At 50.4% G+C, this 115,343-nt stretch carries 112 protein-coding genes, 5 tRNA genes and 2 pseudogenes (2 of these 119 cut by a window edge); 59 read left to right on the top strand and 60 right to left on the bottom strand.

Annotation, left to right across the window (positions count from 1 at the left end; genetic code table 11):
* The 9 genes and pseudogenes from AAG834_RS01140 to AAG834_RS01100 form a co-directional block, all read right to left on the bottom strand.
* A protein-coding gene (locus AAG834_RS01140) for an ABC transporter permease (protein WP_342030995.1) crosses the window boundary here: on the bottom strand, positions 1-931 show its 5' portion. Its footprint begins 116 nt before the window's first position; the window shows 931 of its 1,047 coding nt (coding positions 1-931); its start codon is at positions 929-931; its stop codon lies off the left edge, out of view.
* Positions 932-957: 26 nt separating this feature from the next.
* On the bottom strand, positions 958-2,010 hold the full coding sequence (locus AAG834_RS01135; protein ID WP_016687013.1) for an ABC transporter permease subunit: 1,053 nt from the start codon (positions 2,008-2,010) through the stop codon (positions 958-960).
* A gap of 91 nt (positions 2,011-2,101) precedes the next feature.
* Positions 2,102-2,752 (bottom strand): DNA repair protein, encoded by a 651-nt coding sequence (locus AAG834_RS01130; protein ID WP_342030994.1) that lies wholly within the window; start codon positions 2,750-2,752, stop codon positions 2,102-2,104.
* A gap of 146 nt (positions 2,753-2,898) precedes the next feature.
* Entirely contained in the window at positions 2,899-3,282 is a 384-nt protein-coding gene (locus AAG834_RS01125) for a hypothetical protein (RefSeq protein WP_002219725.1), read from the bottom strand.
* Positions 3,283-3,286: 4 nt separating this feature from the next.
* Positions 3,287-3,463: pseudogene (locus AAG834_RS01120) on the bottom strand (deaminase domain-containing protein); the annotation flags it as partial.
* Positions 3,433-3,627: a hypothetical protein gene (locus AAG834_RS01115; protein WP_003757858.1), complete on the bottom strand. Its 195-nt coding sequence runs from the start codon at positions 3,625-3,627 to the stop codon at positions 3,433-3,435. The gene AAG834_RS01115 and the pseudogene AAG834_RS01120, both read right to left, overlap by 31 nt.
* A gap of 152 nt (positions 3,628-3,779) precedes the next feature.
* A complete protein-coding gene (locus AAG834_RS01110; RefSeq protein ID WP_342030993.1) occupies positions 3,780-4,709 on the bottom strand; it encodes a CobW family GTP-binding protein in 930 nt (309 codons plus the stop codon).
* On the bottom strand, positions 4,697-5,173 hold the full coding sequence (locus tag AAG834_RS01105; RefSeq protein WP_342030992.1) for a Fur family transcriptional regulator: 477 nt from the start codon (positions 5,171-5,173) through the stop codon (positions 4,697-4,699). The genes AAG834_RS01110 and AAG834_RS01105 overlap by 13 nt, the downstream gene beginning before the upstream one ends.
* 133 nt (positions 5,174-5,306) lie before the next feature.
* Entirely contained in the window at positions 5,307-6,134 is an 828-nt protein-coding gene (locus tag AAG834_RS01100) for an SDR family oxidoreductase (RefSeq protein WP_342030991.1), read from the bottom strand.
* Between the two features lie 126 nt (positions 6,135-6,260).
* Here AAG834_RS01100 and AAG834_RS01095 point away from each other — a divergent pair, with 126 nt between their 5' ends.
* Complete coding sequence (locus AAG834_RS01095) at positions 6,261-6,719, top strand: c-type cytochrome (RefSeq protein ID WP_203026256.1); 459 nt, start codon at positions 6,261-6,263, stop codon at positions 6,717-6,719.
* 233 nt (positions 6,720-6,952) lie between these two features.
* Here the strand turns inward: AAG834_RS01095 and AAG834_RS01090 are convergent.
* Positions 6,953-7,045, bottom strand: a tRNA-Ser gene (locus AAG834_RS01090).
* Positions 7,046-7,210: 165 nt separating this feature from the next.
* On the opposite strand from AAG834_RS01090, the gene AAG834_RS01085 reads away from it, so the two are divergent.
* Positions 7,211-7,771 carry a pseudouridine synthase gene (locus AAG834_RS01085; RefSeq protein WP_342030990.1) on the top strand — a complete coding sequence of 187 codons (561 nt, stop codon included), beginning with the start codon at positions 7,211-7,213 and terminating at the stop codon, positions 7,769-7,771.
* A 108-nt stretch (positions 7,772-7,879) separates the two neighbouring features.
* On the opposite strand, the gene AAG834_RS01080 is transcribed toward AAG834_RS01085, so the two are convergent.
* From AAG834_RS01080 to AAG834_RS01065, 4 genes are all read right to left on the bottom strand, one after another.
* Positions 7,880-8,686, bottom strand: coding sequence for a DUF4198 domain-containing protein (locus tag AAG834_RS01080; RefSeq protein ID WP_009313193.1), 807 nt, complete (start codon positions 8,684-8,686; stop codon positions 7,880-7,882).
* 137 nt (positions 8,687-8,823) lie between these two features.
* On the bottom strand, positions 8,824-9,141 hold the full coding sequence (locus tag AAG834_RS01075) for a DUF2322 family protein (RefSeq protein ID WP_003763340.1): 318 nt from the start codon (positions 9,139-9,141) through the stop codon (positions 8,824-8,826).
* 253 nt (positions 9,142-9,394) lie between these two features.
* Positions 9,395-10,021: a uracil phosphoribosyltransferase gene (upp, locus tag AAG834_RS01070; protein ID WP_003744890.1), complete on the bottom strand. Its 627-nt coding sequence runs from the start codon at positions 10,019-10,021 to the stop codon at positions 9,395-9,397.
* Positions 10,022-10,217: 196 nt separating this feature from the next.
* Positions 10,218-11,225, bottom strand: coding sequence for a Gfo/Idh/MocA family oxidoreductase (locus AAG834_RS01065; protein WP_342030989.1), 1,008 nt, complete (start codon positions 11,223-11,225; stop codon positions 10,218-10,220).
* 118 nt (positions 11,226-11,343) lie between these two features.
* On the opposite strand from AAG834_RS01065, the gene rbfA reads away from it, so the two are divergent.
* Both rbfA and truB read left to right on the top strand, forming a co-directional pair.
* Positions 11,344-11,715: a 30S ribosome-binding factor RbfA gene (gene rbfA, locus AAG834_RS01060; RefSeq protein WP_003685554.1), complete on the top strand. Its 372-nt coding sequence runs from the start codon at positions 11,344-11,346 to the stop codon at positions 11,713-11,715.
* 109 nt (positions 11,716-11,824) lie between these two features.
* Positions 11,825-12,739 (top strand): tRNA pseudouridine(55) synthase TruB, encoded by a 915-nt coding sequence (gene truB / locus AAG834_RS01055; RefSeq protein ID WP_342030988.1) that lies wholly within the window; start codon positions 11,825-11,827, stop codon positions 12,737-12,739.
* Positions 12,740-13,089: 350 nt separating this feature from the next.
* Here truB and rpoD read toward each other — a convergent pair whose 3' ends face one another.
* The 6 genes from rpoD to AAG834_RS01025 form a co-directional block, all read right to left on the bottom strand.
* Positions 13,090-15,039, bottom strand: coding sequence for an RNA polymerase sigma factor RpoD (rpoD, locus tag AAG834_RS01050; RefSeq protein ID WP_070513851.1), 1,950 nt, complete (start codon positions 15,037-15,039; stop codon positions 13,090-13,092).
* Positions 15,040-15,259: 220 nt separating this feature from the next.
* The gene (dnaG, locus tag AAG834_RS01045; RefSeq protein WP_342030987.1) at positions 15,260-17,032 is read right to left on the bottom strand and encodes a DNA primase; all 1,773 of its coding nucleotides are present in this window, start codon (positions 17,030-17,032) and stop codon (positions 15,260-15,262) included.
* Positions 17,033-17,257: 225 nt separating this feature from the next.
* Complete coding sequence (locus AAG834_RS01040) at positions 17,258-18,724, bottom strand: surface lipoprotein assembly modifier (RefSeq protein ID WP_342030986.1); 1,467 nt, start codon at positions 18,722-18,724, stop codon at positions 17,258-17,260.
* Between the two features lie 85 nt (positions 18,725-18,809).
* Positions 18,810-19,697, bottom strand: coding sequence for a Slam-dependent surface lipoprotein (locus AAG834_RS01035; RefSeq protein ID WP_342030985.1), 888 nt, complete (start codon positions 19,695-19,697; stop codon positions 18,810-18,812).
* A 123-nt stretch (positions 19,698-19,820) separates the two neighbouring features.
* Complete coding sequence (locus tag AAG834_RS01030) at positions 19,821-20,714, bottom strand: Slam-dependent surface lipoprotein (protein ID WP_342030984.1); 894 nt, start codon at positions 20,712-20,714, stop codon at positions 19,821-19,823.
* 511 nt (positions 20,715-21,225) lie between these two features.
* A complete protein-coding gene (locus tag AAG834_RS01025) occupies positions 21,226-24,390 on the bottom strand; it encodes a TonB-dependent receptor domain-containing protein (protein ID WP_342030983.1) in 3,165 nt (1,054 codons plus the stop codon).
* Positions 24,391-24,889: 499 nt separating this feature from the next.
* On the opposite strand from AAG834_RS01025, the gene AAG834_RS01020 reads away from it, so the two are divergent.
* Entirely contained in the window at positions 24,890-26,326 is a 1,437-nt protein-coding gene (locus tag AAG834_RS01020) for an NAD-dependent succinate-semialdehyde dehydrogenase (protein ID WP_342030982.1), read from the top strand.
* 265 nt (positions 26,327-26,591) lie between these two features.
* Here AAG834_RS01020 and AAG834_RS01015 read toward each other — a convergent pair whose 3' ends face one another.
* The 10 genes from AAG834_RS01015 to AAG834_RS00970 form a co-directional block, all read right to left on the bottom strand.
* Positions 26,592-26,906 carry a hypothetical protein gene (locus tag AAG834_RS01015; RefSeq protein WP_342031014.1) on the bottom strand — a complete coding sequence of 105 codons (315 nt, stop codon included), beginning with the start codon at positions 26,904-26,906 and terminating at the stop codon, positions 26,592-26,594.
* Positions 26,890-27,192, bottom strand: a complete 303-nt coding sequence (locus AAG834_RS01010) for an integration host factor subunit alpha (RefSeq protein ID WP_003675494.1) — start codon at positions 27,190-27,192, stop codon at positions 26,890-26,892. The genes AAG834_RS01015 and AAG834_RS01010 overlap by 17 nt, the downstream gene beginning before the upstream one ends.
* Before the next feature lie 73 nt (positions 27,193-27,265).
* Entirely contained in the window at positions 27,266-29,629 is a 2,364-nt protein-coding gene (pheT, locus tag AAG834_RS01005; protein ID WP_342030981.1) for a phenylalanine--tRNA ligase subunit beta, read from the bottom strand.
* Positions 29,630-29,788: 159 nt separating this feature from the next.
* A complete protein-coding gene (locus AAG834_RS01000; protein WP_342030980.1) occupies positions 29,789-30,070 on the bottom strand; it encodes a hypothetical protein in 282 nt (93 codons plus the stop codon).
* A 52-nt stretch (positions 30,071-30,122) separates the two neighbouring features.
* Positions 30,123-31,115 (bottom strand): phenylalanine--tRNA ligase subunit alpha, encoded by a 993-nt coding sequence (gene pheS, locus AAG834_RS00995; protein WP_070636073.1) that lies wholly within the window; start codon positions 31,113-31,115, stop codon positions 30,123-30,125.
* Positions 31,116-31,362: 247 nt separating this feature from the next.
* On the bottom strand, positions 31,363-31,722 hold the full coding sequence (rplT, locus tag AAG834_RS00990) for a 50S ribosomal protein L20 (RefSeq protein WP_002214103.1): 360 nt from the start codon (positions 31,720-31,722) through the stop codon (positions 31,363-31,365).
* A 12-nt stretch (positions 31,723-31,734) separates the two neighbouring features.
* The gene (gene rpmI / locus AAG834_RS00985; RefSeq protein WP_002232040.1) at positions 31,735-31,932 is read right to left on the bottom strand and encodes a 50S ribosomal protein L35; all 198 of its coding nucleotides are present in this window, start codon (positions 31,930-31,932) and stop codon (positions 31,735-31,737) included.
* Between the two features lie 146 nt (positions 31,933-32,078).
* Entirely contained in the window at positions 32,079-32,600 is a 522-nt protein-coding gene (gene infC / locus AAG834_RS00980; RefSeq protein WP_074895063.1) for a translation initiation factor IF-3, read from the bottom strand.
* A 17-nt stretch (positions 32,601-32,617) separates the two neighbouring features.
* The gene (gene thrS / locus AAG834_RS00975) at positions 32,618-34,531 is read right to left on the bottom strand and encodes a threonine--tRNA ligase (protein WP_019270265.1); all 1,914 of its coding nucleotides are present in this window, start codon (positions 34,529-34,531) and stop codon (positions 32,618-32,620) included.
* Between the two features lie 54 nt (positions 34,532-34,585).
* A tRNA-Val gene (locus tag AAG834_RS00970) sits at positions 34,586-34,662 on the bottom strand.
* A gap of 255 nt (positions 34,663-34,917) precedes the next feature.
* On the opposite strand from AAG834_RS00970, the gene tgt reads away from it, so the two are divergent.
* From tgt to AAG834_RS00905, 13 genes are all read left to right on the top strand, one after another.
* Positions 34,918-36,033 carry a tRNA guanosine(34) transglycosylase Tgt gene (gene tgt, locus AAG834_RS00965; protein WP_342030979.1) on the top strand — a complete coding sequence of 372 codons (1,116 nt, stop codon included), beginning with the start codon at positions 34,918-34,920 and terminating at the stop codon, positions 36,031-36,033.
* 115 nt (positions 36,034-36,148) lie between these two features.
* Positions 36,149-37,048 carry a 50S ribosomal protein L3 N(5)-glutamine methyltransferase gene (gene prmB, locus AAG834_RS00960; protein WP_342030978.1) on the top strand — a complete coding sequence of 300 codons (900 nt, stop codon included), beginning with the start codon at positions 36,149-36,151 and terminating at the stop codon, positions 37,046-37,048.
* 505 nt (positions 37,049-37,553) lie between these two features.
* Positions 37,554-38,291 carry a toxin-antitoxin system YwqK family antitoxin gene (locus tag AAG834_RS00955; protein WP_342030977.1) on the top strand — a complete coding sequence of 246 codons (738 nt, stop codon included), beginning with the start codon at positions 37,554-37,556 and terminating at the stop codon, positions 38,289-38,291.
* A gap of 30 nt (positions 38,292-38,321) precedes the next feature.
* Positions 38,322-38,996, top strand: coding sequence for a cold-shock protein (locus tag AAG834_RS00950; protein WP_342030976.1), 675 nt, complete (start codon positions 38,322-38,324; stop codon positions 38,994-38,996).
* A 164-nt stretch (positions 38,997-39,160) separates the two neighbouring features.
* Positions 39,161-40,879 (top strand): arginine--tRNA ligase, encoded by a 1,719-nt coding sequence (argS, locus tag AAG834_RS00945; RefSeq protein WP_342030975.1) that lies wholly within the window; start codon positions 39,161-39,163, stop codon positions 40,877-40,879.
* Positions 40,880-40,994: 115 nt separating this feature from the next.
* A complete protein-coding gene (locus AAG834_RS00940) occupies positions 40,995-42,524 on the top strand; it encodes an ABC transporter permease/substrate-binding protein (protein ID WP_342030974.1) in 1,530 nt (509 codons plus the stop codon).
* A 127-nt stretch (positions 42,525-42,651) separates the two neighbouring features.
* Positions 42,652-42,900 carry a CsbD family protein gene (locus AAG834_RS00935; RefSeq protein WP_101810656.1) on the top strand — a complete coding sequence of 83 codons (249 nt, stop codon included), beginning with the start codon at positions 42,652-42,654 and terminating at the stop codon, positions 42,898-42,900.
* A 218-nt stretch (positions 42,901-43,118) separates the two neighbouring features.
* Entirely contained in the window at positions 43,119-43,868 is a 750-nt protein-coding gene (locus AAG834_RS00930; protein WP_342030973.1) for a class I SAM-dependent methyltransferase, read from the top strand.
* Positions 43,869-44,403: 535 nt separating this feature from the next.
* A complete protein-coding gene (locus AAG834_RS00925) occupies positions 44,404-49,389 on the top strand; it encodes an AAA domain-containing protein (RefSeq protein ID WP_342030972.1) in 4,986 nt (1,661 codons plus the stop codon).
* Positions 49,386-50,786, top strand: a complete 1,401-nt coding sequence (locus AAG834_RS00920) for a hypothetical protein (RefSeq protein ID WP_342030971.1) — start codon at positions 49,386-49,388, stop codon at positions 50,784-50,786. Before AAG834_RS00925 ends, AAG834_RS00920 begins: the two co-directional genes overlap by 4 nt.
* A gap of 462 nt (positions 50,787-51,248) precedes the next feature.
* Positions 51,249-52,190, top strand: coding sequence for a dicarboxylate transporter/tellurite-resistance protein TehA (gene tehA, locus AAG834_RS00915; RefSeq protein ID WP_342030970.1), 942 nt, complete (start codon positions 51,249-51,251; stop codon positions 52,188-52,190).
* 91 nt (positions 52,191-52,281) lie between these two features.
* Positions 52,282-52,728 carry a hypothetical protein gene (locus tag AAG834_RS00910; RefSeq protein WP_342030969.1) on the top strand — a complete coding sequence of 149 codons (447 nt, stop codon included), beginning with the start codon at positions 52,282-52,284 and terminating at the stop codon, positions 52,726-52,728.
* Positions 52,729-52,749: 21 nt separating this feature from the next.
* Positions 52,750-53,175 (top strand): hypothetical protein, encoded by a 426-nt coding sequence (locus tag AAG834_RS00905; protein WP_342030968.1) that lies wholly within the window; start codon positions 52,750-52,752, stop codon positions 53,173-53,175.
* A 75-nt stretch (positions 53,176-53,250) separates the two neighbouring features.
* Here AAG834_RS00905 and AAG834_RS00900 read toward each other — a convergent pair whose 3' ends face one another.
* A complete protein-coding gene (locus tag AAG834_RS00900) occupies positions 53,251-53,373 on the bottom strand; it encodes a hypothetical protein (RefSeq protein WP_342030967.1) in 123 nt (40 codons plus the stop codon).
* A gap of 18 nt (positions 53,374-53,391) precedes the next feature.
* Here AAG834_RS00900 and AAG834_RS00895 point away from each other — a divergent pair, with 18 nt between their 5' ends.
* Positions 53,392-53,829, top strand: a complete 438-nt coding sequence (locus tag AAG834_RS00895) for a hypothetical protein (protein ID WP_342030966.1) — start codon at positions 53,392-53,394, stop codon at positions 53,827-53,829.
* Positions 53,830-53,950: 121 nt separating this feature from the next.
* On the opposite strand, the gene AAG834_RS00890 is transcribed toward AAG834_RS00895, so the two are convergent.
* Positions 53,951-54,802 carry an MBL fold metallo-hydrolase gene (locus AAG834_RS00890; protein ID WP_342030965.1) on the bottom strand — a complete coding sequence of 284 codons (852 nt, stop codon included), beginning with the start codon at positions 54,800-54,802 and terminating at the stop codon, positions 53,951-53,953.
* A gap of 97 nt (positions 54,803-54,899) precedes the next feature.
* On the opposite strand from AAG834_RS00890, the gene AAG834_RS00885 reads away from it, so the two are divergent.
* The 7 genes and pseudogenes from AAG834_RS00885 to AAG834_RS00855 all read left to right on the top strand — a co-directional run bounded on the left by AAG834_RS00885 (position 54,900) and on the right by AAG834_RS00855 (position 60,431).
* The gene (locus tag AAG834_RS00885) at positions 54,900-55,886 is read left to right on the top strand and encodes a GlxA family transcriptional regulator (protein WP_342030964.1); all 987 of its coding nucleotides are present in this window, start codon (positions 54,900-54,902) and stop codon (positions 55,884-55,886) included.
* Between the two features lie 132 nt (positions 55,887-56,018).
* Positions 56,019-56,465 carry a tetratricopeptide repeat protein gene (locus AAG834_RS00880; RefSeq protein WP_342030963.1) on the top strand — a complete coding sequence of 149 codons (447 nt, stop codon included), beginning with the start codon at positions 56,019-56,021 and terminating at the stop codon, positions 56,463-56,465.
* Positions 56,466-56,495: 30 nt separating this feature from the next.
* Positions 56,496-57,476 (top strand): carboxylesterase family protein, encoded by a 981-nt coding sequence (locus tag AAG834_RS00875; RefSeq protein ID WP_342030962.1) that lies wholly within the window; start codon positions 56,496-56,498, stop codon positions 57,474-57,476.
* A gap of 57 nt (positions 57,477-57,533) precedes the next feature.
* Positions 57,534-57,644, top strand: a pseudogene (locus tag AAG834_RS00870) (IS5/IS1182 family transposase); the annotation flags it as partial.
* Between the two features lie 200 nt (positions 57,645-57,844).
* Positions 57,845-58,702 (top strand): ABC transporter ATP-binding protein, encoded by an 858-nt coding sequence (locus AAG834_RS00865; protein WP_342030961.1) that lies wholly within the window; start codon positions 57,845-57,847, stop codon positions 58,700-58,702.
* Between the two features lie 156 nt (positions 58,703-58,858).
* Positions 58,859-59,959 carry a conjugal transfer protein gene (locus AAG834_RS00860; protein ID WP_342030960.1) on the top strand — a complete coding sequence of 367 codons (1,101 nt, stop codon included), beginning with the start codon at positions 58,859-58,861 and terminating at the stop codon, positions 59,957-59,959.
* 7 nt (positions 59,960-59,966) lie between these two features.
* On the top strand, positions 59,967-60,431 hold the full coding sequence (locus AAG834_RS00855) for a low molecular weight protein-tyrosine-phosphatase (protein ID WP_342030959.1): 465 nt from the start codon (positions 59,967-59,969) through the stop codon (positions 60,429-60,431).
* Positions 60,432-60,506: 75 nt separating this feature from the next.
* On the opposite strand, the gene AAG834_RS00850 is transcribed toward AAG834_RS00855, so the two are convergent.
* Complete coding sequence (locus tag AAG834_RS00850) at positions 60,507-61,472, bottom strand: IS30 family transposase (RefSeq protein WP_342030958.1); 966 nt, start codon at positions 61,470-61,472, stop codon at positions 60,507-60,509.
* A 151-nt stretch (positions 61,473-61,623) separates the two neighbouring features.
* On the bottom strand, positions 61,624-62,052 hold the full coding sequence (locus AAG834_RS00845) for a hypothetical protein (protein ID WP_342030957.1): 429 nt from the start codon (positions 62,050-62,052) through the stop codon (positions 61,624-61,626).
* Between the two features lie 224 nt (positions 62,053-62,276).
* Between AAG834_RS00845 and waaF the strand changes: the two genes are divergently transcribed.
* Positions 62,277-63,302: a lipopolysaccharide heptosyltransferase II gene (gene waaF, locus AAG834_RS00840; RefSeq protein ID WP_342031013.1), complete on the top strand. Its 1,026-nt coding sequence runs from the start codon at positions 62,277-62,279 to the stop codon at positions 63,300-63,302.
* Positions 63,303-63,411: 109 nt separating this feature from the next.
* Here the strand turns inward: waaF and hscB are convergent, their stop codons facing one another.
* Positions 63,412-63,918, bottom strand: coding sequence for a Fe-S protein assembly co-chaperone HscB (gene hscB / locus AAG834_RS00835; RefSeq protein WP_342030956.1), 507 nt, complete (start codon positions 63,916-63,918; stop codon positions 63,412-63,414).
* Positions 63,919-64,000: 82 nt separating this feature from the next.
* Between hscB and AAG834_RS00830 the strand changes: the two genes are divergently transcribed.
* Entirely contained in the window at positions 64,001-64,222 is a 222-nt protein-coding gene (locus tag AAG834_RS00830) for an alternative ribosome-rescue factor A (protein ID WP_049229048.1), read from the top strand.
* On the opposite strand, the gene iscA is transcribed toward AAG834_RS00830, so the two are convergent.
* The 7 genes from iscA to iscR form a co-directional block, all read right to left on the bottom strand.
* The gene (gene iscA / locus AAG834_RS00825; RefSeq protein WP_039855777.1) at positions 64,182-64,502 is read right to left on the bottom strand and encodes an iron-sulfur cluster assembly protein IscA; all 321 of its coding nucleotides are present in this window, start codon (positions 64,500-64,502) and stop codon (positions 64,182-64,184) included. The genes AAG834_RS00830 and iscA overlap by 41 nt on opposite strands.
* Before the next feature lie 68 nt (positions 64,503-64,570).
* The gene (locus tag AAG834_RS00820) at positions 64,571-64,816 is read right to left on the bottom strand and encodes a recombinase RecA (protein WP_003742348.1); all 246 of its coding nucleotides are present in this window, start codon (positions 64,814-64,816) and stop codon (positions 64,571-64,573) included.
* 446 nt (positions 64,817-65,262) lie between these two features.
* A complete protein-coding gene (gene iscU, locus AAG834_RS00815; RefSeq protein ID WP_003674559.1) occupies positions 65,263-65,649 on the bottom strand; it encodes a Fe-S cluster assembly scaffold IscU in 387 nt (128 codons plus the stop codon).
* 69 nt (positions 65,650-65,718) lie between these two features.
* The gene (locus AAG834_RS00810; RefSeq protein WP_002234986.1) at positions 65,719-65,847 is read right to left on the bottom strand and encodes a hypothetical protein; all 129 of its coding nucleotides are present in this window, start codon (positions 65,845-65,847) and stop codon (positions 65,719-65,721) included.
* A 118-nt stretch (positions 65,848-65,965) separates the two neighbouring features.
* Positions 65,966-66,784 (bottom strand): hypothetical protein, encoded by an 819-nt coding sequence (locus AAG834_RS00805; RefSeq protein WP_342030955.1) that lies wholly within the window; start codon positions 66,782-66,784, stop codon positions 65,966-65,968.
* Between the two features lie 91 nt (positions 66,785-66,875).
* The gene (locus AAG834_RS00800) at positions 66,876-68,090 is read right to left on the bottom strand and encodes an IscS subfamily cysteine desulfurase (protein WP_003764834.1); all 1,215 of its coding nucleotides are present in this window, start codon (positions 68,088-68,090) and stop codon (positions 66,876-66,878) included.
* Positions 68,091-68,119: 29 nt separating this feature from the next.
* On the bottom strand, positions 68,120-68,566 hold the full coding sequence (gene iscR, locus AAG834_RS00795; RefSeq protein WP_003742341.1) for a Fe-S cluster assembly transcriptional regulator IscR: 447 nt from the start codon (positions 68,564-68,566) through the stop codon (positions 68,120-68,122).
* Between the two features lie 357 nt (positions 68,567-68,923).
* Between iscR and AAG834_RS00790 the strand changes: the two genes are divergently transcribed.
* Positions 68,924-70,096 carry an alpha-hydroxy acid oxidase gene (locus tag AAG834_RS00790; RefSeq protein WP_003779169.1) on the top strand — a complete coding sequence of 391 codons (1,173 nt, stop codon included), beginning with the start codon at positions 68,924-68,926 and terminating at the stop codon, positions 70,094-70,096.
* Positions 70,097-70,199: 103 nt separating this feature from the next.
* Here the strand turns inward: AAG834_RS00790 and AAG834_RS00785 are convergent, their stop codons facing one another.
* Positions 70,200-71,165: a tRNA dihydrouridine synthase gene (locus AAG834_RS00785; RefSeq protein WP_342030954.1), complete on the bottom strand. Its 966-nt coding sequence runs from the start codon at positions 71,163-71,165 to the stop codon at positions 70,200-70,202.
* 156 nt (positions 71,166-71,321) lie between these two features.
* Between AAG834_RS00785 and AAG834_RS00780 the strand changes: the two genes are divergently transcribed.
* The 3 genes from AAG834_RS00780 (at position 71,322) to AAG834_RS00770 (ending at position 77,834) form a co-directional block, all read left to right on the top strand.
* Positions 71,322-72,875, top strand: coding sequence for a glycosyltransferase family 2 protein (locus tag AAG834_RS00780; RefSeq protein ID WP_342030953.1), 1,554 nt, complete (start codon positions 71,322-71,324; stop codon positions 72,873-72,875).
* A gap of 163 nt (positions 72,876-73,038) precedes the next feature.
* On the top strand, positions 73,039-73,800 hold the full coding sequence (locus AAG834_RS00775; protein WP_342030952.1) for an endonuclease/exonuclease/phosphatase family protein: 762 nt from the start codon (positions 73,039-73,041) through the stop codon (positions 73,798-73,800).
* Between the two features lie 632 nt (positions 73,801-74,432).
* Entirely contained in the window at positions 74,433-77,834 is a 3,402-nt protein-coding gene (locus AAG834_RS00770; RefSeq protein WP_342030951.1) for a TonB-dependent receptor domain-containing protein, read from the top strand.
* A gap of 96 nt (positions 77,835-77,930) precedes the next feature.
* On the opposite strand, the gene dnrN is transcribed toward AAG834_RS00770, so the two are convergent.
* The 4 genes from dnrN to AAG834_RS00750 all read right to left on the bottom strand — a co-directional run bounded on the left by dnrN (position 77,931) and on the right by AAG834_RS00750 (position 79,050).
* Complete coding sequence (gene dnrN, locus AAG834_RS00765) at positions 77,931-78,404, bottom strand: iron-sulfur cluster repair protein DnrN (protein WP_070514114.1); 474 nt, start codon at positions 78,402-78,404, stop codon at positions 77,931-77,933.
* Between the two features lie 246 nt (positions 78,405-78,650).
* A tRNA-Ser gene (locus AAG834_RS00760) sits at positions 78,651-78,741 on the bottom strand.
* A 94-nt stretch (positions 78,742-78,835) separates the two neighbouring features.
* A tRNA-Leu gene (locus tag AAG834_RS00755) sits at positions 78,836-78,922 on the bottom strand.
* 41 nt (positions 78,923-78,963) lie between these two features.
* Positions 78,964-79,050, bottom strand: a tRNA-Leu gene (locus tag AAG834_RS00750).
* Positions 79,051-79,143: 93 nt separating this feature from the next.
* Between AAG834_RS00750 and rnr the strand changes: the two genes are divergently transcribed.
* Positions 79,144-81,633, top strand: a complete 2,490-nt coding sequence (gene rnr, locus AAG834_RS00745; protein ID WP_342030950.1) for a ribonuclease R — start codon at positions 79,144-79,146, stop codon at positions 81,631-81,633.
* 343 nt (positions 81,634-81,976) lie between these two features.
* On the opposite strand, the gene AAG834_RS00740 is transcribed toward rnr, so the two are convergent.
* Positions 81,977-82,801: an HlyC/CorC family transporter gene (locus tag AAG834_RS00740; protein WP_070513219.1), complete on the bottom strand. Its 825-nt coding sequence runs from the start codon at positions 82,799-82,801 to the stop codon at positions 81,977-81,979.
* A gap of 1 nt (position 82,802) precedes the next feature.
* Positions 82,803-83,318 (bottom strand): rRNA maturation RNase YbeY, encoded by a 516-nt coding sequence (gene ybeY, locus AAG834_RS00735; protein WP_003757572.1) that lies wholly within the window; start codon positions 83,316-83,318, stop codon positions 82,803-82,805.
* A 174-nt stretch (positions 83,319-83,492) separates the two neighbouring features.
* On the opposite strand from ybeY, the gene AAG834_RS00730 reads away from it, so the two are divergent.
* The 5 genes from AAG834_RS00730 to AAG834_RS00710 all read left to right on the top strand — a co-directional run bounded on the left by AAG834_RS00730 (position 83,493) and on the right by AAG834_RS00710 (position 87,165).
* Complete coding sequence (locus AAG834_RS00730) at positions 83,493-83,870, top strand: hypothetical protein (RefSeq protein ID WP_342030949.1); 378 nt, start codon at positions 83,493-83,495, stop codon at positions 83,868-83,870.
* 46 nt (positions 83,871-83,916) lie between these two features.
* Positions 83,917-84,855, top strand: coding sequence for a hydroxymethylbilane synthase (hemC, locus tag AAG834_RS00725; RefSeq protein WP_342030948.1), 939 nt, complete (start codon positions 83,917-83,919; stop codon positions 84,853-84,855).
* Between the two features lie 262 nt (positions 84,856-85,117).
* Entirely contained in the window at positions 85,118-85,666 is a 549-nt protein-coding gene (locus tag AAG834_RS00720) for a carboxymuconolactone decarboxylase family protein (RefSeq protein WP_070491415.1), read from the top strand.
* A gap of 154 nt (positions 85,667-85,820) precedes the next feature.
* On the top strand, positions 85,821-86,909 hold the full coding sequence (locus tag AAG834_RS00715) for an acyl-CoA dehydrogenase family protein (protein WP_342030947.1): 1,089 nt from the start codon (positions 85,821-85,823) through the stop codon (positions 86,907-86,909).
* Between the two features lie 85 nt (positions 86,910-86,994).
* Positions 86,995-87,165 (top strand): rubredoxin, encoded by a 171-nt coding sequence (locus AAG834_RS00710; protein WP_003757556.1) that lies wholly within the window; start codon positions 86,995-86,997, stop codon positions 87,163-87,165.
* A 242-nt stretch (positions 87,166-87,407) separates the two neighbouring features.
* Here AAG834_RS00710 and AAG834_RS00705 read toward each other — a convergent pair whose 3' ends face one another.
* The 3 genes from AAG834_RS00705 to AAG834_RS00695 form a co-directional block, all read right to left on the bottom strand.
* On the bottom strand, positions 87,408-88,652 hold the full coding sequence (locus AAG834_RS00705; RefSeq protein WP_342030946.1) for a beta-ketoacyl-ACP synthase: 1,245 nt from the start codon (positions 88,650-88,652) through the stop codon (positions 87,408-87,410).
* Positions 88,646-89,374 (bottom strand): 3-oxoacyl-ACP reductase FabG, encoded by a 729-nt coding sequence (gene fabG, locus AAG834_RS00700; RefSeq protein WP_003757552.1) that lies wholly within the window; start codon positions 89,372-89,374, stop codon positions 88,646-88,648. The genes AAG834_RS00705 and fabG overlap by 7 nt, the downstream gene beginning before the upstream one ends.
* A 217-nt stretch (positions 89,375-89,591) precedes the next feature.
* Positions 89,592-90,080 carry an ApeP family dehydratase gene (locus AAG834_RS00695; protein WP_446740439.1) on the bottom strand — a complete coding sequence of 163 codons (489 nt, stop codon included), beginning with the start codon at positions 90,078-90,080 and terminating at the stop codon, positions 89,592-89,594.
* 111 nt (positions 90,081-90,191) lie between these two features.
* Between AAG834_RS00695 and AAG834_RS00690 the strand changes: the two genes are divergently transcribed.
* From AAG834_RS00690 to AAG834_RS00640, 11 genes are all read left to right on the top strand, one after another.
* Positions 90,192-90,950 (top strand): beta-ketoacyl synthase chain length factor, encoded by a 759-nt coding sequence (locus tag AAG834_RS00690; protein WP_342030945.1) that lies wholly within the window; start codon positions 90,192-90,194, stop codon positions 90,948-90,950.
* Positions 90,947-91,705, top strand: a complete 759-nt coding sequence (locus AAG834_RS00685; RefSeq protein ID WP_342031011.1) for a lysophospholipid acyltransferase family protein — start codon at positions 90,947-90,949, stop codon at positions 91,703-91,705. Before AAG834_RS00690 ends, AAG834_RS00685 begins: the two co-directional genes overlap by 4 nt.
* Positions 91,702-91,962 carry a phosphopantetheine-binding protein gene (locus tag AAG834_RS00680; RefSeq protein WP_003757545.1) on the top strand — a complete coding sequence of 87 codons (261 nt, stop codon included), beginning with the start codon at positions 91,702-91,704 and terminating at the stop codon, positions 91,960-91,962. Before AAG834_RS00685 ends, AAG834_RS00680 begins: the two co-directional genes overlap by 4 nt.
* Before the next feature lie 13 nt (positions 91,963-91,975).
* Complete coding sequence (locus tag AAG834_RS00675) at positions 91,976-92,227, top strand: acyl carrier protein (protein ID WP_009174186.1); 252 nt, start codon at positions 91,976-91,978, stop codon at positions 92,225-92,227.
* Between the two features lie 112 nt (positions 92,228-92,339).
* Positions 92,340-92,780, top strand: coding sequence for a hypothetical protein (locus AAG834_RS00670; RefSeq protein ID WP_342030944.1), 441 nt, complete (start codon positions 92,340-92,342; stop codon positions 92,778-92,780).
* 114 nt (positions 92,781-92,894) lie between these two features.
* Positions 92,895-93,434 (top strand): COG4648 family protein, encoded by a 540-nt coding sequence (locus tag AAG834_RS00665; RefSeq protein WP_342030943.1) that lies wholly within the window; start codon positions 92,895-92,897, stop codon positions 93,432-93,434.
* Between the two features lie 134 nt (positions 93,435-93,568).
* The gene (locus AAG834_RS00660; RefSeq protein WP_342030942.1) at positions 93,569-93,901 is read left to right on the top strand and encodes a 50S ribosomal protein L7/L12; all 333 of its coding nucleotides are present in this window, start codon (positions 93,569-93,571) and stop codon (positions 93,899-93,901) included.
* Positions 93,902-94,075: 174 nt separating this feature from the next.
* Complete coding sequence (locus AAG834_RS00655; RefSeq protein WP_342030941.1) at positions 94,076-95,830, top strand: AMP-binding protein; 1,755 nt, start codon at positions 94,076-94,078, stop codon at positions 95,828-95,830.
* A gap of 153 nt (positions 95,831-95,983) precedes the next feature.
* Positions 95,984-97,072, top strand: a complete 1,089-nt coding sequence (locus AAG834_RS00650) for a class I SAM-dependent methyltransferase (RefSeq protein WP_070513268.1) — start codon at positions 95,984-95,986, stop codon at positions 97,070-97,072.
* A 14-nt stretch (positions 97,073-97,086) separates the two neighbouring features.
* Complete coding sequence (locus AAG834_RS00645) at positions 97,087-97,821, top strand: glycosyltransferase family 2 protein (RefSeq protein WP_070513271.1); 735 nt, start codon at positions 97,087-97,089, stop codon at positions 97,819-97,821.
* Complete coding sequence (locus AAG834_RS00640) at positions 97,818-98,756, top strand: LpxL/LpxP family acyltransferase (RefSeq protein WP_070513273.1); 939 nt, start codon at positions 97,818-97,820, stop codon at positions 98,754-98,756. Before AAG834_RS00645 ends, AAG834_RS00640 begins: the two co-directional genes overlap by 4 nt.
* A gap of 136 nt (positions 98,757-98,892) precedes the next feature.
* Here AAG834_RS00640 and dut read toward each other — a convergent pair whose 3' ends face one another.
* On the bottom strand, positions 98,893-99,345 hold the full coding sequence (dut, locus tag AAG834_RS00635; protein ID WP_342030940.1) for a dUTP diphosphatase: 453 nt from the start codon (positions 99,343-99,345) through the stop codon (positions 98,893-98,895).
* 123 nt (positions 99,346-99,468) lie between these two features.
* Between dut and pdxH the strand changes: the two genes are divergently transcribed.
* The 5 genes from pdxH (at position 99,469) to AAG834_RS00610 (ending at position 105,084) form a co-directional block, all read left to right on the top strand.
* Positions 99,469-100,101 carry a pyridoxamine 5'-phosphate oxidase gene (gene pdxH / locus AAG834_RS00630; protein WP_107842909.1) on the top strand — a complete coding sequence of 211 codons (633 nt, stop codon included), beginning with the start codon at positions 99,469-99,471 and terminating at the stop codon, positions 100,099-100,101.
* Between the two features lie 234 nt (positions 100,102-100,335).
* On the top strand, positions 100,336-101,385 hold the full coding sequence (locus AAG834_RS00625) for a pseudouridine synthase (RefSeq protein ID WP_342030939.1): 1,050 nt from the start codon (positions 100,336-100,338) through the stop codon (positions 101,383-101,385).
* Positions 101,386-101,792: 407 nt separating this feature from the next.
* A complete protein-coding gene (locus AAG834_RS00620; RefSeq protein WP_342030938.1) occupies positions 101,793-103,385 on the top strand; it encodes a vWA domain-containing protein in 1,593 nt (530 codons plus the stop codon).
* Between the two features lie 281 nt (positions 103,386-103,666).
* Positions 103,667-104,080: a hypothetical protein gene (locus AAG834_RS00615; protein ID WP_070498823.1), complete on the top strand. Its 414-nt coding sequence runs from the start codon at positions 103,667-103,669 to the stop codon at positions 104,078-104,080.
* Between the two features lie 77 nt (positions 104,081-104,157).
* Positions 104,158-105,084, top strand: coding sequence for an aldose 1-epimerase (locus tag AAG834_RS00610; RefSeq protein ID WP_342030937.1), 927 nt, complete (start codon positions 104,158-104,160; stop codon positions 105,082-105,084).
* A 200-nt stretch (positions 105,085-105,284) separates the two neighbouring features.
* On the opposite strand, the gene ygiD is transcribed toward AAG834_RS00610, so the two are convergent.
* The 3 genes from ygiD to AAG834_RS00595 all read right to left on the bottom strand — a co-directional run bounded on the left by ygiD (position 105,285) and on the right by AAG834_RS00595 (position 108,257).
* A complete protein-coding gene (ygiD, locus tag AAG834_RS00605) occupies positions 105,285-106,070 on the bottom strand; it encodes a 4,5-DOPA-extradiol-dioxygenase (RefSeq protein WP_070498825.1) in 786 nt (261 codons plus the stop codon).
* Positions 106,071-106,461: 391 nt separating this feature from the next.
* Entirely contained in the window at positions 106,462-107,034 is a 573-nt protein-coding gene (locus tag AAG834_RS00600; protein ID WP_070498826.1) for a DUF4276 family protein, read from the bottom strand.
* Positions 107,028-108,257 carry an AAA family ATPase gene (locus AAG834_RS00595; RefSeq protein WP_070498827.1) on the bottom strand — a complete coding sequence of 410 codons (1,230 nt, stop codon included), beginning with the start codon at positions 108,255-108,257 and terminating at the stop codon, positions 107,028-107,030. The genes AAG834_RS00600 and AAG834_RS00595 overlap by 7 nt, the downstream gene beginning before the upstream one ends.
* 244 nt (positions 108,258-108,501) lie before the next feature.
* Here AAG834_RS00595 and AAG834_RS00590 point away from each other — a divergent pair, with 244 nt between their 5' ends.
* A complete protein-coding gene (locus AAG834_RS00590) occupies positions 108,502-108,654 on the top strand; it encodes a LysR family transcriptional regulator (RefSeq protein WP_342030936.1) in 153 nt (50 codons plus the stop codon).
* A 64-nt stretch (positions 108,655-108,718) separates the two neighbouring features.
* Entirely contained in the window at positions 108,719-109,672 is a 954-nt protein-coding gene (locus AAG834_RS00585; RefSeq protein ID WP_070498829.1) for an L-lactate dehydrogenase, read from the top strand.
* A gap of 372 nt (positions 109,673-110,044) precedes the next feature.
* On the opposite strand, the gene rlmB is transcribed toward AAG834_RS00585, so the two are convergent.
* From rlmB to htpX, 4 genes are all read right to left on the bottom strand, one after another.
* Positions 110,045-110,794, bottom strand: a complete 750-nt coding sequence (gene rlmB, locus AAG834_RS00580; RefSeq protein WP_070513302.1) for a 23S rRNA (guanosine(2251)-2'-O)-methyltransferase RlmB — start codon at positions 110,792-110,794, stop codon at positions 110,045-110,047.
* Positions 110,795-110,922: 128 nt separating this feature from the next.
* Positions 110,923-111,231 carry an AzlD family protein gene (locus tag AAG834_RS00575; RefSeq protein WP_070498831.1) on the bottom strand — a complete coding sequence of 103 codons (309 nt, stop codon included), beginning with the start codon at positions 111,229-111,231 and terminating at the stop codon, positions 110,923-110,925.
* On the bottom strand, positions 111,228-111,938 hold the full coding sequence (locus AAG834_RS00570) for an AzlC family ABC transporter permease (protein WP_070513304.1): 711 nt from the start codon (positions 111,936-111,938) through the stop codon (positions 111,228-111,230). The genes AAG834_RS00575 and AAG834_RS00570 overlap by 4 nt, the downstream gene beginning before the upstream one ends.
* 419 nt (positions 111,939-112,357) lie before the next feature.
* A complete protein-coding gene (gene htpX, locus AAG834_RS00565; RefSeq protein ID WP_009312191.1) occupies positions 112,358-113,197 on the bottom strand; it encodes a protease HtpX in 840 nt (279 codons plus the stop codon).
* A gap of 459 nt (positions 113,198-113,656) precedes the next feature.
* On the opposite strand from htpX, the gene AAG834_RS00560 reads away from it, so the two are divergent.
* From AAG834_RS00560 to AAG834_RS00550, 3 genes are all read left to right on the top strand, one after another.
* A complete protein-coding gene (locus AAG834_RS00560) occupies positions 113,657-114,316 on the top strand; it encodes a DUF1287 domain-containing protein (RefSeq protein ID WP_342030935.1) in 660 nt (219 codons plus the stop codon).
* Positions 114,317-114,538: 222 nt separating this feature from the next.
* Positions 114,539-114,979 (top strand): DNA polymerase III subunit chi, encoded by a 441-nt coding sequence (locus AAG834_RS00555; RefSeq protein ID WP_342030934.1) that lies wholly within the window; start codon positions 114,539-114,541, stop codon positions 114,977-114,979.
* A gap of 130 nt (positions 114,980-115,109) precedes the next feature.
* Positions 115,110-115,343 carry the 5' portion of an FKBP-type peptidyl-prolyl cis-trans isomerase gene (locus AAG834_RS00550; protein ID WP_107813010.1) on the top strand. Its footprint extends 600 nt past the window's final position, so only the first 234 of its 834 coding nucleotides appear in the window; its start codon is at positions 115,110-115,112; the stop codon falls past the right edge of the window.

The raw sequence follows: 115,343 nt of genomic DNA, 5'->3' as shown, positions 1-115,343 counted from the left end.
AGTTGTCCTTGCCCTGCGCCAAGAGCTCGCCCAAACTCGCCTGCGACGCGGGCACGCCCAAACCGAGGAAATCCAAGCTGGTCAGCGCAAGCACCGCGCCGGAGATGCGGAAAGGCAGAAACGCCAATACGGGCGTGAGGCTGTTGGGCAGGATGTGCCGCCACATAATCGCGCGGTTGCCCACGCCCATCGAACGCGCCGCCAAAACGTAATCCGCCTGACGGTTTTTCAAAAACTCGGCGCGGACGTAGTCCGACAGCCCCATCCAGCCGAACAGCGACAGCAACACCAGCAAAATCAACAAACTGGGATTAAAAAACGAAGACAAGATAATCAGCAAATAAAGCTCCGGCATCCCGCCCCAGATTTCGATAAAACGCTGCATAAAAAGGTCGGTCTTGCCGCCGAAATAACCCTGCACCGCACCGGTGATCACGCCGATCACGGTCGTTACCAAAGTCAGCGCAAGGGCAAACAACAGGGAATCGCGGAATCCGTAAACCAAACGCGCCAAGACATCGCGACCGCGGTCGTCCGTGCCGAGCAAGTGCCTTTCGGACGGACTTGCAGGGTCGGGCTGCGTGTCGAAATCATTGAGCGTATCGGCATCGTAGGGATTGGGCAGATAAACGGCGTAATTGCCGATTGACGTGATGTTGCCGCGTATCAGCGGGTCTAGGTAATCGGCAGGCGTATCGAAATCGCCGCCAAACACGGTTTCGTTGTATTCGTTTACCAGCGGAAAATAATATTCGCCCTGATAACGTATCCACAAGGGCTTGTCGTTGCTCCACAAAGGTGCAAGCAGCGCGACGGCGAACAAAACGGCTAAAACCCGCAACGCGAACCAGCCGCGTTTGTGTTGCTTGAATGCCTGCCAAGTGGAGTTTGAGGTGTGTGTTTTCATGGTTTGGAAAGGTTTATCAGTCATGATTCGGAAACATTTTTTCAGACGACCTATTTCTGTCCGCCGAAATGAATGCGCGGATCGACCCACGAATAAGAAATATCCGACACTAATTTCGCCAGCAAACCCATCAGTGTGAACACATACAGCGTCCCCATCACCACCGGATAATCGCGCTTCATCACCGCCTCGTAGGAAAGCAGACCCAGCCCGTCGAGCGAGAACAAGGTTTCAATCAGTAGGCTGCCGGTGAAAAACGCGCCGATAAAGGCTGCGGGAAAGCCGGTAATCAGCGGAATCATCGCGTTGCGGAAAACGTGTTTCCACAAAATCTGCTTTTCCGGCAGGCCCTTGGCGCGGGCGGTATAGACATATTGGCGGCGGATTTCTTCAAGGAACACGTTTTTCGTCAACACCGTCGTTACCGCCAGACTGCCCGCCACCGAAGCCGTAATCGGCAACGCCATGTGCCACAGATAATCCTTGATTTTGCCCGCCCACGACAGCGTGTCGAAATCATCGCCGACCAAACCGCCCTGCGGAAACCACGCAAAAAAGCTGCCGCCGCCGAACAACACCAGCAGCACCAAACCCAACACAAACGGCGGTATTGTATAACCGACCAGCACCACCATCCCCGTTACCGCATCAAAACGGCTGCCGTCGCGCACCGCCTTGGCAATGCCCAACGGAATACAAATCAGATAAGTCAGGAAAAACGTCCACAAGCCCAAACTCATCGACACCGGCATTTTCTGTTTGACCAGCTCGAACACGGTTTCATGATGGAAAAAACTCTTGCCCAAATCAAAACGGGCAAACCGCCACACCATATCCGCAAACCGCGTCAGCGGCGGCTTGTCAAAACCGTACAGCGCATTCAACGCCGCCAAATCTTCCGGACTGATGCGGTTGCCGTTTTTCATGATATTGCCCGCCGTCGCATTCGCCGTCTCGCCGCTGACCGCACCATGCGTCAACTGCTGCACCATCTGCTCCACCGGTCCGCCCGGCACGAATTGGATAACGGCAAAAGTAATCGCCAAAATCCCCAACAGCGTGGGGATTAGGAGTAATAGGCGGTGGAGGATGTAACGGTACATGCTTGGGGTATTCCTCTATTTGGGTTTTAAGGTCGTCTGAAAAGTACGGATTGCTTTCAGACGACCTATACTTTTGATACTTGTAAAAAATTTAACTGATAAGCCAGCTAATAAACCTATCCAGCAAATCTTTCTGATTATTGCCAGCCGCTTCGACCATTTCCAATGTCAAACTATCCGACCACACAATAAAATATCCGTAACGTCCTTTTTTGATAAGTGCACTGGCTTTCTTACCTGTATCTGTCAAACGGTAGAACTTACCGTCTATTTCCTGCAAGCCCGCATGACACAGTTTCGCATTGCATTCTTCCGTTGTTACTTCCCATTTTTCTGCCAGCTTAGCGACAGTCAATGTATCGTATTTTTTAGCAATTTCTGTATCTTGACTTTTCTGCGCTACTTGCTCTTTTTCTACTACGTCGACTGAAATCTTAACTTCATCGCTAATACGGATAATACGCTGCGCTTCGCTATAAGCATCTTGATAGACTTCTCCATCTTCACTACGCTTCAGCAAGATACCCATTTCATTATTATTTACTTGGCTGAATTCATATAAATTCAGGCTTGTAATAATGCAAGCATCTTCGCTGACGTAACATTTTGCATGAAGATTCGGACAATAGCTTGTACGAACATAATTTAAATTTTTCAACCAAGCTGCCTCTGATGGCTGCAATTCACTTTTACCATACTGAAAAATTGTGAGCTTTTCAGACGGCATTGAGCCGTAAATCATGGAACGCGTGCGTGCTGGAGCACACACCTTACGCATGGATTTTAGGTTTCATGCAGGCTACAGCTTGCTGCTGCGGCGGTATAAAAGTATTTTTAGTGATTTACCGTTTTTGGTATTTTTGCCCGACGGGGTTAAAAATACAGTTGCTACTCTTGCTGCATGATATTGGCAAGATTTAATTTAAATGTTTGTTGAATCTTGTTTACATCCTTAGCAAAAATATGATAGTCACTCGAAGAATAGATAGATTTTATTCTATCCAAATTAGTTTGTTGATAACATTTTTTCATTTCCGCGATGAAAAAATTATCTTTTCCTCTTTCATTGAGACAGTTATTTTCTAACAGATAGATTGCCCATGCTGTAAAAATAAATGTACTATCTTCCGGATATTCAGATAAATAAATTTCGAATTCAATTATAGAATATTCAGCTGCTTCAATTAATGTTATATCTAAATCTCTGACAAATTTTTCCGTTATATTTTTAAATAATTTCTTGAATTCTATATAATTTTTTATTTTTTCCATGATTCTATTTTCCTGTAAAAATATTTAATTGAATATTTGGATAGCGATTTCTAAACTCTAAAATAACATTGCTGCAAGATTGACAGGCCTTTAATTCTGTAAATAGATCAATTCTACCTGATACATTACGATTATTTCCGAGTTGCTGTGCTATAGTTTCAAGTAATTTATATTCTCCATTACAATCCGCACATCGATTTTCATGCGGTCTTTGTCTTCTAAAAGCTCTTTTACCCTATCGTTTAATTTTAGATAAGGGCTAATCAAATAAAGCCGTTCCTGTGCATTTTTAATTAACTCCTCCAAGTAATACGTTGTACCGCTGGTATTTAAAAATTTTGCCATTTTCTTCTTTCCTGCAATGTTTATTTGATTTATTCGCGGGCAGAGCCCACGCTACGCAGTTGCTTTATATTATTCTGACAGTTGAAACAATAGACTTCACTATCGTTTAGGTCGTCTGAAAATTGCTGCGACAAACTTTCAGACGACCTTCCTTATTTCTCCAAAGCCTCTTGCAGTTTCTTCTCAATCAAATCCGCATCAAACGATTTGGCAATCAGCTCGAAGCGCGAGTCGCGCCGCCATGAGACTTGGTTAGCGCCCCACTGCCCGTCCACCCAGTTGAGCCACACCCATGTGCCGAGCACTTGGAACACACCTTTGGCGCGGACGAGACCGTCTGTGAATTTGGGCAGGTCGTTGAAGAAGTTGGTCAATTTTTCGCCGTCAAAATCGCGTCCGGCGGGGAATGTGAAACCTTGCGACTGGAAGCCCATGGTGTTGTCCGGCAGGGCTTTGAGGCGGTAGCGTGATTTTTCGATGACGGGAATGTCGAGCCATTGGATGTTGAGTTGTGCGTTTTGGACTTCAACCACTTTGGCTTTGGGCGGGAACAGTTTTGCCGCTTTGTCGTGAAATTCGGCAAGCTGTTCGGGGGTACATAAATCGGTTTTGCTGGCGACCAATACGTCGCAGATGCCGATTTGGTCTTTATACAATGCCTGCTGCGCGTAATCGGGGTTGATGAACTGGCGCGGATCGACGACGGTAAAGACGGCGCCGATTTCCAAAAGGCTGTCCAGCGGTTTGGCTTTCAATTCGTCGATGACGCTGGCGGCATGCGCCAGTCCGCTTGCTTCAATCATCAGGCGGTCGGGCTTGGCGTCGCGCAGCATTTTCTGCACGGTTACGCCCATTTGCGGACCGGCGGTGCAACACAAACAGCCGCCGGCGATTTCTGCCACGGGGATGCCGTTGTCGCTCAGTACGGCGCCGTCAATACCGATTTCGCCAAACTCGTTGACGATGATGACCCATTTCTCGTTCGGGTCTTTCTGTTCCATCAGGCTTTTGAGCGCGGTGGTTTTGCCTGTTCCCAGAAAACCTGAAATCAGGTGGACTTTGGTTTTTTTCACTTCTGACATTTTTTACAGATTCCAGTTAAAACAACGTGTTCTTCTTTCAGCGCAAAGCCGCTTTCGGCAACACCTGCGCGCAGTGCAGCCCATTCGTGGCTCAGGGTTTGCTCGTCCGCCGTACCGCATTCGGTGCAGACCAAAATAAATGCGCTATGGTGCGCTTCGGCTTCTTCGTGGTCGTGGCAATGGTCGTCGCACTCGTGCTGCGCATGGCTGCACAAAATATAGCCGTTGACCGCCGCCACTTTGTGCAAAACGCCCTGCTCCGCCCAAAAATCAAGGGCGCGGTAGGCCGTCGGCGGCGCAACCACGCCCTCGCTTTGCTGCTGCATCTGCGACAAGACGTTGTAGGCTTTAATCACGCCGCTTTGCTGCAAAACGATATCGAGCACCTGCTCGCGCAAAGCGGTTACCTGTACGCCGTCACGGCGTGCCTGTTCGAGGATTTTTTGTTTGATTGCGTTTTTCATAAAGGCTTTCAGACGACCTTAAAATTCTGAACGGAGAGGATTACATTATAACGTGTTTATGTAAGATGCAGATATTCGGAGGTCGTCTGAAACCGAGCGCCACCGTTCAGACGACCCATCCCATCCAATCTGCCTATTTAAACCACGACTTAATCCGTGCAAACAAAGACATGCTTTGTTTTTCGAAACTCTCCGCCTGCGCAGGCACGGGCAGCGTATTGCGGATGACTTTCATACCGGCAAACGTTTGGGCGACGGGCATGATTTCGATGGAATTGACGTTCATGTGCGCCGGACGCTGATAAAGCCACAAAGCCGTATCCGCAATGTCTTGCGGCCGGATGGATTCGACGTTCTCATAAACCTTTTCCGCCCGCTCGTCATCACCCTTAAAGCGGACGTTGGAAAACTCGGTACCGCCGCACAAACCCGGCTCGATGTTGGTAACGCGGATGTTTTTATCCGCCAATTCCGCACGCAGGTTCATGCTGAACTGGCGCACAAACGCCTTGGTCGCACCGTACACGTTGCTGCCTTCATAAGCATAGCTGCCGGCAATTGAACCCAGATTCATGATATAGCCTTGTTTGCGCTCCGCCATTTGCGGCAGGATTTGACGCGTCAGGAAAGTCAAACCGACGATGTTCGTTTGAATCATGGTTTCCCAATCGCTGAAATCCGCCTTGTCCGCCGTTTCCAAACCCAAAGCCAATCCGGCGTTGTTGATCAGGCAATCGATTTCGGCAAAATTTTCAGGCAGGCTGTCGAGCGCGTTGCGTATCGACTCGGTACGCGAAACGTCCATTTCCAAAGGATAAAACCGCTCGCCCAATTCGGCCGCCAATGCCTGCAGTTTCTCGCCGCGCCGTGCCGCACCGATAACGGAATAACCGGCCTGTACAAACGTGCGGCACATCGCCTCGCCGAAACCGGCTGACGCGCCGGTAACCAAAATCGCCATAACTATTTCCTTTCTTTTCTCGTTTTGTAAACCCATTTCAGGTATGATTACGACTTTTCAGACGACCTCTTTGGATGTCGTCTGAAAAATATGAATAACAAAATACTATCACAGGACACCAAAGCCATGAATACCAAACTCTTCTCAGCGGCGCTGCTCGCTGCCCTGACCCTTGCCGCCTGCGGTGGCGGCGCACCCGCGCAACCCAAAGGTCCGATCTCCGAAGACCGTACCACCGCGTTCAAATCCATGATGCCCGAGTTCTCCAGCATGGGCAAAATGGTAAAAGGCGAAGAGCCTTACGACGTGGAAAAATTCAAGCAGGCTGCGGCAACTTTTGCCGAAACCAGCAAAAAACCTTTCACCTTCTTCCAATCTGACGACAAAGGCAACGGCCGCGCCCTGCCTGCGGTTTGGTCTGATGCGGCCAAATTCAAAGCCGAAGAAGACAAATTCGCCGCAGCCGTTGAAAAACTGAACGCCACCGCGCAAACCGGCAAGCTGGAAGAAATCAAAGCCGCTTACGGCGAAACCGGCGCAAGCTGCAAATCCTGCCACGACACCTTCCGCGCTCCGGAAGAATAAGCTGCTGCACTGACATACAAAAAGGTCGTCTGAAATCCGGTTTCAGACGACCTTTTTTTGATTTTTTAATGATTGCTGTGCTTAATAATCGGTTTCAACGGCAATCCAACCTGCGCGCAAACGCTTTCATGTTCCGTAAACGTCAAGTTTGACGGTTTGCCTGTCAGTTATCCTTGTTTTCACAAAAACGCTAAAAAGAAGACCCGCCGAATAATCGACGGGTTTTCGTATGTTGGCGGAGTAAGAGGGATTCGAACCCTCGATGCAGGTTGACCCCACATGCTTCCTTAGCAGGGAAGTGCCTTCAGCCTCTCAGCCATTACTCCTAAGGAAGTGCGTAATATACTGGTTTGACTCGGACGTGTCAAGCCGAGCCTGAGGGTATTTTTTAACCGTATGAAATCATTTGTATAAAATATAAAGAAGCGTGAAATTGTAGCCCGTATGCGGCGGCTGGTACAATTCATGCTTGCTTTCAGGATGTGATGAAAATGAATGATTTAATCGTATTGAACAAGCCTTATGGCGTGATTTGCCAGTTTTCGGCGCATGAAAAGTATGGCTGTTTGAAAGATTATGTGGCGCTGCCGGACTTTTATCCGGCGGGACGTTTGGATACGGACAGCGAGGGTTTGCTGCTGCTGACAAACGACGGGCGTTTGCAGGCGCGGATTGCGGATCCTAAGTTTAAACTGGAGAAAACTTATTGGGCGCAGGTGGAAGGTTCGCCTGACGAAGCGAAGCTGGATATGCTGCGGCGCGGTGTGGATTTGGGGGATTTTGTCACGCGTCCAGCAAAGGTTCGCGTGTTGGAAGCGGGCGAAGCGGATGTTTTATGGCCGCGCGTGCCGCCTATCCGCGTGCGCAAGTCCGTGCCTGATTTTTGGGTGGAAATTCGGATTTCGGAAGGGAAAAACCGACAGGTCAGGCGGATGACGGCTAAGGCGGGTTTTCCGTGCCTGCGTTTGGTCAGGGTGGCAATAGGTCGTCTGAACGTGTTTGATTTGGGCTTGGGGCTTGGGCAATGGACGTTTGCGCCGCATAAGCCTTGATGGATGGCTTTTTATTAAATTAATTGGCTGAAATTGATTGGCTGATAACAAAAAAGGTCGTCTGAAACCCCTGCAATACGGTTTTCAGACGACCTTTGTTATTGGATATTAATGATGCGTATGACCGATTTGGAAGGTCAGGGTGGTGTAGTTCGCCTGTTTTTGGCACACGCTTTGATCGGGGAAATCGGCTTTGTGTTCTACGCTGGCTTTCCAAAAGCCTTGACGCAGGGGGATGATGCTGACTTCGCCTTTGTCGTCCGTGGTATCGGAGAAGGCTTGGGCTTCGGTTTTGTGGGTTTTGCTGCGGTCGCTGGTGTCGAAACCGTCAAATGTGGCGGTAACGGTGGCGTTGGGCAGCGGCTCGCCGTTGAAAAGGACGCGGACTTTAAAGCGTTCGCCGACGTGGACGTTGGCGGGGTTGTCCAACGGAACGATTTCTAGATGTTGTCCGACTTGCTTGGTGATGACGGCGGTGTCCGCGCTTTCGTGTCCGACATTGACGATGTTTTTACCGAACATTCGGGTTTGTTCGCAATAGCTGGCGTCAGGCATTTCTTTGATGCTCGCCTGTTTCCAGCCTGCGCTGTTTTTAGACCAGAAGGTTGGTTGGTATTCTGCGGTAACGAGGTAGCTGCCGTCTTTGACAGGGAGTTTGCTGCGGTATTGGTAGTTGTACGTCCCTTTTTGAATCAGATTTTCTTTGCCTTTTTCGGTAATCAGCTGCATGGGCTTGCTGAAAATGTGCAGGCGGTCTTTGGCGATGGGTTCAAGTTCGGGGAACTCGCCGTAGCCCAATTCGGCTTGCAGGTATTCACCGCCGTGCGTATGGGCGGTTTCGACCCAGACGCGGTGTGCTTGGGCGGTTGTGCTGAACAGGAGTGCAGATGCGATAAACAATGCGGTTTTTTTCATGGGTTCTCCAAATGTATCGGGTAGAAATTTGATTGGTTATAATATAACAATTTTATTTATAACAAAACAGTTTCATAAAAAAAGGTCGTCTGAAAACAGGATTTCTGTTTTCAGACGACCTTTCGCTTAGCTGATGTTTAAGCGTTAACCGGCTTTAGAAGCAATCTAAGGTTTTCGTTTTTCACTTGCAACAGCAGATCGATATTGGGATGTTTGCCCGGATTGGCTTGCGCATCGGCAACATGTTCGGCAAACCAATCCAAACCCTGCGCTGCTGCTGCGGCATCGAGTTTGCCGCCGAAATTCAATGCCAAAGCGTTGTACAGTTTGAGCGAGCCTTGCTTGCCGGGTGCGTTGGGGATGTGATGGACGGCTTTGCCTTGTGCGTCGAGGATGTCGAGTCCGCTCAAATGACCGATGTCGGGCATGGCGGCGAGGTTGTCTTGGAAGCTCATGGTTGTCCTTTCTAACATGGGATTTTCAACGAAAAATACCTTGTATAGTGGATTAACTTTAAACCAGTACGGCGTTGCCTCGCCTTAGCTCAAATAGAACGATTCTCTAAGGTGCTGAAGCACCAAGTGAATCGGTTCCGTACTATCTGTACTGTCTGCAGCTTCGTCGCCTTGTCCTGATTTAAATTTAATCCACTATAAAAAGGTCGTCTGAAACCCATACATTCAGTTTCAGACGACCTCAAATCACGAATCAGCGTGTACCGAAAATCTTATCGCCCGCATCGCCCAAGCCGGGGATAATGTAGCCGTTTTCGTTCAGATGGCTGTCGAGGGCGGCGGTGTAGATGGTGACGTCGGGATGCGCTTCATTGACGGCTTTGACGCCTTCGGGCGCGGCAACGAGTACCAACGCTTTGATATTTTTGCAGCCTTTCGCCTTCAGCAAATCAATGGTGGCAACCATAGAGCCGCCGGTAGCGAGCATGGGGTCGATAATCAGCGCGGGACGTTCGTCCATGCTGTCCACGAATTTTTCAAAATAGGAAACGGGTTTAAGCGTTTCTTCGTCGCGCTGCAATCCGACCACGCTGATTTTGGCAGTCGGAATCAGGTCGAGCACGCCGTCGAGCATACCCAAACCGGCACGCAAAATCGGGACGACGGTCAAGGTTTTGCCCTTGATGCGGTCGCCTTCGATTTGACCGCACCAGCCGTCGATAATGTATTTTTCAATTTCAAAATCACGGCTGGCTTCGTAAGCCATCAGGCGCGCCAGCTCGGTAGTGAGGGTGCGGAATTTGTAAGTGCTGCAATCGGCCTCGCGCATGAGCGTGAGTTTGTGGCGGACAAGGGGGTGATTGATAACGGTTACGTTCATTTGGCAGGCCTCGGATTGTTTTTGAATGGGTGTGATTATACTTTTTTTTATAATGAAACAAAATAAAGGATACGCAACGGCGGCTTATTTTCTGCGATCTTCAGGCTTACGTTTCCCCAATGGTTTTGCCCCACTCTTCTATCTGGCGGTTTAAACCGCTCCCTACACCTTCACCCGACACCCCAACTTCGCGCTTTCATATACTTTCTTCCAGCAGTCCCAGCACTTGCGCCACTTGGCGCGGTTGCACCGCTGCGGGAGATTTACCTTGCAGCGCGTCATAAAGGTTTTCATAAAACGCCGCATAATTGCCGCTGACGCTTTCGATTTTTTTGCGGACGACCACACCGTCGATTTCCGTATGCAGGATGCCCCTTTCGTCTTCTGATTCACGGTTCCACGCTCCGACGGGTTGCACGCCGCCGAGCAGCAGGGCTTCTTGGTTGTCGGCATTTTGTTTGACGTATGAACCGCGTTTGCCGTGCAAAGTCATGAACGGCAAAGGCTCGCGGGCATATTTGCTTGCGGTCAGGGCGACTTTTTTGCCGTCGGCGTAATAAAGCGCGATATAGAAATTATCGTCGCTGACTGCTCCGTCATGCTGATAGCGCACGTCGGCATAAAGCTCGTCGGGCATCCCGAAAACATCGACCGCCATATCCATGAGGTGCGAACCCAAATCGTACACCAGCCCTACGCCCGCCTCGCCCGTTTCCTTCCAGCGTTTTTTGTTCAAGGCAGCCGCATAACGCTCGAAACGGAACTCCGCATCCACAATTTCGCCCAAAAGGTCGTCTGAAAGCAGCTTTTTGGCGGTCAGCGGCGCGCTGTCCCAACGGCGGTTTTGGTAAACGGTCAGCAATACGCCCTGCCGCTCGGCAAGTTCCGCCAGTTGCAAGGCTTGCGCCGCCGTGGCGCACAATGGTTTTTCCACCACCACATTTTTACCTGCACACAAAGCCTGAGCGGCAAAATCGAAATGCGTCTGGTTCGGCGTGGTCACGACCACCAAATCCACATCGTCGGTAAGCAATTCCTCAAACGAACGCACGGTCTGCGCCTGCGGCAGGACTGCCTGAGCTTTGTTGCCGCTGCGTTCAAACACGCGCACGACTTCATACCGCGCATCCGCACGCCAAAACGGCAGATGGAACACCTGTGCCGACATGCCGAACCCCGCCAATCCGATTTTGATTTTCCGCATAGCCAAACTCCTTTTCAGACGACCTCAAATTGCCGTATATCCGTTATAATACCGTACTTATTTCACACAGGCCGTCTGAAAACAAAGTTGAAACGGCCGCCTCCGTTTAAGGAAAACCATGAGAAAACCGCAACGCGGCTATGCCCGCCAAGACCGTGTCAAAGAACAAATCATGCGCGAACTGGCCGAGCTGGTCCGCACCGGACTGAAAGACCCGCGCGCAGGCTTCATCACCATCAACGAAGTCGAAGTTACCCGCGATTACAGCCACGCCACCGTGTTCTACACCGTCCTCGACGACAGCACCCGCGACATCACCGAAGAAGCCTTGGAACACGCCAAAGGTCACTTGCGCAGCGAATTGGCGAAACGCATCAAACTCTTCAAAACGCCCGAACTGCACTTCAAATACGACGAATCGCTCGAACGCGGCATGAGCATTTCCAGCCTCATCGACCAAGTAGCGGCGGAAAAGCCGGTGGAAGATTAAAGGTAAAGGTCGTCTGAAAACGCCGCAGTCAAAGCGCGAACCTGTTTTCAGACGACCTTTTGCAATCATTTCCCGCCCACACAACTGCCGCTTACCCTTCCCCACCATCATGACCGCCAAACCTGCCAAACGCCCCGTCAACGGCGTCCTCCTGCTCGACAAGCCCGAAGGACTTTCCAGCAACACCGCCCTGCAAAAAGCCCGCCGCCTCTACAACGCTGAAAAAGCGGGACATACCGGCGTACTCGATCCTTTGGCAACCGGACTTTTGCCCGTCTGCTTCGGCGAAGCGACCAAGTTCGCCCAATATCTGCTGGATGCCGATAAAGCCTACACCGCCACGCTGAAACTCGGCGAAGCCAGCAGCACCGGCGATGCAGAAGGCGAAATCATCGCCACTGCCCGCGCCGATATTTCCTTAGCCGAATTTCAGACGGCCTGCCAAGCTCTGACAGGCAACATCCGCCAAGTGCCGCCGATGTTTTCCGCCCTCAAACACGAAGGCAAACCGCTGTACGAATACGCCCGCAAAGGCATCGTCATCGAACGCAAACCGCGCGACATCACCATTTACGCCATTGATATTACCGAGTTTGACGCACCCAAAGCCGTCATCGACGTACGTTGCAGCAAAGGCACCTACATCCGCACCCTCAGCGAAGACATCGCCAAACACATCGGCACGTTCGCCCACCTGACCGCCCTGCGCCGCACCGAAACCGCCGGTTTCTCCATCCGCGAAAGCCACACGCTCGAAGCCTTGGCAGAATTAAACGAAACCGACCGCGACGCCCTACTCCTGCCCTGCGACGTTTTAGTGCGGCACTTCCCCAAAATCGAACTGAACGACCGCGCCGTAGCCATGCTCAAATGCGGCCAGCGCCCGCAGTTTACCGAGAACATCCCCGTCAATCAGCCCATCCGCGTTTACGACAGAAGCGGAACATTTATCGGCTTGGTGGAATACCAAAAAGAAATCAGCCGCCTCAAAGCCCTGCGGCTGATGAATACGGCGAAAGACTGAATGGTTTGATGATTCAGTGAAAATATAGGAAAGGTCGTCTGAAAAAGCGGGAAAACGGTTTTTCAGACGACCTTTTTTACAACCATGTTTTGATTGCCAGCCGGTCTAGGAAAGATAACGCAATGTAGCGTGGGCTTTGCCCACGAAGATGATGAGTAAAAGAGCTGGAGATAATAAGTAAAAAATCTGCCGAAACTTCCCCTATTATCCGCGGGCAAAGCCCACGCTACGGGTTTTAAGTAAACATAGTGTGATGAACACAAAACAGGTCGTCTGAAAACGTACAACTTCTGTTTCAGACGACCTCTTACCCATAAAAAACCGCAGGGATAAACCTGCGGTTTGCTGTTTTACAGTTTGCTGTCTTCGCTGTCGAGGAAGCTTCTGAGGCGGTCGCTGCGGGTTGGATGACGCAGTTTGCGCAGGGCTTTGGCTTCGATTTGACGGATACGTTCGCGGGTTACGTCAAACTGTTTGCCCACCTCTTCGAGCGTATGGTCAGTATTCATGTCGATACCGAAGCGCATACGCAGGACTTTGGCTTCGCGCGGGGTCAGGCTTTCGAGGATTTCTTTGGTGACTTCGTGCAGGCTGGTGTACATCGCGGCGTCTGCAGGGGCAACGTTGTTGGCGTCCTCGATGAAGTCGCCCAAGTGCGAATCGTCGTCGTCGCCGATCGGGGTTTCCATCGAAATCGGCTCTTTGGCGATTTTCATGATTTTGCGGATTTTGTCTTCCGGCATTTCCATCAACTCGGCAAGTTTGGCGGAATCGGGCTCTTCGCCGGTTTCTTGCAGATACTGGCGGGAGATGCGGTTCATCTTGTTGATGGTTTCAATCATGTGCACCGGAATACGGATGGTGCGCGCCTGGTCGGCAATCGAGCGGGTAATCGCCTGACGGATCCACCATGTCGCGTAGGTGGAGAATTTGTAGCCGCGGCGGTATTCGAACTTGTCGACCGCCTTCATCAAGCCGATATTGCCTTCCTGAATTAAATCAAGGAACTGCAAACCGCGGTTAGTGTATTTTTTGGCGATGGAAATCACCAGACGCAAGTTTGCCTGAATCATTTCCTGCTTGGCGGCTGCGGTTTCTTTTTCGCTCGACACCATGTTTTTGTTGATGTCTTTCAGCTCTTCAATGGAAATGCGGGTTTCTTTTTCCATGTTCGCCAACTCGGTTTGTTTTTCGAGGATGGCGTGGCGGAAGCGGTCGAGCGCGTCGCTCCAGACTCTGCCTTTGGCAACTTCTTCTTCCACCCATTTCAGGTTGGTGATTTCGGGCAGGAAGTTTTGGATGAAGTAGTCGCGTTCCATATGGGCGCGGTCAAGGCAGATGTCGCGGATTTCGCGTTCGAGCTTGCGGATGTTTTCGACACGGCTGCGCAAATTACCGCTGAGACTTTCGATTTGGCGGGTGGCGAAGCGGACTTCCAAAAGTTTGTTGGCGATGGCGTCGCGGTGTGCCAGATAATCGGGGTGGCGGCTGTCGTGTTTTTCCAGCTTTTTGATCATCTTGCCGTATTCGCTTTCGATGAAGGCGAAATGATCCAGCACTTTTTGCTTCAATTCGGCAAGATGGGCGGCGGACATGGCTTCGGAGTCGCTGCCGGAATCGTCGTCATCTTCGTCTTCATCCGCTTCATCTTCATCGCTGCTGCCCGAATCGTCGTCGTTTGACGCGCTTTCCAAGTGTCCCAAGCCCAATTCATTGAGCAACACTTCGTTCGGATCGATGATGGCTTCGACCACTTCGTCCACGCGGATTTCATCCTTGCGGATTTGCTCGATCAGGGCGAGGATTTCGGCAATGGAACCCGGACAGGCGGAAATCGCCTGCACCATGTTTTTCAGGGCGTTTTCGATTTTTTTGGCGATGATGATTTCGTCTTCGCGGGTCAGCAGGTCAACCTGCCCCATTTCGCGCATATACATACGCACGGGGTCGGTAGTTCTGCCAAACTCGGAGTCCGCGCTGGACAAGGCAGCTTCGGCCTCGGCAACGGCATCGTCGTCGGTTACGGCGGCAGCGTTGTCGCTCAACAAAATGTCTTCCGCATCAGGCGCTTGCTCGGTCACTTGGATGCCCAAGCCGGAAATCATGCTGACGATGTTGTCGATTTGATCCGCATCGGACATATCGTCGGGCAAGGCGTCGTTGATTTCGGAATAAGTGATGTAGCCGCGTTCCTTACCCATAATGATGAGCTGGCGCAGGCGGGCGCGCTGCTCTTCGAGGGTCAGCGGACGGTTGTCGTCCTGTTCTTGATAGTCTTCGTGATTTTGGTCTTTAGACATGGATTACTTTCTTGATCTGATGGTGTGCCGACGGTTTGCATGATGCACCTGAAGGCGGAACAGAGTGATAACCGATTTAAAGTCAATCTTTTGGGTTATCACTCTGAGGTCGTCTGAAAGCTCTTTGGAACGGGTGTTCTGCGGGATCATATTCGCAGCTTGGGAAAATGCTTTTCTGACGGCCTGAAGGTTGCTGGATTCGGCTGGGATTGCCGTTCGTTCAATTTTGCTTTGCCGTCAAAAGCGACAGCAAGAGTTTTTTTTCATTTTCATTCAAACCCGATTGCAGGCTTTTCTGCTTGAGGGTTTCGATTTGCTTGTATTTTAACTCGTTAAGGAGTTTCTTCATGCCGATTTGGAAGTTCTCGCGGTCTTCTTCGCCTCCGCCTTCCATTTCTTCAGAATAGAGTGTCGATTGGAAGATTTGGTTCACGGTTTCTTCATAAGGAGAACCGCGCATATACTCTAAAACCTGCGCGGTAGCAGGCACGGCGGCATGGCTTTTAATGGTTTCGGCGAGATTGGCAAGACAGGCGAAATCGCCGTCCAACGCCAAATAATCGGGCAGGTCTATATATGCAGCCCAATCCGGATTTATCAAGAGGCTGCGGATTTGCCGTTGCACCAGCGTCAGCATGACCGGCTGTTTGACGGAAATCGGAGGCAGTTTGTAGCTTTTTTGTTTGACGTGCCGCTTCGGCGCTTCCTGCCCCAGCAGTTGGGCGAGATTGTCGGGATCAATGCCGACCAGTTCGCTAAGCCGTTGTTTCAACAAATAAGCCAATGCCGGCGCGGTGATTTGCGCCAAAAGCGGCGAACTGGTTTTCACCAATTCCGCCTTACCTTCCTGCGTATTGAGATTGAGGTCGTCTGAAAGATGTTCCCAGAAATACTCCGACAAAGGCTTGCTTTGATTCAACAGCGCATCTTCAAATTGCGCTTTTCCATAGGCGCGGATGTAGCTGTCGGGGTCGTGTTCTTCCGGTAAGAACAAAAAATGTAGCGATTTATCGTCTTTCAACTGCGGCAACGCGTTTTCCAGCGCGCGCCAAGCCGCTTTCCGCCCCGCACTGTCGCCGTCGAAACAAAAATAAATACTGTCCGCCTGCCGCATCAGGATTTTGACGTGTTCCGCCGTCGTCGCCGTGCCCAAAGCCGCCACGCCGTAGCCCACGCCGAACTGCGCCAGCGCGACCACGTCCATATAGCCTTCGACCACCAAAATCCGCCCTGCTTCCTTGACCGCAGCACGTCCTTCATACAATCCGTAAAGGTTTTTCCCCTTGTCAAACAAAGGCGTATCGGGCGAATTCAAATATTTTGGCTTCGAGTCGTCCAACACCCTGCCGCCGAAACCGATTACCTGCCCGCGCGGATTGCGGATGGGGAACATAATCCGATGACGGAAGCGGTCATAATGCCGACCCTCGTTGTCAATCACCATCCCCGTATCCACCAACGCGGTATTCGGGTACGGTTGGAACACTTGCGCCAAAGGCTGCCAACCGTCGGGCGCGTAGCCCAAACCATAATGCGCAATGACTTCCGCGCTCAAGCCGCGCTTGTCCAAATAAGCCTTCGCCGCCGGATTGAATTTCAACTGTTGCGCGTAAAAATCCGCCGCTGCTGCCGTCGTTTCCTCCAGCGTCTGCTGTTTTTTCTTACGTTCGGCGCGGACTTCAGGATTATCGTTCTGCCCGCGCACTTTAGGCACGACCATGCCCACACGGTCAGCAAGAAACTGCACCGCCTCCGGAAACGACAGCCCCTGATGTTCCATCACAAAACCAATCGCCGAACCATGCGCCCCGCAACTGAAACAATGATAAAACTGCTTGGTCGGACTGACCGAAAACGACGGCGTCTTTTCCTTGTGGAACGGACAACAAGCCATATAGTTCGCCCCGCCCTTCTTCAGCGGAACCTGCTCGTCGATAATATCGACAATATCGACTTTGGCCAGAAGCTCGTCAATGAAATCGGATGGAATCATAGTTCGGCGGATGCGTATGGACGGGACAAACGTTTTCAGACGACCTTTGATCTTAAAGGTCGTCTGAAAACAGAATCTCAAATCGGGTTGGGAATAAGGTTCGTATTATAACGTGTATTCAGGATAAAAATAGCACTCTTACAAAACCGACTCCTTAGCTGACAGCTTATGCAACAGAAACCCTCGAGGTCGTCTGAAAATTCGTTTTCAGACGACCTCGGGCGCTTAAAATCTGTATTCTGCTTTGATGGTAAATTCGTTGCGTTTGTAGCGGTTCAGCCAGGACGAGCTTTTGTTGTCGGTGTGTTTTACGGTGAGGACGGGTACGAAGCCGCGGAGGAAAGGACGGTCAAATTTGATGTCCAACTGATAGGTGCGTTCGAAATCATGGCGGCGGGTTTCCAGCCAGGCATGGTAGTCCTGATAGGCTGTTTTACGCCAGATTGCCTGAAAGGTGGCGTCGATGCCGGATTCAAAACGCTTGTTGACACCCGCGCGCAGGCCGTGCCGACGGTAGGAATCCACTTTTTCGCGGCTGTTTTTGCGCAGGTAGTCGTAGCCGCCGAATACCAGCCAGTCTTTCGGCAGGGCGTAGATGGCGGTGGTGAACAGAAGCGTCTGCGGGCCGTTGAAATGTTTTAATTCGCCGCGGTAGCGGTCGTATTTGTGGTCGAACTGCACACCCAGCGAGGCTTGGTCGGAAAAGGTACGGCTGTATGCCGTGCTGATGCCGGCGCTGCTGTCGCGCAGTTTGCCGCCCGACCATTCGTATTGCACCTGCGGGCCGATACTGAAGGAATGGTCTTTGCTCTGAAAACTGTAAGCGGGGCTGACGTTGATATTGTGTTCGCCGTATTCTTTGTTGCCGGGATAGAGCCGGCCCCATGCGTAGCCGCCCAGTTGCAGACCGTGGTGGCCGTTGAGCGAAATGCGTCTGCTCAAGTTGGCTTCATATACCCACATCCGGTTTTTCAACGCATCGGGCGCGTAGGCGTCAAGCTGTTCGTTGCGGCAGGACAGCATTCCGTCGCCGTCCAGAATCGGCTGCCCGTTCGAATCGAAACCGCAGCTTGTCTGATTGCGGACGACCGTCGCGCCCGACGACTGGTTTAAGTTGGTGTCGTAACCCGCGCCGAACGAAACCGAGCCGCTCCACGCATCGCGTTTCTTCAAAGCGTCGGCAAACACTTTGATTTTCTCATTGACGGCGGGCACTTCGGGAATATCGATGCCGTCGAACAATGCCGCTGATTCTTTGTTTTGTTTGTCTATAAACAGCAGCCGCGCCAAATCCAGGCGGCCGCGCAGAAATTCGGGATTTTTGCGATAAAGCTCGCGGTATTTCGCCAGCGCGGCCTTCAAATCGTCGCGGAACACCGCCTGATTGGCCTCGGCAAACAGCACTATATCGGGATCGTAATCATCCTGACGGCGGTAAATGTCCAACAGCCGTGCCGTTTCCTCCTCGTTTTGCGCGTTGACCGCCTTCATCAGCGACAACGCCAAATCTTCGCCGTCCTGCACTTCTCCCGCGCCGAACTCAATCGCCGTATTGTCCGCTTCATTCCTTTCCTGCTGCGCGCGGCGGAGTTCCGTTCCCTGTTTGAGCTGCATGAAGCGGTCTTCCCTGTCGTCGGCAAACGCGTGGGGCAGCAGGCTCAGAAAAACGGGCAGGATGAGCAGGCGTTTCATTTAGATTACTTTCCTTTTGGTGTGGTGGGATTGGGTTTTCAGACTGCCTCTGAAGCAGGCCGGCAGACATTCGGGTTTTCAATTATTATTTTTTCGTACCGCCGAAAGCAGTATTGAGATTCGGATTTCGGGCGAACTCGGCGACACCGGCCAGCGCGGCGGCATCGTTGCCGTAGAAATTGCCGCGGGTCATACCGCTTACATCGTTAGCCGTAGCCCTGCCGCCGAACGAAGCGTTCGCGGTGTTGATAACGGCATTGTCGACGGTAACGCTCAGGCCGGGGCGTTTAATTGTGCCGTTCAGCCTTTTTTTAGCGAAGTCCGCCTTTAAATCACCGGTCAGCAGGGCGGTATTGGCGTCGACATAGTGATTGATGCCTTTGACCGAGTAAACGGCGGTGCCGCCGGTCGGCATTTTTGCGGTTTTGCCCGTACCGTTGTAGAACACAGAATAATTGGTTCCGGCCGTTCCCGCCGCCGCACCTGGCTGCACGTCCGCCCAATCGCCGAAATACACGTCCGCGTTGCCGACCCTGGCAAAAGACATACGGCCCAGGTTGGAATAATCGTTGGGTACCCCGCCGGGGACATATCTGTAAATCGGGCTGTACATACGGTAAAGGCGGGTAACGGTTACGCCGTTATCATCCCGGTTGACGATACCGTCAAATAACCGGCGGGTAAGCGGTAATCTGCCGATTTCGTCGAAACGGGCGAACGAAGTCGAATTTTTATGGGTGTGGTACAGCCTTTTCCCTTTATAAGTCAGTAGATTGGAATAAGTAATATGAACGGAGGCCCTGTTTCCGTACCAGCCTGACGATTCGGTTCCGAGCCTGATATAGCGCGGCTGCCTGCCGTCCGTAACCGTTGCGCCCGCTTGAGTGCCGGATACAAAAAAATGGGGCTGTGCCTGCGCGGCGGTAGCGGCAAACACAGCCACCGCTATTATCAGAAGTTCGGTGTGTTTCATAATCAACCTCTTTAATGTAGCTGAATATTTTTTGAAAATTCGTTTAAAGGTCGTCTGAAACCGAATCGGGCGAAAGCGGGGCTTCCGCTCGACGGATAATTATCGTTTTCCAATCAGCCTGCTTTAGCGTCTGGTGCCGCCGAAGGCAGTATTGAGTTTAGGATTATTAAAATCGGCTACCCCTGCCAGCGCGGCGGCATTGTTGCCGTAGAAATGGCCTTGGGTTCTGCCGTTGATGCTACTGTTGGCTTTGGCGGCGCCGCTAAACGAAGCCTGGGCGGTATTGATAACGGCATTGTCGATTGCAACACTCAAACCTGTTTTGGTAATCGTACCGTTCAATTTCTTGGCACCGAAATCGGCGGTCAGCGTGCCGGTCATGATGGGCGAGTTCTGGTTGACGTAATTGTTGATACCTTTGACGGCATAGGTAGCCTTGCCGCTGGTCGGCATTCTGGTAGTTTTACCCGTGCCGTTGTAGAACACGGAAGTATTGGTACCGACAGTACCCGCACCTGCTCCCGCTTTCACATCCGCCCATTCGCCGAAATACACATCCAGATTGCCGACTTTGCCATAAGTCATACGGCCCAAATGAGAGTGGTCGGGCATTTTCCATATTTTGTTGTTGTAGAGCACGTTCCAAGCAGGACCACTCATATGGTACATACGGGCAACGATAACGCCATTTCTGTCCTTATTAACAATGCCGTTGGCCAAGTGGCGGATAAATGGCCTTGTTCCGATAGAATCTACTTTGGCGAACGGAGTGGGATTGTTATTAGCTACCTTTTTCTGTTTGGATAGGGCTGCTAGACTGGGGTCAACAACATTGATAGCAGCCTTGCCTCTGTAATTGCCTTCTCCTTCTATTCCCAATTTGATATGACGGGGAAGGCGGCTGTTTGTAACCGTTGCCCCCGCTTGAGTACCCGAAACGGAAGGTAAGATTTCAGCTTGGGCGGAAGATGCGGCAAACACAGCGGCCAAGGCCATCAGAAGTTTAGCGTGTGTCATGATTAAATCTCCTAAATATGGTGTTTACAAAAGCCTTCCGAAGATTTACAAAAGGCCGTTTCAATCGGACCGGATTCGGATAAGCGGTCTTTAATGCATTCAGAAGGTAATATGAACTATACGCCTGATTACAACTAATGCAAATAAAAATAATTTTAATTATCTTCTTTGTTAAATATATTTTATCTATTAACTTTTGCGTTAATCAAATATAACTAAAGAAATAATTGTTGTAGCGGTTACATAAATATCTAATGCCAGCACGGATAAATCTGCTTTGTTTCCCCCATTCCCGTCTGCGTGGAGATGGCGCGGATTTGTTGTCGAGGTGATGACAGGTTCGGATTGCCGTTGTGCGGAAATGGCGGGGTAGTGGGAAGGGCGGTTTTGTCAAAGGGAGTAATGGATGGGTTTGAAAAGGCGGAGAAGGCCGTCTGAAAAGGAAGAGACCGTCTGAAAATCTTCCGGCTGCTTTGGCGCGGCGGTATTTTTCAGACGGCCTGACGATAGGTCAAAATTTGCCCGTAATCCCTATCCTGATCGTCCTGCCCGGTGCGGGCATGAAGGAGCGGCTGAACGGGTCCATATAGTAGCGGTTGGTCAGGTTGGTGCCCACCAGCTCGGCGGTAATGTTTTTGTTGATGCGGTAGCGCAGATAGGCATCGACGACGGCCGTGGGGGTCCAACGCATATCTTCTATGCCGTCAGTATAGCCTTTGACTTCGTCCGTAGCGGTGGCGTAATGGTCGTTAACCGCCCGCTCGAAGCCGCGCCATGAGTCTACGCGGGTTTTATAGACGTCGCTGTGCCAGTGGAAGCGGGTGCCGACATCCAGTTTGTTTTTCAGGAAACGTGCGCCCAATTCGGCATCGACCGACCAGCGCGGCTGCATCATAGATGACAGGTAACCTTTAATTTCCACTCCGCCGGGGAAACAGGTCGGCGCGCGCAGCAGCGGTTTGCTACCGCTGCTTTGAACATGCAATCTCAGTACGGCTGACTGTAATTTATCAGTGAATGCGGCACCTTCGTCGCAGACATCGTTGCGGATGGTGCGGATGAGGCCGAGGCTGCCGTACACCTTGCCGGTATCGAAGCGGGCGGACAATTCCGCGCCAGAACGTATCTGCTTGTCGAATTGTTCGAATTCAAGCTGGTCGTTGCGGTCGATAATGTTTTTGGTGGTATTGCGGAAATAGTTGATGCGGAAATCGGCCTTGCGCATTTTCGGGAACATTCCGGTCAGGTCGTGGATATAGCCGACCTCGAAATTTTTGCCGCGTTCAGGTTTCCATTGGTAGCCATAGCGGTTTACTGAGGTGGTGTTGAGCTGCGGGCTGATGGGAACACCTACGGTGCCCTCGAAAATGCTGGGAAAACGCAGGGTTTGGGTATAGCGCAGGTAGGCGCGGGCATAGTCGGTCAGATTGAAGGTTACCGAGGCGGCGGGTGCCCAGCCGCTGCCTTTCTGCTTCAGCGCATGCTGCTTCTGCGCCGAGGTCAGCGGGGTTCTGTAAGTAACGTCGCCTGCAAGTGCGCCTGAACCCTCGGCCGTAAAGTCCTGGAATTTATTTACAAAACGCGGGCTGCTGGGATCAGCCGGATTATAGGCGGGGTTCTCGACACGGGTTAGCACTTTGGGATTGTTCAATACCGGATGGTCGGCCATATTCAGATTGCCGTATTGGTCTTTAGCCCAATCGAAACGCGCTCGATTAACATACACTGGTATACCGTTAGATCCAGGACTGATTTTAGCAGATGCATCCAACATGTCTTGTGTCGGTTCGCACGTAGGAGACGACATGATGCAGGCATCGGCTTTTTGGTAGGCTTCGTAATCCTTTTTTGTTGCCACAACTTCGGCTCTATATCGAAGCCCTCTGTTTGCTTCCAATACGCCACCATTATCCAAGAAATTTTTAACGCTGTCGTCTTGCAGGGAGAAGTTGGTATAGCGCGCGCCTGCGGTCAGTGTCAGCCACGGGCGCGGCTCGAAGCGGAAATTGAAGCCGAGGTTGTATTCGCGCCGCCTGCCGTTGCGCGGGTAGGTGATAGTATCAAGAAATGAACTGGGATAGATCAAGTTTTGATCAAATTCCTTTTTGTAGCGGTTGCCATATAAATCGGCAAATTCGTTATGCGTTGCCAGTTTTTCGTTCTGAAAGTCGCCCAATACGGTCAACTCGAGATTGTCGCGCAGCTTCATGCGGTTGGAGAAATTGAAACCGTTGCGGTTGTTGGTGGCGTAGAGCGCCTGCGCCTGGCGGGTATTGAAGCGACCGTCGGTATTCGGCAGGCCTTCGTCCAAACCGGGCCTTTTGCGAAGGCCTTGAATCCAGTCGTCGGCGGCCGCATTCCATCCCACATCGGTCCAAGCAATATCGCCGGGAACGCCGCCGGAGGAATTGGTTTTGGAGCGGGTGCGGGTAGTCCACAACGAGGCGTTGAAGTCAATCCAGCGGCTGCCTTCGGGCTTCCACGAATAGTCGATATTGTAGGCGCGCTGCTTGACCCACGCCTGCGGCCATTCGGCGATTTTGTTTCGAGAATTGGCGTTTTCACCTTGTAAACCGCCGCCGCTGAGGATACGCGAGGGCATGACCTCGCCGAAGGTGGAATGCGTATGGCGCAGGCCGAGTTTGATGCTCTGTTTGTTCGGCAGGCGGAAAGTGGTTTTTCCCAGCCAGGATTCGGTTTCCAGCGAAGTATTGGCCACCTCGCCGCCTGGCGTATAGAAGAGGCCGATAATGGGAGCTTCGGGGCTGAGTTCCTTTATTCCCCGTTCGTTCAGCCTGCGGAGGTTCTCGGCATTGTCGGCAGAATAATAACCGTAACGGTGCGCGCCTTTTTTGCCTGAAAAGTAATTGCCCTTGTTGCGGTAAGCATAGGTGAGTATGGCATCGAAATTTTCCTGTTTGGTCGCGGCTGCGATGCGGTAGGCCTTGTCTTCCGAAAATTTATGCTTGCCGCCGAAGCGCGGGGTTAATCTGTCGGAATCGTCGGCATAAAACCGCCAGTATCCGCCCATTACATTTAAAGGATTTTCCAAGGTACGGTAGTCCACGTTTTCGGCATAGGTGGCTTTGCGCGGCTTGATGGAATTGTTGCTGGCCTCCGCCTTGATTTCCACGCCGTATTTCTGACCTTTGGGCACGATGTCGTCGGCTTCGAGGGTTTTCAGCGCCACCGAACCGCCGATACCGCTTTTGACCTCGCGGTTGAACGACGGGCCTTTTTCCACATACACGCTGCTGATGATATTGGGATCGACATAGTTGCGGTTGTTTGCGCCGAACATGCCGCGCCAGACGGTAATCGCCTGCTCGGTGCCGTCGATGGTAACGGGGATACGCCCCTGCCCCTGCACGCCGCGGATATTGGGGTCGAGCGCGCCGCTGTTGCGCGCTTCGCCGCTGTAGACTCCGGGCAGGCCGCTGAAGAGGTCGGACACGGTGTTGCCTTTGAAGGTTTCGACATCCTCCTTGCCTTTGTAGAGGTTGACGATTTCGCGGGTATAAACTCGGCTTTTACCGATTTCATCTTTATTGCGTGTGCCTTTGACGGTAACGGGATCGAGAATGACGGTCGGCGTATTATCGGCAGCATAAATGATGGGAGAGAAACCGATGGCGGTGATGCAGGCGGCAAGGGTGTTGACTTTGACTGGCTTCATAACGGATTCCTTGTGTGGCGGAATGTCAGACAGCGTCGTCTGAAGATTTTCAGACGACCTCGGGAAGGTTTTGCCGCAAGTCAATTGAAAGATGGGTTTAATGATTTTGATTATTATTTGTATAATTTTTGATGATTTTAACAAGCTTTTAATAATATGGAAACACTTATCCGATATATTCACATTCAACAGCTAAAATATTTTTAAAACCTATTCTATTGTTTCAACATAAAAATATTTAATTTCTATATAAATAATCCAAATAAAAAAGTCGCCTGAATATGTCTTATCAGTCAGTTAAAACACTTTCTCACAATTCAAATGGGAAAGTCCTAACCAAGCCTGTAAGGTATTTTCAGACGACCTTTTAGTTGCCTGCTTCCATTCAGTGCCTCGGCTCTTCTTTCTCCTTTTGCACAAACTGCTCAATCAGTTTGCGCTTTTCACCTATGAAGAGAATAATGACCTTCATCCATCATCTATACATACGAGGGCAGGCATGAACTCTTTTACATCATTGTTAAACCATCCTGATATTTCTTTTCTTCCGATTCCAGACAGCATCAAAGTCGATAATCCGGCAACGGGCGAAACTTTGGCGTTTGTCCGCACGATTCGTTCAGACGGCCTCAAGCCGCTGATTCAAAAGGCGGAGGCCGCACAAAAATTATGGGCGGCAAAAACCGCGTTGGAGCGCGCCGATGTGTTGTGGCGTTGGTATTTTCTGATGAAGGAAAACAAAGAAGAACTGGCGCGCATCATGACCATGGAACAGGGCAAAAGCCTGACCGAGGCGCGCGGCGAAATCGATTATGCGGCTTCGTTTGTGCGCTGGTTTGCCGAAGAGGCGCGGCGGATTGACGGCGATGTGCTGACAAGCGTGAAGGCGTCGCAAAAACTGGTCGTGTTGAAACAGCCCGTCGGCGTTACCGCTGCGATTACGCCGTGGAACTTCCCGTCCGCGATGATTGCGCGCAAGGCCGCGCCTGCTTTGGCGGTGGGCTGCGCGATGATAGTCAAACCTGCGTCGCTCACGCCCCTAAGTGCGTATGCGTTGGCTGTACTGGCCTACGAAGCGGGCGTGCCGCAGGATTTGTTGCCTGTTGTCAGTGGTCGCGCTTCGGAAATCAGCCATGAATTTGCCACGAACCCGACCGTGCGCAAAATCAGCTTTACCGGCTCGACCGAAGTCGGCGCGAAAATTTTTGCCGACAGCGCGGCAGACATTAAGAAACTCAGTTTGGAACTGGGCGGCAACGCGCCGTTTATCGTGTTTGACGATGCCGATTTGGACAAAGCCGTCGAAGGCGCGCTGGCGAGCAAGTTCCGCAACAGCGGCCAGACCTGCGTCTGCACCAACCGCGTGTACGCTCAATCCGGTATTTACGACGAATTTTGCCGCAAATTAAGTGAAAAAGTGGCTATGCTCAAATTGGGCAACGGCTTGGATGAAGGCGTGAACCAAGGGCCGCTGATTGAGGAAAAAGCGGTGGAGAAAGTCGAGCAGCACATCGCCGACGCTCTATCCAAAGGCGCAAGCTGCCTGACCGGCGGCAAACGCAGCGCGTTGGGTGGAACGTTTTTCGAACCGACCGTTTTAAGCGGCGTAACGGCGCAAATGGCAGTGGCGCGCGAAGAAACCTTCGGGCCTTTGTGTCCCGTGTTCCGCTTTGAAACCGAAGCCGAAGTCATCGCGGCCGCCAACGATACGGAATACGGTTTGGCGGCCTACCTCTTTACCTCCGACACCGCCCGCCAGTGGCGCGTCGGCGAAGCCTTGGAATACGGCATGGTCGGCATCAATACCGGCTTAATCAGCAATGAAGTAGCACCGTTCGGCGGCGTGAAACGCAGCGGGCTGGGACGCGAAGGCAGCAAATACGGTGCGGACGAATATTTGGAATTGAAATATTTGTGTATCGATGTGGCGGATTGAGTTTGGTCTCAGGAGGTCGTCTGAAAACGTAACTTCAGCAAGATAATCGCCCTATCTTCTAACTCACCCGACAACTTCAATATTGCCAGATCTAAACTCTAGACAAACAATTTTTTGAAGCCGCAATCGGCTCCGTAGTACCTACGTTTCCTGCGGCATAGAAATTGGCATAAAATTGTATTGTTAAACTTTTTCATCACCAATAAAAAAAAACCGACCTCTCAAAGGTCGGTTTTTTATTTTTCGCTGAAATACGAAATGGTGATTATGAATACGCTTCCAAATCTGCCAAAATTTGATTCAGGCTATCCTTGACTTCTTCCGCCTTTGCAGCGGGATGACCGTTTGCATCCAAAGAATCACGGCTGAAGCTGTCGACATAAGGCGCAAATGTATCTTTCAGCTTCAACAGTTTCACCACATCGGAACGGGTGTAACGATCGCCGCCGTAACCGACAACAATACCGTTCTCATGTTGCCACTGGGCAAATTGTGACGGGCTGATTTGCACCAGTTCGCACATTTCGTCCAGCGAAAAATAACGTTTTGCAGGAATAACGGGATTAGCGTTGTTTGTCATAGTAATGCTCCACCATGCCTTTGAGTTTTTGGCTGGCATGGAAAGTTACTACGCGGCGGGCGGTAATCGGTACTTCTTCGCCGGTTTTCGGATTACGGCCGGGACGTTGCGGTTTGTCGCGCAACTGAAAATTACCGAAACCGGAAATTTTGATTTCTTCGCCGCGTGCCAAAGTGCTGCGGATTTCTTCAAAAAAGAGTTCGACGATTTCTTTGGCATCGTTTTTGGTTACATTGCTGACTTTATCTACCAAAATATCGGCCAATTCGGCTTTAGTTAGTGTCATATTATTACCTTCTGTTGTAACAGGTGCAGATTATTACCAATTTCTATTTAAAATTCAAGCGAATATTTATTTTTTAGCTGCGAAGTTGCGCTCCCGCAGCAGTTGCCGCATCAATCAGTTTTCCGATAACCGGCTCGACTGTTTCATCCGTCAGCGTGTTTTCCATATCCTGCAAAATCACTTTAACTGCCATGCTTTTCATCCCTTCAGGCAGGCCCGTACCGCGATACACGTCAAATACGCTGATTTCCTGTACCAACTTATTTGCCGCGCCTTTCAAGGCGGCCAACAAATCATCATGGGTCATGGTTTCAGGCATCACAAACGCCAAATCCCTGCGCACCGGCTGGAATTTCGATACGGCCTGATAGCGCGTTTTTTCTCGTTCCAACACAGCTGCCATATCGATTTCAAATACCAGCGGCGCTTGCGGCAAGTCGTATTTTTGCAGCCATTTCGGATGCAATTCGCCGACAAAGCCGATGACCTGTCTGTCTGAAACGATATTGGCAGCGCGGCCGGGATGCAGGGCGGGATGTTCGGTTTTGACAAACTCAACTGCTTTGTTTTTCAACAGATTTTCCACATCCGCCTTGATGTCGTAAAAATCTACGTTGCGCGTTTTTTCGCCCCATTGTTCCGGCATAGCCGCGCCGTACCACAGACCGCCGATGCGTTCGTTTTGTACAAACAGGCCGTCTGAACCTTTGCTGAACACGCGGGCGATTTCAAACACGCGCACGCGGTTTTGCTTGCGGTTCAGATTGTTTTGCAGAATTTCCACCAAGCCACCGATGAGCGTGGAACGCATCACGGCATACTGCGCCGCCAGCGGGTTTTGCAGGCGGATGGGGTTCGCGTTGGCGGCAAAATCGAGTTCCCACTGCTCGTCAACGAAGGCATAGCTGACCACTTCGCGGTAGCCGCGCGCCGCCATTTCGTTATAAACGGCAAAACGCGGACGGCGGGTTTCGGGCAGCGCCAGCATTTTCAGACGACCTGATGTGTAATCGTCGGGGATATTTTCATAGCCGTAAACGCGACCGATTTCTTCAATCAAATCGGCTTCGATTTCGATGTCGAAACGGAAGCTCGGCGCGGTAACGCGGAAGCCTTCTGCGGTTTTTTCAGGTTGCAAGCCCAAGTGCTGCAAAATGGTTTCCACCTGTTCGGCGGGAATGTCCACGCCCAACACGGTTTTCAGACGACCCAAACGCAATTCGACCTGCTTCGCTTTAGGCAATTCGCCCTGCGCTTCCACCATTTCCCCTGCAGCACCGCCGCAGATTTGCAAAACCAATTCGGTAGCGCGTTCGATAGCATCAACCTGCAAACGGTAATCCACGCCGCGCTCAAAGCGGAACGACGAATCCGAGCCAAAACCGTACTGGCGCGATTTTCCGGCGATGATTTCAGGCGCAAACCAAGCCGCTTCCAGCACGATATTTTGCGTGTCGTCTGAAACCGCGCTCGCCGCGCCGCCCATCAGGCCTGCCAAACTCAACGCGCCTTTTTCATCGGCCACTACCAGCGTGTTTTCAGACAGGGAGACGGTTTTCTCGTTCAGGCATTCCAGCGTTTCACCTTCATGCGCACGGCGGATGTGCAGGCTGCCTGAAAGTTTGTCGGCATCAAAAACATGCATTGGCTGACCGATTTCCAGCATCACATAATTGCCAATATCCACCAGCGCGGAAATACTGCGTATACCGCTGCGCTCCAAACGCTGCTTCATCCAATCCGGCGTAGCGGCGCGCGCGTTCACGTTTTCAATCACGCGGCTGATAAAGCGGCCGCAATCGGCAGGCGCATCAATCTGCACGGGCTGTTTGCGGCTGCCCGTGATTGGCGCGGCATGGATTGCAGGCTGCTTAAACGCGCAACCCGTCAATGCGGACACTTCACGCGCAATACCTTTGATGCTCAAGCAGTCGGCACGGTTCGGTGTGATTTTCAGCGTGAATACCGTATCGTCCAAATCCAAATATTCACGGATGTTTGCGCCGACGGGAGCGTCTTGCGGCAGAATGTGCAGGCCGTTCACGCCGTCGTCAGGCAGACCGAGTTCGTCGGTGGAACACAACATCCCATTCGACACCACGCCCCGCATCTTGGTCGGCTTGATTTTGAAATTGCCCGGCAACACCGCACCCGGCAGCGAACACGGCACTTTGATGCCCGCTTTCACATTCGGCGCACCGCACACAATCTGCACCAACTCACCTGTACCCGCATCGACTTGGGTAACGTTCAAACGGTCGGCATCAGGATGTTTTTCAACGGATTTCACTTCGGCAATCACCACGCCTGTAAACGCAGGCGCGGCAGTCTCGGCTTCTTCCACTTCCAAGCCGGACATGGTTAACAGATGTTCCAGCTTATCGGCGGAAAGTTCGGTATCGGCTTGGGTTTTCAGCCATGAGTAGGAGAATTGCATGTTATGTTCTCAATCAACTAATTAACTTTTTTATCAGATTTTGTTTTCAGACGACCTGTTTGTTTAGGGCGCAGGCTGGTTTTTAACTTTGTTGGGGCTGTTGCTTTCAGGTAGCCTTTTCAAACCTTAAGCAATCAAAACAATAAATATTGTTACAAACTACGCTAGCAAGGCACAGCCTAAGGTGACACTCACTGTAAACGCTACACGCTCCCAGCTTTTGAACCACGGCATCAACCAACTACCGATCGCGGTGACAAAACAGGACACAGTAAATGCGGTAAATCCGTAATTCGACCACCTTATTGCACCTTCCACATCGTCGCCGGTCAGAGTTTTCAAATCGGCCAACGCCAAAGAGCGGTTTTCGCAATAGATGGACAGCAACCACAGTGCAACAGCAAACGCATAGCAAACGAATGGGGTAACATAGCGTTTCATGATTCAGCTTTCTGCGGTGCAGGCTGCTTTTGCATTCAAGCAGCCTGCACAATCATTTCGCAAACTGCTTCAAAAAGTTCAAATCGTTATCAAAAAACAGTCGCAGATCGTTCACGTTGTAACGCAACATAGCAAAACGATCGAGACCGATACCAAAGGCGAAACCAGTGTATTTCTCGGGATCGATATTCACGTTTTTCAACACGTTGGGATGCACCATGCCGCAGCCACCGACTTCCAGCCATTTGCCGTTTTCGCCCATGATGTCGATTTCGGCGGACGGTTCGGTAAACGGGAAGAAAGACGGACGGAAACGTACTTGCAAATCATCGCGTTCGAAAAAGCGGCGGATAAAATCGGTGAACACGGCTTTCAAATCGACGAAAGTTACGCCCTCTTCCACCCAAAGTCCTTCAGCTTGGTGGAACATGGGTGAGTGCGTAGCATCGCTGTCCACGCGGTAAACACGACCGGGAGCGATAATACGGATGGGAGGCTCTTTTTTATCGAGCATATAGCGGATTTGAATCGGGGAAGTGTGCGTACGTAAAACATCGCCGTTTTCAACGTAGAACGTATCCTGCATAGCGCGGGCCGGGTGGTTTGCGGGAATGTTCAGAGCTTGGAAGTTGTGGAAATCGTCTTCGATTTCCGGGCCATCTGCCACTTCAAAACCCATGCCGTGAAAGAGTTCGACCACGCGCTGCAAAGTCAGGGTTACGGGATGCAGACCGCCATTTTCCTGCGCGCGTCCGGGCAAGGTAATATCGAGTGCTTCGGCGGCAAGCTGGGCTTGCAGTTTGGCTTCGTTGAGGGCATCGCGTTTATTGTTAAAGGCCGTCTGAAACTGGTTTTTGCACTCATTGATATGCGCACCTATGGTTTTGCGCTCTTCAGGCGACATTTGACCTAAGGTTTTCAGAAGTCCGGTCAACTCGCCGGTTTTACCAAGATAACGGGCTTTGATTTGTTCTAGAGCGTTGAAGTCTTGCGCGGCTTCTACTGCGGCAATGCCTTCTGCAACGATACGGTTTACATTTTCCATAGTGGTTTTATCGTCTGTCGGTTGATGATGGGTCGTCTGAAACAATGAGGCCGCCTGTATGGTTTGGTGTTGCCAAACTTTTCAGACGACCTTTTATCGTTTACGGCCAATCCGTTTGATAGAATCGGCGTATTTTAGCGCAAATCAATTCAAAAAAATAGACTTTAAAGAAAGAAAATCAATCACATAGACTTTCTTCAAACAAAGAAAAAAGGAAGCCGTAGCTTCCTTTTTAAATTTTTTTGGATTACGCAGCCAAAGCAGCTTTGGCTTTCTCAACCAATTGAGCAAAAGCGGCTTTATCGAATACAGCCAAATCAGCCAATACTTTGCGGTCGATTTCGATAGAGGCGCGTTTCAGACCGTTCATGAATTTGCTGTAAGACAGACCATTTTCACGAGCACCTGCATTGATACGGACAATCCACAATTGACGGAATTGGCGTTTGCGTTGACGACGGTCACGGTATGCGTATTGACCGGCTTTCATTACCGCTTGCTTGGCAACGCGGTATACGTTTTTACGACGACCGCGGTAGCCTTTGGCTAACGCGAAGATTTTTTGGTGACGGGCACGAGCGGTTACACCGCGTTTTACGCGTGGCATATTCTAAACTCCTTAAGCGTAGGGTAACATTTTAGCAACAGAAGCCAAATCGCGATCGTTTACCATAGAGGTACCGCGCAGTTGGCGTTTGTTTTTAGTGGTCTTTTTAGTCAAGATGTGGCGTTTGAACGCATGAGCGCGTTTTACACCGCCGTTACCCAGTACTTTGAAGCGTTTTTTCGCGCTAGACTTGGTTTTCATTTTAGGCATGGGAAAACTCCATTCGTTATTAGATAAGGCATTAGGGGGTTTTAAAACATCGATTTCAAACACTTGAACCCAAAATGCCACGGTTTTTGCCGCCAATCAAAAGCTTACCCCGAAGCGGCAATCGGAGTAAGCTGGAAATTATAACTTTATTTTTTCTTTGGTGCAATCATCATCACCATTTGACGGCCTTCCATTTTAGGGAAGGATTCGATTTGGGCTACTTCCGCCAAGTCCTCTTTTACGCGCTCTAAAAGTTGCGCACCGAGTTGCTGGTGAGCCATTTCACGACCGCGGAAACGAAGCGTTACTTTGACTTTATCGCCGTCAGCCAAGAAGCGGTTGATGTTGCGCATTTTGATTTGATAATCGCCTTCATCGGTACCCGGACGGAATTTGATTTCCTTAATTTGCACCTGCTTCTGATTTTTCTTGGCTTCGTCGCGTTTCTTGGCTTGTTGGTATTTATATTTACCGTAATCCATCAGTTTGCACACGGGCGGTTTGGCAGTAGGGGAAATCTCTACCAAATCCACATCCTGCTCTTCGGCCATAGCCAAAGCTTCACGAACCGATACGACACCAAGCTGTTCGCCTGACTCACTGATTAAACGCACTTCTTTAGCGGTAATTTCGCCATTGATTCGTGCTTCGCGTTCTTGAGCGATGATGAATACTCCTATAAAAATTAATGGTTGACGAGGGCGTCTGCGATTTCTTGCTGCAGTTGTGCAATGAAATCATCCAAATCCAAAGAACCCAAGTCTTCTGCTTTGCGGCGCACGGCCACTTTGTTTTCCTGCTTCTCTTTATCGCCGACAACGATTTGATAAGGGAAGCGGTATTGGCTGTTATCACGGATTTTGTAACCGATTTTTTCGTTACGCAAATCCAGCTCTACACGGAAGCCAGCGGCTTGCAATTTAGCAGCCACTTCACGGCAGTAATCTGCTTGATTTTCGGTGATATTCATAATCACCATTTGAACCGGAGCCAACCACAACGGGAAAGAACCTGCGTGGTTTTCAATCAGAATACCGATAAATCGCTCCAAAGAACCCAAAATGGCGCGGTGCAACATTACCGGACGGGCGCGGTCATTGTTTTCGGTTACATATTCTGCATCTAAGCGTTCCGGCAATACAAAGTCCAGTTGCAGCGTACCACACTGCCAAGAACGTCCCAATGCGTCTTTGACGTGATATTCGATTTTAGGTCCGTAGAACGCACCTTCACCCGGCAACTCGTCCCATTCCACGCCGCAAGCAGTCAATGCTTCGCGCAGACCTTGTTCTGCCTTATCCCACACGTCGTCTGAACCGGCGCGCTTCTCAGGACGCAGTGAAAGCTTGACCGATACATCATGGAAACCAAATTGCTTGTAAATACGAACCAGCAATTCATTAAATGCCCGCGCTTCGCTAACGATTTGATCTTCTGTGCAGAAAATATGCGCATCGTCTTGCACAAAACCGCGAACACGCATCAATCCATGCAATGCACCACTCGGCTCGTTGCGATGGCAAGAACCAAATTCTGCCAAACGCATCGGCAAATCACGGTACGAGCGCAAGCCGTTATTGAAAATTTGAACATGTCCGGGACAGTTCATCGGTTTAACCGCGTATTCGCGCTTTTCCGAACTGGTTACGAACATATTGTCTTTGTAGTTATCCCAATGACCGGATTTTTCCCAAAAGGTTTTATCCATGATTTGGGGGGTTTTGACTTCTTTATAGCCGGCAGCATTCAGCTCTTTGCGCATATGCTGCTCAATAGTTTGCCACAAAGCCCAACCTTTGGGATGCCAAAACACCATACCCGGTGCTTCGTCTTGCAAGTGGAACAAATCCAGTTGTTTACCCAATTTTCGGTGGTCGCGTTTTTCTGCTTCTTCGATACGCTGGATATAGGCTTTTAATTCGTCTTTTGTCGCCCAAGCCGTACCGTAAATACGTTGCAGCATTTCATTATTACTGTCGCCACGCCAGTATGCACCTGCCAACTTGGTCAGCTTGAAGTTTTTCAGGAAACGGGTGTTCGGAACGTGCGGACCGCGGCACATATCGACATATTCCTGATGATGATACATACCCATTGCTTCAACTTCAGGCATATCGTCAATCAGGCGCAGCTTGTATTCTTCACCGCGATCTTGGAAAATTTTGATGGTTTCGGCACGCGGGGTCATGATTTTGATTACATCATAATCTTGTGCAATCAATTCTTTCATGCGCGCTTCGATAGCGGCAACATCTTCGGGCGTAAACGGTTTTTCCGTAGCAATATCGTAATAAAAGCCCTCTTCAATGACGGGGCCGATAACCATTTTTGCATTAGGATAAAGTTGCTTGACTGCATGGCCGACAAGGTGGGCGCAAGAGTGGCGGATGATTTCAACGCCTTCTTGGTCTTTCGGGGTAATGATTTGGACGGTTGAATCTTCAGTAATCGGATCGCACGCATCGACCAATTTGCCGTTTACCTTACCCGCCACCGTCGCCTTCGCCAAACCTGCTCCGATAGACGCGGCAATCTGTGCCACGGTAACGGGCGATTCGTATTGGCGGACTGAGCCGTCCGGCAAGGTAATGTTCAACATCAAAAAAGCTCCAAAACATTAAAAAATAACGGCATAAATGCCGTTTGGGAAATTTGGTAGGCACGATTGGATTCGAACCAACGACCCCCACCATGTCAAGGTGGTGCTCTAACCAACTGAGCTACGTGCCTGTTTAACAGGGTTCGGATTATAGACGATACTTTGACGCGATGGCAAGCATGAAAATGAGGTTTCAGACGACATTGTCGGAACATTGTGATTTTTTTGAAACATTTTCAACAGTGAACATCTCGATACGAATAAGGTCGTCTGAAATATTCAAACACCGCTATTGCGATGAAAATCCTTTATAATCGCGTTTTTACCTCAATCGTTTGACTGCACGGCGGCTTCACACGCCGTTTTCGACATTATAGATACAACCTATGCTCAAATTTACCTTACATAAAAAAGACGGCCATGCCCGACGCGGCACGTTGGAACTGAACCACGGCAAAATCGAAACGCCCGTATTTATGCCGGTCGGCACTTACGGCTCGGTCAAAGCGATGAATCCGCAAAACCTGCACGACATCAAGGCACAAATTATTTTGGGCAACACTTACCATTTATGGCTGCGCCCTGGTTTGGAAGTCATCGAGCAATTCGGCGGTCTGCACGAATTTATCGGCTGGGACAAACCCATTCTGACCGACTCAGGCGGTTTTCAGGTTTTCTCGCTTTCCGATATGCGCAAACTGACTGAAGAAGGCTGCACCTTCCAAAGCCCGATTAACGGTGACAGACTCTTCCTCTCGCCCGAAATCTCCATGAAAATCCAGACTGTACTCAATTCCGACATCGTGATGCAGTTGGACGAATGCACACCGGGCGAAGCAACGCACGAACAGGCGCAAAAATCCCTGCAAATGAGCCTGCGTTGGGCAGAACGAAGCAAAAAAGCCTTTGAAGACTTGAAGAACCCGAATGCCCTATTCGGCATCGTGCAAGGTGCGATGTATGAAGATTTGCGCGAAGAATCGCTGCGCGGCTTGGAACAATTCGACTTCCCCGGCCTTGCCATCGGCGGTCTGTCCGTCGGCGAACCCAAACCCGAAATGTACCGCATGCTGCGCGCCGTCGGACCGATGCTGCCCGAACACAAACCGCATTACCTGATGGGCGTCGGCACACCCGAAGACCTCGTTTACGGCGTGGCGCACGGCGTGGATATGTTCGACTGCGTCATGCCCACCCGTAATGCACGCAACGGCTGGCTGTTCACCCGTTTCGGCGATTTGAAAATCAAAAACGCCAAACACAAGCTCGACAAGCGTCCGATAGACGAAAGCTGCACCTGCTACGCCTGTCAAAACTTCAGCCGTGCCTACCTGCACCACCTGCACCGCACCGGCGAAATCTTGGGCGCGCAACTCAACACCATCCATAACCTACATTTCTACCAAGTCATCATGGCGGAAATGCGCGAAGCCATCGAGCAAGGAAAATTTGCCGACTGGCAGGCGCAATTCCATGAAAACCGCGCCTGCGGTGTGGATTGAGATTTAACCATGTTTATCGAGGTCGTCTGAAAACGTTATATTCAAGTAAACCCCGTTTTCAGACGACCTTGCTGTTATAATGCAAACATTAATTTACATTATTTGAGAGTGCGATATGTTTACCCAAGCAGCCCAAGAATTGACCACCGTCCGCGACATCCTGCGTTTCGCCGTCAGCCGTTTCAACGATGCCGGTTTGTTTTTCGGGCATGGCTCGGACAACGCGCACGACGAAGCCGCCTACCTGATCCTGCACACCCTCAACCTGCCGCTGGACACGCTGGAACCTTACCTCGATGCCAAGCTGTTGCAAAGCGAGAAAGAAGAAGTATTGTCAGTGCTGGAACGCCGCGCAGTCGAACACATCCCCGCAGCCTACCTCACCCATCAGGCATGGCAAGGCGATTTCGATTTTTATGTTGACGAACGCGTCATCGTACCGCGCTCGTTTATTTACGAACTGCTCGGCGACAGCCTTACCCCTTGGATAGAGCATCCCGAATTGGTTCACCGCGCATTGGACTTGTGTACCGGCAGCGGCTGCCTCGCCGTCCAAATGGCACACCACTACCCTGCCGCTGAAATCGACGCCGTCGATTTGAGTTTGGATGCGCTGGAAGTAGCCGCCATCAACGTTGAAGATTATGGTTTGGAAGAGCGTATCAACTTGATTCATACCGATTTGTTCGAAGGATTGGAAGGTACATACGACCTGATTGTTTCCAACCCGCCTTATGTCGATGCCGAATCGGTCGATATGTTGCCTGACGAATACCTGCACGAACCCGAACTCGCCTTGGGCAGCGGTGAAGACGGTTTGGACGCCACCCGTCAAATCCTACTGCACGCCGCCAAATACCTGAACTCCAAAGGCGTACTGTTGGTCGAAATCGGACACAACCGCGACGTATTGGAAGCCGCCTATCCCGAGCTGCCGTTCACTTGGCTGGAAACCAGCGGCGGCGACGGATTCGTATTCTTGCTGACCCGCGAGCAATTGCTGGGATTGGAGTAATCTCTTGCCGATTTTGATACGGTCGAAAATCTTCTGCATATAGGTTTTTGGCCGTATTTTCATGATTGCGCTCGCCCCAAACCATTATAGTGGATTAACTTTAAATCAGGACAAGGCGACGAAGCCGCAGACAGTACAGATAGTACGGAACCGATTCACTTGGTGCTTCAGCACCTTAGAGAATCGTTCTCTTTGAGCTAAGGTGCGGCAACGCCGTACTGGTTTAAAGTTAATCCACTATATTATTAACGTTGAACATATCTGTTTAATCTGTTTTCAGACGACCTCCCTATACACAAATTCAATATTCCAATCGGAACCATTTCTTATATTTATTGTCTGTATTTCAATAAGCATTCATAAAAATATTATATTTAACCCGCATGACCTGATGGATTATAATGACGAATAACAGCCGGAATATGCTTTATTCAAATATTATCGACTTGACGACTCAACTAAATACCTATTATTTACACCTCCGCCACATCGGAACAATCAGACAATGAACCACTTTTGGACAAACAGCCTGACCGCCTGCATCCTGCTTGGCGCGTCGCTTCAAGCTTCGGCACAAACCCACTCCGTTTATTTCAATCAAAACGGCAAAATTACCGCCACAATGTCATCGGTAGCTTACGTCCGCCAATACACCGTCGAATCCGGCGTAGCGCAAGTGCAGGACTTTTACTATCCGTCCATGAAAAAATATTCCGACCCGTATGAAATACCGGCGGCGCAGATCAAAACCTTTGTACCCGTCCTCAACAACGGTACTTTGACGCTCTGGCATTTCAACGGGCAAAAGAAAATGATCGGCAGCTACCGCAACGGCAAGCCGAACGGCGAATGGACCAACTGGTACCCCAACGGTAAAAAATCGGCGGTCATGCCCTATCTGAACGGCTTGAGCGAAGGCGTCGGCTCACGCTATTACCGCAACGGCACGAAAGAAAGCGAAATCCAGTTCAAACACGACAAGGCAAACGGCTACTGGAAGCAATGGTATCCCAACGGCAGCCCGAAAACCGAAATGACCATGGTCAACGACAAACCGACCGAAATCATGAGTTGGGACGAAAACGGCCGCGCCCTTTCTGAAATTACCATTACCAACGGCAAACGAAACGGCGTTGTTTTAGAATGGTATGAAGACGGCTCTAAAAAATCCGAGACGGTTTACGCCAACGACCAAGTGGTGAAAAAAACCAACTGGGACAAAGAAGGTTATGTGATTGACTAACAAAAAAGGGAAACAATACGTTTCCTTTTTTTGTTTAAACAGTCAGGTCGTCTGAAACCGACCATCCCCAACGCCGCAGAATTTACATTTAAATATCAACAGCTCCCCCTTGCTCCTTTGCAGATTTCGTTTAAAATACAACCCAAACAACAACTATTCAAATTACATAAAACTATGCGCTATTACGGTACGATTACACGCTGGAATGACAACCGCCAATTTGGAGCTATCCGCGAAGAAAGCATGGGTACAGAAGTATTCGCCCCACTTTCCGCCTTTACCACACTGACACGTCCGCCTGCCGAAGGCCAACGCGTCTCATTCGACATCGTCAAAGGCAGACGCGGACGCGACGAAGCCGAAAATATCTGCTTCTCCCTTGACTGTGTCGATGAATTCGACTTTTTCGACACTGAACCCGAACCGTATAAAAAAACCTTTTCCAAGCTCTTGCTGATTATCCCCATCATCGCCCTGCTTGCCGCCGGCGGATGGTTTGGCTGGGATTACTGGCAGAAATACCAGCAACAGGCACAAGCGGCAGCGGCCGCACCGCCGAAGACGATGGTGGAAGAAGTTGCAGCCAAAATAAAAGCCGAACGCGAAGAGTGGTTGGATGCGGTAAACAGCCGCAAAACTCAAAAACAAACAAAACCAGACAACAGCAAAGCCGCCCGCAAAAACGCCTCCAAAGAAGCAAAATAAAGGCTTCGCAGCAATCAAAGCGGTTCAGACCAACTTCATGCAAAAGGTCGTCTGAAAACCCAAATCCAAGGTTTTCAGACGACCTTTCACCTTAGCCCTGTTTCAACACCCCAAATTCTTTTAAAATACCGCCTGATTTGAATTTAACCAAGAGACCGAACTTCATGAACCTACATCAAACCGTCGAACGCGAAGCCGCCGCCGCCTTTGCCGCCGCAGGCATCGCCGACAGCCCCGTTGTCTTGCAGCCGACCAAAAATGCCGAACACGGCGATTTCCAAATCAACGGCGTGATGGGTGCGGCGAAAAAAGCCAAACAAAATCCGCGCGAATTGGCGCAAAAGGTTGCCGAAACATTGGCGGACAACGCCGTGATTGAAAGCGCGGAAGTGGCCGGCCCCGGCTTTATCAACCTGCGCCTGCGTCCTGAATTTCTCGCCCAAAATATTCATGCGGCCTTGAATGACGCGCGTTTCGGCATAGCAAAAACCGACAAACCGCAAACCGTCGTCATCGACTATTCCTCGCCCAATCTAGCTAAGGAAATGCACGTCGGCCATCTGCGCTCCAGCATCATCGGCGACAGCATTTCGCGCGTATTGGAATTTATGGGTAACACCGTCATCCGCCAAAACCACGTCGGCGACTGGGGTACGCAGTTCGGTATGTTGGTCGCTTATTTGGTCGAGCAGCAAAAAGACAATGCCGCGTTTGAACTGGCGGATTTGGAGCAGTTTTACCGCGCCGCCAAAGTGCGCTTTGACGAAGATGCCGCCTTTGCCGACACCGCGCGCGAATACGTTGTGAAGCTGCAAGGCGGCGATGAAACCGTGTTGGCGTTGTGGGAACAGTTTGTCGATATTTCGCTCTCGCACGCCCAAGCCGTTTATGACACGCTGGGCTTGAAACTGCGCCCCGAAGACGTGGCGGGCGAATCGAAATATAACGATGATTTGCAGCCCGTGGTCGATGATTTGGTTCAAAAAGGCCTGGCGGTCGAAGACGACGGCGCGAAAGTCGTGTTCTTGGACGAGTTCAAAAACAAAGAAGGCGAACCCGCCGCATTTATCGTGCAAAAACAAGGCAGAGGCTTCCTCTACGCCTCCACTGATTTGGCGTGCCTGCGCTACCGCATAGGTCGTCTGAAAGCCGACCGCCTGCTGTACGTCGTCGACCACCGCCAAGCCTTGCACTTCGAACAACTTTTCACCACTTCCCGCAAAGCAGGCTATCTGCCGGAAGATGCAAAAGCCGAGTTTATCGGCTTCGGCACCATGATGGGCAAAGACGGCAAACCGTTCAAAACGCGCAGCGGCGACACTGTAAAACTGGTTGACCTGCTGACCGAAGCCGTCGAGCGCGCCACGGCTTTGGTGAAAGAGAAAAACCCCGAATTGGGCGCGGACGAAGCGGCGAAAATCGGCAAAACCGTCGGCATCGGCGCGGTCAAATACGCCGATTTGAGCAAAAACCGCACCAGCGATTACGTGTTCGACTGGGACGCCATGCTCTCGTTTGAAGGCAACACTGCCCCCTATCTGCAATACGCCTACACCCGCGTGCAAAGCGTGTTCCGCAAAGCAGGCGAATGGGACGCGACCGAGCCAACCGTTTTGACCGAACCGCTGGAAAAACAGCTTGCCGCCGAGCTGCTGAAATTCGAAGACGTGCTGCAAAGCGTGGCGGACACGGCGTATCCACACTACCTTGCCGCCTACCTCTACCAAACCGCCACCCTGTTCAGCCGCTTCTACGAAGCCTGCCCGATACTCAAAGCCGAAGGCGCAACCCGCAACAGCCGCCTGCAACTGGCGAAGCTCACCGGCGACACGCTGAAACAAGGCTTGGATTTGCTGGGCATTGATGTGTTGGATGTGATGTAAATCATATCTTCCCGATAACAAAGGTCGTCTGAAAACCGCTTTTCAGACGACCTTTTTATCTTCTTTGCCCCTTAGGCTATACTGTCGGAAATATTTTCAATTCCGACAATTCTTTATGCCTGATTTCCTTCCCATCCCACCTGCCGAACTGTGGCAGGCAACGCTTGAACACCTCCGCCTTTCCCTGATTGCCCTGCTTTGCGCCGTCGCGCTTGCCGTGCCGCTGGCCGTATGGCTGGCAGACAAACGGCGTTGGGCGGAAGGCGTTTTGCAGGTAACCAATATCCTGCAAACCATTCCGTCCCTCGCGTTGCTCGGTTTGCTGATTCCCTTTGTCGGCATCGGTTCGCCGCCGGTTTTGATTGCGCTGACGCTCTACGCCCTGTTGCCGATTTTTCAAAACACCTATCTCGGTTTGAGCCAAATCGATCCCGCCATTAAAGAAGCGCACACCGCGTTCGGCTTGTCCCGTTGGCAGGCGTTGTGGCGCATCGAATTGCCGATGGCGCTGCCCGCCATGATTTCCGGCATCCGCACCGCGTCCGTATTGATTATCGGCACAGCGACACTCGCCGCGCTCATCGGTGCGGGCGGTTTGGGCAACCTGATTTTGCTCGGCATCGACCGTAATAACATGGCGATGACGTTTACCGGCGCGTTGCTGTCCGCCCTGCTTGCCGTACTGGTCAGCGGCGGCATCGGCATACTGCAAAAATCGAAACACAAAATGCCGATTACCGCCGCCCTGCTTGCCATCCTTATCGCCATCGGTTTGGCACCGATTTTTCAAACGAACCCATCCGCACAAAAAATCACCATCGCAGGCAAACTCGGCAGCGAACCCGACATCCTCATCAATATGTACAAACAGTTGATTGAAGAAAATAATCCGCGCGCGCAGGTGATGCTTAAACCCAATTTCGGCAAAACTTCATTCCTGTTCAACGCCTTAAACAGCGGCGAAATTGATATTTATCCCGAATTTACCGGCACCGTCCTCGAAAGTCTGGTCAAAGTTCCTGCCGAACAGCAAAACCGCCGCCTTTCCCCCGAACAGACCTACCAAACCGCCAAAGACCTGCTCGTCCGACAGCACCGGCTGACCTTTTTACCGCCGATGGCATACCAAAACACCTACGCCCTCGCCGTCAGCCAAGACTACGCCGCCGCGCACAATCTGCACAAAATATCCGACCTCAAACGCGTGCAAAACCAAATCCGCGCCGGCTTTACCCTCGAATTTACCGACCGCGCCGACGGCTACAAAGGTTTGCAACAACACGGCATACAGTTTCGCCACCTCTCGACGCTCGAACCCGCCCTGCGCTACACCGCCCTCCTAAACGGCAAAATCGACCTCGTCGAAGCCTATTCCACCGACAGCGACCTCAAACAATACCGCCTCGCCGTCCTTTCGGACGACATCGCCCTTTTCCCCTCCTACCAAGGCGCGCCGTTGATGAAAACTGAGTTTGCCGAACAGCATCCCGACGTCGTGAATGCATTGAACAAACTGGCAGGCAAAATCAGCGAAGCAGAAATGACTGAAATGAACTACCGCGTGAAAGTAGGCGGAGAAAAACCGGCGGATGTGGCGCGGGATTATTTGCAGAAAAACAGTTTGATTAACGATAAGGGCAAATGATTCAGGTCGTCTGAAAAACGGTTTTCATTTTATTGAAGCGGGTTTTCAGACGACCTCCGAGTTGCAACAAGCTACCAATTAGACTATAGTGATTTCTCGATCAACATAAACATCAAGGAAATAAACCATGAGCGGTAAATTAGACCAAATCAGCGGTAATGTAAAAGAGAAAGCCGGAGAACTCTTAGACGATCCCAAACTCCAAGCAGAAGGCGTGATCCAACAAGGCATCGGCAAAGTCAAAGAAGTTGCCGCCGACATTGAGGAAAAAGCAAGCGACGTATTGAAAAAAGGCAAAGAAGAAGCAGGACATCTGGTTGACGAGGCAAAAGAAAAAGCCGAGCACCTGATTGACGACATCAAAAGCAAGTTCTAATCCATCCTTGTCTTAAACTATGTCAAAAGGCCGTTTGAAACACGATTTCAGACGGCCTTTATTTCAGGCAGCGCAGCCACCCAAAATCGCTTGTTCCCCATCATCAGACTTTCAGACGACCCCGCCGGATAAATTGGATGAATGAATCCAATGCTTTAACGCTTTTGCCGAAACCGACTCGAAATACGCATAGTTTAATCATCGACAGGAGAAGCACCATGCCTTCCGCCAAACTCATCCAAAAACTCAAACCCGCCCTGCAAAATCAGCTTCCGCCCGAACAAGACGGCATCTTGTTGTGCCTCGATTCCGACAACGTAACGGACGAAAACGCCAAATACATGAAAATGTACAACCGCCTCGCCCGTTGGTACGATTTCGGAGAACGCTGGATAGCGCGCCTCAGATACGGCAACAGCATCAACGAAATGCGGCGCAGCCTGATGGGCGAACTGGAATGGCGGCAGGATTGCACCGCGCTCTACGTCTCCATCGGCACAGGTACCGATTTAAACCACCTGCCCGCCGACATCGACCCCGCCGCGCTGGATTTAACCGGTGCCGACCTGTCGCTCGGCATGTTGGAACGCTGCCGCAACGTATGGCAGAAAAAAGCGGCAGGCTTGGACTTGGTACACTGCAACGCTGAAGATTTACCCTTTGCCGACAATATGTTCGACGTCGTATTCCATGTGGGCGGCATCAATTTTTTCAGCGACAAGCAAAAAGCCATCAACGAAATGCTGCGCGTCGCCAAGCCCGGCACCAAAATCATGATTGCAGACGAAACCACCGACTTCATCCAACAACAATACAAAAAAAGCCTATTCACGCGGAACTACTTCCAAGACACCGATTTCGATCTGACACAAATCGAAAACTGCATCCCCGAAACCGTGCAGGAAAAGAAAACGCGGCTGCTGTGGAACAACCGCTTTTACTGCATTACCTTCCGCAAACCTGTTTGATACAGCCGCCGCATTTGCTTTTTCAGACGACCTCGAAATCTGAAAAGGTCGTCTGAAAAATAAAAAAGCAGCCTGCACTCGTTACAAAAAGTGCAGGCTGTTTTTACGCTTTCAGGTGGCCTTTCAGACGACCTTAATATAGATTCGCTTTAAAGAACTGCTCAAACTTATCAAATGGAATCTTGCCACTGGTGTTGTCATACAAATTCGTGTGGTTCACACCTGGCAGGATGTACAGCTCTTTGTTTTTGCTGCCCAGAGATTTGAATGGATTGGAGAACTGACAGTGGAAGATTATGAGGGGGGTAAAAACTATTTAAAAAAATTAGCAATATTCACTTTTAATACTATTTCAAAATAAAAATTTGTTACAATGACAGAGTAGCCATTTTAATTAAATTATAGTGGATTAAATTTAAATTAGGACAAGGCGACGAAGCCTCAGACAGTACAAATAGTACGGCAAGGCTAGGCAACGCCGTACTGGTTTAAAGTTAATCCACTATAAATCAATGAATATAACCAGAAGGTCAATATGATGGAAGTACAAGATTGGGGCGGCGGTTTAACTCAACATGAGGTTGATGCCATTGAAAAAATCAAACAGGCTTTTCAAGCTTCTGAAAATAACAAGAAAGTAAAAGGACAGGGATTTGACACATTAAAATCTCTGAAATCCATTTTCCCTTGGAAAGGATACTCAGGCTTTCGTTTTGCTGATGTGGAAGAACGTAAAGAAGGTGAGTTTGATTTGGTTATTGTTACCCATTGCAATGTGTTGATTATTGAGTTGAAACATTGGAATGGCGAACCTATTACCAATAATGGACTACGTTGGTATAAAGGGAAAAAAGATATGGGGCATTCACCCGTTGAAATTACCCGAAAAAAGATGTTCCTGTTAAAAAATAAATTAGAACAATTTCGTGGACAGTTTGCCAACTCAACGGAAAGATTCCCTATTCCAAAAATTGAATTTTTGGTGGTTATGACAGGAAATTCGGATTTTAGTAGATTATCTGACAAGGAAAAAATGAATGTTATTAGCTTAGAGGATTTTTTAAAGTTGGCTGATAATCAAAAATTTATCAAGCAATTTGGCACATACACCAAATATTCTGATAATTGTACTTTAAATAAGAATTTTTCTATTTTTGATGAAATTTTTTGTACCAATAAAAACAAAACTAAAAGTATCAGTATTGGTGGATATTACGCAGAAGACGGAGCTATTTTTTCCCACCCTAAAGACATTTATCAAGAATATCTTGCCCAAACCGAGAATAAAAAGCACCAAGACCAAGCCTTATTGCGCCGTTGGGATTTCACTAAAATCAACCGCCCTGAAGCTCAAACGCCTGACGGGCGTTATCGCCTAGTCAGCCGTGAATACGATGTATTGAACCATATTAAATTACAAAATAAAGACTTGTATCACACATGCTTGAATTACAAATCTACGCCGCAAAAAGGCGAAATTACGGCGGAACATATTGATTTATTTGAGCTGTTCCCACAGCAAAAACGTTTTGACCAATTTGTCGGCGGATACAATGGTGAAAATTTAAGCACGAAACGCCGTTTGGGATTAGTGCAATTATTGTTGGATAAATTTGCCCAGTTACACAAAATCGGTATTGCTCATCGTGATTTGGGTAATCACAGCATTTGGTTGTCGGCAGATGACAAAATTACGCTATCGGGGTTTGCAACCGCCTATTTTTCATCTGAAGAAACGGTTGGCGACATTCGTGAGATTTTGGAAGTCTCCGGCGATTTGGCAAAATCTCATTTTCCACTTTCAGACGACATCAAACTCACACCATACCAATATGACGTACGTTCTTTGGCTGTTTTGGCATGGCATATCATTCAGGCAAAACGTATTACATCTGATACGCTTGACGAAATGAAAAATAAATTACCGGATGAAACTACATGGTATGCTGAAATTTTGCGTGAGTCATTGTCAGATGTGCCTTTTGAAAGTTCGGTGGATTTCTTAAACAAATTTAATCAAACCAAACCTGAACAGGCGGTGGATTTTTCATTTGATTTTACAAAATTAGAGCCGTTCACACATGACATCAACCATTCCCGTGCCTATCGTGAAGATGATGATTTTATTGTAGAAACCAGTGAGAAAGAAGTTTACTGTTCCAATGGTTTGTTGATTAAAGCATGGCTGAATACAGACCCGCAAACCGATAATTCAAAAGCCAGAGTAGTTTTGAATTGGCTGGAAAATATGGCAAAACTGGCAAGTTTGTCGCCCGATTATGTGCCAAAAATCCGAGAATTCGGTATTGCCAAGAAATCAGGCTGCCTTTTTGCAGCAAGTGATTTTATTGACGGGCATACTTGGCAAGATATTTGCAAACTTGGTTTATCGGATAAACAAAAACAGGCTCTTATCCATCAATTTATTCAAAACATTGAACATTTACACAGTCTAGGTTTTACACATGGCGATTTGAAACCTGACAATGTATTAGTAACGACCGATGATGACTCTGCTCAGCTACATATTCTAGATATATTTGATTTCTCTCCAAACGGGCAAAGTCAGTTCAATACTGAGTATTCGCCGGAATTCGATCATCCTACCGAGAAACAACGCGATAATTTTGCCGTAATGAAAATGGCGTGTGAATTATTGGGTGTTGAATGGAATAGGCCGTCTGAAAGTTTTGCCGATATTTCCGAAGCCTTGCAGCAAGAATATTCAGACAGCCAAACTGCGTTTATTTCATTGACACGTTTTAAAGAGGCACTCAATCCCAAACCAGCTACGCCAATGATTGATATCACAGTGGGCGGGCGTGAGTCGTTTTTGCCTATTTCAATTTATCCTGAAAATGGTGAATTGTTTGTTCAATTTAAAGAAAGTCAAAAATATCCAAATGAAGAAATAGATATTACATTTATTGGATTAGGCGGAAAATTTACCGCTTTTTATACCATTGCTGAGCAACGATTCCGACACGGATTATCTCCATTTGAACGCTATCATATTAGTCGAAATGATCGTGATGATAGCAAATGTAGTTTGCAAATCGGTTTGAATATCACACATAGCAATTATAGCAACTTAGATAAACTGAATGATTTCATTGCGGGCAGTACAGAATTTAAGAACTCTATTATTCAATTTGTCCAAGAGCACTTTTTCAAACAGCCTGAAAAAGAACAAGCTGAAAATAACGAGAACTTTGAAGCCGAACCTATTGATATTATTGCAGAAGAAACAGTTATCGAACAACGTCCTAGGATTAAAAAACTTTGGCAGGCAATTTTAGATACTGAAACCGAAGCTTTACCTTCTATTACTGCCAGCGAAGCATTGCAAAAAACAGAAAATGGGGTCTGTTATATTCCCTATGACGGTGAAATCAGTCCGCTAGATCAATTCAAACGGGATGAAGTTGTTGAGGCTATTGGAAAAAGTGAAGATGGAGAAAAAACCTTTAAATATGGCGAAGTAGATATTGTGCAAAGCCAGTTGAATGAATTACACCTTAAGCCCAAAAGTTTACGTAATTCAGCAAGTAATATTCAAGCAGATACGCCAATTTATTTGCAAAGTAAACAGAACAAAGCGTCTTACACTCGCCGTAAAAACGCATTACAACGTATTTTAGACGGTGAAAGTACGATTAAAAACTTGACTGATTATTTTGATGAACATTGCGTCTTGCCGTCTGAAAAATATGATATTCATATCAGCAATGAAGAATTTAAACGCTATGACCAGCCTGAAAAAAATATAAGTCTGAATGAAGCACAACGTATTGCCTTTCAACGTTTGATTGCCAATGGACCATTATCCTTATTACAAGGTCCGCCGGGAACAGGGAAAACAGAATTTATTGCTGCATTTGTACATTATTTATTTGATGTGCAAAAGGTTCGAAATATTCTACTGGTCAGCCAATCACATGAAGCAGTCAATACTGCTGCCGAACGTATCCGTAAACACTGTCAGCGTTTGGGAACAGATTTGCAACTGGTGCGGTTCAGTAATCGTGAAATTGCCGATTCCGAAATATTGGAAGATGTGTTTTCACCCAATTTAGTTGGACAAAAACGGGCACAGTTAAATGTGAACAAGATTAGCAATATTTGCCAGCTTGGACGCAGCATGGGGCTGCCTGAAAATTATTTGCGCGAACGAGCCGAATTAGCATTTGATATTGGCGTGCAAATTCGTCGTTATCAAAAAATTGTTAAATCATCAAAAGGTGAAACCGTTGATGAAGATGAAAAACGCTTACGCAAAAAATTAGAAAAAAGCATTAAAGAACAAGCCCAAGCAATGGGGCTACATGAATTGGTTGAAATTGACGAAATTCTGCCAAAATTTATCAGTGAATTGGATCACAAGCATAATATTCAGCCGATTGAAAATATCCAAGCAGGTAAACTGATTGATTTAACCCAAGATATGCTGGAAACCCTATCTAACGAACGCACCAATTATGATGAATTTTTGGCTCGTTCCCGTCAGCTTGTGATTGGCACTTGCGTAGGTATCGGGCAACGCCATATCGGCATTGCCGATAATCTTTATGACTGGGTGATTGTAGACGAAGCCGCACGTTCTATTTCCAGTGAATTGGCGATTGCCATGCAGTCAGGTACGCGCATTCTGCTGGTTGGCGACCATAAACAACTACCACCTTTGTATTCTGAAGAACATAAAAACGCACTTGCCCGCCGATTAGGGATTTCCAAGCGCGGTGAGGAATTAGACCAAGCATTAGGCAGTGATTTTGAACGCGTTTTCCTATCCGAATATGGAAAGCAAACTTGCGCTACACTCAAAACACAATACCGCATGGCTCCTGCGATTGGCAGTTTGGTGTCAGCATGTTTTTATGAAAATGTTTTGGAAAACGGTAAAACTGACAATGATGTGCCTAATATTTATTTCAGGCTACCTGAAAAGATAAAATCCTGCGTAACATGGTTAGATACAACTTCGTTAACAAATGCATATCATGAACCAGCCAAAAATGGTAGTTTGTCCAATCGAGCCGAAGCCGATGTAATTATTGGGATATTACAAGACTTGGCAAACGATGAAACGTTTATGAATAGTGAACCTGTAAAAAAATGTTTGGAGAAAAATGAACAAGCCATTGGTGTGATTTGCATGTACGGCGAGCAGAAAAAACTAATTCGTAAAAAATTCAATGAACGCAGTTGGAATGACGACTTCCGCCGCTTAATTAAAATTGATAGTGTAGATAGTTATCAAGGTAAAGAAAACCGCGTGATTATCTTGTCGTTGACACGCTATGACAAAACATACAGCACAGGCTTTTTACATTTGCCAAACCGTATTAACGTAGCCTTGTCTCGCGCAATGGATAAACTGGTGATTGTCGGCGCAAAAACCGTTTGGGAGCAGCCGAAAAACAGCAAAACTCCATTGGCAAAAGTTTTACGTTTTATACAAAAGCAAAATAATCCGCAAGATTACACAATTAAGATATTAAAAAACGGAGCCAAAAAATGAGTGAACAAAAAACACCTTATAATCAAATAGATTTTGTGGTTAAAGCTCCGCGTTTTCGTATCGTATTTTCGTATATGAGCGATAAAGGTGTGGCGTTTGTGCGTGAATATTTGTTGCGACTTTTGAAAGTAACACCGTGCAAACCTGCACAAATTGCCCAATACTTTGGTTTTAATCAATATGAAACCGAAGTCGCTCTTGCTGATTTGGAGAGCAATAAATGGATTATTTGGCAGGATAACGGCTTGATTGCATTATCGGCAGAAGGGCAGAGACTGTTTCAAGACAATCAGGAATCACCCCATATTCCCACTTTAAAAGAATTTGGTGGTGAATATCGTATGGAATTATTAGATAGTAATTTTCTGAAAAAAAACGACTGTGATAAAAATCGTCAGCAAGCCATTGAGTTAGTCATCGAACCCAAGGTGTTATCAGAAAGTAGCGAAATTGCACAAAAAACATTTCAAAATCGCTTTCGCCAGCTAATAGAAGATGAAATTGTTGAAGTTAAAAATGAAGTAGGTGAAATTGAAAAGGATATTTCACTATATAAGATTGATGTTATTGAACCCAAAGGTGCGCCTGATTATTTCCGTTTCACGCAACAATTCGAGTTATTGCCTGAAACAGGACAAGCTAAAGAACGCAATGATGTGCCGATAATTACTCATCAAGAAAATATTCAGCAAGCCATTACTGCACAACTGGAGCAATTTGATAGTCATGATAATTTGCGTCAACTGCGTAATAGTATGGCAGAAATTACTGATGATGATACTTTGAAGGTGCTATTCGGCGGAATATTGGACTTTAACGAATTTTTAAAAGTTTATCAGGAGCATGAACAACAAAATGGCTTGTATTTTTTAGGACAAATTTATCATCAAGAACCCTTGTTCGAACAAATCAATAAAATTTTAGATAACTTAAACAAAAAATCACCTAAAAAACTCTATTGGTTGGTTCCAAGCGATATTTACTGGGGAAAACAACGGAAAATTCATGATAAAATTCAAAATCTAATAGATAAACAAAAAAATGGCTATGATTTTCACCTGTACTTACCTTTGCCTTCCGAACGAAATCAACATGAAAAACAAGAATGGCTAAATCACTTTAAAGATATATCAGATAAAGTACTTTACGGATTCTGTGAAGGTTTTTTAGATGGAAATACTGAAATTCTATTTCTAGAAGATAAATTTGCTGTTGTTTGTTATCACGCAAAACTATCTTCTTATCCTGTGACATTGCCTATCGGGTTTATGACTACCGATATTAAAAAAATAAATCATATTATAAGATTGGCTAAAAATTATCTAAATTCCGCCCTATTCCCTGATAGAGATGAAGATGAAATAAGACAAAAAGACTTTGGTTTGTTAAAACCATAGCAGCATAATCTTTATATATACAATGGACAAACTCAAAGTCCTAAAACACTTCTGCTCCGCCGCCGAATCCACCTGCAAAACGGCGAACTTGTAGAACCCCTCCCCGACGTCCCGCGCCGCCCGTGGCAACTCTACATCTACCGCCCGCAACGCACAGTAACTTCCGGGCGCGTGTTAAAGGTGTTCGACTGGCTGACGGAGGTGTTGCGGGAAATGTATGATAAAAAGGCTACTTGAAAATCAAGAAGGCTCAAGCGACATTCATCGTCTGTTTCCGCTTGCCTTCAGGTCGTCTGAAAACACATTTACAAACTCAAACATCAGAATATCAATACCCAATACGGCTCATGCTGAGATCCGATACTCCGGACAGATTTAGCATCTTTATTATGTCTCAACCCAAGCTGCATTTACCGATTTGAATCGGCTATACTACCGCCTTTCCTTAAAACACACATCGTCATGAGCACCAAAAAATTTCCCGTCCCCCTCAGCTATTTCAGCATGCCGTTGGGGCTTTTCGCGCTCGGTTTGTCGTGGCGTTACGGTGCGCGTATCGGGCTTTTACCGAATTGGGCTGCGGAAACGCTGTTAACTGCCGCTTTCGTGCTTTGGCTGCTGCTGGTTATTGCCTACATCATCAAAATCCGTTTTTTCCGCCCCGAATTTTTGCAGGATTTGCGGGATTTGGTGCAATGCTGTTTCATCAGCGCGATTCCGATTACCACGATGCTGGCAGGTTTGGCAGCCTTACCCTACCAAACGCTACTGGCAAAAGGGTTGATTTTGCTCGGAACGGCGGGACAGTTGGCATTTGCCATGTACCGCGCAGGCGGCTTGTGGCGCGGCGTCCATACCCTTGATGCCACCACGCCGATTGTTTACCTGCCCACCGTTGCCACCAATTTTGTCAGCGCGACCGCAATGGCGGCATTGGGTTGGTCGGATTACGCTTGGCTGTTTTTGGGCGCGGGGATGTTTTCATGGCTTAGCTTGGAAGCCGCCATATTGAGCCGTTTGCGCACCGGCACACCCGTCAACGCCCCTGTGCGCGGTATTGTCGGCATTCAGCTTGCGCCCGCTTTTGTCGGCTGTGGCACCTATTTTGCCGTATCGGGCGGGCACATCGATACCTTCTCGCTGCTTTTAATCGGCTACGGCTGCCTGCAATTCCTGCTACTGCTGCGCCTTCTACCTTGGATGCTGGAGAAAGGATTCAGCCCCAGCTTTTGGGGTTTCTCGTTCGGTTTGGCGGCAATGACAGGCTGCGGTTTTCATTTGATTGCCGAAGAGCGTTTACTGTTTTTAAGCTATTTCCTCGCCACCGCAGGCTCCGGCTTGGTGATGTTGCTGTTGCTGGCGACTTTGAATTTAGCGAGACAGGGACGGTTGTTGGTTAAATGAAAAATCGTGCGATTTAAAGGCGTTATAAAACGGACATGGATACGAACATGGTTTTAGGTCGTCTGAAAACTACATTTGGAAATTCAAACCGATGAAGATAAACCCTGAAAACGGCAGCATCATCCTGCCGGACGGCAACATTATTGGCGCACGCACCACGCTTGATGACTGGATTGCATCCTTCCCAAAATCCAGACCGAATCATCTGCAAGCGGGAATAACATTTTTCAGTTTGTCATTTACCAAACAGTCCGAACAATACACCCTTACTGCCCAGTTCGAGCAGCAGCGGCTGGAGCGCTTATCCATATTCTTCTGCCCGATAGGCGAGGACAATAGCTGGGCAGCATGGTCGGAAGAGCGCGAATTGCAACGTAGAAAACAGTTTGATCGATGGCTGGATAAACAACTGGGCGATGCCCCTTGCTCCATTGAAACATCGGCAGCAGGCAAATGCCGTCGATTTGCATGGGGCAATGCGAGCGCGTACTACCACAATAAAGACGGCAGTACGATGATCGCCATCAGTTATCGCTGAACGCCTTTCAAAGGATGCCCCATGCACTACCAATCGCTAACCGCCGCGCTGGAACAATATAGCAGCAGCCTGACCCAGAATCCCGCCTCCCCCGACAGCCTCGCCCTGCATATCGACCGTCAAACGCAAGGCTGCCTGAAACTCCACACACCCGACGGTATCAGCCTCAGCCTGACTTGCCACGACGAACCCGTGTTCTGGTCGTTCTTCAGCCACGATTTATACGACGTTTACCTCGTCCGCAGCTACGCCGAAAGCTGGCAGGCATACCAGCCCGTCGGGTACATCGGCAGCCGCGTAAACGAACATATCGCCCGCCTGCCCGCCGCAGAGCAAGGCCTGTTGTGGAACAAATATTTCATCGAACAACTCGCCGCCCACGACACAGGGCTGCTCGGCATCGGCGAATGGCATTTCAACTACCGCCCTGCCCAAACCCTGCCGTAGCGATGGGGCGAATGCCGACACGACACCACCGTAGTACAACCCGAAACCGACAAAAACTACGCCCAATGGCTGTTTTCAGGTAGCCGTTTCGACGCGCTGGACAACAATTTCTACATCCAAGCCGAACGCTTCATCACCCTGAAAACCCACCACGCCGAAGACGGTCGTCTGAAATATTGGCGCAAACGCGCACGACAAAACCAACTGCCGCCCGTCTTGGCGTACGAACTCCCTGCCCTATCCAACCGCCGGCTGATTTTAGACGGACACCTGCGCCTCGCCGCCGCGCTCACCGAAGGGCAACTACCGCCCATCATCGCCATTCAGGCCACCACCGCCCGACACAGCCGGCAAACCGCCGCCGAACGTGAAACCGCAAAAGCCGCCGCCCTGTCGCAATACGAAAAAATCGCCCAACAAACCAACAACAATCCCCAAGCCTTAAACGCCGTCAGCCAGCACATCGTCCACGCTTTCGATACCCGCCCCTACCTGCTGCACACCACCCGCGCCGCCACCGACATCGCCCCGAAAACCTGGCTGCAACAACTGCAAACCTACGCCGCGCAACACGGTTTCGCCGAAGAATTTGAACGCGTTTGGACAACCGAATCATGGCCGATGAAACGGGTAGCCGCTTTTGGGGTCGTCTGAAAGCGCAGCTTCAACGAAGTTAAAACGAAGTTTCTGCGCAGTCAAAAGGCTACCTGAAAGCCCAAAAGCAGCCTGCACTTTGAAAACAAGGTACAGGCTGCTTAGGGTAATGTGTCGTTTATCAATCCAGTTTCACGATTTCTCCGTCTTCTGGAACGTTCACACGGCTCTCAATGCCTTGACCGCGTATAAATTTACGCATATCGGCGCGGCTGACGGCGGTATGATTCACGGTATCCATGTGTACGGTGATGATTTTGGCTTTAGGCATGACTTGGCTGGCTTTTAATACATCAGCCGTCCCCATAATAATGCCGTCTGAAATGCCTGAAATCAGCGCGTATCCCGTGTTCATAATCAGATAATCGGGTTTGTAGCGGTTCAATGCTTTGTTTACATCTGCCGTCCACACAGTATCACCCATAATATAAGCGGTTTTATGTCCGCTGCTTTGGAATACCACACCCATTGCATCGCCTAAGATTTCGGCTAGCTGAGGGTTGGCATACATGGCTTCTGTACCGTGTACGCCGCCGGTTTTGCTGATGGTTACGCCGTTGAAGACAGTGCTGCCGTTCAATACGCGTACATCAGCAAAGCCTTGGCTGCGGATTTTTGCCGCGTCGGCTTGGTGCTGCACATATACGGGCAGGTTTTTCGGAATGGAACGTGCGGCGGTTTCGTCCCAATGGTCTTCGTGAGTATGGGTAACGATAACTGCATCCACACCGTCCAAAATTTTATTCACGCTCATCGGTAGCCCGACCAGCGGCATTTTGGCTTGGTTATTGAACGTGCCGGCAAAGCCGTTCATGGAATGCTTGGGGGCGAAAAACGGGTCAATCAAAAACGTCTGCCCCGCATATTCGACCTTGGCGGTAGCGTTACGGATATGTTGGTATGAATCGTCTGCCCAAGCGGAAAAGGCTGTCGCACCCAAAACAGTGGCAAGAATAAATTGCTTGAATTTCATGATGTTGCTCCTTAAAAAATCATGGAGCGTATTTTAAGCAGCAGGTGCATCGGCTAAAATAGGCAATATTGCCAATAAACGTAAGTATAGTGCCAAAATGTCGTCTGAAAACGAGCGTAACGAGTTTCGCCAAAATCAAACTGTTCCCAAAATCGTGCTATATGCTCAATCGGGCATGAATGATTTTGTCTTCAACATTCCCTTTTCTGTTTTTCAGACGACCTATCGGGACAATCCGCTCTTTGACCTGAAGATCTGTTCCGATGACAGCAAAGACGTCATCACAGCACTGGGCGCAAGCATTCCCGTACACGGCGGCTTGGATTTGACGGAAGAAGCCGACATCATCGTCATCGCAGGCTGGCGCAATATTGAAGAAGCCCCGACACCCGAGTTGAGCGCACATTTACAGAAAGCAGTGCAACGTGGTGCGCATATCACCGCTCTATGTTACGGCACTTACGCCCTTGCCTACACAGGACTTTTAGACGGCAGAACCGCCGCCACCCACTGGCTCGCCGAAGACGACTTTGTCCGCCGTTTCCCTAAAATTCATCTGGATACTAACCGCCTATATGCGGAAGACGGCAACTTTTTAACATCGGCAGGTGCGGCGGGCGGGCTGGATTGCTGCCTGTACCTCATCCGCAAAATCTACGGTGCAACCGTTGCCAACGACCTTGCCCGTACCTTGGTTGCGGCACCACACCGCGAAGGCGGGCAGGCACAGTTTATCCACCGACCTGTCGAACGTCGTACCGCCGATGACAAAATCAATCACTTATTGGACGAACTGCGCCAAAACCTTGCGACCCCATACCGCTTGGACGATTTGGCAAAAAAATTAGCTGTTTCCCGCCGAACCTTTATCCGCCATTTTTCTCAAGCCACAGGCATGAATTTCGGTGAGTGGCTCACAACAGAGCGGCTATGGCAGGTACAGGATTTGTTGGAAAATACGGATTTGCCGATAGAACGCATCGCCGAACAAAGCGGCTTCGGCAGCGCGGCAAACCTACGTTTGCAGTTCAAAGCCAAGTTTAAAATCAATCCGAATGCCTGGCGGAAAGTATTTGGCAGATAGCTCGCGTTAGTCAATCCAAGATACCTGGGTGCAGGCTGCTTTGAAGGTCGTCTGAAAACAGCCTGCACTTGCCACTTGCTGTAACCGCATGATATTTCTAAACTACCCTTCCCCACTTTTAAAGAAACGCCCATGAAATCCAAACTATCCGTGCTTACCATCTCCGCCCTTCTCGCCGCCTGTTCTGCCGTTCCGCATCATAACGAACAGGCGAAAGCCCTGCTGGACGAAGGCATCGCCCTGTATCAGAAGCACGATTACCGACACGCCAAACGCTATTTTGAGCAGGCGCAGCAGGCGGGGCATATGAAAGCGCCGCGCTATCTGGGTTTGATGTATCTGAACGGCGAAGGCGTCGCCCAAAATGCGCAAACCGCTTTCGCCTACTTCACGCAGGCAGCCGAAGCGGGCGACATCACGGGGCAATACTGGTTGGGCTATTGTTACGAAAACGGCGTTGGTACAGAAAAAGACATGACCCAAGCCGTGCGCTGGTATCAAAAATCCGCCACACGCGGCGACCATGTTTCCCAGCCCGCCATTGACGCGCTGAACCGCTTGGGCGTAAAAACAAATTAACCGTTTCCCTCAATCTTTCAAGGAGTTTCCATGAAAAAAACCATCTCCGTCATCGCCGCCGGCCTGCTACTGGCAGCCTGCACCGCCACGCAAAACACCGCTGAAAACAGCACCGCCGCCCAAAGCGCGCAAAATCCCGCTTGGGACAAACAATACGGCGGTGCAGACAAATCCTACGACAGCCACCTGCTCGCCCTGCGCGAGCAAATCGCCCCTCGTTTTGAAGTGCTGACCTTCAAAGACCCGCAAACGGGCAAAGAAATGCAGTACAACCTGTACACGCCGAAAAATCTCGAACCCGGCCGCCAATACCCGCTGGTAATGTTCATTGCCGACGCCAGCACGGCAGGCAAAGGCGTGAAAGCCCCGCTGATGCAGGGCTACGGCGGCATTATTTGGGCTACCGACGAAGCGCAGGCAAAACATCCCGCCTTCGTCCTCGTGCCGTCCTACACCGAAACGGCGGTCAACGACCAATGGCAAACCTCAGACGAAGTCGGCATGACCCTGCGCCTCGTCAAAAGCCTGATGACCCAAAAACCGATCGACTCCGACCGCGTTTACACTACCGGCCAATCCATGGGCGGCATGATTTCCTTTTATCTCAACAGCATCGAGCCGAATTTCTTTGCCGCTTCCATGTTCGTCGGCAGCCAATGGGACATCAATGTGTTGAAACCGCTGACGCAGGCGAAATTCATCTACACCGTTTCCGCCGCCGACCCGAAGGCATCGGCAGGTATGGCGCAAGTCGGCGAAATGCTGCAACAAAACAAAGTCGCCTACGCCGAAACCGAGTTCTCCGCCAAATTGCCGCAGGCGGAACAAGACGCAAAAGTCCAACAAATGCTCGTCCAAGGCAAACGCATCAACTTCATCCGCTTCACGCCGAATACGGTGATTCCAGAAAACAGCACCCACAAAGGCGCGGAGCATATGTATTCGTTTGATTACGCCTATTTGCTCGAACCCGCCCGTGATTGGCTGATGCAACAGAAACGGGGGAAATAAGTCTTTTGATTTGAAGGTCGTCTGAAAAAATCTTCACACCGGTTTTCAGACGACCTTTACTATAGTGGATTAACTTTAAATCAGGACAAGGCGACGAAGCCGCAGACAGTACAGATAGTACGGCAAGGCGAGGCAACGCCGTACTGGTTTAAAGTTAATCCACTATACTTCTAAAAGGTCGTCTGAAAACCGTTCTCCCCTAAAGCCACTTTTCAGCTATCCTTAGCCTATTTCGACCCAGCAAGTAGATCAGATTAAAAACCCAACTTCCACCAAAATCTCTGCCTAACCCGCCGCCGTTTCAGACGACCTACCAAAGTTTTCGGAACATGAGCCGCGCCGCTTTGTCGAAGTTGCAAAGGATATTTATGATGCAGCCTGAACATACTCCCTTAATCGAATTCAAAAACGTCAGCAAACGCTACGACAACCACACCGCCGTAAACGAACTGAACCTGACCATTTACCAAGGCGAATTTTTCGTGTTGGTGGGCGGTTCGGGCAGCGGCAAATCGACCACGCTGCGCATGATTAACGCGCTGACCGAGCCGACCGACGGCGATGTTTATTTCAACGGCAGGCGTATCAAAGATTACGACATCCGCAGGCTGCGCCACCGCATTGGTTATGTGCTGCAACAAATCGCCCTGTTCCCCACCATGACCGTGCGGCAAAACATCGAGCTGATGCCCGACATTTTGGGCTGGGACAAATCGAAGCGCACATCGCGCGTGAACGAACTGCTCGAGCTGGTCGGTATGCCGCCCGAAACCTACCTAAACCGCTATCCGCACGAACTTTCCGGCGGCGAACAGCAGCGCATCGGCATCCTGCGCGCCATCGCCGCCAAACCCGACATCCTGCTGATGGACGAACCCTTTTCCGCCCTCGATCCGCTCGCCCGCGCTTCCCTTCAGGAAACGGTTTCCCTGATTCACAAAAAACTCGGCACCACCATTGTTTTCGTTACCCACGACATGAACGAAGCCGCCAAGCTCGCCTGCCGCATCGGCGTAATGCACCAAGGCAGGCTGATTCAAGTCGATACGCCGCAGGATATTCAAAACCATCCGGCAGATGATTATGTGCGCTCCCTGTTCGGCGCGGCGCAGCCGGAAAACACCGCCTCCGCCGACGAAGTCATCAACCTTTACCGCCGTTTGGATGCAGACGGCAAAGCGCGGGTAAGGGAACACTGGGCAAAAGAAGAAAACAAAGAAAATTAGAAACAGGGTCGTCTGAAAACGTCAAAATGGTTTGAGGCAGCTTGCGATATTTGTTTGAACGCTGCCGAAACGTCGTTTTCAGACGACCTTTTCCCAATCTGTATCCCGATATTGTTATAATCCGAGCTGTCCGGACAACCACCGATTTATATCCATATGAACACCTTCATCCTCCACGACACACGCCCTTATCCACAAACTCCGGTTAAAAACCATTTACTGGTAAACGCCTCCCTGCTCGCACACGGCACGACCGCCGCAACCCGCAAGATCGCTGTGGGGCAGTTGCAAACCGAAATCCGCAGCCAGCTCCATCAAAACTACTACGTCAACCTGTCCGTCGCCATGACCATGGCACCCGATGCGGAGACCTACAACGCGCTGATACAGAGCATCAATCAAGTCTTATCCGCCGAAAACGACGACGAAGCCCAATGGTTCGCCCTGCCCGTTGTCATCGTCGCCGGCTGCAAACAGGAGCGCACGCTGTCCCTGACGCTGCCTACCGAAGCACTGACCGCCTGCTTGTCCAACTATCCCCACTTGCGCGCCTTAACGCAAAACACCCAATGGCTGCCCTTCCTCGCCCATTCAGACGACCTCAGCGGCATCACGCCTGAACAATGGTGGAATGCGAAACAAAACAGCGAATCCGCTGCCGCATTCCTGCAAACCTTTGAAGACAAACCGCTGATTTGCCCCGAAGGACAATCTGTCCACGTCGTTTACGCGCTGGGCTACGGCGATAAAAACCTGCAAACCGCATTGGGCGTCAACCTGCAACAAGCAGGCCTGCCGCTGATGCAGGTTTGGCAGGAAAGCCTTGCCGCCGACGGCGTTACCCTCTTCACCAATCCGCTGTCCCCGAACACCCCACTCCAAGCCCTGACCGATGGCAGCCACACCCGTCAGCGCATGGCGATGGACGTGTTCGCCACCAATGCCATCCGCGCCATCCGTATGCAAAGTCCGCGCGTCGGCGTCGTCATCGCCGCAAGGGCGGGCGGGCAGATTCTGTTTGGCTTCAACGCGACCGACAGCGCGTTTGAAGTCGTCCCGCAAGTGTTCGTGTGGAACCTTTCGTCTTCCGACAACATCGCCGTCATCCAACACAACTTCCTCGACCTGATGGCAGAATGCCGCGTCGAGCATATCCGCATCCTGCACGACGTTTTGCCGGAAAATGCCGACCTGCCGACCTACGCGCAATCCCTGTCCCTAGACGGACACAACCCATTCTTCTCCGAACACGCCTAAACCGCCTATGAAAAACCATTCCGTACTCTTCGTCTGCCTCGGCAACATCTGCCGCTCGCCCATGGCGGAATACGTCCTGCGCCACCGCGCCCGCGAAGCAGGCGTAGCCCACCGCGTCCGCACCGACAGCGCAGGCACATCCGGCTGGCACGACGGCGAAAACATGCACCAAGGCACGCGCAAAACCCTCGCCACCCACGGCATCGACAATCAAGGTTTTACCAGCAGCAAAGTGCGTTCCGAAGATTTCGATGAATTCGACTTCATCATCGCCATGGACGACAACAACCTTGCCGAACTGGAAAAAATGTTCGGCAAACACCCTGACAAAATCTTCAAACTCACCGACCTCATCCCCGAAAGCGGCTACCGCCACGTCCCAGACCCGTGGCACACCGGTGACTTTAACGAAACCTTCAGGCTTGTGGACGCAGGCAGCGTCGCGCTGCTGAAAAAGCTTGGCTTGGTTTGAATCGGTTGACACAACATTTAAAGTTGAACACAACTCAGTAAAAAAGGTCCTTGGATTCGGATTTCAAGTGCAACACTAGTGTATCAGCGGTTTGAACAGATTCAAGAATAAAACACTTGGCGTTTCGTAGCCAAGTGTTTTTCTTGGCCGGTGGTTCAACTCATCTTGAACCCTGCGTATCTCCCGATCACTGATGTTGCGGAAATCGGTTTGCTTGGGGAAATATTGCCGGATGAGTCCGTTGGTGTTCTCATTCAGCCCTTTCTCCCACGAATGGTAAGGGCGGCAAAAATAGGTTTCCGCCTTCAATGCTTTGGCTATTTTGGTGTGTTGGTAAAATTCTTTACCGTTGTCCATGGTGATGGTGTGCACTCTGGCTTTATGTGCCCTTAATACCCTAATGGCTGCCAGAGCAGTGTCTTCGGCTTTGAGGCTGTCCAATTTGCAGATGATGGTGTAGCGGGTAACGCGTTCGACCAAGGTCAGTAATGCGCTTTTCTGTCCTTTGCCGACGATGGTGTCGGCTTCCCAATCACCGATGCGGGCTTTTTGGTCGACGATAGCGGGTCGGTTTTCTATGCCGACGCGGTTGGGCACTTTGCCTCCGGTCCATGTGCTGCCGTAGCGTTTGCGGTAGGGTTTGCTGCATATTCTGAGGTGTTGCCACAAAGTGCCGCCGTTGCTTTTGTCTTGGCGGAGGTAGCGGTAAACGGTGCTGTGATGGAGCGTGATCCCGTGGTGTTTGCGCAGGTAGGCGCATACTTGTTCGGGACTGAGTTTGCGGCGGATAAGGGTGTCGATGTGTTGAATGAGCTGCGAATCGAGCTTATAGGGTTGTCGCTTACGCTGTTTGATAGTCCGGCTTTGCCGCTGGGCTTTTTCGGCGCTGTATTGCTGTCCTTGGGTATGGTGCCGCTTGATTTCGCGACTGATGGTGCTTTTGTGACGGTTAAGCTGTTTGGCGATTTCGGCGATGGTGCAGTGGCGGGACAGGTATTGGATGTGGTATCGTTCGTCTTGGGTCAGTTGTGTGTAGCTCATGGCAATCTTTCTTGCAGGAAAGGTCGTATGCTACCGCATACTGACCTTTTTCTGTTATGGAAAGTTGCACTTCAAATGCGAATCCGCCGTCGTCTGAAACCTCAAATTTGAGTTTCAGACGACCTTTTTCTCTATCTTTATTTATGCAGGCTTATGAGGGCTGTCCGATTTTCTTGACCTTTTTAGCATTCAAACGCGCAATAATCATCAAACAGGAGACAACGAAATAGACACCAGCAGCAAACATAAACAGCATACTTATCAAGCCTTGCGCCATGTCTCCGCAACACGGCGGCGTCGAATTGCTCCAATACCAAAACAGATACAAGCCATTAAAGAGCGATGTTACCAAAAGAGAGGCAAGAAAATATCTCTTGAAATAAAGATAGGGCAGGCAGAGAAAAAATTGCACCAACAAAGCAAATCCGGCAACTTCGAGCGCTTCTTTCGGTTCATTCGTCCCTAAATCAAAATATTGCGCCCAAGCATAAGACCAGACGGTCATAGCGACTACAATCACAACCGCCACGGTCAATAAAGAAAAAATCCGCTGTTGCGTCTCTTGAAATTGGAAAACCACGATCGTTCAAACCTCCTTAAAGCGGCATTTTCAAGCCCATTTATATTAAGGGTTCGATTTTTATTCAAAACCCTTATTCAGTCAACATGACGCCGCTGATTTCAACCCGCCTTTTCAGACGACCCCTCGATCTTTTGCACAACAACACCATCAAACCGCACTCGCCGCCCCATGCGCCTTGGTTTCCTATACAATATCGCGCAATACAAACCTACCCTACCACCATGTCCAAAAAAATCCTCATCGTCACCCCGAGCTGGATCGGCGACTGCGTCATGACCCAGCCGCTTTACCGCCGCCTGCACGAACTCCACCCCGGTTGCACCATAGACGCATTCGCGCCCAAATGGTCGATGGCGGTGTTCGAGCGTATGCCGGAAATCAGCCGCGTCATCGAAAACCCGTTCGGACACGGCGCGTTGGAACTGAAAAAACGCTGGCGAATCGGGCGCGAACTGGGCAAACAAGGTTACGACCAAGTCATCGTCCTGCCCGGTTCGCTCAAATCCGCCCTCATCGCTTTCGCCACCGGCATTAAGCAGCGCACCGGCTACGTCGGCGAATCGCGCTATCTGCTGCTCAACGACATCCGCAAACTCGACAAAGCCGCCCTGCCCCTGATGGTCGACCGCTATACCGCCCTCGCCCACCCGACGCAGGCGGACTTCAACGGACATTCCGATAACCCGCGTTTCACCATTTCCTCCGAAAGCCGCGTCGCTGCCCTTGCCAAATACGGCTTAAACACCGATAAACCCGTTCTCGCCTTCTGCCCGGGTGCGGAATACGGCCCCGCCAAACGCTGGCCCGCACGCCATTTCGCCGAACTCGGCCGCCGCTATCTGGCTGAAGGCTGGCAGGTTTGGCTGTTCGGCTCGCAAAAAGATTTCGACATCGCCGAAGAAATCAACCGCCTTTCAGACGGCCTCTGTACCAACCTTTGCGGCAAAACCAACCTTTCCGAAGCGATCGACCTGCTCTCCTGCGCCGACACCGTCGTCTGCAACGACAGCGGCCTGATGCACCTCGCCGCCGCCCTCGACCGCAAACTCGTCGCCGCCTACGGCTCGTCCAGCCCCGACCACACCCCGCCCTTGAGCCAAAAAGCCAAAATCGTCAGCCTGCACCTCGAATGCTCGCCCTGCTTCAAACGCGAATGCCCGTTGGGACACACCGACTGCCTGAACAAACTCACGCCGGACATGGTTCAAAAAGCGGCGGAGGAATTGGCGCAAACGGAATCTGAATAAGCCATCAACCGAAAAATTCTAAATCTGCAACAAAACCATACGACAAAAGGTCGTCTGAAACCTTATTCCGGTTTTCAGACGACCTTTCAGATGCTCAAAATCTGGATATTTAATCTTGCAATGCGGCGGCGATTTCGTTGCGCAGTTTGTTTAAAAACCTGCCGTGGCGCACCCATTGGGCGGCGGCTTCATGATCATTCCCTGCAAAAGCGGTTCGCAAATCTTGATACAGCTTGTCTTGTTCGCCGCTGATTTCTTGATCCAACGCGCGCAGGGCTTCGTTGTTTTGCTCCATTTGCGCATCCATCAGCGTTTCGCGCCATTCCATTTGCTGCATGAGAAATTCGGGAGCGAAAGAGGTATGCTCCGGCGCATCGGCATTAATGCCCTGCGCTTTCAGAAGATACGCGGCGCGGTCGATGGGATTTTTCAAAGTGCGGTAGGCATCGTTGATGGTGGAAGACATCATCACTGCCTGCTTTTGCTCGAAGGCGGAGGCAGAAGCGAATTTGTCGGGATGAAAACGGGCAGCCAAGGCGCGGTAGGTTTGCTCCAAGTTTTCGGCATCGATATCGAAAGTGGGTTCAAGCTGGAAGAGTGTGAAATATTGAGACATGGCAGGATAATTAATGTGAAATTTTCGGCAGAAGCCTGATTTTGCCTTATAATCCGCTGATTCTTAACCAAAAGGACTGAATATGAGCAGTAAAGTACAGCACAATAAAGGCAAAATACGCGACAATGCTTTAAAAGCCTTAGTGAAATCCGATTTGTTCCGACACAAGGTCGAACGAAAAAGAAAAGGCAAAGGCAGCTACAACAGACAGGAAGCGAAAAAATGGCGGGACGGTTTTGATACTGTCCCGCCACTTTTTTGTCTTAAACGTGAAAGCTCTCGCCGCAGCCGCAAGAGTCTTTGACGTTCGGGTTTTCAAATTTGAAACCTTCCTGCAAACCTTCTTTGGTGTAATCGACCTGCGTTCCGTCCAGATAAACCAAACTTTTCGGGTCGATATAAACGCGCGCGCCGTGTTCTTCAAAAATCAGGTCGTCGTCGTTGACTTCATCGACAAATTCAAGGTTATACGCCATGCCCGAGCAGCCGCTGGTTTTTACCCCCAAGCGCACGCCCAAGCCTTTGCCGCGCTTGGTCAAGTAGCTGTTGATGTGTTTGGCTGCGTTTTCTGTGATGGTAATCATGCTTCTTTCCTTATTCGCAATCATTGTCTTATTTTGCCTGCTTTCATTTTCAGACGACCTATTGCCTTTCAGGTCGTCTGAAAACGCTGTTTTGCCCACTCTATCGCGGCGGAAACGGCTGCTTTTGCCTGCGGACTGTTTTTCCAACAAGTCGAGCCGGTCAGTTTTGCTCCTTGTTCCAAAATGTCTTCCAAATCTGCTGCCGCCAGCGTGGCAACATCATCCAAACCCATTTGCTGCAAACGCTGCAATACGGTTTTGCCTATGCCTTTGACGGCAAGCAGGGATTGGGCTTCTTCATCGGTAAAAGGCATGTTGTCTCCTTCAATTTTCAGGCATATCGACTAAATATAAGCCTACAGCTTATCGCCCTCTCCCTAACCCTCTCCCGCGGGGAGAGGGGATAGATTGGCAGGCAGTCCCAAATTCGGCGACAACTTCCAAACGATTAAGTTTTTGTGCCCTTATCCTCTTCTTCACGAGAGCAGGCATGTCGTCTCCTTTGATTTTGCAGGCGTATTGACTAAACATAAGCCTACGGCTTATCGCCCTCTCCCTAACCCTCTCCCGCGGGGAGAGGGGATAGATTGGCAGGTAAGTCCCAAATTCGGCGACAACTTCCAAACGATTAAGTTTCTGTGTCCTTGTCTTCCACCTCTAAGTGAGAAGGGAACAAGCCTTCGAGTTTACTTTTTCCGGAAACCCTAAGACTTTCAGGAATCCTACAAACGTCTGCCGACAAAGCGCCAACTGAATCGGTTTATTTGTTTTCCTGACGTTTGCGATAGTCGGCAACAGCCGCTTTTACCGCATCTTCAGCCAAGATGGAGCAGTGGATTTTTACCGGCGGCAGCTCCAATTCTTCGGCGATTTCGCTGTTTTTAATTGCCAGCGCATCATCCAAGCTTTTACCTTTGACCCACTCGGTAATCAGGCTGGACGAAGCGATGGCGGATCCGCAGCCGTAGGTTTTAAATTTCGCATCTTCGATGATGCCTTCGTCGTTCACTTTGATTTGCAGGCGCATGACGTCGCCGCAGGCCGGCGCACCGACCATACCGGTGCCGACAGACTCGTCGTTTTTGTCGAAAGTACCGACGTTGCGGGGGTTTTCATAGTGGTCAATTACTTTATCGCTGTATGCCATGATGTGGTTTCCTTAATGTTTTTTAATGGTTTCAGTGGTTTGTTTACTGGTTTTCAGACGACCTAGAATTTAGATTTTGCACGCGCCGCCTTCGCAGCCGTCATCGTTTTCCGAATCGACGCCGCCTTCCACGGTAACGCCGTCAAAATCTTCAAGCAGGTTATCGAGATTGTCCAAATCTAAATCTTGTTCATTCATGGTTTTGTATCCTTGATTTTAATGTGGTGTCTTTTAGGTCGTCTGAAAAGGTCTTTCTAGTTTTCAGACGACCTTTTTTGTTTTCAGTATGTGCTTAGGTGGGTTGTTATACTTAATGTTACCTCAACCACACATGACAACTTGATTTAACTTCAAAAAATTTCTCAATATTATCTCTATCTACTTTTGAAATATTTGATATTAATCTTCCCATGAAAGCAGTTTTCAAAGTATTTGTAGATGCCTTGACAATTTTATGAAATTTTCTCGCCAATTCAAAAGTAAATTGCTTTTCCAAAAAAATATATTTATCTCCAAAAGTATTTAACTCAAGCACCTTTTGAGAATCTACCTGCGTCAAAGTACCACCCGTATGAACAATAGAGTGTCTTAATTGCCACAAAACTTTTAGTTTGTTAATAACATCTGGTTCATATATATTACCTTTTCCTGTAAAGATTTTAAAATATGAATTAACAGAATTAGGGTTATGCCAATCATTCATTGCATCAGCAAGTAGAAAACCAACTGAAATATTACTAAAATTTCTATATGCTGCTAATTTAGAAAAATTTATATCTATTTGTGTAGCGTTTCTTAAACTTTTTTGCACATTACTGATATCAAATTCCTTTAAATAAACAGAACGTTCAAATGCCCCAGCAAATAAATATCTCTGATAAGTTTCAAAATGTCCCATTACTGTTGGAAGCATTGCTTGTACAAAATGTTGTAATGCATCTGCACTTGCTTTTTTATAATTACCATCTTGTTTTTTAGGAAAATGGTCAATGCACAATTGGACTGCATCCTTAGTTTCAATTGTATACTTTAAAAAAGCTGAAGCAGGGGCTATTAAATAGTCATTATGTCCTACGTGAGTTGTACATCCATGATTTAAGATATATTCATGAAACTCTTTTGAGCGAACTGGCATATTTTTCCTGAGAAATTTGAAAAAAGCATAAATTACCTAACATAAGACACGAATCAAAACATCCGCGCCCCCACACAAATGTAGATTCCTTTTAATGCGCCGCCCATTCAATCGAGTTCAAATCAATCCCGTCTTTGAACATTTCCCACAGCGGAGACAGTTCGCGCAGTTTGCCGATTTTGGATTTGATCAGTTCGGCGGCGAATTGCACTTCTTCTTCCGTGGTCATGCGGCCGAAGGTGATGCGCAGGGATGAGTGCGCCAGTTCGTCGTTGCGGCCGAGCGCGCGCAGGACGTAGCTGGGTTCGAGCGAGGCGGAGGTACAGGCGGAGCCGCTGGATACGGCGAGTTCTTTCACTGCCATAATCAGGCTTTCGCCTTCGACGAAGTTGAAGCTGACGTTCAGGTTGTTCGGGGCACGGTGTTCGAGGTCGCCGTTGATATAGACTTCTTCGATGCCTTCGATGCCTTTGAGGAAGATGTCGCGCAGTTTGCGGTAGTGCGCCATGTCTTGCTCGAGTTCTTCTTTGGCGATGCGGAAGGCTTCGCCCATGCCGACGATTTGGTGGGTGGGCAGGGTACCGCTGCGGAAGCCGCGTTCGTGGCCGCCGCCGTGCATTTGGGCTTCGAGGCGGACGCGAGGTTTGCGGCGGACGTACAGCGCGCCGATGCCTTTGGGTCCGTACACTTTGTGGCCGGACATGGACAGCAGGTCGATTTTGGCAGCTTCTACGTCCACAGGCACTTTGCCGCAGGCTTGGGCGGCATCGACGTGGAAGATGATTTTGCGTTCGCGGCAGATTTCGCCGATGGCGGGAATGTCTTGCACTACGCCGATTTCGTTGTTTACCCACATTACGGAAATCAGGATGGTGTCGTCGCGGATGGCGGCTTTGAGTTCTTCCAAATCAATCAGGCCGTTTTCCTGCACGCCAAGGTAGGTTACTTCAAAACCTTGGCGTTCGAGTTCACGCATGGTGTCGAGCACGGCTTTGTGTTCGGTTTTGACGGTGATAAGGTGTTTGCCTTTGGTTTTGTAGAAGTTTGCCGCGCCTTTGATGGCGAGGTTGTCGGACTCGGTCGCGCCGCTGGTGAAGATGATTTCTTTGGGATCGGCGTTAATCAGGGCGGCGATGTCAGCGCGAGCTTTTTCGACGGCCTCTTCTGCTTCCCAGCCGAATGCGTGGCTGTTGGAAGCGGGGTTACCGAAGGTTTCGGTCAGATAGGGAATCATTTTTTCGGCAACGCGTTTGTCAACGGGGGTGGTGGCGGCGTAGTCGAGATAAACGGGGGTTTTGACGGTCATGGTTTGCTCTTTCTTTTTCTGTAATGTACTTAATGGATATGTGTAAATTGGATGACGTGGCTGCCGTCATCGCTGTTTTTCTGTTCGATGATGCTTTGCAGGGTAACGCTGCTGAGGTAGTCGTTGATGGTTTTGTTCAGATTTTCCCAAAGGTCGTGCGTCAGGCAGGGCGCGCCGTGGTAGCAGTTGGCTTTGCTGCTGCATTGGGTGGCGTCCAGCTTGTCTTCGGCGGCGGAAATGATTTGGGCGATATTGATTTGTGCGGGAGGGGCGGCGAGGATGTAGCCGCCGCCGGGGCCGCGCAGGCTTTCAACCAGCCCGGCGCGCCGCAGTTTGCTGAATAGTTGTTCGAGATAGGAAAGCGAAATGCTTTGGCGTTCGCTGATGGCGCTGAGTTTGACAGCACCGGTTTGCGCATTCATCGCCAAATCGATCATGGCGGTAACGGCAAAACGCCCTTTTGTGGTCAGTCTCATGGTAGTTGCCTGTGTCGGCTTTTTTATAGTGGTGCGATTGTCTAATATCTGAGTGTTTCAGTCAAGTATATTCACGAGACTTCCGATTGTTTGTTTAAATGACTGTACATATTGATTTTTATCTCTCTCAAGATTTTTCTTTTTTATCCGAAACTTGGATCCGAGGTCGTCTGAAAAGTGCTATCGCCCTGCTCTTGGCAGGGTTAAAACCATTTGCTTTATAATTGCGATTGATATAGATTATCTAATTCATACTAAATCATTATGGTATTCCCAAAGGTCGTCTGAAACCGCCCTACTCCGTTTCAGACGACCCCAGCCATAACATAAGCAACCCCTTAACAGAGGCAATCAACAATGAAACGCGATTTAAGCAAAATGACCTGTATTGAAGACCTGCGCCTTGTCGCCAAGCGCAAAATGCCGCGCATGTTTTACGATTACATCGATTCAGGTTCTTGGACGGAAACCACCTACCGCGAAAACACTTCGGATTTCAAAGACATCCGCTTCCGCCAAAAGGTATTGGTCAATATGGAAGGTCGTAGTTTAGAGACCAAAATGATCGGTCAGGATGTGAAGATGCCGGTGGCGATTGCACCGACAGGCTTTACCGGCATGGCGCACGCCGACGGCGAAATCTTGGCGGCGCGGGCGGCGGAGAAGTTCGGCATTCCGTTTACGCTCTCGACCATGTCCATCTGCTCGATTGAAGACGTTGCCGAGAACACCAGCGCGCCGTTTTGGTTTCAGCTTTATGTGATGCGCGACCGCGAGTTTATGGAAAACCTGATTAAGCGCGCGAAGGATGCCAAATGTTCGGCATTGGTATTGACCGCCGATTTGCAGGTTTTGGGCCAACGCCACAAAGACATCAAAAACGGCCTGTCCGCACCGCCGAAACCGACCATCGCCAATTTAATCAATCTGGCGACCAAGCCCGAATGGTGCATGAAAATGCTGAACACGGAACGCCGAACGTTCCGCAATATCGTCGGACACGCTAAAAACGTCGGCGATTTGTCTTCACTGTCTTCGTGGACGTCCGAACAATTCGACCCGCGCCTGAGCTGGGACGACGTCGCCCGCATTAAAGATTTGTGGGGCGGCAAGTTGATTATCAAAGGCATTATGGAACCTGAAGATGCGGAAAAAGCAGCGAAAAGCGGCGCGGACGCATTGGTCGTTTCTAACCACGGCGGCCGCCAGCTCGACGATACCGTATCCTCGATCAAAGCCTTGCCCGACATCGTCAGCGCAGTCGGCAGCGACATCGAAGTGTGGATGGACAGCGGCATCCGCAGCGGTCAGGACATCCTCAAAGCATGGGCTTTGGGCGCAAAAGGCACGATGATAGGCAGGGCGTTCCTCTACGGCTTGGGCGCATACGGCGAAGAAGGTGTTACCCGCGCGCTGGAAATCCTGTATAAAGAAATGGACGTCTCCATGGCGTTTACCGGCCATCGCAATATTCAAGACGTTGACGCCAGCATCCTGCAAAGCACGCGCTGGTCAAACGATAAGTTCTGATTGTTTTTAAACACCAAACCGGCGATTAAACAAATTAACTGCCGGTTTGCTTTTTCATATAAAAAGGTCGTCTGAAATACGGTTTCAGACGACCTCATCATTATCAGGCATTCATCTTGTCTTCAAACGCCGCCAAAATCCGCGCGACTTCTTCCGCGTCTTTGACTGCCCTTACCGCATCAAACAATTCCTGCGCTTCCCCAAATTCTTTCTTCATCATGCCCAGCCATTGTTTCAGGCGGGCGACGGGGTATTTGTTGTTCGCTTCTTTGGCGAGACACAAATGGAAAAACTGGTTTATCCACACCGAAACTTCGGCGAAATCGGTATCGCGGACGGTTTCGCCGTTTTCGTATTGTTTGATTTGGCGCGCCAAATCGGGGCGGATGACGGCGCCGCGACCGAGCATGACACTGTTGCAGCCCGTCATCTCTTTAATGCCGATATAGTCTTTGAGGCTGAACACGTCGCCGTTGGCGGTTACGGGGATGGCGACGTGTTCGCGGATTTTGCGTATCCACTCCCAATGTGCGGGCGGTTCGTAGCCTTCGACTTTGGTACGCCCGTGTACGGTCAGGGCGCAGGCTCCGCCTTCGGCAATGGCGGCGGCGCATTCGAGCGCGAGGCTTTTGTCTTCGTAACCGAGCCGCATTTTGCCGGTGAGCGGGATGTGTTCGGGCAGGCGTTGGCGCAGGGTTTTGACGATATGGTGGATAAGGTCTGGCTCTTTGAGCAGGACGGCGCCGCCTTTGTGTTTGTTGACCGTGGGGGCGGGGCAGCCGAAGTTGAGGTCGATTTTGTCCGCGCCGAAGCGGACGGCTTCCAAGGCGTTGACCGCCATATTGTCGGCATCGCTGCCCAAAAGCTGGACGGTACAGGGCGTGCCGGCGGGGGTCTTGTTGCCGTTGGCGATTTCGGGGGCGTATTTGAGCCAGGTGGAACGGGAATGGACGGTGTGGGTAATGCGGACGAACTCGCTGACGCATTCGTCGTAGCCGCCGATACGGGTCAGCAAATCGCGCATCACATCGTCCACCAGCCCCTGCATGGGCGCAAGGATAAGCTGCATATCGGAGGAGGTCGTCTGAAAAAAGGAAATGCGTATTGTAGCGGTATATCGGTTAAAATACACGCTTTCCACGAAGAACTGACCGCCGCCATTGCCGAACTGCCTTGATTTCCCGATTTTGATTTTTCAGACGACCCCTTTTCAGACGACCTCATCATGAACCCGAAAATTCCCGCCACAGCAGCCATGTTGGTCAAAAATTCGGAACGCTATCTGACCGAAGTATTGACCGCGCTTCAAGACTTCGACGAAGTTTTGCTGCTCGACAACGGCTCTACCGACCGCACCTTTGAAATCGCCGAACGCTTCACCAACGTCAGTTATTACAAATACGACTTCATCGGCTTCGGTCCGATGAAAAACCTTGCCGCCCGCCTCGCGCAAAACAATTGGATATTCAGTATAGACAGCGACGAAGTGGCAGACGGCGAACTGATTGCCGCCATCCGCAAAGCCGTGGCGGAAAACAAAGAACAAAACATCTTCTCGCTCTCGCGCCTGAACCACTACAACGGCCGCCTGATCAAAGCCTGCGGCTGGTATCCCGACATTATCCCGCGCCTTTACCACCGCCGTTTTACCCGTTTTTCTGACCGTCAGGTACATGAATCGCTGATCTTGCCGCCCGATGCAAACGTCCGTCCGCTCGAAGGTCGTCTGAAACACTATTCCTTCGAAAACGCCGAAGGGCTGATTCAGAAAATGCAGCAATACAGCTCGCTCTACTCCGAAGAAAACCGCTACAAAAAAGACAGCTCGCCCTTCAAAGCCCTGTTGCACGGCAGCGTATCGTTTGTCAAAAACTACCTGCTTAAACGCGGTTTCGCCTACGGCGCGGACGGCTTGACCATTTCCATCGCCAATGCGCAAGGTTCGTACTACAAATATGTCAAACTTTACGAGCGCAACCGCAATATCAGCGTCGCCCTGATTGTAACCACCTACAACCGCCCCGACGCGCTGGAGCTGGTTTTGAAATCCGCGCTCGCGCAAACCCGCCTGCCCAACGAAATCATCGTCGCGGACGACGGTTCGCGCCAAGACACCGCCGAAGTCGTTGAGTTCATCCGCAGCCATACCGACATCCCCGTCAAACATTCTTGGCGACCGGACGACGGCTTTCGCGCCGCCGAATCGCGCAACCGCGCGCTGGCACAAGCAAAAAGCGACTACATCATCCTTATCGACGGCGACATGATACTCGACCCGTCCTTCGTCGCCGACCACCTCAAGCTCGCGCGTAAAGGCAGGCTGGTACAAGGTTCGCGCGTCATTCTGACCCAAGAGCGCACCGAAGAAATTTTAGATTCCGGCGAATTGCCCTATTTGTCCGCGTTCAGCCAAGGCATAGAAAAACGCCTGTCCGCCCTGCGCTGCCGCAGCCTGTCCGCCCTGATCGGCAGACAAAGCAGCCGCAAACACAAAGGCATCAAAACCTGCAATATGGGCTTTTTCCGCAGCGATGCGCTGGCCGTCAACGGCTTCGACAACCGTTTCGTCGGCTGGGGACGCGAAGACAGCGAGTTCGTCGCCCGCCTCTTCCATAACGGCATGAAACGCCACAATCTCAAATTCGCCGGCATCGCCTACCACCTCTGGCACCACGAAGCCGAACGCGACGCCCTGCCGCAAAACGACGCGCTGCTCAAAGCTACGCTATCCGAACAAAAAATCCGCTGCGAAGACGGCATGGACGAGTTTATAAAATAAACCGTTTTACGCGCATCTCCCCTCAAACGTCGTCTGAACGCTTTCAGACGACGTTTTACCTTCAAGCAGCCGCCAGCCCATCAAATCTTTACTGAAACCAAACACTTGCGGTGTTATACTATCAATACAACGACAAACTACTCACACACTACGGTTACACATCATGTCCCCCCGCCCGATTACCATCACCTCATACAACATGCACAAAGGCATGTCCGCGCTCAACCGCAAAGTCCAAGTGGACAGCATGGCGGAAGAGCTTCGCGGCATAGGCTCGGATGTTCTGTTTTTGCAGGAAGTGCAAGGTCAACATCTGACCCGCAGCAACAGGCTGGCAGACTTCCCCGAACAACCGCATTACGACATCCTCGGCGATCGCCTCTCCTACAACCGCAGCTACGGCAAAAACGCCGTATACCCGCAACGCCACCACGGCAACGCCATCCTCAGCCGCCTGCCGCTGGAAACCCGCCACAACCTCAACATCAGCGTCAACAAACTCGAGCAGCGCGGCGTCCTCCATTGCGAAGTCCTGCCCGAAGGTTGGGACACCCCGCTCGTCTGCCTCTGCGCCCACCTCAACCTGCGCGAACCCGACCGCGCCAAACAATACCGCGCCATCTTCGAATACGTCGTGCATCACATCGACCCGCAAAGCCCGCTGATTCTCGCCGGCGACTTCAACGACTGGCGGCAAAAATCCGCCCTATCCTTAGGCAACGCCTTGAACCTGAACGAAGTATTCGTGGACAACAACGGCAAACGCCCCAAAACCTTCCCCGCCCGCCTGCCCGTCCTCAGTCTCGACCGCGTCTACACCCGCAACCTGGAAGTCCTAGACTCCCAAATCCACAACGGCAAAAACTGGCAACGCCTCTCCGACCACTTACCCTTAAGCGTCAAAGTCAGACCCAAACTGCCTTAACCGCCCCATACCAAAGGTCGTCTGAAAAACAATTTTCAGACGACCTTTTTATGTCGGCAAATCAACTTCAAGCCATCATTCAATCAACTTTAAACTCAGCAAACTTTTTACGAAATCCAATACAACCCCGGCTCGCCCGAATTCAAAAATATATAGTGGATTAAATTTAAATCAGGACAAGGCGACGAAGCCGCAGACAGTACAGATAGTACGGCAAGGCGAGGCAACGCCGTACTGGTTTAAAGTTAATCCACTATAATTTTCCGAGGTACCAAAATGCCAAAGTTATATTGTTTGGCGTCTGTTTACACATTATCGGGTTTTAGTTAAAATTATTATATAAATAATAATCATAATCAATTTATGTTATTTTGCAGCTCTAAAGAAACAAAGCATTTTGTCCGCCGTTCCTTTCCACACAATCGGTAACCTATGGATATTTTCCTTTGTTTTATCAAAATGCCCTTCCCTTTCGTGAAGCAAGCGCATCCATATCAACGGTTCTAACAAACCGTTTAATCAATTGGCTGCAATCCCATTACATTCGGTTCGCGTTTTATTTTCCGATGCCATCTGGAAGCGTTTCAGATTTCGCCTATTTTCAAGCTGTTGCGAACAAAGGAAAATCCATCATGAAACCTGTCAAATCCATCGAATTCCCCTCTACACCCAAAATATTGGTTTTATTTTTGAGTATGCTGTGGCATACACCGTTATGGGCGGAAAATACTACTCCCACCCAAAGCGTGCAGATGGATACCATTACCGTCAAAGCCCAGCGCAACCGGGATAAAAGCGGCCACTCCCAAGTCTACAGCCGTGACATTAGCAACCTGTACAAAGGAAAACAGGAAATCGAAACCTACCGTGGCAGCAGCGTAGCCGATTTAATCGGCGGTATGGCGGGAGTTTACAGCGGCGACGCACGCAACAGCGGCGCGCTCGATCCCAACATACGCGGCATTCAAGGTGAAGGAAAAGTGCCGGTAACAGTAGACGGCACGGAACAGGCAATCAGCGTATGGCGAGGATTTGAAGGCATATCCAACCGCAACTACATCGACCCGAACCTTATTAGCAGCGTGTATGTGGAAAAAGGCGCATCGGCAAACCGCGACATCCGCACCGGCATGGGCGGTTCGGTCAGCATGAAAACGCTGGAAATCGACGACGTCGTGCCGAAAGATCAAAAATTCGGCATGGAAGTCAAAATGGAAACCGGCAACAATACCATCAAACAGCGGGAATACGCCCACGCTGAAACTTGGGGTACGGACTACCGCCGTTATCCCAAACCCTATTCTTTCGACCGCATGGAATGGGCGATTATGCTGGATGACAGCGACCGTCAAAAACAACGTTTCGGCGGGCGAGGAAAATTATTTAAAGACAACGCCTTCCGCATTTCAGCCGGTATGCGCGGCGAAGTTTTTGACGGCTTGATTGCCTACGCATGGCGCGACAAGGGCAATTATTTTGCCGGAAGCAAGGGGGCGGAACGCTACGGCTACCTCTCCGACGCCAGCTCCATGACTGAGGAAGAATTTACCAAAAAAGTTACCGATATCCAGCAATATACCGCCAATGTCGGTACGTATTACCATCCGTCCGGTGAAGTGGCTAACACATCCCTGAATATGCGTTCGTGGCTGGGCAAAGGCACGTTCAAACTGCCCGACAATCAAAAAATACAGCTCGGCATACGCCATACCAACACCCGTTTCGGCGAAATCATGCCGTACAGCATCCTGTTCGGCAACATCGGCGGCAGCAAACTCAAATCCGACGGCTCTGCCCAAACCGATATGAGTAGGCTCACCAAAGGCACGCTGATGGCGGAATGGCCGCAGGCATGGGTAAAACAGACTGCCGTCAATCTCGATTACACATGGAAACCCGAAAACAGCCGCTGGATAGATTTGAAGGCGGGGATTTGGGGAACATTCAACGATTCGCAAACCAACTCCACGGGCGGCTATCCTGCATCGACCCTATTCCTCGACAAAGCATTCAACGACAAATACGCCGAAGACTGGTATTACAAAGGCAAAGAGCCGGAATGGGACAAACTGCCGCCCAACACCAACAACCGTTTTACCGTCTTCAACGCTGCCGCCTACCGCGCCAAAAACAACCGCTTGGGCATCAATTTGTCCAACCGCATGAAGCTGGCCGATACACTCGAACTGACCCTGACGGGCGATTACCAACGCGAAAAACTCAAAGGCAGCAGCGACACCAGCTGGATACTCGCCCTGCCGCACGACGAATACCGCAAACTGATGTGGGATGACCCCGAAACCACTTTAAACTCCAACTTCGCCATGACCATGCCGCGCCAAGGAAAACGCAATGAATGGAATGTCGGCTTCAACTTCAAATACGAACCGACGCCGTGGCTGACACTGAACGCCGGCGGCCGCTATACCGACTACCGCATGACCGATACCTTCGTCCGCGATTATCTGTCCAAACACCGCGACCGCTTGGAAGCAGAAGGCGAATTTAACGTATTGTCTGAAAACAGCCGCAATATCGCCGCCATCGGCAGCAGACTGGCCACTCCGGAAGAATACCGTGCCCGCATGGATTTGAAAGCCAGATATGAAGCCGCATTGAAAGCCTATGAAGAAAGTCCCGAAGTGGTGCGTACGCAAGCGGCATGGGACGCATACGACCAAAAATTTTGGGCATGGATAAAAACCCTGCCCGTACCCGATTACGCCTGGGCGCTGGAAAATATGCCCGAAGAAACGGAAAGGCGGAAAAGCGGCTACCCTGATTTCATCCCGTGGCCGCAAGAGCTGACCGATTTAAGCGAAGAATACAACAATTCAACCACACTGCCCGCCAATATAGAACAGGGCTATATGCCGCTTACCGACTGCACGACAGACCCTGCGGCAGGAAACTGCATTTATTGGAAAAACGGCGAAAACCCCGTTTCAGACGGCCGTCTGAAACAATTTGCCGAAAAAGGCATCAATCAAGCCACCGGAGAAGTCGAAAACAAATACCAAGGCGGCACACTAATCGGTGCAAAAAGCCCCGTTGCCGAATACCGGCACCTGACCGAAGAAGAACTGCGCAACTCATGGAAAAAAAGCGGCCACGCCTTCGCCCCCATGTTCTCCGCCACCGTCAAACTCGGCGACCACACCCGCCTGTTTGCCCGTTACACCGAATTCAAACGCTTCCCCAGCATGTATGAAGGCACATTCGGTTTCGGCAACCACAGCATCGCCAAACTGTTCAGCATCCCCTTCGACCGCACCCGCTACCCGCTCAAACCCGAACATGCCAAGAATTGGGAAATTTCCCTCAGCCACGACTTCACCCGCCTGTTGCCCAAAATGCGCTATGCGGACGTTCGCCTGACCTACTTCCACAACAAAACCCGCAACGTCATCGACCGCAACTATACCACCTGGCAAATCAGCAATTACGACAAACAAGTCATCAGCGGCTTAGAGCTGCAAACCCGCTTCGACAACGGCCGTATCTTCGGCGACTTAGGCGTGGTGCGCAACATGAAAAACGAAGTCTGCGACCACCGCGCCATCGAACAGCAATATGATGTGGAAATGTTTGTCCAAAAAGGACGCACTTTCCCCGTGCCTTACTGTCAAAACGGCGGCCTCACCGGCGGCTGGCTGATCAACCGCATCCAACCGCGCTGGTCGGTCGTAGCCAACCTCGGCGGCCGCTTCCTAAACGAAAAACTCGAAATCGGTTCGCGCCTGACCTTCCACAGCCGCGTCGAAGACAAACAACAGCCCTCCGCCCGCTGGCGCGACTACTACCTGCAACGCGACGGCGCAAACAGCACAGCCTTCCGCAGCGACAACGGCAACGCCAACTGGCAGCCCGTTACTGTCGTAGATGCCTATGTGCGTTACAAATTCAACAAACATTTCAGCGCAGAGCTAACGGGCAGCAACCTGACCGACCGTTATTACCTCGACCCCATGAGCCGTTCCTATATGCCCGCCCCGGGCCGTACCCTGCGCATCGGTTTGACGGGGAAATGGTAATTTCATCTAACAGAAAACAGTCTCTTTGCGTACTGGCAAAACATTAAGGTCGTCTGAAAAACAATTTTCAGACGACCTTTGGAGAAGCTCTATTTTTTAAGAAGCCAATACGCGTGGGAACAGGATTTCATTTTCCAAATGGATATGATTGGTCAAATCATCCACCATTTCGCGTGCCAATGTATACAGGCGCGTCCAGCTTCCGCAAGCGTTTTCGGGAACAGTCAGATTATTGGTCAATTCAAGCAGCTTGGCTACGGCTTGGTCGTGTTCCTCATGCTCGTGCATCATCACATTAATCGGCATTGCCGCTCCGCGACCGACGCCTTGTTTGATCATCGGAAACAGCATGCGTTCTTCCTTCATCATGTGCATCAGCAGTTCGTTTTGCATATAGGCAAGCAACTCCGGTACTTCAGCCGGAAAACTGTCGGCGTGTACTTCGGCAACTTTTTGCGCCAACGGAACCAGTTCTTCAAATTGCCCGCGGTGTACATCATGGTAGCGTTGCAGGATATGGTCGATGGTTGCACCAAACGGCGCGTTTTCCCATACGGTAAAATCAGTCATGGCAGTGTCCTTGGATTTGTATCGGGTCGGCAAATTCAGGCGACCTTTTTAAAGATGGATTTTTTATGAATGTATGAAACGAGTGAAGGATACACCTACAAAACTGATTTGTATAGATGGAACTAAAATAGATAACAAATTGAGAATAAAAGTAATTTATTTTTAAAAGGGAGACTGAAGCAGCTTGCAACCTGAATTAAAGCAATAAAAATAGCCCATCTTAATTAAGACGGGCTGTTTAGAATCTGGCAGAGAGGAAGGGATTCGAACCCTCGATACGCTATTCACGTATACACGCTTTCCAGGCGTGCGACTTAAACCACTCATCCACCTCTCTGTGGAATTAAACATATTTTATTGCCTGATATTGTATCTTAATCAGACAAATAAATCTATTCAATAAAAAATCCGGATAAGCCGGATAATTGATTTGGTGCCCAGGAGAAGACTCGAACTTCCACACCCGTGAGGATACTAGCACCTGAAGCTAGCGCGTCTACCAATTCCGCCACCTGGGCAATTAGAATGGATATAAGCAAAGCGGCGCGACCAAAAGGTTTGGTGCCCAGGAGAAGACTCGAACTTCCACGCCCGTGAGGACACTAGCACCTGAAGCTAGCGCGTCTACCAATTCCGCCACCTGGGCTTTGCTTTATTTCCTGTTTTGCGTTACAGTGATTGACTATTTCGCAAAGAAGCGGTCATTATATATTTTAGAAAAAGAATGTCAACCAATAAAATGAACAAAAATATTAAATCTTTAAATTTACGAGAAAAAGACCCGTTTTTGAAACGGGAGAAACAACGTTACGAACATCCGCTGCCAAGCAGGGAGTGGATCATTGAATTATTGGAGCAAAAAGGCGTGCCGTCGAAAATCGAAGTCTTGGCACGCGAGTTGTCGATTACGGAAGAAGAGTACGAATTTTTCGAACGTCGTCTGAAAGCGATGGCGCGGGACGGTCAGGTTTTAATCAACCGTCGCGGTGCGGTTTGCGCAGCGGACAAATTGGATTTGGTCAAATGCCGTGTCGAGGCGCACAAAGACGGCTTCGGTTTCGCCGTACCGCTCACGCCCACCAAAGACGGCGATTTTGTTTTATATGAACGCCAAATGCGCGGCATCATGCACGGCGACATTGTTACCGTCCGCCCTGCCGGCATCGACCGCAAGGGCCGCCGTGAAGGAACGGTTTTAGATATTGTCGAACGCGCGCAAAGCAAAGTGGTCGGACGTTTCTATATGGATCGCGGCGTGGCGATTTTGGAAGCAGAAGACAAACGCCTGAACCAAAGCATTGTCTTGGAACCTGACAGCGTCGCGCATTTCAAACCCGAATCCGGTCAGGTCATTGTCGGCGAAATCGAGACTTATCCCGAGCAAAACCGCCCTGCCGTAGCTAAAATCATTGAAGTATTGGGCGATTATGCCGACAGCGGTATGGAAATCGAAATTGCTGTGCGCAAACACCATTTGCCGCACCAATTCAGCGAAGCGTGTGCCAAAGCCGCGAAAAAAATCCCCGACCATGTTCGTAAAAGCGATTTGAAAGGCCGCGTCGACTTGCGCGATTTGCCTTTGGTCACCATAGACGGCGAAACGGCGCGCGATTTCGACGATGCCGTGTTTGCCGAAAAAATCGGACGCAATTACCGTTTGGTCGTGGCGATTGCCGATGTCAGCCATTATGTCCGTCCTGATGACGCTATCGACACAGACGCTCAGGAACGCAGCACCAGCGTTTACTTCCCGCGCCGCGTGATTCCGATGCTGCCGGAAAACCTGTCCAACGGCATCTGCTCGCTCAATCCCGATGTCGAGCGTTTGTGCATGGTGTGCGATATGGTCATCACTTATGCGGGCAATATTAAAGAATACCGCTTCTACCCTGCGGTTATGCGTTCGCACGCCCGTCTGACTTACAACCAAGTCTGGGATTGGATTTCAGACGACCTCGACCATCCGCACAAAGCCCAAATCGACACCCTTTACAAACTCTTCAAAATCCTTCAGAAAAAACGCTTCGAACGTGGCGCAGTGGAATTTGAAAGCGTTGAAACCCAAATGCTTTTCGACGACAACGGCAAAATCGAAAAAATCGTACCCGTGGTCCGCAACGACGCCCACAAGCTGATTGAAGAATGTATGTTGGCAGCGAACGTCTGCGCGGCAGAGTTCCTGATGAAGAACAAGCACACCGCCCTCTTCCGCAACCATTTAGGTCCGACACCCGAAAAACTCGCTACCCTGCGCGAGCAGCTCGGCTTATTGGGTTTGCAACTGGGCGGCGGCGACAACCCGACGCCGAAAGACTATGCCGCACTTGCCGAACAATTCAAAGGCAGACCTGATGCCGAATTGCTGCAAGTCATGATGCTGCGCTCCATGCAGCAGGCAGTTTACGAACCGCATTGCGACGGACACTTCGGCCTTGCCTACGAGGCATACGCCCACTTCACCTCCCCCATCCGCCGCTATCCCGACCTGACCGTCCACCGCGCCATCAAAGCCGTGTTGAACCAACAAACCTACACGCCAAACAAAAGCTGGCAGGCTTTGGGCGTGCATACCTCGTTCTGCGAACGCCGCGCCGACGATGCCAGCCGCGACGTGGAAAACTGGCTGAAAACCTATTACATGCGCGATAAAGTCGGCGAAGTTTTCGAAGGCAAAATCTCCGGCATGACCAACTTCGGCCTCTTCGTTACGCTGGACGGCATCCACATCGACGGCTTGGTACACATCAGCGATTTGGGCGAAGACTATTTCAACTTCCGCCCCGAGATCATGGCGATAGAAGGCGAACGCAGCGGCATCCGTTTCAACATGGGCGACAAAGTCAGCGTCCGAGTGGCGCGCGCCGATTTGGACACCAGCAAAATCGACCTGACCTTGATCAGCGGCGGAAGCAGCGGCAAGAAACGCCGCGCCAAAACCACCACCCAAACCGGCTCGAAAACCAAACGCAAACTGACGGCGAAAGAAATTGACGACGCGATGAAAACGCCTGTAAAACAGGAAAAACCTGCCGCCAAACGCCGCAGCAAAGCCCAACCGGCCAGCACAACAACGTCGTCTGAAAACGGCAAAAAGAAAACCGCCAAAGCCAAAACGGCAACGGAAAAAGCCAAACGCAAAGACAAAAAGCCAAGCAAAAGCGTGAAAATTAAGGTGAAAAATCCGGATACCGCGCCAACCAAGCGCAAAGGCAGAAGCAAGGCTAAATAGTTTGTCTTTTGGCTAACTTCAAAAGCTGTTTAATGGACAGGTGAGATAAAAAACGACGGTTGTTCATCATCTATATAGTGGATTAACTTTAAATCAGGACAAGGCGACGAAGCCGCAGACAGTACAGATAGTACGAAACCGATTCACTTGGTGCTTCAGCACCTTAGAGAATCGTTCTCTTTGAGCTAAGGCGAGGCAACGCCGTAATGGTTTAAAGTTAATCCACTATATTTCCACACAACCGCCGTTCCATTTCTCCTTAATTCAAGACCAAAAAGGTCGTCTGAAAACCTGTTTCCAAGTTTTCAGACGACCTTGCTTCATTTGTTCTTCAAGTAAATTGTTATTTCACCTTAGTCGCCATCAGCGTATGCAACCGGCGGTTGTCGGCGCGGGCGACGGTAAACTGCAAGCCGCCGATCACGACTTTTTCGCCGCGCACGGGCAGGTGTCCCAATTCCTGAATGACCAGCCCGCCGATGCTGTCGGCTTCTTCGCTGCTGTAATCCGTACCGAAAAAGGCGTTGATGTCTTCGATTTCGGTTACGGCATTGATACGCCAGCGCTCGGTGGAAACGGCGTGGATGTTGTCCGCGCTTTCGTCTTCATCAAATTCGTCTTCGATGTCGCCAACGATTTGTTCGATGATGTCTTCAAAGGTTACCAAACCTGATGTGCCGCCGTATTCGTCGATGACGATAGCCATGTGGTTGCGCTGCTCGCGGAATTCTTTCAAAAGCGCGTTCAGTGATTTGCCTTCGGGTACGAAAACGGCAGGACGAAGGATGGATTTGAGGTTGAACTGCTCGGGATTGAACATGTATTTGAGCAGGTCTTTGGCGTGCAGAATGCCGAGGACTTCGTCTTTGTCTTCACCGATGACGGGGAAGCGGGAATGGGCGGTTTCGATGACGTAGGCGGTGATGCGCTCGATGCTGTCGTTTTCTTTCAAAACGTTCATGTGGCTGCGGGTGATCATGGCATCGCGCACTTCCAAGTCGGAAAAGTCGAGGACTTTTTCCAGCCGCAAAAGTGTATCCGCGTCAAACACTTCCTGCTCGTGCGCCTGCCGCAGCAGGCTGAGTACGTCTTCGGCGGAATCGGGTTCGCCGGCAATTCGGGAAATCAAACGTTCAAAAAATGTCGGTTTCGACCGGGTGTCGTCCATTTCAGTATTCGTCCTCTTGGTAGGGGTTGGGATAACCTGCCGCCTGCATCAGGCGGATTTCGAGCGCCTCCATTTCTTCGGCCTCAGTCTCTTCTATGTGGTCGTAGCCCATCAGGTGTAGCGTGCCGTGCATGGTCAGGTGGGCAAAGTGCTGCTCGGCGGTTTTGCCCTGCTCGGCTGCTTCTTTTAAGACAACTTGCGGGCAGATGATCAAATCGCCGCAAAGCTCGTCTGAAAACTGATCGGGCAGGATTTCGCCTTCGTTCAAGGCAAAACTCAACACATTGGTGGCGTAGTCTTTGCCGCGGTAATCGCGGTTGTAGGCGCGGGCTTCTTCTTCGTCCAGAAGAATCAGGCTGATGTCGGCGCGGCGGTATTCGTTTTTCAACGCCGCCCATGCCCAGCGGTAAAAATCGCGTTCGCTTGGAAGATTGGCGGCGGTTGAGGCGTTTTCAAAATTCAGGCAGAAACGTTGCCGCTGCAACGATAAGAAAGGATATTTTTTGGCGCGCTTCATGCTGTAAGGCTGTTGGGTTTAAAATGTTTTTAGAGAATAAGTTTTATTTTACGGCAGTATGCACTAACATCATGCCAGTACACATTATAATTTATTTCGTTGCAACAGATATAGTTTAACGGCTTTTCCGACAGATTCTCAGCGGAATACCTTTATCAACCACGGTAATTGCAAATGAACAAATTTCTTTTCCCCATACTGATTGCCCTGACAGCCTGTTCCCCGCAAAACAAAATCGAAACGTCTACTGGCAAACCGACGGAAACTCAGGTCGAAAAAAACAGCGACGATACGGTCAAAATGACAGGGACAGTCCATTATTCGCTCGAACAGGCTGAATTTACCGCCGACGGGAAAACCTATTTCATCAACAGCGGCGACATCCTGATGGATCAAGTAGAAAAAAACCGCCTGAGTTCCGGCTCATATAACGTTACCCTGAACAATGTCTGCATTCAGGGAAAAGTGCTGACCAAAGAACAAAACCAAGGCAACGGATTCGGTCCTTTGGGCAAGTACAGTCAGGCGGTTAGCGTAGAAAGTTTGTGTTAGACTGTCGACCTTCCCGCCTCATGAATTAGAAAATCAGAAACTGCAAATGAACCCGAAAAAACTCGTTATCGCCAGCCGCGAAAGCCTGCTTGCCATGTGGCAGGCAAAACATATCCAAGGTCGTCTGAAAACCCTGTACCCCGACTGCGAAGTCGAAATTTTGGGCATGACCACGCGCGGCGACCAGATTTTGGACAAAACCCTGTCGAAAATCGGCGGCAAAGGCCTGTTTATCAAAGAGTTGGAACAAGCCTTGCAAGACGGACGCGCCGATTTGGCAGTGCATTCGATTAAAGACGTGCCGATGGATTTGCCCGAAGGCTTCGCCCTTGCCGCCATCGGCGAGCGCGCCAATCCGTTTGACGCGTTCGTATCCAACCAATACGCGCGTTTGGAAGAAATGCCCAAAGGCGCGATTGTCGGCACATCCAGCCTGCGCCGCGAAGCCCAGTTGCGCGCCCGCTATCCGCACTTAGTCATCAAACCCCTGCGCGGCAACGTACAAACCCGCCTGTCCAAACTCGACAACGGCGAATACGATGCCATCATCCTTGCCGCCGCCGGATTGCAGCGTTTGGAACTGGACGAACGCATCCGCCTGATCCTCTCCGAAGCCGACAGCCTGCCCGCAGCCGGACAAGGCGCGTTGGGCATCGAAATCGCCGCACACCGCACCGACCTTCTAGACGTATTGAAACCCTTAAACCACGACACAACACACGCCTGCGTAACCGCCGAACGCGCTCTCGCCCGCGCTTTGGGCGGAAGCTGCCAAGTCCCGCTTGCCGCGTATTGCACCGAAGAAGACGGCCTTCTCACCCTGCGCGGGCTGGTCGGACACCCCGACGGCTCGGTCATCTTGCAGGCAGACGCGCAAGCCCCCGCCGCCTACGCTGACGCGCTCGGACGCGCGGTCGCCAAAAAACTGGCGGACGACGGCGCGCAGGAATTGATTGAAGCCGTTTTGAAAGAACAAGCCGAATAAAATCGGTTCGCAAGAAAAGGTCGTCTGAAAACCATATTTTGGTTTTCAGACGACCTTCCTTTTGATTCCTGATTCCTTTCCATTTACATCTATATTTTAAAACTATCGATGTAATTAAATAATTATATAAATCTAATCAATTTCTTGGCTGTTTATAACTATTGGTTTTATCAAAATAATTATCAGGTCTTTCAACTTTGGGATTTGTTTCCCTACTATGCCTCCCATCTTTTGACAAATCGCAAATAAAAAGGAAACCAATATGGCACGCTTAACCGTACACACCGTCGAAACCGCTCCCGAAGCAGCAAAACCCCGCGTCGAAGCCGCGCTGAAAAACAACGGCTTCATCCCCAACCTCATCGGCGTATTGGCCAACGCGCCTGAAGCGTTGGCGTTCTATCAAGAAGTCGGCAAACTGAACGCCGCCAACAGCCTGACTCCCGGTGAAGTCGAAGTCATCCAAATCATCGCCGCCCGCACCAACGAATGCGGCTTCTGCGTGGCAGGCCACACCAAACTGGCAACCCTGAAAAAACTCCTGTCCGAACAATCCATCAAAGCCTCGCGTGCGTTGGCGGCAGGCGAATTTGACGATGCCAAACTGGGCGCGCTCGCCGCATTTACCCAAGCCGTGATGGCGAAAAAAGGCGCGGTATCCGATGCCGAACTCAAAGCCTTCTTCGACGCGGGCTACAACCAGCAGCAGGCTGTCGAAGTCGTAATGGGCGTTGCCTTGGCGACTTTGTGCAACTACGTCAACAACGTCGCGCAAACAGACATCAACCCTGAATTGCAGGCGTTCGCCTGATTCCGACCCAAGGTCGTCTGAAAAGCGTCGGCAAAACCGTTTGCCCGTTTTCAGACGACCTTTTTCAAGAATGCCGTCCCTGTAACGGACTAATTCCCCTTTCAAACGGAACGCCCTTCCCGCGCTGTCTTCACACATTTTCAAGGATAAGATCATGAACCGTGAAACCTTATTGTCTCAAGTTGCCGAACTCGTCAAAGCCAAACTCAAACCCCTAGTGGATGAAATCGACCGCAATGGTTTGTATCCCGAAGATTTTATGCGCGAACTCGGCGCCATCGGCGGATTCGGCGCAGTCGGTACGGAAGCGGAAGGCGGCAACGGCTTGGGTTTGGCGACGCAAATCGCCGTCTTGAGCGAAGTCGGCAAAGAATGCGGCGCGACCTCGTTCAGCGCATGGTGTCAGGCGGCTTGCGCGTGGTATCTGCACCAGACGCCCAACCAAGCCGTCAAAGACAAATACCTCGCCGACATCCTGCAAGGCAAAGTATTGGCGGGTACGGGCATGTCCAATACCGTCAAACACCTCGCCGGCATTGAAAAACACAACCTTCAAGCCGAGCGCGTGGACGGCGGCTACAAAGTCAACGGCGCGCTGCCGTGGGTATCCAACATCGGCGAAGACCACATCTGGGCAAATACCGCCCAAATCGGCGACGGCTACGTCATGTTCATCACCGGCGGACAATGGGAAGGCGTGACCCTACAAGCCTGCCCCGAATTTTGTGCCCTCGAAGGCACGCGCACGTTCAGCCTGAACTTCAAAGACGTATTCATCCCTGACGAAGACGTGATTGCCGCGCCCGAACAGTTCTCCGACTACATCGCCTCCATCAAGTCCGGCTTTATCCTGCTGCAAATCGGCATCGGCGCAGGCGTGATCGACGGCAGCCTCGGCATCATCCGCATCGCCAACGTTGTCAACGCCGAGGTCAACAGCTATCTCGACGACAGCTACGACAGCCTCAAAGCCGCCTTGGACGAAGCATGGCAAACCACCGAACGACTGGCAGACTTGGCTTGGAACAACACGCCCGACAACCTCGCCACGCTGAAACTGCGCGCCGCCGCCGCCGAGCTGACGCTTGCCGCCGCCCAATCCGCTGCCTTACACGCCGGCGCCAAAGGCTACCTCATGCGCAGCCCCGCCCAACGCCGCGTCCGCGAAGCCATGTTTGTCGCCATCGTTACCCCCGCGTTGAAACACTTGCGCAAAGAAATCGCGGCGCTGGAAGCGGCATAAGGGCTGAAACAGACCAACAAGGGGTCGTCTGAAAACCTTTTGCCGACCGTTTTCAGACGACCTCAACCATTAGAAGGAACACACCATGGCACAATACATGTGCGGCCCCTGCGGCTGGATTTACGACGAAGACCTCGGCGACCCCGAACACGGCATCGCCCCCGGCACCAAATTTGATGACATCCCCGACGATTGGAAATGCCCCGAATGCGGTGTGGGCAAAGAAGACTTTTATCTGCTGGACTTCGTGATATAGCTTTATATAGTGAATTAACTTTAAACCAGTACGGCGTTACCTCGCCTTAGCTCAAAGAGAACGATTCTCTAAGGTGCTGAAGCACCAAGTGAATCGGTTCCGTACTATCTGTACTGTCTGCGGCTTCGTCGCCTTGTCCTGATTTATAGTTAATCCACTATACAAACTAAAAAGGTCGTCTGAAAACGTTGAGTCAAACGGTTTCAGACGACCTTTTTGATTTTGTGATAACGCGGCTGCGATTAATCGTTTTCATCCCGCCAGCGTTTGAACACCAGCGAAGTATTCACGCCGCCGAAAGCGAAATTGTTGCTGACCACATAATCCGTTTCGATTTCACGACCGCCGCTCAAAATATAGTCCACCTTGCCGCAACGCGGGTCGATGTTGTGCAGATTGACGGTCGGAGCAAACCAGCCGTTGTTCATCATTTCAATGGTAAACCACGCTTCCAGCGCACCGCACGCGCCGAGCGTATGGCCGAGATAGCTTTTTTGCGAACTCATGGGAATGAATCCGAACACGGCTTCGGTCGCCAGCGTTTCGGCGATGTCGCCTTTTTCGGTCGCCGTACCGTGGCCGCTGACGTAGCCGACTTTGTCGGGCGTAATGCCCGCGTCTTGCAGCGCGAGTTCCATACATTTCTGCATGGTTTCTTTTTGCGGCTGGGTAACGTGGCTGCCGTCGCTGTTGGCACCGTAGCCGACGAGTTCGGCATAGATTTTCGCACCGCGCCGTTTGGCGTGTTCCAATTCTTCCAACACAAAAATCCCTGCGCCTTCGCCGATGACCAAGCCGTCGCGTCCGCTGTCGTAAGGACGCGGGGTCAGTTCGGGTTCGCCGTTGCGGCGGCTGGCGGCGTAGAGCGAATCGAAAACATACACTTCGGACGGACAAAATTCTTCGCCGCCGCCCGCCAGCATCATGTCTATCATGCCGTATTTGATGGCTTCGTAGGCATAGCCTATGCCTTGGCTGCCGGACGAACACGCGCTCGAAGTCGGGATGATGCGCCCTTTCAATCCGAAAAAGATGCCGATATTGGCGGCGGTCGTATGCGGCATCATGCGCACATAGGTATTGGCGTTGAAATTGCGCGATGTACCCGTAGTCAGAAGTTCGCCCATATCGCCGATGTCTTTGGTGCTGCCGACAGACGAACCGCACGCCACGCCCATGCGTCCGTCGGTAATGCTTTCGTCTCCAAGCAAACCTGCGTCCGTCAGTGCCTGTTCCGCCGCATCGACACACAGGTGCGACACGCGCCCCATACTTCTGAGCTGCTTGCGCGTCCAATGTTCGGGCGGAGTGTAGCCTTCAATCGGTGCACCCAGTTGCGCTTCCAATTCGGGGAAACGTTCGCGCCAATCCATGTATTTGACGGCATTTTTTTCGGCTTTAAACGCCGCCTGTATGCTTTGCCAATCGCGACCGAAGGCGGTAATGCCGCCTATGCCCGTTACTACGACTCTTCTGGTATTCAACACAAACCTCCGTTCACCGCGATCACTTGGCGCGTGATGTACGCCGCTTTTTCATCCATCAGGAAGCGCACCGCATGCGCCACTTCTTCCGGCAGCCCCATACGCGCGGCGGGGACGGCTTTCAAAATTTCTTCAACGGGTACATTTTCATCGACAATTTCCGTATCGATCAAACCCGGCGCCACGCAGTTGACAGTGATTTTGCGTTTCGCCAGTTCGACCGCCAAGGCTTTCGCCGCACCGATTAAGCCCGCCTTGGACGCGCTGTAATTGACCTGCCCGCGGTTGCCCGTCAAGCCGGACACCGACGCCATACACACAATCCGTCCGGCTTTGCGGCGGCGTATCATCGGCATGGTCAACGGGTGCAACACATTATAAAAACCGTCCAAATTGGTTCGCAGCACCAAATCCCAATCGTCGTCTGAAAACGCGGGGAAGGCATTGTCGCGCGTCAGTCCGGCGTTCAACACCACGCCGTAATACGCGCCGTTTGCTTCGATGTCGGCAGTCAAAATATCGCGGCAGGCTGCTCGGTCGGATACGTCAAACTGCAACACCCTCGCCTGTCTGCCCAAAGCGCGGATTTCTTCCGCTACGGCTTCGGCTTCATCGCGGCGGCTGCGGCAATGGACGACGATATCAAAGCCGTCCTCAGCCAAACCGAGTGCGACGGCTTTGCCTATGCCCCGGTTGGAGCCTGTGATCAAGATGGTTTCGCTCATAATGTTTCCTATTGGTTGGCGCGGTCTGCTTATTTATATAGTGAATTAAATTTAAACCAGTACGGCGTTGCCTCGCCTTAGCTCAAAGAGAACGATTCTCTAAGGTGCTGAAGCACCAAGTGAATCGGTTCCGTACTATTTGTACTGTCTGCGGATTCGTCGCCTTGTCCTGATTTTTGTTAATCCACTATAACAATCAGCACAAGAAAGACTGTTTTCAGACGACCTTTCCGTCTTTCGGACTGTACACGTTCAAAGAGGCTTTTGCCACCAGTCCGTCCGCAGGCAGCTTGGTACGGGCATCTTCGGGCGCATTCGTCCAATACAGCTCGCAATCGAATACGCCCATACCGCCCGGGTCCTGTATCGACAGATTGGCGACTACCTTCATCTGCGTTCCGACAGGCAGGCTGTCGGCAAACAATTCCAGCTTGCGCGTTCCCAGCAAAAAGCCAAGCCGCACCGGCTCACCCGCTTCCAAAGCCTGTATGCCCGCAAACGCGCCTATGCCCTGCGCCATGATTTCCATCAGCGATGTCGCGGGCAACACTCCGTCAACCAGCAGAATGTGTTTTTCCCCCACACTGGCTTGGGCGCAAAGATGCTTCGGGCTGTATTCCGTCACACAATCGAGCAACACCATATGGCCGCTGTGTGGCAATAAAGAAGCAACATCGTGGATGGGAAAAATTAAATTTACAGTCATAAAGGTCGTCTGAAAACAGAATACGTTAGAATAGCGCGATTATATCAGACCCTAGAATGTGTTAAGCTATTTCGTTAAAATACATCACAATGTAAACTTTTGAAAACCATCATGTCATCCAACATTTGCCGTTTTTCTTTCAACATCGCCGCTTGGCACGCTTCAAGCAGTAAAATCGCCACGCCCGAACAATGGCGGCAATGGGCTTCAGGCGCATTAGACGCTGCCGAGCTGCCCGACCACAAACCCGCGCTTGCCTTCCTGCCCGCTCTTCAACGTCGTCGTTTGGGCAAAGCTGCGCGCCTGATTTGCGATGCCTCGTGGGAATTGGCGGAACAATACCCCGGCAGCCCGTTGGTTTACGCCTCGCATGACGGAGAAATCAACCGCAGTTTCGAATTATGGCTGGGCTTGTTGCAAACCGACAGCGTTTCCCCGACTTCCTTCGGGTTGTCCGTCCACAACGCCCCTGCCGGACAATGGTCGATGTTGCGCGGCGACATGAGCGAACACACCGCCCTCGCCGCCGGCAGCGACAATTTTGAAACCACTTTGGCAGAAGCCTATGCCCTGCTGCAAGACGGCGCACCATCCGTGTTGGTCTTAATTGCCGACGACCCCTTGTCCGACGACTATCCCGTCCACGCCACACGCGCCCCGTTCGCCTACGCCCTGTCGCTCGTATTGACACAAGGGGACGACTACACCCTCAGCCTCAAGGCAAACGAGACGTCGTCTGAAAACCCGTCCGACCTGCTGTCTGCTGATTATTGGGGCGCGCTCGACTGGGTTCGTTTTTTACTTTCAGACGACCTCTCCGCAGAATGGCAACATGAAAAACGCCGATGGACATGGTGCAAAAAACCATGAAAACCCTAGACTACTGCCGCCGATTCTTCGCCACCTTGTTCGGCTTCATCCTCTTCGGCGTTGCAGGCGTATTGTTCAAAATCGCACTTTTGCCCTACACGCTCAAGTCCACCAAAGGCAACATCAAACGCCAGCTTGAAGCGCGGCGCATGATAGGGAAAGTCTGGCGCTTTTTCGTCGGCTATCTGCAATGGTCGGGCGTATTGAGCGTCCGTTTCAACGGCTTGGAAAAACTCGGCAGACCGGGGCAGCTCATCCTTGCCAACCATCCCTCGCTCTTAGATGTCGTTTTACTGATCAGCCACTGTTCCGAGCCGAACGTACTGGTCAAAAAAGACCTGTTGAACAACCCCAGCATGAAAAGCCAAATTATCGCTTCCGGCTACATCCCCAACGACGAAAGCATGGAAATGTTGGAAGAAATCGACGCCGTGTTCAAAAGCGGGCAAAGTATGCTGATTTTCCCCGAAGGCACGCGCACAGGCTGGGACGGACAGGTTAAAATGCACCGTGGCGCGGTATCGCTCGGTTTGCGCAGCGCATCGATCATCACCCCCGTGTGCATCAAAATGACGCCGCCCAATTTCAAAAAAGGCCAGCCTTGGTACAAAATACCGCCGCACAAAATCCATTATGAAATCACCGTCGGCGACGACATCCTGCCCGAAGAATGGCTGGCGGAAAAACCCCTACCCATCGCCGCAAGGCGTTTAAACGAATACCTTCAAGACTATTTCACAAGGAAAACCACATGAATAACTTAGAAAACCAAATCAAAGAATTAATCATCGACAGCTTGGGGCTGGAAGACATCACCCCTGCCGACATCGGCAGCGAAGACCCGCTCTTCGGCGACGAAGGCTTGGGTCTGGATTCCGTCGACGCGCTGGAACTCGGCTTGGCAGTGCAAAAAACCTTCGGCTTCCAGCTCGACGGCGAAAACGACAACCTGCGCGAAAACTTCGCCAACGTCAAAACACTGGCAGAATTCGTCAAAAGCCGTCAGGCATAAAAGGAGAAGCGATATGACCGAACAAGAAGTACGCACCCTTCTGACCGATGCACTGGTCAACCTGTTTGAAATCGAACCCGAGCGCATCAAACCCGAGACCAACCTCTACGAAGATTTGGAAATCGACAGCATCGACGCCATCGACCTCATCGACCACATCAAACGCGAAACCGGCCGCAAACTGCAAGCCGAAGACTTCCGCAACGTGCGCACCGTGGATGACGTGGTTCAGGCGGTTTTGAAAGTACAGGCGCAAGATTCCTGATTCTGATCCAAACCAGCATATTTTCAGACGGCCTTGTCAATCGGCAAGGTCGTCTGAACATCAATAAACAACATCAACCTTTCTCACTTATCCATAATATACAACTAACACCATGAAAAAATTCATTTCCCTACTGCTCTTACTCCCCGCCTTGTCTGCGCACGCTGAAATTTCCCTCATCAAAAAAATGACACATGCCGAGTGTATGCAAGTCATTCATGATTCATTTGATATGTATCACGATATGGAATTTTGTGAAAAAGAGGCAAACGAAGAGACTGAACGCAACGGCATAGTGGCATGGAATATGGCTGGATTTGCCAACAGCAAATCAGAAATGTCCCCTATCTGCCCAACGGTCAAAAAAATGACCAAACAAGAGCAAGCTCAATTTTCTTCCCGCTATCCGGAATCTCATGAACCTAAAGAGGTAGAAAAATTCTGTACCCCGAAAAACCGCAAACGCATTGCCAAGCTTTATCCAAAATACTATGAGCTGCTCGTGGAACATGAAGCCTTTGAAAAAAATAAAAATAAGGAAGAAAACGAATAATCCAATATCGCAGAAAATCTCAGAGCTTATCCTCTGAGAATTTTTGCCCCGACACCCTGACCCCGACATTTTCAGACGACCCCCTCAGCGAAATTTGCCTGAAAAATAACAACCATGAAAACATTAGGAAAACTCCTGCTGCCCCTCGCCAGCCTTGCCTATCCGCTCCTATGGTATTACGGCAGGGAAAACGGCGCGTTTTTCTGGCTTGCCGCCGCCATGTGCATCCTGTGGCTGATACGCGCCGCCATGCCGCAAACCACAGCCCAACGCATTACGGCGATTATCCTTGCCGCCTTTTTCGCCGCCGTAATGGTTTTCAGACGACCCGACTCGATGTATTGGTATCCCGTCGCCGTCAACGCGCTGATGCTTGCCGTTTTCGGCGGCAGCCTGTTTGCCAAACAAACCGTCATCGAACGCCTCGCCCGACTGCAACACCCCGACCTTCCCCCCGAAGGCGTGCGCCACACCCGCCGCGTTACGCAAATCTGGTGCGGCTTTTTCATCCTCAACGGCGCAACAGCCGCCATTCTGGCAGGCTTGCAATATTACGACTGGTGGGCGGCTTATACCGGCATCGTGTCGTATGTGTTAATGGGGCTTTTGTTTGCCGGAGAGTGGGTGTATCGGAAAGCCGTATTGAAGGTGTAGGTCGTCTGAAAACACATCAATCATTAATCATTTCATGTCAATGGAAAATACTGCTTCAATGTGGAAACTGGAAGACAAGTTTACTGGAGGAACGAATAAAACCAATTGAAGATTTTTAATCTCGAGAGGAAAAAATGAAAACCATAGACATAATTATTAAATACATTAATGATAAGACTTCGACCTATAAAATTTTAAGAGAATATACTCCACTTTCTTTATCCGAAATAAAATCCAGAATAGAAAACCATGATGCAGTAATAGCAGTAAATGATTTAAAACTAGATGAGTTAAAGAAAGTTAGAGAGATAATTCGTAGTTTAAATAATATAGGGACAGAAGTTGTTATACAGGATGTCACAGGTACTATAACGTTAAAAACATTGGAAAATATTATTTCTAGTTATGAAGGTATAGCAGCAGATACTGAAAAATTAGATGCACTTATGTTTAGTGATGAACAATAAAATATATAAAAAAATAAAATTAGATAATCACACTATTATCGTGAACTTATAAATAAACAGTTTCTTTGGAATGTAGGGTAATTCACAATTTTTATTGGTAATCATAGCTTTTTATCTCAAATAATATAGCATTTCCGATGTAATTAATTTTTTATTAATTAGTAAATTATAATTATGCACCTAACCCAAATCCTATCCCCCAACCTGCCCCAACAAGACCTTATCGCCACCCATCCGAATTGGACGCGTGCTGATTTCAACCGTGATGTTTTCCGGCTGTCAGGTCGTCTGAAAACGGCAAACGTGCAAACTGCCGCGTTGTGGTTTGACGATGCCGCGCTGTTTGCCTGCGCCGTGTTGGCGGTGTGGCATTCGGGCGGGCGGGTGTTGCTGCTGCCGAATCTTGCGCGGGACAATTTGGACTGGGGGCGGACGGCGGATGTGTTTTTGACGGATTCCGAAGATTTGCAAAGCAAGTTGGGCAGTCAAACCGAACAACGCGATGAATCCGGACAGCCGTTGGATGTGCAATCCAACCCACCCGTATGGCACCTGCCCGATTTGCTTGCACACACGTCGACTGAAAACCCGACGCCCATCCCTGAAAACCATCTGATTCCCGACCATGCCGAAGCCTGGCTAAAAACGTCAGGTTCCAGCGGCGAGGCGCAGGTGATTGTGAAAACCGCCGCGCAGATGCAGGCGGAAGCCTTGATGTTGGCGGACGCGCTGCCGTTCGGGCGTGACGGGGAAACGGTTATCGGCAGCGTCATTCCACAACACCTTTACGGCTTCACTTTCCGTTTCGCGCTCGCGCTGACAATGGGTTGGCCTATGGAGCGGCGGCAGGCGGTTTATCCTGAAAACCTGCTCGCAAGCACGGCGGCGTATGAAAAAGTGGTGTGGATTGCCAGTCCGGCGGTGCTCAACCGCTTGGGCGAAAACCGCAACTGGCAGAGCATCGGCCATAAAATCGCGGGCATCGTGTCGGCGGGCGGCGCGCTGCCCGAGTCCACGGCGGATTTGCTGCAACAGGCTGCCGTCCGCCCGTTTGAAGTGTACGGCAGCACCGAAACCGGCGTGATTGCGTCGCGTCGGGAAAGCCGCGAATGGCGGCCGTTTGCCGGCGTGGAAATCGGGCAGAATGCAGAAGGCGCATTGTGGGCATCTTCGCCGTGGTCGCCCGAACGCCGCCAGACCGCCGATTTAATCGAGCCGCAAAACGACGGTTTCCTGCTGCTCGGCCGCCAAGACCGCATCATCAAATTCGAGGACAAACGCGTGTCGCTGACTCAAATCGAACACGAACTTTTACGGCATCCGTGGATTGCCGACGCCCATTGCGGCCGCCATCCGCAACATCAGCGCATCGCCATATGGGCGGCGTTGAACGCGGACGGTATCGCCGCCCTGCGCGACCAAGGCCGAGCCGCCGTCGCCGACGCGCTCAAACGACACCTTGCCGCCACGCAGGACACCATCGCCCTGCCCCGTTACTGGCGTTTCGCCGACAGCCTGCCGCGCAACGCCCAGGCGAAAATCGCTGCCGCCGATTTTCAGACGACCTTTACCGTCGCCCAGACATCGCCCGTTTGGTCAAAAACATCAGCTGAACACGAAACCGCCGCCGAAACCTTCATCGGCCGCGTGCCGCTCGATTTGGTCTATTTCGGCGGCCATTTCGCCACTTTCCCGCTCGTACCCGGCGTAGTCGAGCTGCAATGGGTGCGCGATCTGGCGGCGCGGCATCCGTGGGGCAGGCAGCGCGTCGTCCGCGTGGAAAACCTGAAATACCAGCAGTTCGTCCGTCCGCATGACGAAGTGTCGGTGGAACTGAAATACGATGAAGCCAAAAACAAATTGAGCTTTAAAGTCAGCAACGGCGACAATCCCTGCGCATCGGGGCGGATTGTGTTCGAGGTCGTCTGAAAATGCTTTTAGGTTCCGCCCTCTCCTGCGGGAAGAGAAAAACCTGCAAATCAGAAATAATCCCGCTCAAAAATACGCGGCCTCGGCATGACCCATTTTTTAAATGGCTGCAAACCTAATAACAACCCATAATCAAATGAAAAGATAGAAAATATGCAACTTTTTCCAGCACTAGCACAACGTTATTCCGAAGAACACCAGTCCGCAGGCGAGGCGCAGCGTTTGGCGCAGGAAATCGCCTTTGCGCCGATTGTGTTCCAAGTATCCCGCCTGATGGTGAAATTCGGCATTTTGGATTTGCTGAACGACCATTCAGACGGCCTTACTCAAGCCGAAATCGCCGAGAAAGCGCAAATCAGCGGTTACGCCGCGCAAGTGCTGCTTGAAGCCTCGCTCTCCATCGGCACGGTGCATACCCGCGACAACCGCTATTTCATCAGCAAAGCCGGCTGGTTCTTACTGAAAGATAAAATGGCGCGCGTGAACATGGATTTCACGCAGGAAATCTGTTACCAAGGCATGTTTGACTTGGAAAAAACCCTGCAAACGGGCAAACCCGAAGGGCTGAAAGTTTTCGGCAGCTGGCCGACGATTTACGAAGGCCTGTCCTCGCTGCCGAGCGTCGCGCAGGAAAAATGGTTTGCCTTCGACCACTATTATTCCGACAATTCCTTTGCCGAAGCGCTGAAAACCGTGTTCGCCAAACCGGTTAAAAAGCTGCTCGACGTCGGCGGCAACACCGGCCGCTGGGCGGAACAATGCGTCGGCTACAACGCCGAAGTCGAAGTCACCATCATGGATTTGCCGCAACAAATCGCCCTGATGCGCGAAGCGACCAAAGGCAAAACCGGAGCGGAACGCATCCATGCCCACCCCGCCAACCTGCTCGACCCCGAAGTCCCCTTCCCGACAGGCTTCGACGCGATTTGGATGAGCCAGTTTTTAGACTGTTTCAGCGAAGAACAAGTCACCGGCATCCTGCGCCGCGCCGCCGCTTCCATGGGCAGCCGCACCAGCCTCTACATCATGGAACCCTGCTGGGACAGGCAGCAATACGAAACCGCCGCCTACTGCCTGACCATGACCAGCCTGTATTTCACCGCCATGGCAAACGGCAACAGCAAAATCTTCCATTCCGAAGACTTGATACGCTGCATTGAAAACGCCGGATTGAACGTGGCGGAAATTTCAGACGGTATCGGACGCGGACACAGCATCTTGCGCTGCGAGAAGGTCGTCTGAAAAACGGTATCCCCATGAAAACCCTAGTGTTAATCCCCCACTACAACCACCCCGCCGCCATCGCCCGCGTCGCACAGACCATGCACGGCTTCGGTTTGGACGTATTGATTGTGGACGACGGTTCGCGCGAAGAATGCAAACCCGTATTGCAGGCATTGGTTTCAGACGGCATCCGCGTCCTTTACCGTCCCATCAACGGCGGCAAAGGCGCGGCAGTCAAAACCGGTTTGAAATACGCTGAAGAAAACGGCTTCAGCCATGTTTTGCAGGTTGATGCCGACGGGCAGCACCATCTGGACGACACGCCCAAACTCTTGGCGGCGGCGGAACAAAACCCCGAAGCCGTCGTCTGCGGCTGGCCGCAATACGGCGGCGACGCGCCTAAAGCGCGGCTGTACGGGCGCAAGATTACCGACTTCTGGAACATGCTGCACACTTGGTCTTGCGACATCAAAGACGGCATGTGCGGCTTCCGCCTGTACCCGCTCGCCCCCGCGCTTTCGGTCGTCCGCGAAGAAACCGTGGGCGACCGCATGGATTTCGACACGGAAATCCTCATCCGCCTGTACTGGCGCGGCGTCAAGCTGGTTTGGATTAAAACGCCCGTGCAATACGCCGCCGACGGCGTGTCCCATTTCAACGCCTTCGCCGACAACGTGCGCATCAGCAAAATGCACACGCGGCTGTTTTTAGGAATGTTGCGGCGGCGTGTGGACGCTCTATTTGGGAAAGGTCGTCTGAAACCATGACCGACAACACGCAAAACCATTGGGCGGCGCAGCCCGAACGCGGCAGCCGCCTGTTTCTCGCCCTGACCACGCTGATGGTGCGCTATCTGCCTGCCTTCCTGATGAGACCGTGCATCTGGTTTGTGGTACTGTATTTCTACGCCACCGCACCCAAACCGCGCCGCCATATCCTGCGGTATCAAACCCGTCTTCAGACGACCTTTCCCGATACCGTTTTGCCGAAACACAGCGTATTCAAACAATTTATCGCATTCGGTGAGGCAATATGTGACCGTTTTGCCGTGTGGCAGCGCAAAATCCGTTATGAAGATTTGGTACTCGAAGACCCGGACGGCGTTTATACGCAAGTGAGCAATTCGGTACGCGGGCAGATTTTCGCCTGCTCCCACTTGGGCAACACCGAAGTCTGCCGCGCGCTGGTGTCGCACCATAAAGGCTTCAGGCTCAATGTGTTGGTACACAGCAAACACGCGCAGGCGTTCAACGAAGCCTTGCAAAAAGCGGGCGCGGAACACATCCGCCTGATTCAGGTTACGGATTTGGATCCCACTCTGATGATGGAACTGAACCGCCGCATCGAAGACGGCGAATGGATAGCCATTGCCGCCGACCGCGTACCCGTTCGCGGCGAGAAAACCGCCGACATCAACTTTCTAGGCCATACCGCCCCCATGCCGCAAGGCGCATGGCTCTTGGCGGCGCTCTTAAAAACACAGGTGAACACGCTGTTTTGCGTCAAACAAAACGGCCGCTACCATTTGAAACTACGCCGCTTCACCGACACTTCCGAGTGGAAACGCGGCAACCGCGAAGCCGCCGTTACCGCCGCCATGCAGGGCTTCGCCGATATCTTGGCGCAAGAATGCGCGCAAAATCCGCTGCAATGGTTTAATTTCTATGATTTTTGGAACGAGGAAGAAGAAAAGGTCGTCTGAATCCTGAACCTCCCCTAAATCTCGGGCATTCAATAAGAGCCTATTCAGGCGCTCCGTGTAGGCCGGGTTCTGCGAACAACGCGGTTATTCTCTACACAACTCAAATTCAGACGACCTTTGTATGTGAACAGGCGGTTTACGCCTTGCCCGTGCTGCCGAAGCCGCCTTCACCGCGTTCGCTGGCGGCAAATTCGTCCACGACTTTAAACGATGCTTGGACGACGGGGACAATCACCATTTGCGCGATGCGTTCCATCGGTTCGATGGTGAACGCTTCTTTACCCCTGTTCCACACGGAGACTTTGAGTTCGCCCTGATAGTCCGAGTCGATCAGTCCGACCAAGTTGCCCAAGACGATGCCGTGTTTGTGTCCCAGACCGGAACGCGGCAGCAAAACGGCGGCGTAGTCGGGATTGGCAAGATGCACCGCCAGACCGGTCGGAACGAGATAGGTGTCGCCCGGTTGCAGGGTCACGGCTTCGTCCAAATAGGCGTGCAGGTCGAGTCCGGCGGAACCGGGCGTGGCGTAGGCGGGCAGTTTGTCCGCCATTTTCGGATTGAGGATTTTCAGTTCGACTTCGGTTTGCATGATTTTTTTCCGTTTTATTTGATTTGACGCGGATTATACACATATTCCCCCGCCCTATCGTTGGAGTCGTCTGAAAAAACGGGGTATGATTCATTCAAATAAACGTGAATATCGGAGGACATCATGGATTTGCACAATATCCGCGAAGATTACAGCAAGCGCGAACTGTCGGAATCGGAATGCCGTGCCGACCCGATTGTCCAGTTCGAGCAATGGCTGAACGAGGCAATTCATTCGCAAGTCAACGAGCCGACCGCCGTCAACGTCGCCTCTGTGGGCGAAGACGGCAGGCCGAACAGCCGTATGGTGCTGCTGAAAGAAGTCAATCCGCAGGGATTTGTGTTTTTCAGCAATTACTTAAGCCGCAAAGGACGCTCGTTTGACGCGCATCCGTTTGCCGCCATGACGTTTTTCTGGCCGGAGCTGGAGCGTCAGGTGCGCGTTGAAGGGCGCATCGAAAAACTGGATGCCGCCGCATCGGACGAATATTTCGACAGCCGCCCCTACACCAGCCGCATCGGCGCATGGGCAAGCGCGCAGAGCGAAGTATTGTCGAGCAAGGCGGCATTGGTCGCCAAAGCTGCTGCCGTAGGTGTAAAACACCCGCTGCACGTCCCCCGTCCGCCGCATTGGGGCGGCTATCTCGTCATCCCAGACCGCATCGAATTCTGGCAGGGCCGCCCCAGCCGCCTGCACGACCGCATCCAATACCGCTTGGTTGACGGCAACTGGATACGCGAGCGGCTGTCGCCTTAAACTTTCCACAGCTTCAAGCCGATAGGGTAAAATCCCGACTCCAGCAAAAGGTCGTCTGAAATATAAAAACGTTTTAGCAAAACTCGTTTCATTCGTTTTCAGGCGGCCTTTTATCCGTAACTTATCCTGCCGCCACCGCCGCAGAAGAACCGTTTTCCGCAGCGGGTTGAATTTGACTTGCCTTGTCCTGCTTCAAATTCAACCCGCTGCCATCAAACGCGTTAGGAGAACCCCATGTCCAAGCAACCCACCAGCAAACGCCAATGGCGCGACGGCGCAGCCCCGTCTGCCAAGAAAACCGCCAAACCTTTCAAAAGCAAAGCCCGTCCCAAAGACGAAACGCGCAAAACCGCTTCCAAACCTTACGGACAAAAAGTTTCAGACGACCTCAAGCCGCAAAACGCCCCCAAACAGCGCGCCGCCAAAGCCAGAAAACTCGTCGTCCGCAATCCCAACCAAAAAATCATGGAACACGCGCGCGATTTGAAAGAACGCCGCAGCGACTTGTCGCGCATGGAACCCGAACGCCTGCAAAAAGTGCTTGCCGCGTCCGGCGTCGGCTCACGCCGCGAAATGGAAGAATGGATCAACAACGGCTGGGTAACGGTCAACGGCAAAACCGCGCAACTGGGCGACAAAGTCACCCCCGACGACCACGTTACCGTCAAAGGCAGCATCATCAAACTTAAATGGGCAGACCGCCTGCCGCGCATCATCCTGTATTACAAACAAGAAGGCGAAATCGTTTCCCGCGACGACCCGCAAGGCCGCGTCAGCATCTTCGACCGCCTGCCGCAGGCCGCCAGCAGCCGCTGGGTCGCCATCGGACGCTTGGACATCAACACCAGCGGCCTGCTCATCCTGACCACCTCCGGCGAACTCGTCCAACGTTTCGCCCACCCCAGCTTCGAAGTCGAACGCGAATACGCCGTGCGCGTACTGGGCGGGCTGACCACCGAACAAATGCGCAGCCTCACTGAAGAAGGCGTGATGCTCGAAGACGGCTTGGCAAAAGTCGAACGCATCTACGAACAAGGCGGCGAAGGCGCAAACAAATGGTACAACGTCGTGATTAAAGAAGGCCGCAACCGCGAAGTACGCCGCATATTCGAAAGCCAAGGCCTCACCGTCAGCCGCCTCGTGCGCGTCGGCTTCGGTCCCATCGGCCTGCCCAACCGCCTCAAACGCGGGCAGTTCTACGAACTCAACCCCGCCGAAGTCGCCAATATCATCAAATGGGCGGATATGCTGCTGCCGGGCGAACGCCGGCGGAAGAAAAGTTAATGTAAGATAAATCGGAGCTGAGACCTTTACAAAATCGTCTCAGCCCGACAAAATCTTGCCTAAGTCATAAACATAGTGGGTTAAGTTTAGACCAGTACCGCATTGCTCCGCCTTGTCCTGATTTAAACTTAACCCACTATTCACACATTATAGTGGATTAACAAAAATCAGGACAAAGCGACGAAGCCGCAGACATTACAAATAGTACGGAACCGATTCACTTGGTGCTTCAGCACCTTAGAGAATCGTTCTCTTTGAGCCAAGGCAAGGCAACGCCGTACTGGTTTAAATTTAATCCACTATAAAATCCAAATAAAAAGTGACCCTGCGCTATCGTTGAATCTGCCAATACACTGCTATCAATACTTTTAACAATCAGCATGTGATTTTTCTATGGAGCTTAAATCATGTCGCGTTTTTTTCTAAAAACCGTTTCCATACTCACGTTAGCAACGTTGGCAGCGTGTTCCGGTTCACACGAACACTCAAGTTCTTCACCAGACAGTCTTCAGAGTCCACCCAACGCAGCACTGTCTACTGCCGCCGTTGCTGAAGAAAATCTGTCTCTTGCAGAAAACACCGAACGCTACCAAGACCAACCCGACCAACCGGTCAAATCCGTTGCCCAAGAGCCTGTATCCACATTCAGCATCGATGTCGATACCGGAAGCTACGCCAACGTCCGCCGTTTCCTGACCAACGGCGAACAGCCGCCCAAAGACGCCGTGCGGATTGAAGAAATCGTCAATTATTTCCCCTACAACTACCCGCTTCCTACCGACGAGCATCCTTTCGCCGTTCACACTGAAACCATTGATTCTCCATGGCAACCGGAAGCCAAGTTGATCAAAATCGGTATCCAAGCACAAGACACCGCAAAGAAAGACCTGCCTCCTGCCAACCTCGTTTTCCTTGTGGACGTATCCGGCAGTATGGATGCAGAAAACAAACTTCCGCTGGTTCAAGAAACCCTGCGCATCCTAACCCGACAACTGCGCCCGCAAGACAAAGTGACCCTGATTACCTATGCGTCTGGCGAAGATCTGGTACTCCCGCCCACATCAGGTGCAGATAAAGAAACCATCCTAAACGCCATTGACAAACTGCGTGCGGGCGGCGCGACAGACGGCGAATCCGCACTGCAAATGGCTTACGAGCAAGCACAAAAAGCCTTCGTACCCAACGGCATCAACCGCATCCTACTGGCAACCGACGGCGACTTTAACGTCGGCGTATCCGACACCGAAACCCTCAAATCCATGGTTGCCGAAAAACGCAAAAGCGGCGTTTCACTCAGCACTTTAGGCTTCGGCATGGGCAACTACAACGAAGACATGATGGAACAAATCGCCGATGCGGGCGACGGCAATTACAGCTACATCGACAACGAAAAAGAAGCGAAAAAAGTCCTGCAACAGCAGCTGACCTCCACACTCGCAACCGTAGCGCAGGATGTCAAAATCCAAGTCGAATTCAACCCCGCCACCGTCAAAGAATACCGCCTGGTCGGCTATACAAACCGCACCCTGCGCAATGAAGACTTCAACAATGACAAAGTCGATGCAGGCGACATCGGCTCGGGCCACAGCGTGACCGCCATCTATGAAATCATTCCGCAGGGCAAACAAGGCTGGCTTGAAGAATCACGCTATCAAAAAACCCCTGCCGCCAAAGGCAGCAAAAACGAATACGCCTTTGTTAAAGTGCGCTACAAACTGCCCGGACAAAAAGACAGCCAGCTGATGCAGCAAGCCGTCCCCGTCGGCAGCAAACCGCTTGACCAAGCCGACAAAGACACCCTGCTCGCCCTTGCCGCCGCCTCCTACGCCCAAGCCCTGCGCGGCGGCGAATACAACGGCAAACTCAACTGGAACGACATCGAAAACATGGTACAAAAAGTCCAAGGCGATGATCCATTCGGTCTGAAATCAGAGTTTCTCCAACTGGTGCGCACCGCCGCAGGACAAGGAGGAACATCAGGTCCTTTAGTTAAAGAGTAAAATCTCAAAAAGGTCGTCTGAAACGGCTGCATCAATCGAATACTGAACGCTCAGAAGAACTTGTTCAGGCAGTCCGCATAAGCTGGGTTCTGTACACCACAGGACTCAGCTTATTCATTTTCAGAATACATCGTTCATGGCGACAAAATTTATATAGATAACAGGATGAAATCGGTTTGTTGAATGCATCAGCTATGTTTTCATTCCTCAGATAATTTGGCATAAATTTGTGATTTCCAGGATAATGCCATACGTTTTCATATCAATAAAAAGGGAAAATTATGTTTGGTTTCATAAAACGGAAATTTCGGGAAGCCTTTATTGATCCCATTTCTAACAGCATTCAGGAAAAACAAGAACAATTGGCAAAAACCGCCTCGGAATACGCAGCGCCAAGTGCGTTTTATCTGCTTGCAGCGATTACAGGAGGAGCAGCAACCGTTTTAATTTTACTCAGCCTTTCTCTATATATCGGGCAGCTTTTAGGCAGCTATCTATACGGTCTGTTTATCTTTACCTCATTTTTTATCTTATTATTTTTATTTATATGGGCGATGCGTTCCCGCATTGAAACAGCAGTAAAGAACACCGTATTCGATCTTTTGAAACCGTCAACCGCAGCAGATATCGAGATTCCCGTGGTAGAAGTGGAAGTTTTGGAAGAATCGGAAGTCAAGCTTTTAGAAAAGCGTTAAAATCTAAAAAGGTCGTCTGAAAACTTTTCAGACGACCTTTTATACACCCTGCCCCAACCCCAATCAGGAGCTGCTTCATGTTCACACTCAAAACCGACAACGACCGCCTGCTGCTCGCCTCCCCCGATTTGCGCGCGGAAATTTATCTTTACGGCGGGCTGCTCAACCGCTACGAAATCCGCCGCCCCGACGGCACATGGTTCAACATCGTCAAAGCCTACGACACCCCGCAACACGCCCGCGAGAGCCTGACCGAATGGTTCCGCAGCGGCAAACTCAACCCGTACGCCTGCCGCCTGCGCCACGGCAAATACAGCTTTGACGGCAAAGCCTATCAGTGCGGCAAATTCAAACTCGCCGAACACGCGGCACACGGTTTGATGTATGACCGCGAGTTTGCCCTCATCAACAGCCATGCCGACGACCAATCCGCCGAAGTCGAAATCCGCGCAGATTACGCACAAGACGACAGCGGCTACCCCTTCCCCTTCAGCCTGACCGTCCGCTACCGCCTCAGTGCAGACGGCTTAAGCATCCGCTCCACCGTACACAACCAAGGCACAACCGCCATGCCGCTCGCAGACGGCTGGCACCCCTATTTCACGCTCGGCGGCAAAGCCGACGATTGGTCGCTGGAAATCGACAGCAGCAAACGCTTGGGCTTCGATGCCGATTTGGTTCCTGACGGCAGCATCATCGACGATACCCGTTTTCAGACGACCTCAAGCCTGACAGGCATCGAATTGGACAACAGCTTTGTCTTGGCACGCAGCAAACCCGCCGCCTGCACACTTTCAGGCAACGGACTGACCCTGAGCATTTACCCTGACGCATCCTATCCCTACCTGCAAATCTTCACCCCGCCGACCCGCGACTCCATCGCCATCGAAAACCTCAGCGGCGCACCCGACTGTTTCAACAACGGCTTAGGGTTAATCAAGCTGGACACGGGAGAAGAAGCCGCATTTGAAACGCGCTACCATATAGCAGCCAACCGTCCGTAAACAACCCGAATCTTCACTGGCAAAGCAAAGGTCGTCTGAAAACGCCCAATCAGGTTTTCAGACGACCTTTTAATCAATTGATGCACTGGTTTCTTTGACTGAAAACAAAAAATAACCCGAGTCAGTAAACCTAGCATTTTCAATCAAATATGCTGTATTGAATCATAACCTGACCGAAATAGCGTTGCCATATTTTTCTTTTACCCCACTAAAAGCGAAGTCATACTAAGCGAACCGGCGACAAGGTTGTCGTTGAAAAATGTAATGGAATCATCCGGTTCGCGTAATGCCATAATGCAAAGAAAAGGTAAATAGTGATCCGGCGTCGGTACGGAGAGCATTGCCTTTTCGTCCAGTCTTTCGTAATGGATCAACGTGTCGTCATCCTGTTCGACAATCGCCTGATTGACCGCTTCGCGGAAAGCAAACACCCAATCATAGCCCGCGCCGATTTGATTGATATGCGCCCTGCTCATCACGCTCAAATTATGGATAATATTGCCGCTGCCGATAATCAACACGCCCTGTTCGCGCAAAGCGGATAATTTTTTTGCCAAATTGAAATGCCATTCCGCCGACTGCAAACGGTTGAGACTGAGCTGAACCACGGGAATATCGGCATCGGGATACAGAAATTTCAATACCGCCCAAGTGCCATGATCAAAACCGCGCGTCGGGTTCAGCTCCACATTTTCCGGCTGCAATAACGACCGCACTTGTTCCGCCAACTCAGGCGAACCAGGCGCCGGATACTGCACCTGACTGAGTGCTTCAGGAAATCCGTAAAAATCATAAATCATTTCAGGCTGTTCGCCCGATGAAACCTGCAAACCGCTGCTGTACCAATGCGCCGAAATCATCAAAATCGCTTTCGGTTTGGCAAATTTTTGCGTAATCAGGCTGAGATTTTGGTTGAAAGGATTTTCCTTATCCAACACATTCATCGGACTACCATGCCCGACAAACAATACAGGCATTTTTTTCATCACTGCCTCCTTAAAATATTTGATGAGGCAGATTGTACGGATAAATGATTAAGCAATAAATCTCAATTTATGAACAACATATTTTCCCAGTAGAAAATGATGAAGTATTTTTTAGCTTTGCTGCAAAGTTAAAAAGAGGTCCGAAGATTCCGATTTCAACGGCAATACCTAAATCAATCGAACAAATCTGCCTAAGAGCACTGCATTCTATGACGGATAACTCAACGTCAGAATATCATTTGTTAATAGCAAATTATAAAAAAATGTCGTCTGAAAAATAAACTTGGTTTTCAGACGACATTTTTATCTTAGAAAGATTAGAAGAATTTTCAATATAGAGATGGTAGAGCAATATTATTGGCCATCTTTAAACTATACATTCAGACGATTTTTATCTATTAGATTGAAAATGTGCAACAACACATTTTGCACTCGGACAGTTTGGATGCGTGGCAGCATTTTCGATTGAAAATTCCCAATATTTAATCATCTTCTGAGCAAAGCCAACTTTGTTTCCCGGTCCTCTGGCAGAACCAGTTTCTTTGACAATTTTGCTGATTCTGTCCCAAGGCAATTCGGGCGTCTCTTCCGGAAACTGTTCTCCCGCAAAATCTTCAATTTCTAAAAATTTTTTCATGGCTTGAGTATCTGCTAGAAACCATGCTTCTATCGCTTTAACCGCAATAAAATAGGCAGTAATTTTCGCGTGATTGATTCTTTCCTTAACATCTTCAACAGGGAGTCCGTCCGAATCCGTCAAAATATACAGTCTTTCTGCTCCCTTTGCTTCCAAAACACCAATAAAGGGCTCAATATTACGAGGCAATAAATTACCTGCGCCCTTGGCATCAACAACAGGTTCAACCAACTCAAAACCATTCCTGTGTAAAAAGTTCTTGAATGCCTCTGATTCGATAATAATCTTTTCGCATGACCCTTCAACAATAAATCCAACTTTTACCATGGCAATCCTCCCCCCAGCAGATTAGTCAGCCAAGCTGTATCTAATGGAATTTTGTTTTTATCGACACCCGACTTCCGAACATCTTTAATTTGGGTTTTGCCTTGAGATTTACTGACAAAATATAATTCTTCCAATTCTAGGCTGCGCACTACCGATTCACTATGAGTTGTAAGAATAATGGGGTGGTGAGGGCTTGCATATTCACGAATAAAACCAATCAGTTCACTAATAGCTTTCGGGTGTAAGCCCCGTTCGGGTTCTTCAATGATGGTAATGCCGGGCTGTTTCACACGCGTTAAAACGGCAACTAACAAACATAAGGCATAAATTGTGCCGTCCGAAACCATATGGGCGGGGAAACGATTACCGCTGTCTTCCTCGAAAAATAGCCCTTTTGAACTGTCTATATTTTGTGTTCTAACAGAAACTTTCTTCATTTCGGGCACAATCACGCTCATCCATTCAATGATTTGCTCGCGTAATTCATTGTCTTTTTCAAGTTTTTCCAGAACTGCAGCAATATTGCTACCGTCACGATTAAGCTCCCCCGGATTGTTGCCGGTACTGCGGCGATTTTTGATGGTAAAAGGGTCAATACGGAATATTTTGACGTTTTTTAAACCTTGAAATTCTTTATTTTGTCGGAGAAAACTGTCGTCAGATGAATATTTTTCATCGGTTAATAATTTTAATCCGATACCTGTCGCCACACCATTGATTATATCCTGACCGATTTGATCGCTATCTTTCATCGCGCCCCAGATAAGCCCCCCCAATGCACCTAGTAACCCTGCACCAATTAAATCATCTGATGTATTACTTTCTTTCTTTGCTTCTAGTTCTTTGCGGATTTTATCACTGTCAAAGATTATTTCCCCACTTTTAAGAATCTTTAGCGACTCTTCTTTGACTCTAGAAGCGATATTTTTCAAAGCAATCATTATTTCATATTGATAAATTTGTTTTTCAATTTCAAATTCTATCTTATAGCTAATGTCTCCAGCCTTATGTTTAGGACTAATTAAATTTTCTATACTACCAAACTCAGATATCGCCTTGCTCACTCCCATATCAATCACTTTTGATAAAAATGCCAAGGCATCGACAAAATTGCTTTTACCCGTACCGTTTGCCCCCGCTAAAACCATAAAAGGAGAAACATCTTTTAGCTCTACATTTTGGATACTTTTGAATCCTTTAATTTCCAAATAGTTAATTTTCATTTTTAATTCTCTTGAATTTATCAACAAAACGTGTTTGAAAGCATACAGAGCATTTCATAGGACGGCAACCTTTTTCTTGTGCAAAAATCAAGTTATACTATTGTTTTAAAGAACATTATTCTTACATGAATTCTCAGATAAGTATCGACTTTGCTAGAAAGCCGTTTTTAAAATATTGGTATAAAAATTTTTCCGAAACTCTTTTCAGACGACCTCGGCATCTCGTGGGTAGCACAGTATGAGCTTGGCAGATGCACTCAATTCCGGGCAACTAGTCGAGCTGTTGCCTGAATACGCCATCACTTACGATCCGCTTTATCTCTATTACCCCAGCCGTCGCGGGCATTCGAATGTGTTTAAGCTGATTGTGGATGCGCTGCGGGTGGAGGTCGTCTGAAATTTGACGGCACCTTGTCCAAGTGTTATTAATAATTCCTATTCACAAACAAACAGGAATAAATATGAAAAAAGTTGGTAATAAAGTGGTTGTTGTGGGCTTGGGCGCGGTTGGGGTCAGCTATGCCTATTCCATGCTCAACCAAGCCTTGTGCGACGACATGGTTTTAATCGACATCAACCGTACGCGCGCGGAAGGCGAGGCGCGCGACTTCCGCCACGGAATGCCTTATGCCGCTTCGCCCGCGCGTATTTACGTCGGCGATTACGATGATTGCTCGGATGCAGATATCGTGTGTATTTGTGCGGGCGCGGCGCAGGCTCCCGGCGAAACCCGTTTGGACTTAATCGACAAAAACCTGCGCATCTTTCGCGACATCGTTTCGAAAGTCATGGCTTCCGGCTTTGACGGTATCTTCTTGGTTGCCTCCAATCCTGTGGACGTACTGTCTTATGCTGTTTTGCGCTTTTCAGGACTGCCCAAAGAGCGCGTTATCGGCTCGGGCACCATCCTTGACTCCGCACGTTTCCGCGTCTGTCTGGGCAACGAGTTCGACGTCGCGCCTTGGAGCGTCGATGCCATGATGATCGGCGAACACGGCGACAGCATCATTGCGCTTTGGAGCACCGCCAACATCGCCGGTATGTCGGTTCAGAAGATGTTGGAACAATCAGAAGACGGGCAGGCGCGTATGGACAAAATCTATAACACCGTGCGCAATGCCGCCTACGAAGTCATCGCCGCCAAAGGCTCGACCAGCCACGGCATCGGCATGGGCTTGAGCCGTATCTCCAACGCCATCCTGCACAATCAAGGCGTCGTGCTGCCTGTTTCCACTCTGCTTGAAGGCGAGTTCGGACAAAACGGCGTGTATATCGGCGTACCGACCGTCGTCAACCGCCAAGGCGCAGTCCGCATCATCGACCTGCAACTTTCAGACGACGAAGCCGAACGCTTTGCCCGCTCGGCGGAGCTGTTAAAAAGCTATCAACACAAAGTCGATAAAATGGTCGGGTAAATAGAATCGCCTCTAAGTAAAACGTCGTCTGAAAACTGGAAATCCAGTTTTCAGACGACGTTTGCTATGTAGGGGGAAGTTAATCCGTCAATATTGTAAATTCAAATTAAAAATACCTATATCTAAGTTACTTTATTTTCGATACGCAATTTACCGGTTGTCGTCATTCCCGCCCCCGCCTACGCGAAGACAGGCTACGGCGGAAATCCATTTTTGAAATTCGGAAACTGTTTTTCAAATAAAGGTTTCTTAGGTCTTACGATGGATTCCCGCCTGCGCGGGAATGACGGTGCTAATCCGCCTATAACAAACGTCGTCTGAAAACCAAATTTCCAGTTTTCAGACGACGTTTTCTGTTCACAAACCTAAGCGTTATTTCTCTGCTTTCAACACCCGCTGACGGCGCGTTTCGCTCAACACCATGCCCGCGCTGACGGAGACGTTCATGCTTTCGACCGTACCGAACATGGGTATCGACACCAGCATGTCGCAATGCTCGCGTGTCAGGCGGCGCATGCCTTCGCCTTCGTTGCCCATCACCCATGCCGCGCTGTCGGGCAGGTCGCAATGGTAGAGGTCGGCGTCGCCGCCCATGTCGGTGCCGATAATCCAGATACCGTATTCTTTCAGCTCGCGCAGAGTTCGGGCGAGGTTGGTTACGGTGATGTAGGGGACGGTTTCCGCCGCGCCGCAGGCGACTTTGCTGACGGTAGCGTTCAGTCCCACGCTTTTGTCTTTCGGTGCAATGACGGCGTGTACACCCATTGCGTCGGCGGTACGCAGGCACGCGCCGAGGTTGTGCGGGTCGGTGATGCCGTCGAGTATCAGCAATAACGGCGGTTCGCTCAGGTTTTCCAATACGTCTTCGAGGTGGACGTGGTTTTTGGAAGCGTCGATAAATCCGACCACGCCCTGATGCCGCGCGCCTTTGCTAATGGCGTTGAGGCGGTCGGCATCGGCGAAGTGTACGCGCACGTTTTCGTTTGCCGCTTTCTCCAACACGTCGCGCGTGCGGGCATCGTTTTTGCCTTCTTGGACGTAGAGTTCGGTAATCGATTTCGGGTTTTGCCACAGGCGGGCGTTGACGGCGTGGAAGCCGTAGATGAGTCTTTGGTTTGCCATGATTTTGCTTTATAAAAAATTTCAGACGACATTATAACAAGATAAGGTCGTCTGAAAGGGGAAGGTCGTCCCGTCAGGAGGCTGCGCACCCTGAAAACAGATAACCGGTTTCACTCAAACTCAACTGCCTAGCGCATCAAATACCCCAACAACCCAGAACTGCCCACGCCGATCAACACGGTAACCAACATGGAAAACCTACTTGCGGCAAGCACGGTCAGCGCAATGGCAATCAACTCGTGCGGCTTGTCGGAAACGAAATAAGGCGCGATGACGGAAATCAACACGCAACCCGGCGCGGCTTCCATCACGATTTGCGCGCGGCGGCTTAAAGTGCGGTTGCGCAAGGCGAAAAAACCGATAAGGCGGGTGGAGTACGTTACCGCCAGCATACCGGCAAACAGCAGGAACGACTGCCAAGAGAGCAAATCCTTCATTCCTTCTCTCCCCAAAGATAGGCGGCAAGCAGGCCGGACATCGCGCCCATCGGCACATACCAATGCCCATCCACCGACAAATAAGTCCCGCACGCCACAATCAGGCTGACAAACCAAGGGCGTGCCGCCTTAAAGCTTTTCCACATTCCGCGCAGCAGCACCAAAAACACGGCGGGAAACGCCATGCCGAAGCCCCACGCCGCGACATCGCCGAACATCGGACCGACCGCCGCACCAAACGCTGCAAAACCCGTCCAAGTGGTATAAAGGATAAAGCACACGCCCGCATAAAACGGCATATTGAATGCCGGCAGCCCCATCGCCTTGCGTTTTTGGATTTCCGCAAACGCCATTGCCCAACTTTCGTCGCACATAAAAAACAACGCAGGCATGGCTTTTCTCAACGGCATATCCCGCATATAAGGCGCGATTGCCGCCCCCATCAGGATATGACGCGAATTAATCATGAAGGTAACGGTGGCAATCAGCAAAATCGGCAACGGATTTGCCCACAGATTGACTGCCGCAAATTCCGAGCCGCCAGCGAAATTCATGCCCGTCATCATCAGCATTTCCAGCCAACTCATGCCCTTCTGACCGCCCTGCATACCCAATATCAACGCCCACGGCAAAAGCCCGATGAGCATGGGCGAACATTCTTTGATGCCGCGTAAAAATTCGGATTGCGGGGAATTTGGGTGTGTCATTTTGGTGAGAAATTTAAATAGAGTGTGAAGATGAAAAATGAGGGAAGGTATTATAGTGGATTAACTTTAAACCAGTACGGCGTTACCTCGCCTTGCCGTACTATCTGTACTGTCTGCGGCTTCGTCGCTTTGTCCTGATTTGAATTTAATCCACTATATAAGTGAAATCGTCAACAATCAGGAGGGCAAGACAAAATCGCAAACAAGGAAACGCCGTATTGCTTTCAGGTCCATTTACAGGAACACCCAAAATACAGTTTGAAATGAAAACAGCCGGATTCTGCAATATGACAGAATCCGGCTGATACAAACCGAATGAACAGGTTTTCAAGAATATCCGAAGTTGGTTGGGCGATTCACATTTTCAGACGACCTTCGATCATCCGATCATCTTTCCATTATGTGAATCCCTGCCCTGATTATAAAGCTTTAAGACGGGCAATCCGGTTTTCCAAAGAGGGGTGGGTGCTGAGCAAAGAATCTTTGGCGTCGCTGGCGATACCCATCGCATTCATTTGCTGCGGCAAATCGCTCGGATTACCTTTCAAGCGTTGCAACGCGGCAATCATTTTAGGCGCGCCGACCAGTTTAGCGGCTCCCGCATCCGCACGGTATTCACGCTGACGGCTGAACCACATGACAATGATGCTTGCCAAAAAGCCGAACACAACCTGCAATACCATGCTGACTAAAAAATATGTGCCTTGCGAAGTGCTGCCGTCGTTATTGCGGGCAACCATGCCGGAAACGATGCGGGCAAGGAAAACCACAAACGTATTGACCACACCTTGTATCAGCGTCAACGTTACCATATCGCCGTTGCCGACGTGCGCCATTTCATGCGCCAAAACGGCTTCGACTTCGTCCCGCGTCATGCGCTCAAGCAAACCCGTACTCACCGCAATCAGCGAACTGTTGCGCGTGGCACCGGTTGCGAAAGCATTGGGTTCGGGGGAATGGTAGATCGCCACTTCCGGCGTTTTCAGGCTCCACTGCCTCGCCTGTGCTTCCACAGTCGCCAACAACCACGCTTCCACTTGATTGCGCGGCTGTACGATGACTTCCGCACCGACAGAGTTTTTCGCGATGGATTTGGACATCAATAATGAAATGATCGAACCGGCAAAGCCGACGACGGCCGAGTACACCAGCAGGCTGCCGACCTGATCCGTACTGTGTATGCCAAGTACGGCCAAAACAACGCGGATGACGACCAAAACGGCAATATTGGTTGCGAGAAACAAGAAGATTCGTTTCACCGGGGAGATTCCTTTTTTGGGTATGGTTGGTTTATGTTTTTGATTGATATAAAAGAACAACAAAATTAAACAATATCGGAATATTGAAGTTTACTTTGCACGCTACGCTTTATATCGAAACCGGTTGGAATTCAAATTATCGGTTTGCCCTAAAATTTTCGAGCGAATTCACAATCAGGTTGTAAGACTTATACCGCATTACTGCTAATGCTGCGGTATTTTCTCAAAAAGAGGCGGATTCTAAAATGCCGTACTTGGAAAAGGTATGCAAAACCAAAGTATCATTTTGACTAAACAGGAGATTTAGCGTTAACAAAATGCCATTTCCCCCTCAAAAACGTATTGATTACCCGTCCGAATATACCTAATAAAGACCGTTACTCCTCTTTTGATTGCCACCCCACCCCGAAATCTGATAAATAACGCATATAACATTTACATTAAATCCGTGCGCAAATCATGAAACGCAAAACCTCCCTCAATCTCGTTCTTGCCAGCATTGCGGTTGCCATTGCCTTGATTACGGCTGCGGCTTTTTGGTTTTATCACAGCCCTTACGGTCCGACCATCCCACTTATCCGTACCGGCTCTTCACAATCCATTACCCAACCCGACCGACCATCCCCGAAAATCGTTCAATCTGCGCGCAACCAAATCGGCAAGACCCTGCGTTATGACTCTGCCTACACCAAACTCAAATATCCGATGGGTGACGTACCGATGAAAAAAGGTGTATGCACCGACGTCATCATCCGCGCCCTGCGCGACCAAAATATGGATTTGCAAGAACTTGTCCATCAAGACATGAGCCGGAACTTCTCCGCCTACCCCAACCGTTGGGGCTTGAAACAACCCGATGCCAACATCGACCACCGCCGGGTGCCCAACCTCATGACTTATTTCACACGCCAAGGCTGGGCGGTACAGGATACGAATTATCAGGCAGGCGACATTGTGACTTGGGAGCTTAAAGGCAACCGCCCCCACATCGGCATCGTCTCCGACCGCAAAATCGGAGACAGACCCTTGATTATTCACAATATCGGTTTAGGAACCCGCGAAGACGACATCCTCTACCGCTATACCATTACCGGACATTTCAGACTTCCTGTTAAGTAAACTTTCTGTCGCACTATCAACGCTAATCCCCAAAGGTCGTCTGAAAACCCGATATTCTTTGACAAGGCATCCTGACAAGCGTCCGGATGCCTGAATATTCTGACGCAGGCAGGAGACGGCTGATCAATACGTTTAATAACCAAGCCGGTAAGGCAGCCCTACCATAGCCCTTTCACAACGTTTTCACTATAATCCCCCATTTCCTCCCCTGCCCCGTGCATCATGCCTAAAGCCACTTTCTACACCCACGCCGCCGACCCCGCCGCCTTCGCCTGCCGCCTGATTGCGCGCGCCATACGCGACGGCGGGCAGATATTGGTCTGGTCGGATTCCGATGAAACCATCCGCCGCCTCGACCGCGACCTTTGGCAGCAAATTCCCGAAAGCTTCATTCCGCATGAAATTTGGCAACCCGACCAACCCATGTCGTCTGAAACACCCGTATGGCTCGCGTTCGGCGACACCCTGCCCGCCGTCCCTGAAAATGCTACCATCCTCAATCTCTCTCCCGACTTTTGGAACGAAGCCCCTGTCATTCCCGCCCGCGTGCTTGAAATCGTAGGCAGCAGTCTGGAAGAACTCGCCGACGCCCGCGAACGCTTCAGCGCATACAAAAAAAGCGGCTTTTCTATCGAACACCACAATATGACAGGTAAAGCCTAAAATCCAAGGTCGTCTGAAAACGGCTTTACACGATAAGCCGAAAATTTAAACAGCCTTGATTCCTTTTGATTCAAACTGGGCTATAATCCCGACTTTCCTTTACTGACCCCTTTTAAAAGACGAAAACATCATGAACAAAACTTTCAAATTCAGCGCATTGGCAATCGCTGCCGCATTGGCACTGACCGCCTGCGACAAAAAAGACGCCAATACACCTGCTTCAGCCTCTGCGCCCGCATCGGCATCCGCAGCTTCCGGCGCATCTGCCGCAAAAGACGCATCCTCTATCGGCACACCGGTCCAACAAGCCAGCTACGCAATGGGTATGGACATCGGCAGCTCCCTGAAACAAATGAAGGATCAG

The organism is Neisseria sp. Marseille-Q2251 (genome assembly GCF_940793045.1).
Classification (GTDB): Bacteria; Pseudomonadota; Gammaproteobacteria; order Burkholderiales; family Neisseriaceae; genus Neisseria.
This window is presented reverse-complemented; position numbering and strand designations above follow the sequence as displayed.

Bases quoted from the DNA above. Each gene is read 5' to 3' on its own strand.
- AAG834_RS01010 (WP_003675494.1), bottom strand. From the start codon at position 27,192: ATGACACTAACTAAAGCCGAATTGGCCGATATTTTGGTAGATAAAGTC.
- thrS (WP_019270265.1), bottom strand. From the start codon at position 34,531: ATGTTGAACATTACCTTGCCGGACGGCTCAGTCCGCCAATACGAATCG.
- ygiD (WP_070498825.1), bottom strand. From the start codon at position 106,070: ATGAAAAAAATGCCTGTATTGTTTGTCGGGCATGGTAGTCCGATGAAT.
- AAG834_RS01000 (WP_342030980.1), bottom strand. From the start codon at position 30,070: ATGAAACGCTATGTTACCCCATTCGTTTGCTATGCGTTTGCTGTTGCA.
- AAG834_RS00585 (WP_070498829.1), top strand. From the start codon at position 108,719: ATGAAAAAAGTTGGTAATAAAGTGGTTGTTGTGGGCTTGGGCGCGGTT.
- AAG834_RS00860 (WP_342030960.1), top strand. From the start codon at position 58,859: ATGAACACCTTCATCCTCCACGACACACGCCCTTATCCACAAACTCCG.
- hscB (WP_342030956.1), bottom strand. From the start codon at position 63,918: ATGTCTCAATATTTCACACTCTTCCAGCTTGAACCCACTTTCGATATC.
- AAG834_RS00810 (WP_002234986.1), bottom strand. From the start codon at position 65,847: ATGAATGAACAAGATTTAGATTTGGACAATCTCGATAACCTGCTTGAA.
- AAG834_RS00660 (WP_342030942.1), top strand. From the start codon at position 93,569: ATGAAAACCATAGACATAATTATTAAATACATTAATGATAAGACTTCG.
- waaF (WP_342031013.1), top strand. From the start codon at position 62,277: ATGTCCAAAAAAATCCTCATCGTCACCCCGAGCTGGATCGGCGACTGC.
- AAG834_RS00620 (WP_342030938.1), top strand. From the start codon at position 101,793: ATGTCGCGTTTTTTTCTAAAAACCGTTTCCATACTCACGTTAGCAACG.
- AAG834_RS00770 (WP_342030951.1), top strand. From the start codon at position 74,433: ATGAAACCTGTCAAATCCATCGAATTCCCCTCTACACCCAAAATATTG.
- argS (WP_342030975.1), top strand. From the start codon at position 39,161: ATGAACCTACATCAAACCGTCGAACGCGAAGCCGCCGCCGCCTTTGCC.
- pdxH (WP_107842909.1), top strand. From the start codon at position 99,469: ATGGATTTGCACAATATCCGCGAAGATTACAGCAAGCGCGAACTGTCG.
- AAG834_RS00855 (WP_342030959.1), top strand. From the start codon at position 59,967: ATGAAAAACCATTCCGTACTCTTCGTCTGCCTCGGCAACATCTGCCGC.
- AAG834_RS00655 (WP_342030941.1), top strand. From the start codon at position 94,076: ATGCACCTAACCCAAATCCTATCCCCCAACCTGCCCCAACAAGACCTT.
- tgt (WP_342030979.1), top strand. From the start codon at position 34,918: ATGCTCAAATTTACCTTACATAAAAAAGACGGCCATGCCCGACGCGGC.
- truB (WP_342030988.1), top strand. From the start codon at position 11,825: ATGACCGCCAAACCTGCCAAACGCCCCGTCAACGGCGTCCTCCTGCTC.
- AAG834_RS01080 (WP_009313193.1), bottom strand. From the start codon at position 8,686: ATGAAAAAAACCGCATTGTTTATCGCATCTGCACTCCTGTTCAGCACA.
- AAG834_RS00685 (WP_342031011.1), top strand. From the start codon at position 90,947: ATGAAAACCCTAGACTACTGCCGCCGATTCTTCGCCACCTTGTTCGGC.
- AAG834_RS00675 (WP_009174186.1), top strand. From the start codon at position 91,976: ATGACCGAACAAGAAGTACGCACCCTTCTGACCGATGCACTGGTCAAC.
- AAG834_RS00560 (WP_342030935.1), top strand. From the start codon at position 113,657: ATGAAACGCAAAACCTCCCTCAATCTCGTTCTTGCCAGCATTGCGGTT.
- AAG834_RS00575 (WP_070498831.1), bottom strand. From the start codon at position 111,231: ATGAAGGATTTGCTCTCTTGGCAGTCGTTCCTGCTGTTTGCCGGTATG.
- AAG834_RS00905 (WP_342030968.1), top strand. From the start codon at position 52,750: ATGCACTACCAATCGCTAACCGCCGCGCTGGAACAATATAGCAGCAGC.
- AAG834_RS00885 (WP_342030964.1), top strand. From the start codon at position 54,900: ATGTCGTCTGAAAACGAGCGTAACGAGTTTCGCCAAAATCAAACTGTT.
- AAG834_RS01020 (WP_342030982.1), top strand. From the start codon at position 24,890: ATGAACTCTTTTACATCATTGTTAAACCATCCTGATATTTCTTTTCTT.
- AAG834_RS00790 (WP_003779169.1), top strand. From the start codon at position 68,924: ATGAAACGCGATTTAAGCAAAATGACCTGTATTGAAGACCTGCGCCTT.
- AAG834_RS00775 (WP_342030952.1), top strand. From the start codon at position 73,039: ATGTCCCCCCGCCCGATTACCATCACCTCATACAACATGCACAAAGGC.
- AAG834_RS00690 (WP_342030945.1), top strand. From the start codon at position 90,192: ATGTCATCCAACATTTGCCGTTTTTCTTTCAACATCGCCGCTTGGCAC.
- AAG834_RS00910 (WP_342030969.1), top strand. From the start codon at position 52,282: ATGAAGATAAACCCTGAAAACGGCAGCATCATCCTGCCGGACGGCAAC.
- AAG834_RS00930 (WP_342030973.1), top strand. From the start codon at position 43,119: ATGCCTTCCGCCAAACTCATCCAAAAACTCAAACCCGCCCTGCAAAAT.
- rbfA (WP_003685554.1), top strand. From the start codon at position 11,344: ATGAGAAAACCGCAACGCGGCTATGCCCGCCAAGACCGTGTCAAAGAA.
- iscU (WP_003674559.1), bottom strand. From the start codon at position 65,649: ATGGCATACAGCGATAAAGTAATTGACCACTATGAAAACCCCCGCAAC.
- dnaG (WP_342030987.1), bottom strand. From the start codon at position 17,032: ATGATTCCATCCGATTTCATTGACGAGCTTCTGGCCAAAGTCGATATT.
- AAG834_RS01115 (WP_003757858.1), bottom strand. From the start codon at position 3,627: ATGGCAAAATTTTTAAATACCAGCGGTACAACGTATTACTTGGAGGAG.
- AAG834_RS00940 (WP_342030974.1), top strand. From the start codon at position 40,995: ATGCCTGATTTCCTTCCCATCCCACCTGCCGAACTGTGGCAGGCAACG.
- AAG834_RS01065 (WP_342030989.1), bottom strand. From the start codon at position 11,225: ATGCGGAAAATCAAAATCGGATTGGCGGGGTTCGGCATGTCGGCACAG.
- AAG834_RS00850 (WP_342030958.1), bottom strand. From the start codon at position 61,472: ATGAGCTACACACAACTGACCCAAGACGAACGATACCACATCCAATAC.
- AAG834_RS00955 (WP_342030977.1), top strand. From the start codon at position 37,554: ATGAACCACTTTTGGACAAACAGCCTGACCGCCTGCATCCTGCTTGGC.
- AAG834_RS00595 (WP_070498827.1), bottom strand. From the start codon at position 108,257: ATGAAAATTAACTATTTGGAAATTAAAGGATTCAAAAGTATCCAAAAT.
- AAG834_RS01135 (WP_016687013.1), bottom strand. From the start codon at position 2,010: ATGTACCGTTACATCCTCCACCGCCTATTACTCCTAATCCCCACGCTG.
- AAG834_RS00625 (WP_342030939.1), top strand. From the start codon at position 100,336: ATGTCCAAGCAACCCACCAGCAAACGCCAATGGCGCGACGGCGCAGCC.
- AAG834_RS01025 (WP_342030983.1), bottom strand. From the start codon at position 24,390: ATGAAGCCAGTCAAAGTCAACACCCTTGCCGCCTGCATCACCGCCATC.
- rpoD (WP_070513851.1), bottom strand. From the start codon at position 15,039: ATGTCTAAAGACCAAAATCACGAAGACTATCAAGAACAGGACGACAAC.
- AAG834_RS00680 (WP_003757545.1), top strand. From the start codon at position 91,702: ATGAATAACTTAGAAAACCAAATCAAAGAATTAATCATCGACAGCTTG.
- AAG834_RS01075 (WP_003763340.1), bottom strand. From the start codon at position 9,141: ATGAGCTTCCAAGACAACCTCGCCGCCATGCCCGACATCGGTCATTTG.
- AAG834_RS00645 (WP_070513271.1), top strand. From the start codon at position 97,087: ATGAAAACCCTAGTGTTAATCCCCCACTACAACCACCCCGCCGCCATC.
- AAG834_RS01085 (WP_342030990.1), top strand. From the start codon at position 7,211: ATGAATGATTTAATCGTATTGAACAAGCCTTATGGCGTGATTTGCCAG.
- pheT (WP_342030981.1), bottom strand. From the start codon at position 29,629: ATGCAATTCTCCTACTCATGGCTGAAAACCCAAGCCGATACCGAACTT.
- AAG834_RS00670 (WP_342030944.1), top strand. From the start codon at position 92,340: ATGAAAAAATTCATTTCCCTACTGCTCTTACTCCCCGCCTTGTCTGCG.
- AAG834_RS00720 (WP_070491415.1), top strand. From the start codon at position 85,118: ATGGCACGCTTAACCGTACACACCGTCGAAACCGCTCCCGAAGCAGCA.
- AAG834_RS00740 (WP_070513219.1), bottom strand. From the start codon at position 82,801: ATGGACGACACCCGGTCGAAACCGACATTTTTTGAACGTTTGATTTCC.
- AAG834_RS00570 (WP_070513304.1), bottom strand. From the start codon at position 111,938: ATGACACACCCAAATTCCCCGCAATCCGAATTTTTACGCGGCATCAAA.
- AAG834_RS01125 (WP_002219725.1), bottom strand. From the start codon at position 3,282: ATGGAAAAAATAAAAAATTATATAGAATTCAAGAAATTATTTAAAAAT.
- AAG834_RS00715 (WP_342030947.1), top strand. From the start codon at position 85,821: ATGAACCGTGAAACCTTATTGTCTCAAGTTGCCGAACTCGTCAAAGCC.
- prmB (WP_342030978.1), top strand. From the start codon at position 36,149: ATGTTTACCCAAGCAGCCCAAGAATTGACCACCGTCCGCGACATCCTG.
- AAG834_RS00805 (WP_342030955.1), bottom strand. From the start codon at position 66,784: ATGCCAGTTCGCTCAAAAGAGTTTCATGAATATATCTTAAATCATGGA.
- AAG834_RS00665 (WP_342030943.1), top strand. From the start codon at position 92,895: ATGAAAACATTAGGAAAACTCCTGCTGCCCCTCGCCAGCCTTGCCTAT.
- AAG834_RS01030 (WP_342030984.1), bottom strand. From the start codon at position 20,714: ATGACACACGCTAAACTTCTGATGGCCTTGGCCGCTGTGTTTGCCGCA.
- AAG834_RS00695 (WP_446740439.1), bottom strand. From the start codon at position 90,080: ATGACTGTAAATTTAATTTTTCCCATCCACGATGTTGCTTCTTTATTG.
- ybeY (WP_003757572.1), bottom strand. From the start codon at position 83,318: ATGAAGCGCGCCAAAAAATATCCTTTCTTATCGTTGCAGCGGCAACGT.
- rpmI (WP_002232040.1), bottom strand. From the start codon at position 31,932: ATGCCTAAAATGAAAACCAAGTCTAGCGCGAAAAAACGCTTCAAAGTA.
- AAG834_RS00650 (WP_070513268.1), top strand. From the start codon at position 95,984: ATGCAACTTTTTCCAGCACTAGCACAACGTTATTCCGAAGAACACCAG.
- rplT (WP_002214103.1), bottom strand. From the start codon at position 31,722: ATGCCACGCGTAAAACGCGGTGTAACCGCTCGTGCCCGTCACCAAAAA.
- pheS (WP_070636073.1), bottom strand. From the start codon at position 31,115: ATGGAAAATGTAAACCGTATCGTTGCAGAAGGCATTGCCGCAGTAGAA.
- AAG834_RS00875 (WP_342030962.1), top strand. From the start codon at position 56,496: ATGAAAAAAACCATCTCCGTCATCGCCGCCGGCCTGCTACTGGCAGCC.
- dnrN (WP_070514114.1), bottom strand. From the start codon at position 78,404: ATGACTGATTTTACCGTATGGGAAAACGCGCCGTTTGGTGCAACCATC.
- AAG834_RS00610 (WP_342030937.1), top strand. From the start codon at position 104,158: ATGTTCACACTCAAAACCGACAACGACCGCCTGCTGCTCGCCTCCCCC.
- tehA (WP_342030970.1), top strand. From the start codon at position 51,249: ATGAGCACCAAAAAATTTCCCGTCCCCCTCAGCTATTTCAGCATGCCG.
- rlmB (WP_070513302.1), bottom strand. From the start codon at position 110,794: ATGGCAAACCAAAGACTCATCTACGGCTTCCACGCCGTCAACGCCCGC.
- AAG834_RS00865 (WP_342030961.1), top strand. From the start codon at position 57,845: ATGATGCAGCCTGAACATACTCCCTTAATCGAATTCAAAAACGTCAGC.
- fabG (WP_003757552.1), bottom strand. From the start codon at position 89,374: ATGAGCGAAACCATCTTGATCACAGGCTCCAACCGGGGCATAGGCAAA.
- AAG834_RS01130 (WP_342030994.1), bottom strand. From the start codon at position 2,752: ATGATTTACGGCTCAATGCCGTCTGAAAAGCTCACAATTTTTCAGTAT.
- AAG834_RS01105 (WP_342030992.1), bottom strand. From the start codon at position 5,173: ATGAAAAACGCAATCAAACAAAAAATCCTCGAACAGGCACGCCGTGAC.
- upp (WP_003744890.1), bottom strand. From the start codon at position 10,021: ATGAACGTAACCGTTATCAATCACCCCCTTGTCCGCCACAAACTCACG.
- AAG834_RS00730 (WP_342030949.1), top strand. From the start codon at position 83,493: ATGAACAAATTTCTTTTCCCCATACTGATTGCCCTGACAGCCTGTTCC.
- AAG834_RS00600 (WP_070498826.1), bottom strand. From the start codon at position 107,034: ATGGTAAAAGTTGGATTTATTGTTGAAGGGTCATGCGAAAAGATTATT.
- AAG834_RS00555 (WP_342030934.1), top strand. From the start codon at position 114,539: ATGCCTAAAGCCACTTTCTACACCCACGCCGCCGACCCCGCCGCCTTC.
- AAG834_RS01095 (WP_203026256.1), top strand. From the start codon at position 6,261: ATGAATACCAAACTCTTCTCAGCGGCGCTGCTCGCTGCCCTGACCCTT.
- AAG834_RS01015 (WP_342031014.1), bottom strand. From the start codon at position 26,906: ATGACAAACAACGCTAATCCCGTTATTCCTGCAAAACGTTATTTTTCG.
- dut (WP_342030940.1), bottom strand. From the start codon at position 99,345: ATGCAAACCGAAGTCGAACTGAAAATCCTCAATCCGAAAATGGCGGAC.
- AAG834_RS00880 (WP_342030963.1), top strand. From the start codon at position 56,019: ATGAAATCCAAACTATCCGTGCTTACCATCTCCGCCCTTCTCGCCGCC.
- AAG834_RS00920 (WP_342030971.1), top strand. From the start codon at position 49,386: ATGAGTGAACAAAAAACACCTTATAATCAAATAGATTTTGTGGTTAAA.
- rnr (WP_342030950.1), top strand. From the start codon at position 79,144: ATGAACAAAAATATTAAATCTTTAAATTTACGAGAAAAAGACCCGTTT.
- AAG834_RS00785 (WP_342030954.1), bottom strand. From the start codon at position 71,165: ATGCAGCTTATCCTTGCGCCCATGCAGGGGCTGGTGGACGATGTGATG.
- hemC (WP_342030948.1), top strand. From the start codon at position 83,917: ATGAACCCGAAAAAACTCGTTATCGCCAGCCGCGAAAGCCTGCTTGCC.
- AAG834_RS00780 (WP_342030953.1), top strand. From the start codon at position 71,322: ATGAACCCGAAAATTCCCGCCACAGCAGCCATGTTGGTCAAAAATTCG.
- AAG834_RS00615 (WP_070498823.1), top strand. From the start codon at position 103,667: ATGTTTGGTTTCATAAAACGGAAATTTCGGGAAGCCTTTATTGATCCC.
- AAG834_RS01040 (WP_342030986.1), bottom strand. From the start codon at position 18,724: ATGAAACGCCTGCTCATCCTGCCCGTTTTTCTGAGCCTGCTGCCCCAC.
- iscA (WP_039855777.1), bottom strand. From the start codon at position 64,502: ATGATTACCATCACAGAAAACGCAGCCAAACACATCAACAGCTACTTG.
- AAG834_RS01110 (WP_342030993.1), bottom strand. From the start codon at position 4,709: ATGTCAGAAGTGAAAAAAACCAAAGTCCACCTGATTTCAGGTTTTCTG.
- iscR (WP_003742341.1), bottom strand. From the start codon at position 68,566: ATGAGACTGACCACAAAAGGGCGTTTTGCCGTTACCGCCATGATCGAT.
- AAG834_RS00890 (WP_342030965.1), bottom strand. From the start codon at position 54,802: ATGAAATTCAAGCAATTTATTCTTGCCACTGTTTTGGGTGCGACAGCC.
- AAG834_RS00820 (WP_003742348.1), bottom strand. From the start codon at position 64,816: ATGCCTTTTACCGATGAAGAAGCCCAATCCCTGCTTGCCGTCAAAGGC.
- AAG834_RS00935 (WP_101810656.1), top strand. From the start codon at position 42,652: ATGAGCGGTAAATTAGACCAAATCAGCGGTAATGTAAAAGAGAAAGCC.
- AAG834_RS01035 (WP_342030985.1), bottom strand. From the start codon at position 19,697: ATGAAACACACCGAACTTCTGATAATAGCGGTGGCTGTGTTTGCCGCT.
- AAG834_RS00830 (WP_049229048.1), top strand. From the start codon at position 64,001: ATGAGCAGTAAAGTACAGCACAATAAAGGCAAAATACGCGACAATGCT.
- AAG834_RS00925 (WP_342030972.1), top strand. From the start codon at position 44,404: ATGATGGAAGTACAAGATTGGGGCGGCGGTTTAACTCAACATGAGGTT.
- AAG834_RS01100 (WP_342030991.1), bottom strand. From the start codon at position 6,134: ATGGCGATTTTGGTTACCGGCGCGTCAGCCGGTTTCGGCGAGGCGATG.
- AAG834_RS00710 (WP_003757556.1), top strand. From the start codon at position 86,995: ATGGCACAATACATGTGCGGCCCCTGCGGCTGGATTTACGACGAAGAC.
- AAG834_RS00640 (WP_070513273.1), top strand. From the start codon at position 97,818: ATGACCGACAACACGCAAAACCATTGGGCGGCGCAGCCCGAACGCGGC.
- AAG834_RS00800 (WP_003764834.1), bottom strand. From the start codon at position 68,090: ATGACCGTCAAAACCCCCGTTTATCTCGACTACGCCGCCACCACCCCC.